118 protein-coding genes, 2 tRNA genes, 2 pseudogenes and 1 riboswitch (1 of these 123 cut by a window edge) are annotated in these 111244 nt (G+C 59.5%); of the genes and pseudogenes, 82 read left to right on the forward strand and 40 right to left on the reverse strand.

What is annotated here, in order from left to right; translation table 11 throughout:
- Positions 1-108 precede the first annotated feature (108 nt).
- The 6 genes from AADH44_RS04175 to AADH44_RS04200 are packed head-to-tail and all read left to right on the forward strand — an operon-like array spanning position 109 to position 6974.
- A complete protein-coding gene (locus AADH44_RS04175) occupies positions 109-1122 on the forward strand; it encodes a TIGR03557 family F420-dependent LLM class oxidoreductase (protein ID WP_341954243.1) in 1014 nt (337 codons plus the stop codon).
- A 38-nt stretch (positions 1123-1160) separates the two neighbouring features.
- The gene (cofE, locus tag AADH44_RS04180; protein ID WP_341954244.1) at positions 1161-1958 is read left to right on the forward strand and encodes a coenzyme F420-0:L-glutamate ligase; all 798 of its coding nucleotides are present in this window, start codon (positions 1161-1163) and stop codon (positions 1956-1958) included.
- 53 nt (positions 1959-2011) lie between these two features.
- Positions 2012-2362 (forward strand): PLD nuclease N-terminal domain-containing protein, encoded by a 351-nt coding sequence (locus tag AADH44_RS04185; RefSeq protein ID WP_341954245.1) that lies wholly within the window; start codon positions 2012-2014, stop codon positions 2360-2362.
- 50 nt (positions 2363-2412) lie between these two features.
- Positions 2413-3384, forward strand: a complete 972-nt coding sequence (locus AADH44_RS04190) for a MoxR family ATPase (protein ID WP_341954912.1) — start codon at positions 2413-2415, stop codon at positions 3382-3384.
- 10 nt (positions 3385-3394) lie between these two features.
- Positions 3395-4765 carry a DUF58 domain-containing protein gene (locus tag AADH44_RS04195; RefSeq protein ID WP_341954246.1) on the forward strand — a complete coding sequence of 457 codons (1371 nt, stop codon included), beginning with the start codon at positions 3395-3397 and terminating at the stop codon, positions 4763-4765.
- The gene (locus AADH44_RS04200) at positions 4752-6974 is read left to right on the forward strand and encodes a transglutaminaseTgpA domain-containing protein (protein WP_341954247.1); all 2223 of its coding nucleotides are present in this window, start codon (positions 4752-4754) and stop codon (positions 6972-6974) included. The genes AADH44_RS04195 and AADH44_RS04200 overlap by 14 nt, the downstream gene beginning before the upstream one ends.
- A gap of 50 nt (positions 6975-7024) precedes the next feature.
- Here the strand turns inward: AADH44_RS04200 and AADH44_RS04205 are convergent, their stop codons facing one another.
- Genes AADH44_RS04205 through AADH44_RS04215 form a run of 3 tightly spaced genes read right to left on the reverse strand, consistent with a single transcriptional unit; the run spans position 7025 to position 9784 of the window.
- Complete coding sequence (locus AADH44_RS04205) at positions 7025-7810, reverse strand: ATP-binding cassette domain-containing protein (protein WP_341954248.1); 786 nt, start codon at positions 7808-7810, stop codon at positions 7025-7027.
- Positions 7807-8817 carry a putative F420-0 ABC transporter permease subunit gene (locus AADH44_RS04210; protein WP_341954249.1) on the reverse strand — a complete coding sequence of 337 codons (1011 nt, stop codon included), beginning with the start codon at positions 8815-8817 and terminating at the stop codon, positions 7807-7809. The genes AADH44_RS04205 and AADH44_RS04210 overlap by 4 nt, the downstream gene beginning before the upstream one ends.
- A complete protein-coding gene (locus tag AADH44_RS04215) occupies positions 8810-9784 on the reverse strand; it encodes a putative F420-0 ABC transporter substrate-binding protein (RefSeq protein WP_341954250.1) in 975 nt (324 codons plus the stop codon). The genes AADH44_RS04210 and AADH44_RS04215 overlap by 8 nt, the downstream gene beginning before the upstream one ends.
- Before the next feature lie 243 nt (positions 9785-10027).
- Here AADH44_RS04215 and AADH44_RS04220 point away from each other — a divergent pair, with 243 nt between their 5' ends.
- The 4 genes from AADH44_RS04220 to mutM are packed head-to-tail and all read left to right on the forward strand — an operon-like array spanning position 10028 to position 12424.
- On the forward strand, positions 10028-10600 hold the full coding sequence (locus AADH44_RS04220) for a YceD family protein (protein WP_341954251.1): 573 nt from the start codon (positions 10028-10030) through the stop codon (positions 10598-10600).
- A 2-nt stretch (positions 10601-10602) separates the two neighbouring features.
- Entirely contained in the window at positions 10603-10806 is a 204-nt protein-coding gene (rpmF, locus tag AADH44_RS04225) for a 50S ribosomal protein L32 (protein WP_021808779.1), read from the forward strand.
- A 26-nt stretch (positions 10807-10832) separates the two neighbouring features.
- Positions 10833-11534 (forward strand): ribonuclease III, encoded by a 702-nt coding sequence (rnc, locus tag AADH44_RS04230; RefSeq protein WP_341954252.1) that lies wholly within the window; start codon positions 10833-10835, stop codon positions 11532-11534.
- Positions 11535-11539: 5 nt separating this feature from the next.
- The gene (mutM, locus tag AADH44_RS04235; protein WP_341954914.1) at positions 11540-12424 is read left to right on the forward strand and encodes a bifunctional DNA-formamidopyrimidine glycosylase/DNA-(apurinic or apyrimidinic site) lyase; all 885 of its coding nucleotides are present in this window, start codon (positions 11540-11542) and stop codon (positions 12422-12424) included.
- 13 nt (positions 12425-12437) lie between these two features.
- Here mutM and AADH44_RS04240 read toward each other — a convergent pair whose 3' ends face one another.
- Positions 12438-13508, reverse strand: coding sequence for a GNAT family N-acetyltransferase (locus tag AADH44_RS04240; RefSeq protein ID WP_341954253.1), 1071 nt, complete (start codon positions 13506-13508; stop codon positions 12438-12440).
- Positions 13509-13710: 202 nt separating this feature from the next.
- On the opposite strand from AADH44_RS04240, the gene smc reads away from it, so the two are divergent.
- The gene (gene smc, locus AADH44_RS04245; protein WP_341954254.1) at positions 13711-17337 is read left to right on the forward strand and encodes a chromosome segregation protein SMC; all 3627 of its coding nucleotides are present in this window, start codon (positions 13711-13713) and stop codon (positions 17335-17337) included.
- Between the two features lie 14 nt (positions 17338-17351).
- Here smc and AADH44_RS04250 read toward each other — a convergent pair whose 3' ends face one another.
- A complete protein-coding gene (locus tag AADH44_RS04250; protein WP_341954255.1) occupies positions 17352-17915 on the reverse strand; it encodes a histidine phosphatase family protein in 564 nt (187 codons plus the stop codon).
- Positions 17916-17969: 54 nt separating this feature from the next.
- Between AADH44_RS04250 and ftsY the strand changes: the two genes are divergently transcribed.
- A complete protein-coding gene (gene ftsY, locus AADH44_RS04255) occupies positions 17970-18839 on the forward strand; it encodes a signal recognition particle-docking protein FtsY (RefSeq protein ID WP_341954256.1) in 870 nt (289 codons plus the stop codon).
- A gap of 181 nt (positions 18840-19020) precedes the next feature.
- Here ftsY and AADH44_RS04260 read toward each other — a convergent pair whose 3' ends face one another.
- Positions 19021-20439 carry a Na+/H+ antiporter NhaC family protein gene (locus AADH44_RS04260; protein WP_341954257.1) on the reverse strand — a complete coding sequence of 473 codons (1419 nt, stop codon included), beginning with the start codon at positions 20437-20439 and terminating at the stop codon, positions 19021-19023.
- 276 nt (positions 20440-20715) lie between these two features.
- Between AADH44_RS04260 and AADH44_RS04265 the strand changes: the two genes are divergently transcribed.
- From AADH44_RS04265 to AADH44_RS04285, 5 genes are read left to right on the forward strand one after another with little or no spacing between them, the layout of a single operon-like run.
- Positions 20716-21252, forward strand: a complete 537-nt coding sequence (locus AADH44_RS04265) for an XRE family transcriptional regulator (protein WP_341954258.1) — start codon at positions 20716-20718, stop codon at positions 21250-21252.
- Positions 21253-21261: 9 nt separating this feature from the next.
- Positions 21262-22194, forward strand: a complete 933-nt coding sequence (locus AADH44_RS04270; RefSeq protein ID WP_341954259.1) for a dihydrodipicolinate synthase family protein — start codon at positions 21262-21264, stop codon at positions 22192-22194.
- Positions 22191-23390, forward strand: a complete 1200-nt coding sequence (locus tag AADH44_RS04275) for an FAD-dependent oxidoreductase (protein WP_341954260.1) — start codon at positions 22191-22193, stop codon at positions 23388-23390. Before AADH44_RS04270 ends, AADH44_RS04275 begins: the two co-directional genes overlap by 4 nt.
- On the forward strand, positions 23383-23667 hold the full coding sequence (locus AADH44_RS04280) for a (2Fe-2S)-binding protein (RefSeq protein WP_341954261.1): 285 nt from the start codon (positions 23383-23385) through the stop codon (positions 23665-23667). The genes AADH44_RS04275 and AADH44_RS04280 overlap by 8 nt, the downstream gene beginning before the upstream one ends.
- A 2-nt stretch (positions 23668-23669) precedes the next feature.
- Positions 23670-25112, forward strand: coding sequence for an NAD(P)/FAD-dependent oxidoreductase (locus AADH44_RS04285; protein WP_341954262.1), 1443 nt, complete (start codon positions 23670-23672; stop codon positions 25110-25112).
- A gap of 149 nt (positions 25113-25261) precedes the next feature.
- On the opposite strand, the gene AADH44_RS04290 is transcribed toward AADH44_RS04285, so the two are convergent.
- The 3 genes from AADH44_RS04290 to AADH44_RS04300 form a co-directional block, all read right to left on the reverse strand.
- Positions 25262-25783 carry a gamma carbonic anhydrase family protein gene (locus AADH44_RS04290; protein ID WP_341954263.1) on the reverse strand — a complete coding sequence of 174 codons (522 nt, stop codon included), beginning with the start codon at positions 25781-25783 and terminating at the stop codon, positions 25262-25264.
- A gap of 30 nt (positions 25784-25813) precedes the next feature.
- Positions 25814-26695 carry an LLM class flavin-dependent oxidoreductase gene (locus AADH44_RS04295; protein ID WP_341954264.1) on the reverse strand — a complete coding sequence of 294 codons (882 nt, stop codon included), beginning with the start codon at positions 26693-26695 and terminating at the stop codon, positions 25814-25816.
- 151 nt (positions 26696-26846) lie between these two features.
- Positions 26847-27635 carry a hypothetical protein gene (locus AADH44_RS04300; protein ID WP_341954265.1) on the reverse strand — a complete coding sequence of 263 codons (789 nt, stop codon included), beginning with the start codon at positions 27633-27635 and terminating at the stop codon, positions 26847-26849.
- A 290-nt stretch (positions 27636-27925) separates the two neighbouring features.
- On the opposite strand from AADH44_RS04300, the gene ffh reads away from it, so the two are divergent.
- The 6 genes from ffh (at position 27926) to trmD (ending at position 32573) form a co-directional block, all read left to right on the forward strand.
- Positions 27926-29488: a signal recognition particle protein gene (gene ffh / locus AADH44_RS04305; protein WP_341954266.1), complete on the forward strand. Its 1563-nt coding sequence runs from the start codon at positions 27926-27928 to the stop codon at positions 29486-29488.
- Between the two features lie 90 nt (positions 29489-29578).
- Positions 29579-30361 carry an LLM class F420-dependent oxidoreductase gene (locus AADH44_RS04310; RefSeq protein WP_341954267.1) on the forward strand — a complete coding sequence of 261 codons (783 nt, stop codon included), beginning with the start codon at positions 29579-29581 and terminating at the stop codon, positions 30359-30361.
- Positions 30362-30553: 192 nt separating this feature from the next.
- Entirely contained in the window at positions 30554-31000 is a 447-nt protein-coding gene (rpsP, locus tag AADH44_RS04315; RefSeq protein WP_341954268.1) for a 30S ribosomal protein S16, read from the forward strand.
- A 3-nt stretch (positions 31001-31003) separates the two neighbouring features.
- Entirely contained in the window at positions 31004-31240 is a 237-nt protein-coding gene (locus AADH44_RS04320) for an RNA-binding protein (protein WP_341954269.1), read from the forward strand.
- 3 nt (positions 31241-31243) lie between these two features.
- Positions 31244-31870 carry a ribosome maturation factor RimM gene (rimM, locus tag AADH44_RS04325; RefSeq protein WP_341954270.1) on the forward strand — a complete coding sequence of 209 codons (627 nt, stop codon included), beginning with the start codon at positions 31244-31246 and terminating at the stop codon, positions 31868-31870.
- 16 nt (positions 31871-31886) lie between these two features.
- On the forward strand, positions 31887-32573 hold the full coding sequence (gene trmD / locus AADH44_RS04330) for a tRNA (guanosine(37)-N1)-methyltransferase TrmD (RefSeq protein ID WP_341954271.1): 687 nt from the start codon (positions 31887-31889) through the stop codon (positions 32571-32573).
- Between the two features lie 40 nt (positions 32574-32613).
- On the opposite strand, the gene map is transcribed toward trmD, so the two are convergent.
- Positions 32614-33381: a type I methionyl aminopeptidase gene (gene map, locus AADH44_RS04335; protein WP_341954272.1), complete on the reverse strand. Its 768-nt coding sequence runs from the start codon at positions 33379-33381 to the stop codon at positions 32614-32616.
- A complete protein-coding gene (locus AADH44_RS04340) occupies positions 33378-33971 on the reverse strand; it encodes a TetR/AcrR family transcriptional regulator (RefSeq protein WP_341954273.1) in 594 nt (197 codons plus the stop codon). Before AADH44_RS04340 ends, map begins: the two co-directional genes overlap by 4 nt.
- Before the next feature lie 104 nt (positions 33972-34075).
- On the opposite strand from AADH44_RS04340, the gene AADH44_RS04345 reads away from it, so the two are divergent.
- The 5 genes from AADH44_RS04345 to AADH44_RS04365 all read left to right on the forward strand — a co-directional run bounded on the left by AADH44_RS04345 (position 34076) and on the right by AADH44_RS04365 (position 36846).
- A complete protein-coding gene (locus AADH44_RS04345) occupies positions 34076-34561 on the forward strand; it encodes an MFS transporter (RefSeq protein ID WP_341954274.1) in 486 nt (161 codons plus the stop codon).
- Between the two features lie 130 nt (positions 34562-34691).
- Complete coding sequence (gene rplS, locus AADH44_RS04350) at positions 34692-35039, forward strand: 50S ribosomal protein L19 (protein ID WP_341954275.1); 348 nt, start codon at positions 34692-34694, stop codon at positions 35037-35039.
- Positions 35040-35105: 66 nt separating this feature from the next.
- On the forward strand, positions 35106-35861 hold the full coding sequence (gene lepB, locus AADH44_RS04355; RefSeq protein ID WP_341954276.1) for a signal peptidase I: 756 nt from the start codon (positions 35106-35108) through the stop codon (positions 35859-35861).
- A gap of 3 nt (positions 35862-35864) precedes the next feature.
- On the forward strand, positions 35865-36500 hold the full coding sequence (locus tag AADH44_RS04360; protein WP_341954277.1) for a ribonuclease HII: 636 nt from the start codon (positions 35865-35867) through the stop codon (positions 36498-36500).
- Between the two features lie 22 nt (positions 36501-36522).
- Positions 36523-36846 carry a DUF2469 domain-containing protein gene (locus AADH44_RS04365; protein ID WP_009772690.1) on the forward strand — a complete coding sequence of 108 codons (324 nt, stop codon included), beginning with the start codon at positions 36523-36525 and terminating at the stop codon, positions 36844-36846.
- Between the two features lie 68 nt (positions 36847-36914).
- Here the strand turns inward: AADH44_RS04365 and AADH44_RS04370 are convergent, their stop codons facing one another.
- Entirely contained in the window at positions 36915-39824 is a 2910-nt protein-coding gene (locus AADH44_RS04370) for an FAD-binding and (Fe-S)-binding domain-containing protein (protein WP_341954278.1), read from the reverse strand.
- Between the two features lie 28 nt (positions 39825-39852).
- Between AADH44_RS04370 and AADH44_RS04375 the strand changes: the two genes are divergently transcribed.
- Positions 39853-40473: a LysE/ArgO family amino acid transporter gene (locus AADH44_RS04375; RefSeq protein ID WP_341954279.1), complete on the forward strand. Its 621-nt coding sequence runs from the start codon at positions 39853-39855 to the stop codon at positions 40471-40473.
- A gap of 12 nt (positions 40474-40485) precedes the next feature.
- Here the strand turns inward: AADH44_RS04375 and AADH44_RS04380 are convergent, their stop codons facing one another.
- Positions 40486-40782 carry a hypothetical protein gene (locus AADH44_RS04380; RefSeq protein WP_341954280.1) on the reverse strand — a complete coding sequence of 99 codons (297 nt, stop codon included), beginning with the start codon at positions 40780-40782 and terminating at the stop codon, positions 40486-40488.
- A 149-nt stretch (positions 40783-40931) separates the two neighbouring features.
- Between AADH44_RS04380 and AADH44_RS04385 the strand changes: the two genes are divergently transcribed.
- From AADH44_RS04385 to AADH44_RS04410, 6 genes are all read left to right on the forward strand, one after another.
- Positions 40932-41288, forward strand: coding sequence for a YraN family protein (locus tag AADH44_RS04385; protein ID WP_341954281.1), 357 nt, complete (start codon positions 40932-40934; stop codon positions 41286-41288).
- Entirely contained in the window at positions 41285-42817 is a 1533-nt protein-coding gene (locus AADH44_RS04390; protein WP_341954282.1) for a YifB family Mg chelatase-like AAA ATPase, read from the forward strand. Before AADH44_RS04385 ends, AADH44_RS04390 begins: the two co-directional genes overlap by 4 nt.
- Before the next feature lie 2 nt (positions 42818-42819).
- Positions 42820-44055 (forward strand): DNA-processing protein DprA, encoded by a 1236-nt coding sequence (gene dprA / locus AADH44_RS04395; protein ID WP_341954916.1) that lies wholly within the window; start codon positions 42820-42822, stop codon positions 44053-44055.
- 285 nt (positions 44056-44340) lie between these two features.
- Positions 44341-45861 (forward strand): sodium/proline symporter PutP, encoded by a 1521-nt coding sequence (gene putP / locus AADH44_RS04400; protein WP_341954283.1) that lies wholly within the window; start codon positions 44341-44343, stop codon positions 45859-45861.
- Between the two features lie 169 nt (positions 45862-46030).
- The gene (locus AADH44_RS04405) at positions 46031-46960 is read left to right on the forward strand and encodes a phosphodiesterase (protein ID WP_341954284.1); all 930 of its coding nucleotides are present in this window, start codon (positions 46031-46033) and stop codon (positions 46958-46960) included.
- 75 nt (positions 46961-47035) lie between these two features.
- Positions 47036-47905 carry an NADPH-dependent oxidoreductase gene (locus AADH44_RS04410; protein WP_341954285.1) on the forward strand — a complete coding sequence of 290 codons (870 nt, stop codon included), beginning with the start codon at positions 47036-47038 and terminating at the stop codon, positions 47903-47905.
- A gap of 12 nt (positions 47906-47917) precedes the next feature.
- On the opposite strand, the gene AADH44_RS04415 is transcribed toward AADH44_RS04410, so the two are convergent.
- Positions 47918-48724 carry an SDR family oxidoreductase gene (locus tag AADH44_RS04415; RefSeq protein WP_341954286.1) on the reverse strand — a complete coding sequence of 269 codons (807 nt, stop codon included), beginning with the start codon at positions 48722-48724 and terminating at the stop codon, positions 47918-47920.
- A gap of 38 nt (positions 48725-48762) precedes the next feature.
- On the opposite strand from AADH44_RS04415, the gene AADH44_RS04420 reads away from it, so the two are divergent.
- Entirely contained in the window at positions 48763-49689 is a 927-nt protein-coding gene (locus AADH44_RS04420; protein ID WP_341954287.1) for a tyrosine recombinase XerC, read from the forward strand.
- A gap of 23 nt (positions 49690-49712) precedes the next feature.
- Here the strand turns inward: AADH44_RS04420 and AADH44_RS04425 are convergent, their stop codons facing one another.
- Entirely contained in the window at positions 49713-50201 is a 489-nt protein-coding gene (locus tag AADH44_RS04425; protein WP_341954288.1) for a MarR family transcriptional regulator, read from the reverse strand.
- 78 nt (positions 50202-50279) lie between these two features.
- Here AADH44_RS04425 and AADH44_RS04430 point away from each other — a divergent pair, with 78 nt between their 5' ends.
- Positions 50280-52448 (forward strand): MMPL family transporter, encoded by a 2169-nt coding sequence (locus AADH44_RS04430; protein WP_341954289.1) that lies wholly within the window; start codon positions 50280-50282, stop codon positions 52446-52448.
- Between the two features lie 14 nt (positions 52449-52462).
- Here the strand turns inward: AADH44_RS04430 and AADH44_RS04435 are convergent, their stop codons facing one another.
- Positions 52463-52939: a M23 family metallopeptidase gene (locus AADH44_RS04435; protein ID WP_341954290.1), complete on the reverse strand. Its 477-nt coding sequence runs from the start codon at positions 52937-52939 to the stop codon at positions 52463-52465.
- A gap of 321 nt (positions 52940-53260) precedes the next feature.
- Here AADH44_RS04435 and rpsB point away from each other — a divergent pair, with 321 nt between their 5' ends.
- The 9 genes from rpsB to AADH44_RS04480 all read left to right on the forward strand — a co-directional run bounded on the left by rpsB (position 53261) and on the right by AADH44_RS04480 (position 59903).
- Entirely contained in the window at positions 53261-54292 is a 1032-nt protein-coding gene (gene rpsB / locus AADH44_RS04440) for a 30S ribosomal protein S2 (protein ID WP_341954291.1), read from the forward strand.
- 13 nt (positions 54293-54305) lie between these two features.
- Positions 54306-55133, forward strand: coding sequence for a translation elongation factor Ts (tsf, locus tag AADH44_RS04445; RefSeq protein WP_341954292.1), 828 nt, complete (start codon positions 54306-54308; stop codon positions 55131-55133).
- A gap of 168 nt (positions 55134-55301) precedes the next feature.
- The gene (pyrH, locus tag AADH44_RS04450; RefSeq protein ID WP_341954293.1) at positions 55302-56015 is read left to right on the forward strand and encodes a UMP kinase; all 714 of its coding nucleotides are present in this window, start codon (positions 55302-55304) and stop codon (positions 56013-56015) included.
- A 127-nt stretch (positions 56016-56142) separates the two neighbouring features.
- A complete protein-coding gene (gene frr / locus AADH44_RS04455; RefSeq protein ID WP_341954294.1) occupies positions 56143-56694 on the forward strand; it encodes a ribosome recycling factor in 552 nt (183 codons plus the stop codon).
- Positions 56694-57569, forward strand: coding sequence for a phosphatidate cytidylyltransferase (locus AADH44_RS04460; RefSeq protein WP_341954295.1), 876 nt, complete (start codon positions 56694-56696; stop codon positions 57567-57569). Before frr ends, AADH44_RS04460 begins: the two co-directional genes overlap by 1 nt.
- 14 nt (positions 57570-57583) lie before the next feature.
- Positions 57584-58135: a DivIVA domain-containing protein gene (locus AADH44_RS04465; RefSeq protein ID WP_341954296.1), complete on the forward strand. Its 552-nt coding sequence runs from the start codon at positions 57584-57586 to the stop codon at positions 58133-58135.
- A gap of 185 nt (positions 58136-58320) precedes the next feature.
- Entirely contained in the window at positions 58321-58827 is a 507-nt protein-coding gene (locus AADH44_RS04470) for a lytic transglycosylase domain-containing protein (protein ID WP_341954297.1), read from the forward strand.
- Positions 58828-58858: 31 nt separating this feature from the next.
- Positions 58859-59158, forward strand: a complete 300-nt coding sequence (locus tag AADH44_RS04475) for a hypothetical protein (protein ID WP_341954298.1) — start codon at positions 58859-58861, stop codon at positions 59156-59158.
- A gap of 10 nt (positions 59159-59168) precedes the next feature.
- Entirely contained in the window at positions 59169-59903 is a 735-nt protein-coding gene (locus AADH44_RS04480; RefSeq protein WP_341954299.1) for an alpha/beta hydrolase, read from the forward strand.
- A 19-nt stretch (positions 59904-59922) separates the two neighbouring features.
- On the opposite strand, the gene AADH44_RS04485 is transcribed toward AADH44_RS04480, so the two are convergent.
- Positions 59923-60984 (reverse strand): AI-2E family transporter, encoded by a 1062-nt coding sequence (locus tag AADH44_RS04485; RefSeq protein WP_341954300.1) that lies wholly within the window; start codon positions 60982-60984, stop codon positions 59923-59925.
- Positions 60985-61054: 70 nt separating this feature from the next.
- A complete protein-coding gene (locus AADH44_RS04490; protein WP_341954301.1) occupies positions 61055-63397 on the reverse strand; it encodes a hypothetical protein in 2343 nt (780 codons plus the stop codon).
- A gap of 281 nt (positions 63398-63678) precedes the next feature.
- Here AADH44_RS04490 and AADH44_RS04495 point away from each other — a divergent pair, with 281 nt between their 5' ends.
- Both AADH44_RS04495 and AADH44_RS04500 read left to right on the forward strand, forming a co-directional pair.
- A complete protein-coding gene (locus tag AADH44_RS04495; protein WP_341954302.1) occupies positions 63679-65427 on the forward strand; it encodes a hypothetical protein in 1749 nt (582 codons plus the stop codon).
- Entirely contained in the window at positions 65424-66347 is a 924-nt protein-coding gene (locus tag AADH44_RS04500) for a tetratricopeptide repeat protein (RefSeq protein WP_341954303.1), read from the forward strand. The genes AADH44_RS04495 and AADH44_RS04500 overlap by 4 nt, the downstream gene beginning before the upstream one ends.
- 27 nt (positions 66348-66374) lie before the next feature.
- Here AADH44_RS04500 and ybaK read toward each other — a convergent pair whose 3' ends face one another.
- Positions 66375-66863 (reverse strand): Cys-tRNA(Pro) deacylase, encoded by a 489-nt coding sequence (gene ybaK / locus AADH44_RS04505; RefSeq protein WP_341954304.1) that lies wholly within the window; start codon positions 66861-66863, stop codon positions 66375-66377.
- A gap of 116 nt (positions 66864-66979) precedes the next feature.
- Here ybaK and AADH44_RS04510 point away from each other — a divergent pair, with 116 nt between their 5' ends.
- The 5 genes from AADH44_RS04510 (at position 66980) to ligA (ending at position 72448) form a co-directional block, all read left to right on the forward strand.
- Positions 66980-68170: a cysteine desulfurase family protein gene (locus AADH44_RS04510; protein WP_341954305.1), complete on the forward strand. Its 1191-nt coding sequence runs from the start codon at positions 66980-66982 to the stop codon at positions 68168-68170.
- Between the two features lie 70 nt (positions 68171-68240).
- A complete protein-coding gene (locus AADH44_RS04515) occupies positions 68241-68588 on the forward strand; it encodes a winged helix-turn-helix domain-containing protein (RefSeq protein ID WP_341954306.1) in 348 nt (115 codons plus the stop codon).
- Positions 68588-68842 (forward strand): hypothetical protein, encoded by a 255-nt coding sequence (locus AADH44_RS04520; RefSeq protein ID WP_341954307.1) that lies wholly within the window; start codon positions 68588-68590, stop codon positions 68840-68842. The genes AADH44_RS04515 and AADH44_RS04520 overlap by 1 nt, the downstream gene beginning before the upstream one ends.
- 36 nt (positions 68843-68878) lie before the next feature.
- A complete protein-coding gene (gene mnmA / locus AADH44_RS04525) occupies positions 68879-70036 on the forward strand; it encodes a tRNA 2-thiouridine(34) synthase MnmA (protein ID WP_341954308.1) in 1158 nt (385 codons plus the stop codon).
- 84 nt (positions 70037-70120) lie between these two features.
- Positions 70121-72448: an NAD-dependent DNA ligase LigA gene (gene ligA, locus AADH44_RS04530; protein WP_341954309.1), complete on the forward strand. Its 2328-nt coding sequence runs from the start codon at positions 70121-70123 to the stop codon at positions 72446-72448.
- Here ligA and AADH44_RS04535 read toward each other — a convergent pair.
- Positions 72445-73410, reverse strand: coding sequence for an IS481 family transposase (locus AADH44_RS04535; RefSeq protein WP_341954310.1), 966 nt, complete (start codon positions 73408-73410; stop codon positions 72445-72447). The two genes, ligA and AADH44_RS04535, sit on opposite strands and share 4 nt — an antisense overlap.
- 219 nt (positions 73411-73629) lie before the next feature.
- On the opposite strand from AADH44_RS04535, the gene AADH44_RS04540 reads away from it, so the two are divergent.
- From AADH44_RS04540 to gatA, 3 genes are all read left to right on the forward strand, one after another.
- A complete protein-coding gene (locus AADH44_RS04540) occupies positions 73630-75000 on the forward strand; it encodes an alpha/beta hydrolase (RefSeq protein ID WP_341954311.1) in 1371 nt (456 codons plus the stop codon).
- Between the two features lie 144 nt (positions 75001-75144).
- Positions 75145-75459 (forward strand): Asp-tRNA(Asn)/Glu-tRNA(Gln) amidotransferase subunit GatC, encoded by a 315-nt coding sequence (gene gatC, locus AADH44_RS04545; RefSeq protein ID WP_341954312.1) that lies wholly within the window; start codon positions 75145-75147, stop codon positions 75457-75459.
- Positions 75459-76973: an Asp-tRNA(Asn)/Glu-tRNA(Gln) amidotransferase subunit GatA gene (gene gatA / locus AADH44_RS04550; RefSeq protein WP_341954313.1), complete on the forward strand. Its 1515-nt coding sequence runs from the start codon at positions 75459-75461 to the stop codon at positions 76971-76973. Before gatC ends, gatA begins: the two co-directional genes overlap by 1 nt.
- A 58-nt stretch (positions 76974-77031) precedes the next feature.
- Here gatA and AADH44_RS04555 read toward each other — a convergent pair whose 3' ends face one another.
- Positions 77032-77589 (reverse strand): CGNR zinc finger domain-containing protein, encoded by a 558-nt coding sequence (locus AADH44_RS04555; protein ID WP_341954314.1) that lies wholly within the window; start codon positions 77587-77589, stop codon positions 77032-77034.
- Between the two features lie 71 nt (positions 77590-77660).
- Here AADH44_RS04555 and AADH44_RS04560 point away from each other — a divergent pair, with 71 nt between their 5' ends.
- The 6 genes from AADH44_RS04560 to AADH44_RS04585 all read left to right on the forward strand — a co-directional run bounded on the left by AADH44_RS04560 (position 77661) and on the right by AADH44_RS04585 (position 83125).
- Positions 77661-78704, forward strand: coding sequence for an EamA family transporter (locus AADH44_RS04560; protein WP_341954315.1), 1044 nt, complete (start codon positions 77661-77663; stop codon positions 78702-78704).
- On the forward strand, positions 78697-80214 hold the full coding sequence (gatB, locus tag AADH44_RS04565; protein ID WP_341954316.1) for an Asp-tRNA(Asn)/Glu-tRNA(Gln) amidotransferase subunit GatB: 1518 nt from the start codon (positions 78697-78699) through the stop codon (positions 80212-80214). Before AADH44_RS04560 ends, gatB begins: the two co-directional genes overlap by 8 nt.
- A gap of 42 nt (positions 80215-80256) precedes the next feature.
- The gene (locus tag AADH44_RS04570) at positions 80257-80589 is read left to right on the forward strand and encodes a glutamyl-tRNA amidotransferase (protein WP_341954317.1); all 333 of its coding nucleotides are present in this window, start codon (positions 80257-80259) and stop codon (positions 80587-80589) included.
- A 168-nt stretch (positions 80590-80757) separates the two neighbouring features.
- Complete coding sequence (locus AADH44_RS04575; protein WP_341954318.1) at positions 80758-82152, forward strand: MFS transporter; 1395 nt, start codon at positions 80758-80760, stop codon at positions 82150-82152.
- 80 nt (positions 82153-82232) lie between these two features.
- Positions 82233-82784, forward strand: coding sequence for an OsmC family protein (locus tag AADH44_RS04580; protein ID WP_341954319.1), 552 nt, complete (start codon positions 82233-82235; stop codon positions 82782-82784).
- 23 nt (positions 82785-82807) lie between these two features.
- Positions 82808-83125: a DUF1905 domain-containing protein gene (locus AADH44_RS04585; RefSeq protein ID WP_341954320.1), complete on the forward strand. Its 318-nt coding sequence runs from the start codon at positions 82808-82810 to the stop codon at positions 83123-83125.
- A 48-nt stretch (positions 83126-83173) separates the two neighbouring features.
- On the opposite strand, the pseudogene AADH44_RS04590 reads toward AADH44_RS04585, so the two are convergent.
- The 4 genes and pseudogenes from AADH44_RS04590 to AADH44_RS04605 form a co-directional block, all read right to left on the reverse strand.
- Positions 83174-83469: pseudogene (locus AADH44_RS04590) on the reverse strand (DUF1761 domain-containing protein).
- Between the two features lie 46 nt (positions 83470-83515).
- Complete coding sequence (locus AADH44_RS04595; protein WP_341954321.1) at positions 83516-84265, reverse strand: cytochrome c biogenesis protein CcdA; 750 nt, start codon at positions 84263-84265, stop codon at positions 83516-83518.
- A 6-nt stretch (positions 84266-84271) separates the two neighbouring features.
- Positions 84272-84763 (reverse strand): thioredoxin family protein, encoded by a 492-nt coding sequence (locus tag AADH44_RS04600; protein WP_341954322.1) that lies wholly within the window; start codon positions 84761-84763, stop codon positions 84272-84274.
- 58 nt (positions 84764-84821) lie between these two features.
- Positions 84822-85262 (reverse strand): hypothetical protein, encoded by a 441-nt coding sequence (locus AADH44_RS04605; protein ID WP_341954323.1) that lies wholly within the window; start codon positions 85260-85262, stop codon positions 84822-84824.
- Positions 85263-85474: 212 nt separating this feature from the next.
- Here AADH44_RS04605 and AADH44_RS04610 point away from each other — a divergent pair, with 212 nt between their 5' ends.
- From AADH44_RS04610 to AADH44_RS04625, 4 genes are all read left to right on the forward strand, one after another.
- Complete coding sequence (locus tag AADH44_RS04610; protein WP_341954917.1) at positions 85475-86845, forward strand: glucose-6-phosphate dehydrogenase; 1371 nt, start codon at positions 85475-85477, stop codon at positions 86843-86845.
- Entirely contained in the window at positions 86842-87336 is a 495-nt protein-coding gene (locus AADH44_RS04615) for an SRPBCC family protein (protein ID WP_341954324.1), read from the forward strand. The genes AADH44_RS04610 and AADH44_RS04615 overlap by 4 nt, the downstream gene beginning before the upstream one ends.
- Positions 87337-87475: 139 nt before the next feature.
- Entirely contained in the window at positions 87476-87922 is a 447-nt protein-coding gene (locus AADH44_RS04620) for a VanZ family protein (protein WP_341954325.1), read from the forward strand.
- Positions 87919-88764, forward strand: coding sequence for a DUF3097 domain-containing protein (locus AADH44_RS04625; RefSeq protein WP_341954326.1), 846 nt, complete (start codon positions 87919-87921; stop codon positions 88762-88764). Before AADH44_RS04620 ends, AADH44_RS04625 begins: the two co-directional genes overlap by 4 nt.
- 28 nt (positions 88765-88792) lie before the next feature.
- Here the strand turns inward: AADH44_RS04625 and AADH44_RS04630 are convergent, their stop codons facing one another.
- Entirely contained in the window at positions 88793-89719 is a 927-nt protein-coding gene (locus AADH44_RS04630; RefSeq protein WP_341954327.1) for an LLM class F420-dependent oxidoreductase, read from the reverse strand.
- Between the two features lie 27 nt (positions 89720-89746).
- Positions 89747-89857, forward strand: a riboswitch (TPP riboswitch).
- 31 nt (positions 89858-89888) lie between these two features.
- Between AADH44_RS04630 and AADH44_RS04635 the strand changes: the two genes are divergently transcribed.
- The 4 genes from AADH44_RS04635 (at position 89889) to AADH44_RS04650 (ending at position 93259) form a co-directional block, all read left to right on the forward strand.
- A complete protein-coding gene (locus AADH44_RS04635; RefSeq protein ID WP_341954328.1) occupies positions 89889-90521 on the forward strand; it encodes an ECF transporter S component in 633 nt (210 codons plus the stop codon).
- An 86-nt stretch (positions 90522-90607) separates the two neighbouring features.
- Positions 90608-91957 carry an ABC transporter ATP-binding protein gene (locus tag AADH44_RS04640; protein WP_341954329.1) on the forward strand — a complete coding sequence of 450 codons (1350 nt, stop codon included), beginning with the start codon at positions 90608-90610 and terminating at the stop codon, positions 91955-91957.
- Positions 91954-92709, forward strand: coding sequence for an energy-coupling factor transporter transmembrane component T (locus AADH44_RS04645; protein ID WP_341954330.1), 756 nt, complete (start codon positions 91954-91956; stop codon positions 92707-92709). Before AADH44_RS04640 ends, AADH44_RS04645 begins: the two co-directional genes overlap by 4 nt.
- A 49-nt stretch (positions 92710-92758) precedes the next feature.
- Positions 92759-93259: an ATP-binding protein gene (locus tag AADH44_RS04650; protein ID WP_341954331.1), complete on the forward strand. Its 501-nt coding sequence runs from the start codon at positions 92759-92761 to the stop codon at positions 93257-93259.
- On the opposite strand, the gene AADH44_RS04655 is transcribed toward AADH44_RS04650, so the two are convergent.
- From AADH44_RS04655 to orn, 4 genes are all read right to left on the reverse strand, one after another.
- On the reverse strand, positions 93246-93836 hold the full coding sequence (locus tag AADH44_RS04655; protein ID WP_341954332.1) for a hypothetical protein: 591 nt from the start codon (positions 93834-93836) through the stop codon (positions 93246-93248). The two genes, AADH44_RS04650 and AADH44_RS04655, sit on opposite strands and share 14 nt — an antisense overlap.
- A gap of 70 nt (positions 93837-93906) precedes the next feature.
- Positions 93907-94257 carry a metallopeptidase family protein gene (locus tag AADH44_RS04660; RefSeq protein ID WP_341954333.1) on the reverse strand — a complete coding sequence of 117 codons (351 nt, stop codon included), beginning with the start codon at positions 94255-94257 and terminating at the stop codon, positions 93907-93909.
- A 148-nt stretch (positions 94258-94405) separates the two neighbouring features.
- Positions 94406-94481 (reverse strand) — tRNA-His (locus AADH44_RS04665).
- 46 nt (positions 94482-94527) lie between these two features.
- The gene (orn, locus tag AADH44_RS04670; protein ID WP_341954334.1) at positions 94528-95148 is read right to left on the reverse strand and encodes an oligoribonuclease; all 621 of its coding nucleotides are present in this window, start codon (positions 95146-95148) and stop codon (positions 94528-94530) included.
- Positions 95149-95214: 66 nt separating this feature from the next.
- Here orn and AADH44_RS04675 point away from each other — a divergent pair, with 66 nt between their 5' ends.
- From AADH44_RS04675 to AADH44_RS04690, 4 genes are all read left to right on the forward strand, one after another.
- Positions 95215-95493, forward strand: coding sequence for an oligoribonuclease (locus AADH44_RS04675; protein ID WP_341954335.1), 279 nt, complete (start codon positions 95215-95217; stop codon positions 95491-95493).
- Positions 95471-95803 (forward strand): thioredoxin family protein, encoded by a 333-nt coding sequence (locus AADH44_RS04680; protein WP_341954336.1) that lies wholly within the window; start codon positions 95471-95473, stop codon positions 95801-95803. Before AADH44_RS04675 ends, AADH44_RS04680 begins: the two co-directional genes overlap by 23 nt.
- A gap of 35 nt (positions 95804-95838) precedes the next feature.
- Positions 95839-95911: transfer RNA gene (locus tag AADH44_RS04685), tRNA-Arg, on the forward strand.
- A 24-nt stretch (positions 95912-95935) separates the two neighbouring features.
- Complete coding sequence (locus tag AADH44_RS04690; protein ID WP_341954337.1) at positions 95936-96373, forward strand: DUF1801 domain-containing protein; 438 nt, start codon at positions 95936-95938, stop codon at positions 96371-96373.
- Between the two features lie 102 nt (positions 96374-96475).
- Here AADH44_RS04690 and AADH44_RS04695 read toward each other — a convergent pair whose 3' ends face one another.
- The 3 genes from AADH44_RS04695 to AADH44_RS04705 form a co-directional block, all read right to left on the reverse strand.
- Positions 96476-97123 carry a hypothetical protein gene (locus AADH44_RS04695; RefSeq protein ID WP_341954338.1) on the reverse strand — a complete coding sequence of 216 codons (648 nt, stop codon included), beginning with the start codon at positions 97121-97123 and terminating at the stop codon, positions 96476-96478.
- 55 nt (positions 97124-97178) lie between these two features.
- Positions 97179-97424, reverse strand: a complete 246-nt coding sequence (locus tag AADH44_RS04700; protein WP_341954339.1) for a hypothetical protein — start codon at positions 97422-97424, stop codon at positions 97179-97181.
- A gap of 152 nt (positions 97425-97576) precedes the next feature.
- Entirely contained in the window at positions 97577-98584 is a 1008-nt protein-coding gene (locus AADH44_RS04705; RefSeq protein ID WP_341954340.1) for an aldo/keto reductase, read from the reverse strand.
- Between the two features lie 90 nt (positions 98585-98674).
- On the opposite strand from AADH44_RS04705, the gene msrA reads away from it, so the two are divergent.
- The 6 genes from msrA (at position 98675) to AADH44_RS04735 (ending at position 103016) form a co-directional block, all read left to right on the forward strand.
- On the forward strand, positions 98675-99196 hold the full coding sequence (gene msrA / locus AADH44_RS04710) for a peptide-methionine (S)-S-oxide reductase MsrA (protein WP_341954341.1): 522 nt from the start codon (positions 98675-98677) through the stop codon (positions 99194-99196).
- A 112-nt stretch (positions 99197-99308) separates the two neighbouring features.
- The gene (locus AADH44_RS04715; protein ID WP_341954342.1) at positions 99309-99521 is read left to right on the forward strand and encodes a methyltransferase; all 213 of its coding nucleotides are present in this window, start codon (positions 99309-99311) and stop codon (positions 99519-99521) included.
- A 217-nt stretch (positions 99522-99738) separates the two neighbouring features.
- Entirely contained in the window at positions 99739-100260 is a 522-nt protein-coding gene (locus AADH44_RS04720; RefSeq protein WP_341954343.1) for a single-stranded DNA-binding protein, read from the forward strand.
- A gap of 70 nt (positions 100261-100330) precedes the next feature.
- Complete coding sequence (locus AADH44_RS04725; protein WP_341954344.1) at positions 100331-100816, forward strand: hypothetical protein; 486 nt, start codon at positions 100331-100333, stop codon at positions 100814-100816.
- Between the two features lie 47 nt (positions 100817-100863).
- Positions 100864-102546 carry an energy-dependent translational throttle protein EttA gene (gene ettA / locus AADH44_RS04730; RefSeq protein ID WP_341954345.1) on the forward strand — a complete coding sequence of 561 codons (1683 nt, stop codon included), beginning with the start codon at positions 100864-100866 and terminating at the stop codon, positions 102544-102546.
- A 2-nt stretch (positions 102547-102548) separates the two neighbouring features.
- Positions 102549-103016, forward strand: a complete 468-nt coding sequence (locus AADH44_RS04735; RefSeq protein ID WP_341954346.1) for a thioesterase family protein — start codon at positions 102549-102551, stop codon at positions 103014-103016.
- Here AADH44_RS04735 and AADH44_RS04740 read toward each other — a convergent pair.
- From AADH44_RS04740 to AADH44_RS04760, 5 genes are all read right to left on the reverse strand, one after another.
- Positions 103013-104197 carry a glycerate kinase gene (locus tag AADH44_RS04740; protein WP_341954347.1) on the reverse strand — a complete coding sequence of 395 codons (1185 nt, stop codon included), beginning with the start codon at positions 104195-104197 and terminating at the stop codon, positions 103013-103015. The genes AADH44_RS04735 and AADH44_RS04740 overlap by 4 nt on opposite strands.
- 133 nt (positions 104198-104330) lie before the next feature.
- Positions 104331-105227: a glycine betaine ABC transporter substrate-binding protein gene (locus AADH44_RS04745; RefSeq protein WP_341954348.1), complete on the reverse strand. Its 897-nt coding sequence runs from the start codon at positions 105225-105227 to the stop codon at positions 104331-104333.
- 103 nt (positions 105228-105330) lie between these two features.
- The gene (locus AADH44_RS04750; protein ID WP_341954349.1) at positions 105331-106299 is read right to left on the reverse strand and encodes a proline/glycine betaine ABC transporter permease; all 969 of its coding nucleotides are present in this window, start codon (positions 106297-106299) and stop codon (positions 105331-105333) included.
- Positions 106296-107591: a glycine betaine/L-proline ABC transporter ATP-binding protein gene (locus tag AADH44_RS04755; RefSeq protein ID WP_341954350.1), complete on the reverse strand. Its 1296-nt coding sequence runs from the start codon at positions 107589-107591 to the stop codon at positions 106296-106298. The genes AADH44_RS04750 and AADH44_RS04755 overlap by 4 nt, the downstream gene beginning before the upstream one ends.
- Before the next feature lie 445 nt (positions 107592-108036).
- Positions 108037-108903: an acyl-CoA thioesterase II gene (locus AADH44_RS04760; protein WP_341954351.1), complete on the reverse strand. Its 867-nt coding sequence runs from the start codon at positions 108901-108903 to the stop codon at positions 108037-108039.
- A 20-nt stretch (positions 108904-108923) separates the two neighbouring features.
- Here AADH44_RS04760 and AADH44_RS04765 point away from each other — a divergent pair, with 20 nt between their 5' ends.
- Complete coding sequence (locus tag AADH44_RS04765; protein WP_341954352.1) at positions 108924-109604, forward strand: hypothetical protein; 681 nt, start codon at positions 108924-108926, stop codon at positions 109602-109604.
- A 19-nt stretch (positions 109605-109623) separates the two neighbouring features.
- Here the strand turns inward: AADH44_RS04765 and AADH44_RS04770 are convergent, their stop codons facing one another.
- Together AADH44_RS04770 and AADH44_RS04775 are read right to left on the reverse strand one after the other, a co-directional pair.
- A complete protein-coding gene (locus AADH44_RS04770) occupies positions 109624-110310 on the reverse strand; it encodes a hypothetical protein (RefSeq protein ID WP_341954353.1) in 687 nt (228 codons plus the stop codon).
- A gap of 104 nt (positions 110311-110414) precedes the next feature.
- A pseudogene (locus AADH44_RS04775) lies at positions 110415-110881 on the reverse strand (FAD-binding protein); the annotation flags it as partial.
- Positions 110882-111068: 187 nt separating this feature from the next.
- Here AADH44_RS04775 and pdhA point away from each other — a divergent pair.
- Positions 111069-111244, forward strand: partial view of a pyruvate dehydrogenase (acetyl-transferring) E1 component subunit alpha gene (gene pdhA, locus AADH44_RS04780; RefSeq protein ID WP_341954354.1) — the 5' end (the start) only. Its footprint extends 943 nt past the window's final position; the window shows 176 of its 1119 coding nt (coding positions 1-176); the start codon lies at positions 111069-111071; its stop codon lies beyond the right edge, outside the window.

Consider the following 111244-nt stretch of genomic DNA (forward strand, 5'->3'; position numbering starts at 1 on the left):
GGGTGGTGCTCCGTGAGCGCCGCCACCGCCAGAATCGGTCGGCGGAAATCGCTAACCAGTTATGCGGAGAGAGCGCGCGCACGGTGTCGTCCGCGCAACAATAGACAGATGTCTGCATCCGTTTCTGCGCCCCACATTGGTTATGCGGCAATGCTCGAGCGGTTTCATCCGCTCGAGGTGCTGGAGTTTGCTCAGCACGCAGAGTTGCGCGGATTTCGCGGAGTGATGGCCGCCGACCACTATCAGCCGTGGATTCCACAGCAGGGGCAAGCGTCGTTTGTGTGGAATGTGCTGAGCGCGCTTGGCCAGACCACGAGTGGAGACTTGGGCACGGGGGTGACGGCACCGACGTTTCGGTGGCACCCGGCGATGGTCGCGCAGGCATCGGCGACGCTTTCGGCAATGAACCCGGGGCGGCACTGGCTGGGGTTGGGCAGCGGCGAGGCCATCAACGAACATGTGGTTGGTCAGTACTGGCCCGAAGCGCCCGAACGCATCAACAGGATGTTCGAAGCGGTCGACATCATCAAGAAACTATTCGCCTCGGGTCTTTCTGGCAAAGATGTTCGCCATGATGGCCAGTTTTATCGGCTCGAGTCGACCCGGCTGTGGACGATGCCAGAAGTAGCCCCCGAAATCTTGGTGGCTACAGCGGGCCCGGTTGCAGCGAAACGCGCGGGCAAGACTGTCGATGGGCTCATTACGGAGGCCGCGCCGCTGGAGAAAATCGATGTACTCCTCAAGCGATTTGCCGAGGGTGCGCGTGAAGCGGGCCGCGACACCTCCCAGCAGAGCCGTGTGCTGCGGTTGCACCTCAGTTGGGCCGAGACTGACGAACAGGCGATGACGAATGCCCTCACCGAGTGGCCCAATGGCGGCCTGCGATTCGCAAAGAACGACATCCGATCGCCTTTTGAACTCGAACAACTCGCCCGTATGGTGCGCCCCGAAGATTTTGAGGGCCGGATGCCCGTGAGCGCCGACCCCGACGTGCACCGACGGTACATTCAGGGGTATCTCAACGCGGGCTTTGACCGCATCTACCTTCACAATGTTGGCCGCAATCAACGCGAATTTCTGGATGTGTTCGGTCGCAACGTGCTTCCCGCGCTCGTCAAGTAGTGACGGTGGCGGCAATGCCGCACACTAGTAGCGTGAGAATGAGCGTATGGGCTGTGCCCGGCATCCCCGAGATTGTGGCCGGAGTCGACCTCGTCGAGGTGATCGCGACCGCACTCATTGCCGACTCTGGCGACGCCAAGTCTGGTGGTCTTGAGGATGGCGACATCCTGACGGTGACCTCCAAAATCGTGAGCAAAGCTGAGGGCCGCACAGTGCAGGCTGCCGATCGCGAACAGGCCATCACCGACGAGACAGTGCGTGTAGTTGCGTCACGTGAGCACCCGAATGGTGTGACGCGCATCGTTGAGAACCGGCTCGGTTTGGTGATGGCGGCTGCCGGCGTCGACTCAAGCAATACCCCCGATGGCATCGTGTTATTGCTTCCGCTCGACCCGGATGCGACTGCGCGTCGCCTGTGCGCAGGCCTGAGAGACCGTTTTGGCGTTCGCGTCGGTATCGTCATCACTGACACTGTTGGTCGCCCCTGGCGCAGAGGGCAGGCTGATATCGCAATCGGAGCGGCAGGCATCCGTGTGCTTGACGATTTGCGAGGCACTGTTGATGCATCGGGACGGCTGCTCGCAGTGAGTGTGACGGCAGTTGCTGACGAGCTTGCCGCAGCGACCGATCTGGTCAAAGGGAAGGCGGGCGGATTGCCCGTTGCGGTCGTCCGTGGTCTTGGCCATCAACTTGCCGACCTTGATGCTGCTGGTGCGCGTTCACTGGTGCGGATCGGCCCAGACGATATGTTCAGCATGGGCACGAAGGAGGCGTGGATGGCGGGTTTCGATGAAGCCTACGACGACGTTCCGCTAGCGAAAGACACAGCTTTCTAGGAACATTAACAGGCGACCGTCGAGAGACTTGGCCTTACTCTGAGCAGATGGGCATGACGATCACATTTGCGATCTTCGCGATGATGGTCTTCGTGCTGGTCGACCTCGCGCTGATCCCTGAATCGCGGATACAGAATCTCGGTCGAGTCAAGTGGATTCTTGTCGTGATCTTCTTGCCGCTCCTCGGCAGCATTTTCTGGTTGACGATGGGGCGCGAATATGGCCGTCCCGTTGCGGCCACCAGTTCTGATTCGCCCCATAGTGGCGAAACACTCGTGACATCCGACACGAGTGAGACACCAGCGGAGCCTAGCCAGCTCGCCGCCGAGGCCGAGTATTTTCAGAAACAAGAGATGATTCGCGAACTCGAAAGGAAGCTGCGCGAGCGGAAGCAATTGCCGTAGTGCACGAGCGCTGACAGACTCGATGAATGGATGATGTGAGTTCCACACCAATGCCCGATGATGTGTTCCACTATCACTGTGCTGCAATCGTGCGCAGCGTTTCCACTGTGATCGACGGTAAGGCTGATGCCGTTCGACTGGCGCTCACCGTTCTGCTCGCGGAGGGCCATCTTCTCATTGAAGACGTTCCCGGAGTGGGTAAGACGATGCTTGCTCGGGCGCTTGCCCGCAGTGTCGACTGCTCGGTGTCGCGAGTTCAGTTCACGCCCGACCTGCTGCCTGCTGACATCACCGGGGTCTCGGTGTACAACCAGAACACGCGGGAGTTTGAGTTCAAGAAGGGCCCAGTTTTCGCGAACATTGTCATCGGTGACGAGATCAACCGCGCGAGCCCTAAGACTCAGTCTGCGCTTCTCGAGTGCATGGCGGAGTCGAGTGTCACCGTCGATGGTCACACCTATGAACTCACGAGCCCGTTCATTGTTGTTGCAACGCAAAACCCGATCGAGATGGAGGGCACGTATCCATTGCCTGAGGCTCAACGGGATCGCTTTATGGCACGAATTTCGATGGGCTATCCGGATGCCGACGCTGAGTTGGCCATGCTGCGCTCACGCGAACTCACAAGCCCACTCGATTCGGTCACTCCGGTGGTGACGGTAGAGCAGTTGCGCGAGCTGATCGCTACGGTGCGCCGGGTGTTCGTGAGCACTGCGGTTGAGGAATATGCGGTGGCGATTGCTCAGGCCACACGTCGTGACCGTGAAGTGCGTGTTGGTGCAAGCCCCCGAGCGACGCTTCACTTGGTACGCGCGGCCAAGGCACGCGCCGCGATCGATGGCCGTGATTTCGTGCTGCCCGACGATATCGACGCGCTAGCTGTCACTGTTTTGGCGCACCGAATGATTCCTGCTCGACACACGGGCGACACTGCCGCGGTGTTGTCGGGGCATTCAATCGCTGACATAGTTGAGCGAATTGTGGCGGAGACTCCAGTCCCTGTCGTCGCTGTCGCCTCTTAGGGCGCATCTGATGCCCCGCGCACGACTGTGGCGATCGATCCGTGTTGTGGTTGGCAGTGCGCGCCTTACGCGTCGTGGTGGTGTATTTATGGCGCTCGGGGGAGTTGCAATTGTCGCCGGCTTTGCGGCGGGTATGCCGGTGTTGTTATATGTCGGCTGCTTCGCCATCGGACTGCCCGCTGTTGCCACATTTTTTGTTCGTACGCGAGAGTCGGCGCTCACCGTGTCTCGTCGGTTTTCGTTCCCGGTGGTTGAGGCGGGAAGCACTACGGCGGTCACGTTGCGCGTCGACAATCACTCGCGGCGTGCCACTACGAGGGTGCAGTGGCGGGACGGTCTCCCGTGGCGTCCCTGGGTGACAGCCAGTGGGTGGCTTCCCCGGTTGTCGGTGAAAACCCGATTGGCCAGTGATCGAAGTGCTGCACAACTCTCGTACTCATTGACACCAACAAAGCGGGGCATTTTTGAGATCGGCCCGCTCGTTGTTGAGGCCACTGATCCGTTCGAACTGGCGTGGGGGGCGTGGAAGGTTGGCTCTGTTACCTCACTAATTGTGACGCCTCGGGTGGTACCGCTGGCGACTACGGCGCTCATTGCGCAGTCGGGTGATGGCGAGGCACGCGTTGTGCAGCGCCGATCAGCGGGCGACGACGATGATGCGATGACGCGGGAGTATCGTCGGGGCGACGCCATGCGTCGGGTGCATTGGAAGGCATCCGCACGGCACGGCAGCCTCATGGTTCGCCAAGAGGAGCAGCACAGCTATCCCGAGGCGCGCATCATCGTGGATACCCGGCTCGAAGGCTACCCGGATGCCAGTAGGGCTACCGCGCTGCGCGAGGTCGGCGGCACTGTCGTCTCTCCCGCGCACAGTGCGCGCTTCGAGTGGGTCGTGACCATGCTGGCATCGGCGGCAGTTCAATTGCGTCGTGAGGGATTCCTTGTCCAGATCATTGAGACCGGCCAGTCACAACTGACGGATGCCGCCACGTTGCACCGCAGGTCGTCTGCTGAGCAAGAGCTCCTCACCAGGCTCGCGGCTCTGGCCCCGATCGAGATTCCCGCTGAGTGGTGGGGTGAACCGTCTTCGCGTTCGTTTGCACGCGGTCCAGTGATTGCTCTGGTTGCTAATCCTGAGCCGGCGACCGTCGATTTTTTGCTGAGTCAGACGACGAGCAATGTAGTCGCGGTTGCGTTTGTGGTTGAGACCACGTCTGGCTTTGGTGATCGAGAACGTTTTGGCTCGGCACAGCGCCCACCTCTGGCGGAGGAGCTGCGCGCAGCAGGCTGGAAGGTCATTTCGGCGCAGTCTTTCGACGATGTCGCGGATGTGTGGAACCTGTTTGTCGCGGAATCGAGGGTAGCCCGTGAGCGCCACTGAGGTAGCACGGTCGACGAGTGTCGAACGTCACACTGAAGGGGTGCGTGCGTGGTCCTTGGCGGGCGTCATGGCGCTGGCGGTAGGAGTTGCAGCGAGCAGCCTGGGTGCAGTACTCACTGAGGGCGCCTGGTGGTTTCCCTTCATGGCCGTAGTTCTGGTGACATTGGCAACAGCCACCGCTGTTCGGCGCATCCGACAGCGGGCGATTCTGGGTTCAGTGGCCGCATTCGTTGCCGCAGCAATCCTCCTTGTGCTCATGTTTGCCGCCGATACGGCCGTTGCAGGCGTCGTGCCCACGGGGGAGACCTTTGCTCGTTTTGCGCAGCTTGTGCGCGATGGTGACGAGTCGATCGTGAATCAGCGTTTTCCTGCGGATGCTGAAACCGGGATCGTATTTCTTATCTGTTTGGGTGCTCTGGCCGTGACACTCGCGATGGATGCCGCGGCGTTCGTGCTGCGCAAACCGGCGCTTACCGGCATCCCGTTGTTGATTTTGTTACTCGTGCCCAGCTTTGTGCGCAGCGAGCTGCATGATGCGTTTGTTTTTGCTGTGACCGCACTGGCCTATGTCGCAATTTTGTTGGTCGCGTCAGAGCGGGCCGGGGCGCGGGTGGCGTGGCCGCTCGTGTCGGCAGCACTGGTGATTTCTCTCATTGTTCCGGTGCTCCTGCCGAGTGCTGAGCTTGCGGCAGAAGTGGGCAATCGTCCGGGTCTGATTTCGACCGGCGTGAATCCGATTATCAATTTGAGTAGCGACCTCCGTCGCAACGCACCGCTGCTGGCTCTGAGATACATGACCGAGGGTACTGGCGAGTATTTGCGGGTTGCCGTGCTCGACGAGTTTGGGGATGACACCTGGAAGCCATCGGAGGGCGAAGATCTCCGCAGCGGCGAAATTGAGACTTTCGCGGCGCCTACTGGCCTCACTGCGGAGGTGCCCCGCACCGAAAACGTCATGCAGGTCGAGATTGCGCGCATCCGCGGCAAGTATCTGCCGGTGCCCTACGCGTCGACAGGCATCTCGGGGTTGCAAGGTAGTTGGAGTTGGGAGCCCGAAGGCCTCACAGTTTCTACCACAAACGCTAACTCGAAAGACCAAGAGTATGAGGTGTCGTACATCACGCCGGCACCATCGATCGAACAGCTCGAGGCAGCCCCCACGTCACTTCCCGAAGGATTCGAGAAGTACTTAGCGCTGCCCGAAACGTTGCCGGATGTCGTGGCCGAAACGGCGCAACAAGTGGCAGGCGCTGCACCTACTCGGTTTGATCAGGCGCTTGCGCTGCAATCCTTTTTCAAGGACGGCGACTTTGCGTACTCCGAGAATGCGCCGCTGACCGAGAACTATGACGGTTCTGGTGCTGCGGTGCTCGGTGAATTTCTGAGCGCCAAGAGCGGATACTGCGTGCACTTTGCTTCAGCGATGGCGGCGATGGCGCGCACACTCGACATCCCTGCGCGCGTCGTGGTTGGTTTTACGCCAGGGCAAAAGAAGGCTGATGCGGAGACCGATGAGGTCAATTTCGTGGTCTCGACCGACAACCTGCATGCGTGGCCAGAACTGTATTTTCCGACGATCGGATGGATCCGCTTCGAGCCGACGGTGTCGGTCGGTTCCGAACCACGATTCGCGCAGAGTATTGCCGACGACCCCAGCACTCCTGATGTCGACGAGTCACAGCCGGAGCCCGCCGCGACTCCCGCACCGACATCCACGGCCACATCCGGAGCGCGCCCTGATTTGCCACTCGACGAGCAACCGACAACTCCCTCTACAGGTCCGCTAGCGGCATCCCCATTCTGGTGGTTGCTGCTCGCGCTACCGGTTCTGTTGTTTATTCCCGCGCTCGTGCGGGTGGTTCGTCGGGGGCTGCGTCTCGCGGCAGTCTCACGAGGAGCCGTAGCTCCCGCGTGGCGTGAAGTGCGCGATACAGCAACAGACCTGGGCTTCGATCTCAGCGCCACCGCAACGCCACGGCAGCAGTATGAGCACTTAGCTGCCGGCTTGGGAGCATCGGGTGCTAAAACGCTCGCGGCGCTTCTGGCCAGTGTGGAGACCGCAGCATTCAGTCCACGAGATACCCGCGTGCGCCCGGGCGCGGTGGCGGCCGCACTGACATCGCTGAGAGCATCCGCAACGTGGCGAGCTCGGGTGCGTGCTCGCTGGGCGCCACGCACGGCCTTCGGTCCGGTGGACCGGAGATCCTAGGCCAGGGTCGTGAAGCGCGCGGGCTAGGCCGGGTTTGCGAACCGAACGCTTTAGGCCGGGCTAAAGCCGATGAGCGGCCTGCCGGTGACGGGGTTCCGCAGAATGGATGCTCGCACCCCATACACCTCGGCGATCAGCGCCTCCGTGAGCACGGTTTCGGTCGCGCCCGCCGCCACAACGCGGCCTTGGGACAGCACAATGATGTGGTCGCAGTAGCTCGCGGCAAGAGAGAGATCGTGTAGCGCAGCCAGTACCGTCACGCCGGTCGTGCGCAAGTGCGCCAGTAGGTCAAGAACCGAGAGTTGTGCGGCAATGTCGAGGTGGTTTGTTGGCTCGTCGAGGGCGAGCAATTGGGGTTGTTGAGCAAGAGCTCGCGCGAGCATTACGCGCTGCTTTTCGCCTCCGGAAAGGCTCTGGAACTCGCGTTCGCGAAACGCTGACATCCCGACGGTAGCGAGACTTTCGGCAACCACCGCTGCAGATTCTGCAGAATCCGCTTCCCACATCGACTGGTGGGGGAGCCGGCCCAATTGCACAACCATGTCCACGGTCAGAGCAGAGTCTGTTGTGGCATCCTGCTCCACGAATGCTGCAAGGCGAGCGCGTTGTCGCCGCGGCATCCCGAGCAGATCGTCGCCGTCAAAGTGAACTGAACCAGATGCCGGCGACTGCACTGCCGTGAGTGCGCGCAGCAGGGTGGACTTTCCGGCACCGTTGGGGCCCACGAGCGCACTCAGCGACCCGCGAGAAACTGTGCAATCGACATTGTCGATGAGCAGTGTGCCCTCCGCGGTGATGCTGATGCGTTCGCCAACAAGGCCGCTCATCTCACTCATGTTGAGCTCCTTCGTCGGGTCAGCAGGAACGCAAAGATGGGGGCGCCGATCATGGCGGTCACGATTCCGACGGGAATCTCTCGCGGGTCGAAGAGAGTGCGGGCGAGAGTGTCTGCCCAGACCAGAAATACGGCACCCAGTAGGGCGCTGAGGGGCAGCAGGGCGCGGTGACCGGGGCCGACGAGCAGCCTCACCGCGTGGGGCAGGATCAGTCCGACAAAACCGATTGAGCCGCTCACCGACACCATGGCCCCGGTCACGAGTGCGGATGCCGCCAGAAGCCCCCAGCGAGTCGCGCTGACGTTCACGCCCAGCGACGCTGCCTGCACATCGCCGAAGGCAAAGGAATCGAGCAGGCGGCCCGTGAGCATCATAGGAATGCCGATGACAATAATCGCCACCACAGTGATGGCAACAGCCGGCCAGCGCGCTCCGCTCAGTGATCCAAGGAGCCACGAGAGCACTTCGCGGTACGAGTCTCCGGTCACACTCCAGAAGATCACAAAGCTCGTGATTGCGGAGGCGAGTGCCGAGACTGCGATACCAGCGAGCACCGTGCGTGACGGGGTGATCGTGCCGAGAGACCCCGCAAGCAGCAGCGTCAAGGTGAGCGCGAGCAGTGCGCCGACGAATGCGGCAAAGGGGAGCAATACCGCCGCGCCCAACAGGAGAACGGACACGGCACCGAGCGCAGCACCCGACGACAACCCCAAAAGATACGGGTCGGCAAGAGGATTGCGGGTAATGGCCTGCATTACCGCGCCACTCAGCGCTAAGCCAGCACCGACCGCAGCAGCAGTCAGCACTCGCGGCAGCCGCAATTGCCACACAATGCCATCTCGCAGTTCTGTCAGCGGGCTTGCTCCAATCCCCACATGGCTGCCGATCGACCGCCACACCTCCTCAAACCGGATGTCGGCAGGCCCGATCGTCACAGCGACCGTGATCGACACCAGAAGTGCGATCGCCAGCGCGGAGCCGAAAGCGAGCGGAGGAACTTTAGCCATCGAGCTCCGCAATTTGAGCGGAGAGGCTTTCGGCAGCCTCAACACTGCGCACGCCAGCCTCACTCGCCGCGAAAGGCACCACGAGGTAGCGACCAGCCTTCACAGCGCTGAGGTTTGCGGTCGCAGGGTTCGCCTCAAGCACACCGATCTTCTTATCTGCACTGTTCCAGGCGGCATCCACGAGCACAATGAAATCGGGGTCGGCGTCAACGACTGCTTCCCAGTTGTATGGGGCCCAGGTGGCGTTCACATCGGCGGCGATGTTGGTGAGCCCCACGGTGTCGAGCAGTAGCTGCGGGGCGCCGATTCCTGCGCCGACGAAGGGCGTGTCTGAACCAGACGAGAACCAGAGTGCGGTGCGGGCATCACCATTCGCATCGATGGCGGCGAGTCGGTCGCGCTGGTCGGTAACGAGGTCGCTCGCATCAACACGGAAGATCGATGCCACCGTCTCGATGTCGCTGAACACGTTGTCGAAACTCAGCTTGGCGGGCTGATCCGCGCTCTGGCAGGCAGAAGGAGCCACAAAAGTATTGATGCCGAGCGCGCCCAGATCGGCGCGCTCACCGGCGCCATCTGCGCTGAACGTGGATTCCCAGCCTGCGAACACGAGGTCGGGTTCCCGATCGAGCACAGCTTCTTCGCTCGGCACCCGCTCGGCAACCGAGGTGAGCCCGGAAGCTTCGGAGGCCCACTTCTCCGGTACGGGACCATCCTGGAATGCGGTTCCGATGATGCGATCGCCCAGGCCAAGCGCCAGCAGCAGCTCGGTAGTCGATGACTTGATGGTGATGACGCGCTCCGGCGCAGTATCAAAGCTCACATCAACACCGCAATTGCTGAGCTCAACAGTCGTGGGGGCGGCATCGGGTGAGGGCGTCGTCGAGGGCGAGGCGGAAGCAGTGCATCCGCTGAGGGCAAGAATTGAGACACCAGCGACGAGCGCGGCGCGAGAAAAAACAGACATGGGGCCTTCCGAGAAACCGCTAATTTCGGCGCCGAGCGCGCCGAAGTGGGCAAAAAGTGTTTCGAGAAGACCGACCGCCCCAACATGGGCAAGCCAACCACGCCATACCGAGCGCACGGGTCTGTGCGGCCCAGTCTATTGATGTCTGGATGCCGCGGCTATCCACCACACGCAATGCTTGTGACTGTGCGATCGCTGACCGGGGGCGACAGCGAGGGCATTGCGGGGGTAGAATTGACGATCGTGTCTAGAATCAACGAGAACCCGTACGCCGTGTTGGTGCGCGATCTCATGCACCGCCCCGGTGAGATGAGAGAGCACGAGCTCGAAGTAGTAGTTCCCGAGTCTTTTGGTAACGCCGTAATTGCGGTTCCTGAGGGCTCAACGCTGAGAGTAGACGCACGCTTCGAGTCACTGCATGACGGTGTTTTAGTTGCTGCAGAAGTCTCGGGCACGGCGAAAGCGGAATGTGTACGCTGCCTCATCGACATCACAATGCCGGTCAAGGTCGAGTTTCAAGAACTTTTCGCGTATTCTGAGGACGAAGCTTTTGACTACACGGTTATCGACGAACACGTCGACCTGGAACCTGTAGTCAGGGATGCGGTGGTGTTGTCGCTACCGTTCCAGCCGGTCTGTCAGAAAGATTGTCTTGGCCTGTGCCCTGAGTGTGGGGTTCGGTTGCTTGACAATCCCGGACATGAACACGAGGCGCCCATCGATGCTCGGTGGGCTGCACTATCCGGCCTCCAAGATTTCACGCAAGACTCGCACGACGCGAACGATTCACCTGAGACCCAAGAAGAAAAGAGTTAGTCATGGCAGTACCTAAGCGCAAGATGTCGCGGGCCAGCACCCGCATGCGCCGCGCACAGTGGAAGGCAACCCCTCCCACTCTCGTCAAGACCATCGAAAACGGCAAGACCGTCTACAGCCTTCCGCACCGCGCGAAGGTCGTTGAAGACTCCGCCGGCACCCCCCTGTACATGGAGTACAAGGGCCGCAAGGTAGCAGACGTTTAACTAGTTTCCCTTCTCGGGTCGAAATCATGGCGGTCACGGGCTCTAGCGCACCGGCTGAGCTCTCCGCCGTGCTCGGGGTCACTATTGACCCCGATTTGCTTGTGCTTGCGTTGACGCATCGCTCTTTTGCGTACGAAAACGGTGGAATTGCCAACAATGAGCGGCTCGAGTTTCTTGGTGACTCAATTCTCGGCCAGGCAGTAACGGTCAAGCTGTATCGCGATAACCCGAATCTTGACGAGGGAGACCTTGCCAAGCGTCGGGCTAGTCTTGTTTCCTCTGTCGCGCTTGCTGAAATTGCGCGCCAGATCGGGCTGGGTGCATACATTCGGCTCGGCAAAGGTGAAGAGCAAACCGGAGGCCGCGACAAGCCGTCGATTCTGGCCGATACGGTCGAAGCAATCATTGGTGCGGCCTACATAGATCTCGGCGGGGACGAAGCTGCTGCGCTCGTCCTACGGCTCGTTGCACCCCTACTGGCCGATCCTGAGCGCTTTGGTGCAGCGATGGACCCCAAGACAAGCCTTCAAGAGCTTGCAGCACAACTCGGCCGTGGGGTGCCAGACTATCGAATTGAAGATAGCGGCCCCGATCACTCCAAACGTTTTCACGCCAGTGTTGCTCTCGCCAATGAGGTCATTGCTTCGGGCGCCGGCTCGAGCAAGAAGCAAGCCGAAATGGCGGCCGCGCTCGAAGCATGGACCATCCTTCAAGCCACGGCGAAGTAACTCTCGTGCCTGAACTTCCCGAGGTCGAAGTTGTGCGCGCTGGACTAGAACCGGCGATCACTGGCGCTACTGCGGCATCCGTTACCGTCTACGACGAACGCTCTCTGCGCCGCCACGATGGCCCAAGCGAAGACTTCATCGACCGACTCACTGGTCGGGTTTTCCAGTCGCCTCAACGGCGCGGTAAGTTTCTGTGGATCCCGCTTGGCGATGGCGACGCGCTTGTAGCGCATTTAGGCATGAGCGGTCAGGTGCTGTTGCGAGATCGCAGCACGGATGACCGGCTCACGCGCATCCGGATCGAACTTGATCATCCTGATCACGGCGAACTGCGACTCAACTTTGTCGACCAACGAATTTTCGGCTCGATGTCGATCGACAGCATGCTGCCCACCGGTGATCAGCCGCACCTAGCGGTGCCCAGTCAGGTTGCCCACATTGCGCGTGATCCGCTCGATCCGTTCTTTGATGACGCCAAGTTTTTGCGGACGTTGACGGCGAAGCGCACGACGGTGAAGCGGGCGCTCCTCGACCAGACGCTCATCAGCGGCATCGGCAACATTTATGCGGATGAGGCACTGTGGGCGGCACGCGTTCACTACAACCAGCCAACGGAGTCACTGAGCCGGGCCAAAGCGATCCTGTTGCTCGCTGAAGTGCGTGCGGTATTTGTGAAGGCGTTAGTTGAGGGTGGCACGAGCTTTGACACCCAATATCTCAACGTGAACGGCGAATCGGGGTACTTTGCGCACTCGCTGAATGTCTACGGCCAGCAAGGCAATGCATGTCCACGCTGTGGACGACTAGTGGTGCGCGAACAGTTCATGAATCGCGGCTCGCACTTGTGTCGCTTCTGCCAGCGGGTGCGGGTTGGGTCGCGCGCGGGCTAGCACCCGCCGCAAGCTAGCGAAGCAGGCGCTTCCACACCCCGTCGTGGCCAATGGGCACAAACCCGACCGATTCGTTGACTGCGAGCATGTGGCGGTTCTCTTCGGCGTTGTAGGTGATAACCGAGGGATGCCCGGGTGCGAAGCGTTCGAGGTGGGCCAGGTTCGCAACTTTAAGCAGCATCCCCAGCTTGTGGCCGCGATGTTCCCGACGAACCAGAGTGTCTAATTGGGTGACGGCGCGCATGCTGTCGCGAGGAATCCCGAGTCCGGTGAATCCGACCAGTGTGCCTGTAGCGACATGCTCTGCTGCCGCAAACAGAGTGGTGATTGTGCTCTGGATTAACCGCGCTTCATCCTCGTGGAGTCGGTCAACAGTCCACACGTCTTCTGGTGGTTCGAGGCCAGCAGATGGTGCATCAGTGCTCATCCTTGTGTACAGCACTGCCAAGTCTTCGCGCCATCGTTCCGGGCACTCGTTGACCCATTCGTGCAGCGCGTAGTCACGGGTGCTGCGGTCGATGGCGTTGTCGACAAGCGAGTGTAGCCCAGCGACCGGCAGGGGAAGACGACTCACTCGTTCGACCTGTTCAAAGCTGAAGCCTCTGGCGAGCATAAATTGTGTTTCGGGGTTGTCGCGGGGGACCGAACCGAACCCGGTCGGCGCGGCAAGCATCGGACCATCGCCGAGCGCGGCAGGTGCGTAGGTGTGGGCTTGGCGTTTGCCATCGTCTTGCGCAAGAGATTCGAGCTCGACGAGCAGTGCGCTTCCTATTCCACGCCGCCGATAATCGGGATGCACGTTAACGCTTATCCACGCCGTATCAGCGTCGTCGCCATCAGAAGTTTCGTAGTCGCCGCGACCCACTACGCGGCCGTCGACGGTGGCTACGAGCATCTGGTAATGCTCAAATTTGCTCGGTTGCCAGAGTGCAAGCTCTTCGACTGCATCCAGAGCAGTATCGGTGGTGCCGTAGATAAGCGCCTCAACGTGATTGCGCAGCGTTGTGGCTTGGCAAAATTCGTCGCTGCCCGTGGGGTCGACTTTTGTGGGGATGTCGACCGTTGTGATCTCGAACTCAGTCATGAGCGCACCATTCTGTGGTGGGGAGGTGCTACGTGAATAGCCGACCAGAATACCCCGCCCTGACGGTGTGGCACCAGAGCAATGTGCGCGCAGTTACCTGCGCGGCAGAACGGCGGGGCCCCGCGCATCCGGTACCGTATATCAAGGCTCTGACCAGCGACGTGGCCGGCACAGTGTTGGCCAGGACAGTGAAGGCGGTGACGTGTACCTCAAGAGTTTGACCCTCAAGGGGTTTAAGTCATTCGCTCAGCCGACCACTTTTGCTTTCGAACAGGGCGTGACGTGTGTCGTCGGCCCCAACGGTTCGGGCAAGTCGAATGTGGTGGATGCTCTGGCCTGGGTCATGGGCGAGCAAGGCGCTAAAACTTTGCGCGGCGGCAAGATGGAAGACGTCATCTTCGCCGGCACCGCCACTAAGGGTCCGCTCGGTCGTGCCGAGGTTGTGCTCACCATCGATAACGCCGATGGTGCACTGCCCATTGAATACAGCGAGGTCACCATTAGTCGCACGCTGTTCCGCAATGGCGGCAGTGAGTATGCGATCAATGGCACCCAATGCCGACTACTGGATGTTCAAGAGCTGTTGAGCGATTCCGGTCTTGGCCGCGAAATGCACGTCATTGTCGGCCAGGGTCAGCTGGATGCGGTGTTGCATGCCAGCCCCGAAGATCGCCGCGGTTTCATTGAAGAAGCTGCCGGCATCCTCAAGCACCGTCGTCGCAAAGAGAAAACTATTCGCAAGCTCGACGCGATGCAGGCCAACCTCACTCGCCTTTCTGACTTGGCGGGCGAGATCCGTCGCCAACTGAAGCCGCTCGGCCAACAGGCGGAGATTGCCAAAGAAGCCGCATCGATTGCCTCCATTGTTCGGGATGCTCGCGCACGACTCCTCGCCGATGAGGTTGTCGAACTGCGCTCAAGCATCAATGATTTCAGCCGCAGTGAGAGCGAGCGCAAGACTCAGCGCATCGTGCTTCAAGAACAGCTCGATCAAAACAAGCTGCGCGAAGCCCGCCTTGAGCAAGCTCAGGTTGGTGGCGAAGTCGACGAAGCTCGACGTGTGTCGTTCGGTCTCGAATCGGTGCAAGAACGCCTTCGCAGTCTTTACACTCTTGCCAACCAGCGGCTCTCGTTGCTGGGGCAACAGTCCGATGCCCCCACCTCGGGCAATACCGTCAGCCAGACTCTTGTCGATGAGGTCATTGCCGAAGCTGATGCGCTCGCCGCTGGTGTCGCAGATGCCGAGAAGGCTGTCGGTGCGGCCGCAGCGACAACGGCAACAGCGAAAGCCGCGCTCGATTCTCTTGACGAAGAGATTGCTGCGCAGAGTGCGCTCGTCTCGCGTCACGAACTCGAGAGTGCCGGGCTCACCGCCCGCGTTGAGGTTGCCACGTCGACGCTCACGGCCGCTCAGGGCGAGCTTGTGCGTCAGCAGCAGGCGCTTGCCGAAGCGCAGTCCCGTCGTGAAGCGGCACAAGCCGAGTTCGAAGCCCTTGAGGTTCAGGCCAACAATTCCACCACCGAGTCGGATGGGTCGCGTGACAATGCCTATGAGGCGGCCGAGGCGAAAGTCGCGGGAATCCAGGCCGATATCGAGTCGCTTAGAGACGCGTTGCATGCTTCCGAACGTGAACGCGATGCTCTTGCCGCCCGCAACTCGGCGCTTTCGCTCGCGGTCGATCAGAAAGATGGGTCTAGCGCACTCGTCGCCGCCAAACTTTCCGGCATCCGGGGTCTGGTCGCAGAACATGTCAAGATCACCCCCGGTTTCGAGGCGGCGATTGCGGCAGCGCTCGGTACTCTCGCGGATGCCGTACTCGCGGACGACCGCGACTCTGCGATCGATGCACTCGCCGAATCTGCCAGCCGCGACTTCGGAAGGGTAGAAGTTGTTGTGGCTGATGCCAAGAAATCGAGAGTCTCTCTCGGCACCGCCGCAGGCACCATTCCGGCAACGGACGTAATCACCGCACCGGATGGTGTGCACGGTCTCCTCACGCACGTGCTGATTGCGGATAACCTCGATGCCGCCCGCGCCGCCTACGGTTCACTCTCTAACGCCGCAGAGATCACCTTCGTGACCCGCCAAGGTGACGTGCTCACCCAGTTCGTTTTGCGCGGCGGATCGGGAGCCAAACGATCACGACTCGAACTCGTTGCCGAACGGGATGCTGCCGCCAAAAAACTGGGCATCGTTACTACCCAGATCGAGCGCACCAGCTTTGAGCTCGACGAGAAGCGTCGCGAACTAACGTCCGCCAAAACGGATGCCGAAGCAGCACTCGCCGCACTACGCGAATACGATGCCCAGTTGGCAGCGCAATCAGAACTTCTTGGCCGACACCGCATCCAGGCGGATGCCGCCCAGGCCGAATGCGACCGCCTCGCCCGTGCCGTTGATGTGGCCTCAGAAGCCGTCGCGGATGCCACCGCAGAAGTCGGTCGCGCCCAGACCGCAGCCGACGAGTACCAGTCCGCCCCGCGGCCCATGCTCGACATCTCGGAACGAGACCCCATGCTTGCTGAAGTCGAGAACGCCCGGGCGCGAGAAGTTGACCATCGAATCCAGCTCGAAACCATCCGTGAGCGGGTGCGCGCTGAGCGCGCCCGTGCCGAACAACTTGCCGCCCAGCTTGTGCGAGAGCGTGAAGCGGCCGCGGAACAGGCACGACTGGCGGTGATTCGTCAACGGCAGATCGCATCCGCAACTCGTGTCGTAGAGATGCTGCCTGCGGTACTCGACTCGGTCGACCGTTCGCTGTCTGAGGCTCGTGTGGATCTTGCGGCGAAAGAAGCAGAACGTTCTGCGCACAACCAGGAACTCTCGGGGCTGCGCCGTGACGAGTCATCGCTGCGTGAACGACTCTCGGCAGTCAGTGAGAGTGTGCACGGCCTGGAAATGCAGATTTACGAAAAGAAGCTGCACCTTTCCAGTTTGCTTGAACGGTCTGGCGAAGAACTCGGTCTCGTCGAAGATGTACTCGTTGCGGAATATGGGCCAGAGGTTGCGGTTCCGGAGGACACAATCTCCGACGTTAGTGCGAGCACGGATAGCGCGGCTGGCGCGGGTATTCCGGATGGCGCTGCTGGCGCAGCTGATCCTGATGGCTCCTCACGGGACGACGACGACGCGGCCGAGCCGATGGCATCCGGTCGACCATTTGTTCGCGCCGAGCAAGAGGCGCGACTGCAGAAAGCGGAGCGAAAACTTTCCCGTTTGGGCCGAGTGAATCCGCTCGCGCTTGAAGAGTTTGAGGCACTGGAACAACGTCACAAGTTCTTGACCGAGCAACTCACCGATCTCTCGAACACACGTAAGGATCTGTTGACGATCATCGATGAGCTCGACGAGAAAATGCAGGCAATTTTCTCAAGTGCGTTCGAGGACACCAAGAATGCGTTCAACGATGTCTTCCCTGTGCTGTTCCCCGGAGGCACCGGCAGTATCTTCTTGACCAACCCTGATGACGTGCTCACTACCGGCATTGAGGTCACGGTGAAGCCCGCAGGCAAGAAGATCGAACGCCTCTCGCTGCTGAGCGGTGGTGAAAGATCACTGGCCGCTGTTGCCCTCTTGATCGCCATTTTCAAGGCACGCCCTAGCCCGTTTTACATTATGGATGAGGTAGAAGCGGCACTAGACGATGCCAACTTGGGCCGACTGCTCGCGATCTTTGAAGACCTGAGACAGACCAGTCAGCTCATCATCATTACCCACCAGAAGCGCACGATGGAGATCGCGGATGCTCTGTATGGCGTGAGCATGCGTTCCGATGGCATCAGCGCGGTTGTCGGTCAGCGCGTGGCCAAGGAGACCGCCGCAAGCTAGCAAACGGTGGCGAGCTAGTCGACGCCTGACAGCGGTTCACCGTTGACGGTGCGCACAGCCCAACCATTGGCGAGTGGTTCGATGGTAGAAATTGAGCCGTTCAGAATGTGGTCGAAGTCTCGACCGGCAAGCTCGGAGAGCGTGTAGCGGATGATCGTTCCGTGACACACAACGATTACCTTGTTGTCGGGGTAGTCAACTGAAATCTTGTCGAGAGCTGCGATGCCGCGTGTGACAACCGAGTCGAGGGGTTCAAGGCCGGGGTAGCCGCGCACATCAGGCCAGCGGGCGTCGATTTCGGCTTTGGTGAGACCCTCACCCTCGCCATAGTTGCGCTCGATGAGTAGGTCATAGCTGCGTCCCAGCTCAAGCCCGAGTCCATCGGCAATGATTTGCGCTGTTTCGCTGGCACGTTGCAGGGGAGAGCTGACAATCACATCCCATTCGCTTCCGCGCAGCAGTTCGACAGCATCCCGAGCTTGCTGACGCCCGACATCATTGAGCGGAATGTCGCTGGAGCCTTGCATGCGTCCGGCAGCGTTCCAGTCGGTTTGGCCGTGGCGAATCAGTGAGAGCATCCAAAAATCCTAGCGCGGTTACGGTGCGGGGCCGACCTGCCTTAACCTGTAGGTATGGCAGCATCCTGGTCCCTCTCGGGCGCACTCAAATCTATGTTCGCGCGCGACACGATCGACGCCGATACGTGGAGCGATCTTGAAGATGCGCTCATCTCGGCCGACTTTGGGCCCGACATCACTGACTCGGTCATCGAAGAACTGCGGGCCAGCGTTACCAAGTACAAAACTGATGATCCGACAGATCTGAAGCGGATGCTGCGTGAAACCCTCGAGGAACGTCTGGCTCGACTCGACCCCACTCTCACTCTCAGCGCCCGCCCTGCGGTTGTTCTGGTTGTGGGCGTCAATGGCGTCGGAAAGACCACCACGATTGGCAAGTTCGCCAAGTTTTTGGTTGGCCACGGTCGCACGGTTGTTGTTGGCGCGGCTGACACGTTCCGTGCTGCTGCCGTCGAGCAGTTAGCGACGTGGGCGGAGCGTGGGGGAGCGGAGATTGTGCGTCCTCAGCAGCAGGGCCAAGATCCGGCATCCGTCGCGTTCCAGACTGTGGAGCGGGCTCAACGAGATTCGATCGATATTGCCATCATCGACACTGCTGGGCGGTTGCAGACCAAGAGCGGCCTCATGGATGAGCTCGGCAAGATCCGTCGCGTTGTAGAGAAGCAAACTGAGATTGCCGAAGTGCTCCTCGTACTCGATGCCACTACGGGCCAGAACGGTGTTGCTCAGGCAGAGGCTTTCATTCAGCACGCCGGCGTCACGGGTCTCGTGATCACCAAACTGGATGGCTCGGCCAAAGCCGGGTTCGTGCTTGCGGTGCAGGAGCGCACAGGCATCCCGATCAAACTGATCGGGCAGGGCGAGGGCATCAATGACCTCACCGGTTTCACCCCGCACGTCTTTGTGCAGGGGCTCGTCGGTTAGCGGTTAATCGAACGCTCCTACCGCGCATGGGCTCGAACTCTGGGGTTCCGATATTGAGATCCAAGAGTTGCTCACGGGCGAAGATACTCCTCCGCTGAATCCACCCGCGTCGAGGAGTAGAGGGCTGAGAATAGAATCGGCCCCCGCACAAGTGCGGGGGCCGATTTCGAAATGCGAGGTGCTACGACGCGTTGACGGTTTCGGTAACCGGCTCCGCAGTGCGGATCTGAATTCCGTCGGCACCTTCAAAGCGTCGACCCCAGCCGGTGAATACGGCCACAATCATCACTGCGGTAAGCAAGAGGGGATAGAGCGTGCCGCCAAAGAGTTGCGTTGTTGAGAGTGCTGGCGCCCCCTCATATCCGCTCGTGAGGAGTGCGCCGATAAACAAGTAGGCGCTCAAAACAGGGACGATGGAAGCAATGCCCAAAGCGAAGCAATCCATGACGTTGGCACGCCGGTATGGGTGAAGCCCAACTCGGGAGCCAATCTCGTCCGCCACCGGCCCGAAGGTTAGCATCGATGCGGAGTTTACGCCGCCGAAGAGGAGCGTCGTGACGGTAACACCAAGGCCGATTGCCGCCTCGGCTCCGCGTGGCGTGCTCGCAAGCTTGCCTTGGGTCAGCGCATCCACGGTGCGGGTCAGAACACCGGCGTTGGTTAGGACACCCATAATTCCGAATACGGCGATGACCAAAGCCACTGTGCCGAGCATGCCGCTGAAACCGGAGACCAAGAAACCGGTCGGGGCGCCGTCGGTCACACCAACGATTCCGGAAGGCTCGAGGAGGCCAGTCACGAGTGCAACGATGATTCCGAGAACGATACCGACCGTGACGGCTTTGAAAATGTCACGGGTGATGAACGCCGTCGCGATCATGATCGCGACGGGAATCAGCATCACCAGGCCCAGCGGATTGGAACTGGAGGCTAACACCTCGGCTGCGGCGCCACTGGATGCACCACTGCCTCCGAAGATCAGGAAGCCCACTGCGCTGATCGCGGCCGCGACCAGCGCGTACTTCGCACGTGAAGTCACGACACCGCCAATGTCCGCAACGCCTATCTTGCGGCGAAAACGCTGAGTTGAGGACGAGATGATGGTGGTATCGGAGATGGGCGCCATGTTGTCACCAAAAATGGCTCCTGAGACGAGAGCGCCTGCTAGGAACACCGGGTCGGCACCGAGGAGAACCCCGGCCGGATAAAAGATGGGGAACACGGTAAACATGGTTCCGATCGATGATCCCGTAGCCATCGCGACGAAACACACGGTGATGAACGCAAAGAGGACGAACGCACCGCCGTTGACGCCTGCAAGGTCTGCAAGCCAGACGAAGCCACCGGAGACGTTTGTCACCTTGATCAATTGTGAAAGCATCCCGACGACGAACAGGATTACTACTATGGAGACCGCAGTCGGGCTGCCGATACCCTGCATCACGCTGGCCCAAAACTTGCCATAATTGCGAGAAAATACCGCGCCAACCAGCAAGGCGACAAATCCGCCCATCGCCAGAGCAGTCATATCGAACGCGTTGAACACTACGAAGTAGAGCACGCAGAAGAACAGGAAAACCACGACCGGTATAAAGGCCATCCCCCACCCTCCTCGGAAGGTCAAGGTGCTGTCTTGATTCATTTAAATAGCCTTTCGCCACATCATTGAGGCCGCGCGGCGCGCGGAAGGTGACTGCGAAACCGCAGAACGCGTACCAGTATCCACACCGCAGACATTTTGTGCAACTGCACTGCACAAGAAATATTGACCTGCAGGGGGAAGATCTGCTTCAAATGCCCGTTAAGGTAGCGATAACTTGCACACAGTGCGGACTAGCTCCGTCAACTTTGGGCAGTCTGAGTGTATAGTTCCCTCATGATCGGTAATCGACTTCGAGCGCTCCGCGACCAGCGAGGATATACGCTGCGCGCTCTGGCTACGGAGACTGGACTCTCTGCGACCCTGCTCAGTCAAATCGAGCGGGGGGTTACCGAACCAAGTTTGAAATCCCTGCGTCTCTTGGCGATGGTCTTCGGGGAATCGGTCTCAACGCTATTCGACGATTCGGCGTCGCTCACCGTTCACGTGAGCCACGCGGGCGAAAGGTCACGCATCACGACCCCGAAAGGCCACGTGCAGTATGAGCGTATGGCCCCCAGCAATGGTCAGCTTGAGGTGCTACGAGGAGTGCTTGCTCCAGGGGAGACGTCCAGCGATGAACAATGGGGGCATCCCGCCGTCGAGTGCGTTTATATAGTCGCCGGAACACTCACTGTCGAGGTGGCCCGCGGTTCGTTTGATGTGGTGAAAGGCGACGCGATAACGATCGATTCTCGCCAGCCACATCGCTATTGCAACGAAACTACCGGGACCGTCGAATTCATCCTCGCGGTCACGCCACCAACCCCCTAGGAATACACCATGGATCGAAACGACATTGCTTGGACGGGGTACATCCCGGCCATCACCACCCCCTTCGCCAGAGAGGGCGAGCTGGATTTGGATGCACTTGCCGCTCAACTTGGTTGGCTGATGCAGCAGCGCATGCATGGGGTCATTCTCGCAGGCACGAGCGGAGAGTGGTTCAGCATGAGCGCTGACGAGCGCGCGAGTCTTTTTGCAGAGTCTGCGCGAACAGTCGACGGTTCGATGTGGGTTCTCGGTGGGTGCAACGCCTTCACCCAAACTGAAGCCATTGCTCACGCTCGTGCCGCAGAAAAGGCCGGCTTGGACGGCATCCTGATCACCCCGCCGCCATACATGGTCCCCAACCGGCGAGAGATCGTGAAGTTCTATCAAGATATCTCAGACGCGACAGAACTCCCGATGTGTGTTTACAACTGGCCGCGGGGTTGCGTCGTAGATCTGGACACCGACACACTCACAGAGCTATCGCAGATTGAGAATGTGGTGGCAATAAAGAACTCCACCGGGAATTTTGCTGGGTTCTTGCAGGGGATGTATGCGTTGGAAGACACAGTTCGCTACTTCGGTATGCCTACAAGCGAACTGGGAGCGGACCTGTCTTTGCTTGGGCACGGTGATGGAATGATGGGCTCCGGTGCGCCTTTGGGCGCTGACCACCCCGATTTTTGGCGTGCTATTGCCGCCGGCGACCGCGCCCGAGCAGTTGAGCTTGGCGCACGGGACCGAGTAGTTATGGAAAGCTGGTTCCGCCCTGACTACGGTGTGCAGTTCGGAAACCAGCAGGCAATCATGAAGACGGCGCTGCGATTCCAAGGCGTTTCTGCGGGGTACGTCCGAGACCCGCTGATTGAACTCACGCCTGAGGAATGCAATCGCATTGAAGCGACGCTGCACGCACTCGGCATTAACACAGTCCCATTGCGATGACTGAGCGTTGCGACGTTGTTGTCGTTGGCGGCGGGCTCCTAGGATGCGTTCTCGCATGGATGTTAGCGCGCGAGGGCGCGGATGTTGTGTTGCTAGAGCGCGATCAGGTGAACCAGCATGCCTCTGGGCAAAATGCGGGCAGTCTGCACTTCCAGCTTGAGTACCGCATGGTCGAGGCAGGACTCGAGTCGGCGCGGCGAGCTGCTGAGGCTATGCCTTTACACCTTGATTCTGCGAGCCTCTGGGCCACGCTCGGTGATGAACTGGGCGAAAGTCTTGGCGTCATCCAAAATGGCGGATTAATGCTTGCAGAAAGCGCTGAGCAAGCAAAACTGCTTGAAGCGAAGTCCGACATCGAGCGCTCTTGGGGGCTCGATGTGCGGATGATGGACGGCGATGAGGTTCGGGCTATCGCTCCGTACCTCTCCGATACCGTCGTGGCTGCTGCATACTGCCCGATTGAGGGTAAGGCTGACACGCGAACTGCAGCACCAGCCCTTGCCAGAGGTGCAATGCGGCACGGAGCAAGAGTGCGGACCAGAACCGCCGTGACAGCAATGAACCGCAAAGCGGGAGGATGGGCGGTGAGTACCGAAGAGCACGCCATCCACGGTCGCAGAAGCTCCAACATTGTACACGCGGACTCGGTAGTAATCGCAGGTGGCGTGTGGACAACCGAACTGGGCGACATGGTTAGCGCGCACCTACCCACCATCGCTGTCGCACTCACCATGACGGTGACCGTGAAGGTGCCCAAGTTCATCCCTCATCTTGTCCAGCATGCCGGCGCGAAGCTCTCACTTAAGCAATCGGGGGACGGCAACATATTGATAGGTGGAGGATGGCCCGCACGGTTACTGAATACGCCCGAAGGCAAGCCGGACTTGTACTCGCGCCCCGAATTGCTTCGGAAGTCTGTCGCAGGCAATGCTCGTGCTGCATCTCGAGTCGTTCCTGCTGTCCAAAAGATTCCTGCGCTGAGGACATGGGTGGGGACCACCACACTTACACCAGACCAATTGCCACTTGTGGGACCCGTCCCCAATGCTCCGGGAATGTTCGTAGCCACGGGTGGCTCGGCGTTCACTCTCGGACCGAGCTTTGCCCGGGTGCTGACTGAACTAGTGCTTGGCCGACCGCCAAGTATTGATCTCAGCCCTTACGATCCCAGCCGATATAGGAGCCAGAATGCCTAGAAGCACTCGCATACCGATAAAGCGTGGTGTCCCGGTCACTGTTAACTTTGAGGGCACGCCAGTCGAGTGCTGCCTCGGCGAGACAATTGCAGTTGCCTTATTGGCATCTGGCCACGACGAGTTCGGTACCACTCGAGATGGAGCTCCACGACAGCCACTGTGCAACATGGGTACCTGCTTCGACTGCGCAGTCACTGTCGACGGTGCCCCACTGGTGCGAGCTTGCCTGACACCGGTTGCCGACGGCATGGACGTGCGGCCGACAAGGGGAGTCTGAACGTGTACGACCTCGCAATTATTGGTGCTGGACCGGCAGGCATGGCAGCCGCGGTCACGGCGGCTGATCAGGGACTTTCGGTAGTGGTGTTCGATGAGCAGCAACGCGTTGGCGGCCAGATTTTCCGCCAGCCCCCAACCCAATTCACCGGTGCAAAGACGGTATTTGGCGCTGGGTACGGGTGGGGACGTGAGCTGATCGGCCGCTCAGAGTCGAACATGAAGATCGCTTGGGAGTTCGGGACGACAGTTTTCGGGCTTTTGCGAGACCGCGTCGATGGCACTGTCTCCACGAGAGTTGCGGTGACTGGACCAAACGGTTCGAAAGCGGTGGCTGCGCGTCGAATAATAATTGCGACAGGTGCGTATGACATGCCGGTCGCCATCCCCGGCTGGACTCTCCCCGGAGTGATCATGGCAGGGGCAGTTCAGAGCCTATTGAAAAGCCAAAAATTGCTGAGTGCTCCCCGCCTAGTTCTGGCAGGTTCGCACCCGCTCTTGATCGTCGTAGCAGACCAGCTGCGTAAGGCTGGGGCAGATATTGCCGAGGTTGCGTTTGCGCGAGGTCTCCCCACCATGAGAGAGAGCATCGGATCCATCAGTGCGGTTCCAGGTCACGTTGGCCTCTTCGCTGAGACTGGAGTCGCGATCGCGCGGCTACTTTCTGCCGGGGTGAAAATCAGCACCAAAACGATTGTTACCGCAGCACTGGGCGATCGCCATGTTGGTGCCGTCGAACTCACAAAGGTGGACGCACAGTGGCATGAAGTTGGCCGTACCCGACGCATCGAGACGTCAGCGCTCGTGCTTGGATACGGATTCCAGCCCTCCACTGAATTAGCACGGCAAGCGGGATGTGAGATGGTGTGGGACTCGCCAAAGGGCGGCTGGGTTGTTGCACACGACGAATTGATGCGCACGAGCGCTCCACAGGTTTATGTTGCAGGCGAGCCCACAGGAGTGGCAGGCGCCGAACAGTCGCGTGCTGAGGGCAGACTTGCGGCACTCGCAGTCGCTAAAGATCTGGCAGCCGAGGGTGTTGCCGGGCCTTATCCGTTGGCTGATGGTGATCTTAGGGGCGCTCGCAGGGAGCTTCGGTACGCGCAGAAGTTCTCGGTGGTTGTGCAACGCTTGTTTGAACCTCAGCGCGAAGCGCTCTCAGCGTTGGCAACGCCTGAGACACAAGTGTGCAGGTGCGAGCTCGTCACGAAGGGCGCGATCTGCGAAACCCTTGACCGCAATCCCGAAATGTCGACCGCGAGCGCGGTCAAGCTTGAGTGCCGCAGCGGTATGGGCGCATGTCAAGGCAGGTATTGTGAGTCATCCGTCGCTGCACTGGTCGCCACGAAACGCCAGCGTTCAGTCTCAGACGTCGGATACTTTTCGGCGCACCTTCCCGTTAAACCGGTCCCGGTCGAGGCACTAACAATGCTCGACGGGGATTAGTGCGTGTGGATGCAGCGAAAAGTTCTAGAACCCCACTTTCAAGCCGAGCCGCATTGGCAGCTCGAGATTCTTGGGGATTCCGGATATAGCGCAGCAGATTGACGTCGGCGAATTGCGCAGGCACGCGTCAGCCCTCAGTACAACTTTTGCTAGTTGCTGGCCGCTTTGTGCGCTGCGGAAATATCAAGGTAGTGGGTGGCGTTCTGACGCACGCCGGCGATCTCTTCGTCGCTCAGTTCTCGGCGCACTTTTGCGGGCACGCCGGCGACGAGTGATCCGGGCGGCACGATGGTGCCTTCGAGCACGACAGCTCCTGCGGCGACGAGTGATCCGGTGCCGATGACGGCTCCGTTGAGCACTGTTGCGCTCATGCCGATCAGGCAGTCGTCTTCGACGGTGCAGCCGTGCAGCACGGCGCCGTGGCCGACGCTGACCCCTGAACCCACGGAGGTGGGGAATCCTTCGTCGCAGTGCACCGTGACGTTGTCTTGCAGGTTTGACCCTTCGCCGACGGTGATCGAGTCGACATCGCCCCGCAGAACGGCACCGTAGAAGATGCTTGCACGCTCACCAAGGGTGACCTGCCCAATCAGTGTTGCGTTGGGCGCGACGAAGGCGCTGTCAGAAACCTGGGGGGTGTGTCCGCTGATGGGCACGATAAGAGCTGTCATGGTTCCACGCTAGCGCTCTTAGTGGTCACGTTACCGCGAGAAGCGTGACGCGATCTCGATCAGCACACTTTCGTCGCCCGCATAGATTCCGTCTGCTCGGGGCCAGTGCCCAATCACGTCGGTGAAGCCGAGAGCTTCGGCGCGACCGACAGCGTCATCCCACGCACCAACACTTTCGAGGCTGAACTGCGGTGCACCGTCGAGGTTGAGATAGCGATCAAGAGTGGCGGATGCTCGGTCAGCCTCGCCGAGGGTGTTGTCGAGGCGCTGCGACACGTCTGCTACCGCCTGCCACCACTCCTCAAGGGTGTCTGCGGTGCGGCCGAGGGTGAGCCAGCCGTCAGCGAGTTCGACGGCAAGCTTCAGCCCCCGGCGGCCTTCGGCGGCAACTACGAACGGCAAGCGCGGAGATCGTGCCGGGGCGCCGACCATCCGTGCATTCACTGCGGTGAACCAGTCGCCGCTGAAGCTGATGCCACCGCTGCCGGGCTCTTCGAAGCGAAGAAGTTCGTCGAGGCCGCGCACAAATTCTTCAAAACGGGCGTGGCGTTCGCGGGGGCTCAGTTCGGGAACCCCGAGCACGGTTGAATCAAATCCGGTGCCGCCCGAACCAACACCGAGCAAGAAACGACCACCGCTGACATCGTCAAGCGTTGCCAATTCTTTGGCGAAGGTGACGGGATGCCGAAAGTTGGGTGAGGCGACAAAAGTACCGAGCCCAATACGGCTGGTCACACTCGCGGCCGCCGTCAGTGTCGGAACAGTCGCATGCCACGGCTCATCGGCAAGGGACTTCCACGAGAGGTGATCGTAGGTCCACGCATGATCGAAGCCCAGTTCTTCGGCCTGGATCCAGCGATGTTTGGCTTCAGTCCAGGGCTGTTGGGGGAGGATTACGATGCCGTGTCTCACACTCTCACCCTACTGTGGCGCGCTGTCAGCAAAAAAGGGCCGGGCGGGAACTGCAGATACCTCTGGGATGCGCAAGCCTCTAATAAGTGCAGACGCGGAGCCGACGCCACAATCGTGATCAGCTCCGCGCCGACAGGCGACTCAGATCTTTCTATTTAGCGGCGAAGGTTACGCCCTCGCCGAAGAACAAGTCGGTGTTAAAGGTGACGGTGTCCAGACCGCTATCGGCGGGAACGTCAATGTACGCCGTGAATGCAACGGTCAGTCCGGGGTTGATTTCTTCGTACACATACCAGTCGCCGCTTTCGGTGCCGTAAACCCTCGAAGCGCCGTATTCAGCTTCACCTATGAATCCCTTTACCGCGCTCTCCGAAATCGCGACGGCTTCATTCGTGCCGTTAGTCATCGACATGCTTACTGCAACTAATGTTCCGCGGACTTCGGAAGCGAAGTATTCGTCGGGAGATGTTGCTCCCGGCGTGATGCTCACAAGCGTAATTTCGATCCCATCGTCCGTGGTGATGGTGTCTCCGATACCGGCCGGGGCAGGAGCTTCTTCCTCTGCGGCGTCGCCTTCATCGGTGGTTGCATCAGACTCGGATACTGACGGTGCTTCGTTCAGGCTGTCGTTGACCGCTGTCGCAACGACTGCGATTCCGACGAAGATCGAGATTATCCAGAAGAGGAAGCTGAGGATGAGTGCGATCAGGGCGGTTGTCTTGCCTTGTCCCTTGCGAGTCAAAGCGACAATCGCGACGATGAAGGCGCCGAGGAGGACCACCCATGAGAAGCCGTTAGTCGCCGGAATGACCGCGAACAGGGCGCCGAGTACTGCGAGGCCGAGCGCCACGAGTCCAAGAGTATTGCGAGCCTTCTTCGCCGCTGCGGGCGGAGTCGTCGAGTCCGGGGTTGAATCGGGTGTGGTTTCGGGCATAGTCATACTGTGGAGCCTCCGAGGATTTACTGTGAATTTCACGGCCACGATTGTGGCGAAGTGTCGTACAGGCTATGTTTACCGCCCGCAACCGACATTGTGAGTATGGCTCTAAACAAAACGGCGTGCAACAGTCTTCGAGGCCCCAGTTCGCGGCACTTCGCGAGCTGTTGCACGTGGCTTGCCTCCATCGTTGGGCTGGATTCTGCCGGCCATCGTCGGGAGGATCGCCGAAAGTCGCGTGAATAGGTAGAGGGGTTCAGACTCTGCCTGTCGCCGGATAAACTGGTGTGATCATGGCCACTTTTGGAAATCTCACCGACCGCCTCGCGGATACGTTCAAGAACCTGCGCGGCAAGGGCAAGCTCAGCGAAGCGGATGTCGATCGCACGGTTCGCGAGATTCGCCGTGCACTGCTCGATGCTGACGTTGCGCTCGAGGTCGTCAAGGATTTCACGGGTCGCGTTCGTGAGCGTGCCCTCGGTCATGAGGTGTCGCAGGCGTTGAACCCTGCCCAGCAGGTGGTCCAGATTGTCAATGACGAGCTGGTCACGATTCTGGGTGGCGAAGCCCGACGTATTGAGTTCGCTAAGAATCCGCCGACGGTCATCATGCTTGCTGGTCTTCAGGGTGCAGGTAAGACAACTCTTGCCGGAAAGCTCTCCAAGTGGCTTGCCGCTGACGGTCACACTCCGCTGTTGGTCGCGGCCGACCTTCAGCGCCCCAACGCGGTAACCCAGCTTGAGGTGGTCGCCGGGCAGGCAGGTGTCGCGGTGTTCGCGCCCGAGCCGGGTAACGGCAAAGGCGACCCGGTCAAGGTGGCGAAGCAGGCGCTCAAGTTTGCCAAAGATAAGCAGCACGATGTCGTCATCATTGACACCGCTGGTCGTTTGGGTGTGGATGCCGAACTCATGAAGCAGGCGGCCAACATCCGCAAGGCTGTCGACCCCGACGAAGTGCTCTTTGTCATTGATGCGATGATCGGTCAAGACGCGGTGAAGACCGCGCGTGCCTTCCAAGAGGGTGTCGATTTCACGGGGGTCGTGCTGTCCAAGCTCGACGGTGATGCTCGTGGTGGCGCGGCACTATCGGTGGCCTCGATTACGGGTCGCCCCATCATGTTTGCGTCCACAGGCGAGGGGCTCGACGACTTTGAGCCGTTCCACCCGGATCGCATGGCGAGCCGAATTCTCGATCTGGGAGACATCCTCACCCTTATTGAGCAGGCGCAGAAGACTTTCAACGAAGAAGAGTCACGCAAGGTTGCCGAAAAGTTTGCGACCGACTCGTTCACACTCGACGACTTTCTTGAGCAGATGCAGCAGCTCAAGAACATGGGCTCGATCAAGAGCATGCTGGGCATGCTGCCCGGTGCTAAGGGAATGCGCGAGCAACTCGACAACTTCGACGAGTCGGAGATTACGCGCACTGAGGCCATCATCCAGTCGATGACAAAGCAAGAGCGCACTGTGCCGAAACTGCTCAATGGCTCGCGTCGTGTGCGTATCGCTCGTGGTTCGGGAACGACCGTTACCGAAGTGAATGCTCTCGTGAATCGCTTTGAGCAGGCGGCGAAAATGATGAAAACTGTTGCGAAGGGTGGCACGCCACAGATTCCTGGCATGGGCCCCATTCCTGGCGGTCATGGCGGCAAGTCGGCAAAGAAGAACCAGAAGAAGAAGGGTTCCAAGTCGGGCAACCCGGCTAGGCGGGCGGCAGAAGAAGCAGCAAGCGCTCAGGGTGCTGGTGGGTCATCAGCGCCTGCGGGTTCTGGCTTCGGTCTCGGCGGGGCAAAGCCAGCTGCTGGTAGCCCTTCGCCCGAAGAGCTTGAGAGTCTGCAGAAGTTCCTTGGGCGTTAACTGAGCCCGACCCGCTCTGCTGGTGGGGCGAATTCGCGCCGCGCTCCGTTAGGTTTTCTTCGTGTCACCGCGACGGGATACTGTGGAGCAATGACTCAGAGCCGCCCCGTTCGTATTGCCGTTCAGCTTCAACCGCAGCATGCCGAGTATTCGGTCATCCGAGACCGTGTTCGCGAGCTTGAACAGGTGGGTGTCGATGTTCTCTTCAACTGGGATCATTTCTTCCCCCTCTATGGCGAGCCCGACGGCTTGCACTTTGAGGCATGGACAGAGCTCGCCTCGTGGGCTGAACTCACCAGCCGCGTAGAGTTCGGCACCCTCGTCAATTGCAACAGCTACCGCAACCCCGACCTGCAGGCAGATATGGCTCGCACCCTTGACCACATCAGCGGTGGGCGTTTCATCTTCGGCACCGGCTCGGGGTGGTTCGAGCGCGACTACGACGAATACGGCTACGAGTTCGGTACCGTGGGATCCAGATTGGATGCTCTTGCTGAGGCACTTCCGCGCATCGAGTCCCGCTGGGGCAAGTTGAACCCGGCGCCCACCCGCAAGATTCCTGTGCTGATCGGTGGTGGAGGAGAGAAGAAAACCCTCAAGCTGGTCGCCAAGCACGCAGACATTTGGCACAGCTTCGCCACCGGCGATGAGCTCGTGCACAAGATGAAGGTCTTGGCCGGTCACTGCGAGACTGTTGGCCGCGACATCAAAGAAATTGAGATCTCCAACGAGCTGCGCGATAAGAGCGTTGAAGACGCCGACAGCATGCGCGAGCAGGGCATCACGCTGTTCACGCTAGGAATCACCGGGCCCGACTATGACCTCACCAACGCTAAGCAGTGGCTGGCGTGGCGCGATTCGCAAAACGGATAACGTCACGTCTTTGGGGCTTTCTTTGCTATCGGTTCCCGAAGCGCTCAAAACTCTGGCAGAATAGGCGGTTGAGTCCTTCGTAGCCCGACCCTCTAATCGGCACGAACGGAATCCACTAGAGCTTTTGTGCCGAGTGTGCCCCCACGCTCACGGCTAGCGGTTCGCCACCAAAACATTTAAATCAGGAGAATTGTGGCTGTAAAGATTCGTTTGAAGCGCATGGGCAAGATCCGTGCACCCTACTACCGCATCGTCGTTGCCGACTCGCGCACCAAGCGCGATGGTCGTGTCATCGAAGAAATCGGAAAGTACCACCCCACCGAGGAGCCCTCGTTCATCGAGGTCGAGTCCGAGCGTGCACAGTACTGGTTGGGCGTTGGCGCGCAGCCAAGCCCCCAGGTTGAGGCAATCCTCAAGCTGACTGGCGACTGGGGCATCTTTAAGGGTGACAAGAACGCTAAGAGCACCGTCAAGGTGAAAGAAGCTAAGGCAGAGTTCCAGGCTGACGAAAAGAAGAAGCCTGTTCTCAAGCCCAAGACCGAGAAGGTTGAGCCTAAGGCTGAAGCAGCACCCGTTGAAGCAGCAGCAGAAGCTCCCGTCGCAGACGAGACTCCTGCAGCTGACGCAGACAAGGCTTAGCAGTTGCTCGCTCCCGCTCTCGAACACCTCGTCAAAGGAATCGTCGACCACCCCGAAGATGTCCAGGTCGTTGCAAAGAACACGCAACGCGGTGACCTCCTCGAGGTTCGCGTGCACCCAGAAGATCTTGGCCGCGTAATCGGTCGCGCTGGGCGCACCGCGAAAGCGCTGCGTACGCTGATCACGGCTCTCGCCGATGGTCGCAAAGTGCGTGTCGACGTCGTCGACACTGACTTCTAACCAGTGGGCGAAGTAAAAACACCCCGCGAAGGTCGCACACAGCTGCGAGTGGGGCGCCTGACGAAGGCTCATGGGCTCAAGGGAGCCGTCAAAGTAGAGATGTACACGGATGCCCCGGAACGACGTTTCGTTCCGGGCGCCGTGTTCTCTTTGCAGGTGCCAACGAGTTCCTCGTGGCACGGAAAAACGCTCGAACTTATCGAACTCAAGTGGTTCAACGCCCAGCCGGTCGCCTTCTTCACAGGAGTGCATGACCGCAGCGAGGCGGAAACCCTGGTCAAGGCCATCCTCTGGATCGAACACGATCCCAATGAGGAGCCAGAAGAAGATGCGTGGTTCGACCACCAACTCATCGGACTCAAGGTAATCCGCGACGGCATTCAGGTGGGAACTCTCGCGCAGGTGGATCATTTTCCTGCACAAGACCTGCTCACCGTCACGACGGAAAATGGCGATGTACTCGTACCGTTCGTGAAGTCAATTGTCGCCAGTGTCGATCTTGAGACCGGCGAAATGGTTGTGACTCCACCGCCCGGCCTCTTCGAAGACCTCGCAGAGGATGCAGACGCGCCAGCAGCCGATGCAGTGGAGACCTCAGCGCCCGAGACTGACGCGCCTGAAGCCAAATAGCAGTTAGGGTCAACGCGTGCGCATCGATATCGTGACGATCTTCCCCGACTTCTTTGGGGTGCTCGACATCTCACTGCTGGGTAAGGCGCGCGAGCGGGGAATCATCGAACTCGGTGTTCACGATCTGCGGGACTTTACGTACGATCGCCATCGCACAGTCGATGACACCCCTTACGGTGGGGGCGCAGGTATGGTGATGCGCCCCGAGCCGTGGGGTGAAGCGCTGGATGCCACTCTGACGCCCGAAACGGTGGTGATCGTTCCGACTCCTGCCGGCGTTCCTTTCACGCAGGCTGCCGCCCGTGAGCTCGCTCAGGAGAAGCATCTCGTCTTCCTGTGCGGGCGATATGAGGGTATCGACCAGCGCGTCATCGACTACGCGGCATCGACTGTTCGGGTCCGCGAGATAAGTCTCGGAGATTACGTTCTCAACGGTGGTGAAGTTGCCACAATGGCGATGATTGAGGCCATCGGTCGGCTTGTTCCTGGAGTAATTGGCAATCCAGAAAGTCTCACCGAGGAGAGCCACGAGCTGGGCCTCATCGAGTACCCGAGCTACACCAAGCCGGCGACTTGGCGCGAACGCTCAGTGCCCGACGTTCTGCTCAGTGGAAACCACAAAGCGATTGCCGATTGGCGTCACGAGCAGCAGCTCGAACGCACCCGTCGGGTGCGCCCCGACTTGCTTGCGGGTGATCAGTAGCAGACTTGTTCGCCGACGATCAGTAGCTGATCGGCTTCACCTACGTGCGGGCGGTTAGCACTAGCGGACCTTCGGGCGTGATCGCTACCGTGTGCTCGAAGTGGGCGGCACGTGAACCATCAATGCTGCGCAAGGTCCAGCCGTCGTCATCCGTGTAGATCTCGTCGGTGCCGATCATGAGCCATGGCTCGATCGCGAATACGAGGCCTGGCTTGAGCGGCATCCCCCGACGCGCCTTGCCGTCGTTGGGAATGTGGGGGTCGCCGTGCATTTCGCGTCCAACACCGTGACCGCCAAAGTCGAGGTTCACTTCGTAGCCGGCGCCATAGGCGACATCGCCGATGGCCGCAGAGATGCCTCCGATGCGATTGCCGACGACTGCCGCAGCGATGCCGGCGTCGAGGGCGCGAGACGTGACTTCCATCAGCCGGAGATCTTCGTCGCGGGGAGTGCCGACCGCGAAGGTGATAGCAGAGTCAGCGACCCAACCGTCTACCGCAACAGCGAAGTCGAGGCTCAGCAGGTCGCCGTCTTTGAGCGTGTAGTCGTGGGGGAGCCCGTGAAGTGCAGCATCGTTGACAGAGGTGCAGATGACTTTGCCGAAAGGTGAGGTACCAAACGAGGGGTGGTAGTCGATGTAGCAGCTTTCAGCGCCACGTTCCCGAATCATGCTGTGGGCAAGTGCATCGATTTCGAGCAGATTGACGCCTACCGCGGATGCCGCTTGCGTGGCGGTCAGGACGCTGGCAACAAATTCTCCCGCGGCTTTCATCTCGTTGATTTCGGCTGGCGTTCTCAACTCGATCATTCGGTGGTTGCCTCTTTCATGTGCGGTGCCAAGAGTTGCGCAATGAACTCTCGAAGTTTGTCGATAAACGGTTCTTCACCGCGCGGGTCATACAAGAATGCACGCTCAAGCAGGGAATCTGCTATTTCGACGGTGACTTCGATGTCGAAAGTGAGAGCAGTTGAGGCGGGAACCTCGTAGGTGGTGACCAGTAGTTCGGTCAGGATCTCGGCAAGTGCGGTGTTATTGCTCTTGCGATCGACGTTGAATCGGCGGTCGATGATGTTGCCGAAAGAAAGAATTCGAAACCCCGGCTCGGTGCGACTGAGCTCGACATAAACATCGATTGCCACGTTGAGCGCATCAAGCGCGTTGGTCGCCCGCTTGTTGAGGGTCGCAGTGAGGCCTGCGCGGTACTTGTCGAAGTTGCGCGACGCGAGAGCGCGCAGTAGTGACTGGATGTTGGGGAAGTAGCGATAGATAACGCCCACCGAGGAGTGTGCCCGCTTGGCAACATCGCTCGTAGTTATTGCGTCGATTCCGAGTTCATCGAGCAGCACTGCTGCTGCGTCGAGGAGCACGTTGATGCGCTCGGCGCTTCGTTGCTGCACGGGTTCATTACGCACATTGGTGGGGTTTGGCACGGGGGACCACCCAGGTCTTTCGGTGTGAGTTTTTCAGCATTCTTATTCACATCGACGATACCCTGTGAACCATGATGATCAGGCGCGCTTTTTATTACTGGCAGTTCATCGCTGTGATTGTGTTGCCCCTGTGGGTGCTGGTCGGGCGTGGAGTTTTTGGTTCAAGTGTTGGTTGGGATTTTGTTCTCTTCTTGCTTTTGTGCCCCATTTTGGCTTTTGCACTTCTTGCCATCGCGGGCCTGACCACTGCACGCAAGAGTGTTCGGTCTGAGCGCGCGGTCTCCTGGATTGATGCCGGGGTGATCGCCGCGTGGCATGCGGTGATCATTGCTTACGGATTTGTAGATGCTCCGCTGCTAGCAGCGCTCATCGTTGTCGTGGCGGTGGCTGGCTTCTGGATCGCGCTCTGGCAGCTCGTTACTGAGACGCGCAATCGCTTTACGAGCCTCGTTGAGGGCTTTGAGCGTGACGCGCAGCGGCCTACCTATCCGGGGGAGCGGCTCAATAACGGCAATGTCATCATCCTCGACGACGATGAGAATCGCACTTCTGACTAAATCTGTGGCAGAATTGTTGATTGTGCTCGCGCACGACTCTGCCATGAGGGCGTCGTAACCGCTTGAAGCACAATCTTTCTTTTCTAACTATGTGTGTTCGACTCATGGCGGGCGCAGAGAGCGATCAATAATGCATATCCTCGATGACGTCGACAAGGCGTCTCTCAAAGACAACATTCCTGAATTCCGTGCCGGCGATAACGTCAAGGTTCACGTAAACATCATCGAAGGTACGCGTTCGCGTATTCAGGTGTTCCAGGGCGTTGTAATCGGTCGTTCAGGCCACGGCGTTCGTGAAACCTTCACGGTTCGCAAGGTCAGCTTCCAGGTCGGTGTCGAGCGTACCTTCCCGGTTCATTCCCCAGTCATCGACCACATTGAGGTCGTCTCACGTGGTGCTGTTCGCCGCGCCAAGCTGTACTACTTGCGCGCACTTCGCGGCAAGAAGGCAAAGATCAAAGAGAAGCGCGACAACTAACACGGCTCGCAATTCACAAACCAATGGCTCCCAGCGGCATATGCTTGCTGGGAGCTTTGGGGTTAAATGACAAACGAAACCGTGGGAGACGCGCTGCACAGCAGCCGTAGTCACCGCCGCCATGCTGCCCAGAAGAGTGGCGGCTGGAAACTCTTCCTGCGTGATCTTCTGATCATCTTCGTCGCAGCCATCATGATCTCCTTTCTGATCAAGACATTCTTGGTGCGCTCGTTCTACATTCCGTCGTCGTCGATGGAGAACACTCTGCAGATTGACGACCGAATCTTGGTCAATCAGTTAGAACCCAGACTCTTCCCCGTCTCACACGGTGACGTTGTCGTGTTTACTGATCCCGGGGGCTGGCTTCCCGCGATCTCTAGTGAACCAGCGAACTGGTTTGTGGGTGCGGTCGATGGCGTGCTCGCCTTTGTGGGCCTCAGTGCCCCCGACAGCAGCAATCACCTCATCAAGCGCGTCATCGGATTGCCGGGCGACACGGTGGAGTGCTGCAACGAATTCGGCCAAATCATCGTCAATGGCATCCCACTTGAGGAGCCATACATTGTGCTTCCGGATGCCGTCACCAAGGCCACTCGCGATGACTTCACTGTCACCGTGCCCGATGACTCCCTCTGGGTCATGGGCGACAATCGCTACAACTCCGCAGACTCCGCATTTCACAAAGATGACCCCACGGGTGGTTTCGTGAAGATCGGCTCTGTTGTCGGGCGTGCGTTCATCATTAGTTGGCCCACTGACCGGTGGAGTGTGCTCGACAATTACCCCACCACTTTTCAGCGGGTCACCCAGAACGCAGAGTAACCAGTGGCAGTAGCTGATCCGAGCAACGCTGTTGAACTCGAACTGTTTGCCGCTGGCGCGCGGCTCGTCATCGGATGTGACGAGGTCGGCAGGGGAGCCATCGCCGGTCCCGTAGCCGTCGGCATGACCGCAATGAGTGCTCTGCACGGTCCCTGGCCAGTAGGCCTACGTGATTCCAAGATGCTCAGCGAGAAACGCCGCGAACTTCTCGAACCGCTCACTCTTCAGTGGGCACCGCTCTCTGCGGTCGGATATGCGGATGCCACCGAAGTCGACTCCATCGGAATTTCCGCCGCCCTCGGGCTTGCCGGCAAACGCGCGCTCATCCAACTTCACGAAGCAGGCGTTGACGTCATGTCGAGCGTGGTGCTGCTCGACGGCTCCACCGACTGGCTCAGCACCGCCCTGAACGTTGCGCCGCGAGTGCATACCAGGGTGAAAGCCGACCGAGACTGCGTATCGGTTGCTGCGGCATCCGTGGTGGCAAAAGTGCACCGCGACCGGATGATGATTGACGCCGACGGCGAGTATCCCGGGTATCACTGGCCCAGCAATAAGGGTTATGGCTCTGCCGCTCACTTTGACGCTATTCGTAGCCTCGGAGCGACGGAACTTCACCGGCACACATGGTTGCGCTAGTGCGGCCTACAATGAAGACAGCATGGATGAAGACGAGTTTGAAGACTACGACCGCGAGGTCGAGCTAGCGCTGTACCGCGAGTACCGCGATGTGGTGAGCCAGTTCCGTTTCGTGATTGAAACCGAGCGACGCTTTTACCTCGCGAACGAGGTCGATTTGGTGCGTCGCGATACCGAGCACGACTTCTATTTCGAGCTCTCGATGACGGATGTGTGGGTCTGGGATGTTTACCGTTCCGACCGTTTCGTCAAGAGTGTGCGTGTGCTGACGTTTAAAGACGTGAACATCGAAGAGCTCAGTGCGAAAGACCTCGAACTGCCCAAGGAACTCGCGCTCGACGAATAACAGGTTTAGGCGTCGCAGCCTTTGGCGCGGCCTAATTGTCGCGCTCGCGCTCGGGGAACGCAGTGTTATTACTCGGGTAATGCCGCCGACAAAACCTCGGCGAGATGTTTTCCTTCGGAATTGGCCAACTGGCGTGCCTGAGTGCGGCACGAGAATCCGTCGGCGAGCAGCGTGCTGCCCGGTTCCGCGCTGCGAAGCGCTGGAAGAATCCCGTTTTCGGCGACCGCGACCGAAACGTCATAATGGCCCTTCTCCATGCCGAAGTTGCCAGCTAGGCCGCAGCATCCACTGATCTCGGTGATGGTGGCGCCGGTCGCAGCCAGCAAGGCACGATCGGCGTCGAAACCCATCACGGCATGCTGGTGGCAGTGAGGCTGCACAATAAATGTTTCGCCGCTCAGGCTCGGCGGTCGCCAGTCGGCGGGCCCCATCGGCGCGGGGGCCGTGAGCAGTTCTGAAAGCGTGAAGGTTGAGCGTGCGACCGCTGCCGCTTCCGCACTATCGGGCAACAACTCGGTGAGATCGGAACGCAACACGGCCGTGCACGAAGGTTCGATCCCCACGATCGGGATACCGCGGTCAACGTAGCGAGAGAACTCGCGTACCAGCTCGGTGAGTCGCTTTCGCGCACCCTCCAACTGCCCCGTGGTGATCCAGGTCAAGCCGCAACACACATCGCGTTCGGGCAGCAGCACGTCGTAGCCGGCATCATCGAGCACGCGGATCGTGGCCCTGGCAATGGCTGGCGAGAAGTTATCGGTGAAGGAATCCGCCCAGAGCAGAACTTGGGGGCGCTCACCCCGATTGGCGGTGAGTGTTGGGTTGTCGGATGCAGCTTCTCGGGTGGGTTGCACTCCGAGCAGTGCGCTGCGGCTGGATGCGCGCAGGGCGCGAGCCTCGGAGCTCACGCGGAACGGGCGGCGGGCGAATCCGGGGAGCGAGCGCCGTGCATCCATTCCGCCAGCCCAGAGTGCGACGCGGGCGAAGAGGGGGATCCGCAGCATCGCATTCACGACGGGCGCTACCGGCGAAACGAGGCGTGCCCAGCGCGGGAGTTGCCCGAGAAGGTAGTGGCTGCGGGGCCGGATTTTGCCGTCATAGCGGCGGTGCAGCACCTCGGCTTTGAGGATGGCCATGTCGACGCCGGCAGGGCAGTCGCTTGCGCACGCTTTGCAGGAGAGGCAGAGGTCGAGGGCGTCGTGTACTTCGGGGGAGTTGACGCCGCCCGTGACAAGTGTTCCGTTCGCCATTTCTTGCAACACGCGGGCGCGACCTCGGGTGGAGTCTTTTTCGTCGCCGGTCGCGAGGAATGACGGGCACATCACACCATGGCTGGCGGAGTTGTCGGCGCGACACTTGCCGACCCCCACGCACCGATGGGCGGCAGTCGTGAAATCGCCATCGTCCTGGCTGAACGCGAAACCGTTGATCTTAGTGATGGGGAGCGCCGCAGGGCGGCGCAGATCAGCATCGACAGGAGCCGGGTCCACGACGATGCCGGGATTCATGAGGTTGTGGGGATCGAATAGTCGCTTGAACTGGCCGAACAGGGCGATTGCGGCCGGCGAATACATGTGCGGCAAGAGTTCGCTGCGTGCCCGACCGTCGCCGTGCTCACCCGAGAGGGAACCGCCATGGGAGGCCACAAGTTGTGCGGCGTCATCCACGAAGGCACGCAACACTGCGCCATCCGTTGCGAGAGGAATATCGAGGCGCACATGAACGCAACCGTCCCCGAAATGGCCATACGGCATCCCCTCGATGGAATATTCGGCCAACAGCGCGTCGAAGTCGCGCAAGTAGGCGCCCAGGCGTTCGGGAGGCACGGCGGCGTCTTCGAACCCGGGCCACGCTTGAGCTCCGGATGCTGTGCGCCCGGCTAAGCCTGCACCGTCTTCTCTGATGCGCCACAGTTGTTTCGCCACCACCGCATCGGTAATGATGCTGGCCTCGATGGCTTCGGAGTCGCCAGCAATGCGTTGTGCGCGCTGGAGTGCTTCTGCGGGGTCGTCTCCCGTGACCTCAACCAGAAGCCATCCGGCGCCTCGGGGGAGGGCGGCAACGGCGCGGGCGCCTCTGGCGCGGCTCACGGCGTCGACAATGCGCGCGTCGAGACCTTCGATTGCGCTGGGGTGGTGTGCAATCAAGGCGGGCACGACGTCGGCTGCAGTAGCCATGTCAGGGTAGCCGAGAGCGACGAGAAGTGGATGCTGTGGCTTAGCCACAAGGTCGACCGTGGCTTCGAGCACGGTCACGAGGCTGCCTTCGGTGCCCACGAGACTACGCGCTAGGTGTTGGCCGTGCTCGGGCAGGAGGTGTTCCAAGCTGTAGCCCGATACCTGACGACCGAAGCGGCCCAGCTCGGTGCGGATTGTGGCGAGGTTGCTGCTGACGAGAGAATCGAGGCCGTCGACCGCGTTCGGGTTGTTGGCGGCGGTGAATCGTCGACCGAGACCGTCCACGACGTCGAGCCTCCGCACATTGTCGGCGGTGCGGCCAAACTGCAGCGAGTGTGCGCCGCACGCGTTGTTACCAATCATTCCGCCGACGGTGCAGCGAGACCAGGTCGATGGGTCGGGGCCGAAGCGCAGACCGTGGGGTCGCGCGACAGAGTGGAGGGTGGCCAACACGGTGCCGGGCTGCACGCGGGCGGTCCGAGCATCCGGGTCGATCTCGATTACCTGATTGAGGTGGCGCGAGAAATCGAGAATGATGCCTGCGCCGATGGCGTTGCCCGCAACTGAGGTGCCGCCGCCACGAGCAGTGATGGGCGTGGAACTATCGCGCGACACAGCAAGGGTGGCAAGCACATCATCGGTGTCACGGGGGAACACCACTACCTCTGGCACGACTCGATAGTTGGAGGCATCGCTGGAGTATTCAGCGCGGCGGCGGGTGCTGTCGTCTACCTCGCCACCGACCGCACTGTGGAGGGCATGAACAACGTCGCTGCGATCCTGCAGTGACGTGTCGGGCATGGTCCTATTGTGCCCCTAGAGTCAATTCATGCCCCTGATTGTCACCGTCGTGCTTGCCGGCTTTGGTTTCGGTTTGTCGCTGATCATCGCGATCGGGGCCCAAAACGCGTTCGTGTTGCGCCAGGGTTTGCGCAGTGAGCATGTGACCGCTGTCGTGCTCGTGTGCACCCTCTCAGACATTGTGCTGATTGGTGCAGGCATCGCCGGGCTCGGAACGCTCATTCAGCAGGCGGGTTGGCTGCTCATCATTGCCCGCGTTGGTGGCGCACTTTTCTTGCTCGTGTACGCGTTCTTGTCGATTCGGCGGGCGGCCAAGCCTCAGGCGCTCACGACGAGCACAGGTGGCACGGGGATGACGCTCGCCGCAGCCCTCTCGACAGCGCTCGCGCTCACCTGGCTCAACCCGCACGTGTACATCGATACCGTGCTGCTTCTCGGTTCCATTGGTGGAACGTATGGTGGCGACCGCTGGTGGTTTGCGCTCGGAGCCTGCCTCGGCAGTGTCGTCTGGTTTGCGGCGCTCGGCTATGGCAGCCGGTTCTTGCGTCCGCTTTTCGCTAAGCCCGCAGCTTGGCGCGTGCTCGACATTGTTATTGCCGTGATCATGGTGGTGCTTGCGGCGAGTTTGATCGCGGGGTTGTTCGAGTAGTTGAGTGCGCGCCTAGTTCGGGGTGCGTAGGGCAGCGAGGTCGAACATCCATTCGTTGACTCGGATGGGGTGGCCCAGGGGGTAGTCATAGTCGGCTTTCCCAGTGAGCGTGAATCGGATGCGGAACATGCGTGCTTCGTTCGTCTCCCACAGACGGAGAAACTTGGCATGTCTCGCAATGACCTGTTGGGCACTCTCGGGCCCGCCGACAAATCTCGTTATCTCGGGGGTGTTGCTTCTTTCGAGCACGCGAAGATCGTCGAGCTGCCAACACTCAAGCCACACGCCGTTGTGGGCACTGCCCGTCATGTGAGCACGATATCGCCTGACAACGGATGCCGACAGGCCCGGCTTGCATGGCCGGCGTCTTCTCCTCACCATGATGCGGTAGTCGCGCACTGCGCGCTGACCTCACATTCGGCGCCTTCGACGTTGTGCACCTGCAGCAGGCTTGAGCCATGGCAGCAAAAGACGAACTAGGTGCTCGTGGCGAAAGCCTCGCGGCTGATCATTTGAAGGGCAACGGGCTCGAAATTCTCGACCGCAATTGGCGGTGCTCGCAGGGCGAACTCGACATAGTGGCGCGAGATCGCGACGAGGTGGTGTTCGTGGAGGTCAAGACTCGATCGAGCGTGCTGTTTGGGCATCCATTCGAATCGATTACCTCCACCAAGGTTGCACGCTTGCGACGGCTTGCGGCTGCATGGTGTGAGGAGCACCCCGGCTCGAGCGCCGCCATTCGCATAGATGCGATTGCGGTGATTGTGCCCACTCGTGGCACTGTTGAGATCGAGCACCTGAAGCGTGTTTCGTGATCGGCAGAACCTACGCGGTTTCGCTGCTCGGCCTCGAAGGCGCGATCGTGGAGATCGAAGCCGACCTTTCTAACAACCTGCCCGGCTTCGTACTAATCGGGCTACCCGACACAGCCCTCGGCGAAGCCAAGGATCGCGTGCGGGCGGCAGCAACGAACTCCGGATGCGGGCTGCCGAACCGCAAAATCACCGTCAACCTGTCACCGGCCGCGTTGCCCAAACACGGCTCTGGCTTCGATCTCGGAATCGCCGTCGCGGCGCTCGCCGCATCCGGCACCATTTCTGCTGAATCGATAGACCGCGTTGTGCACATCGGAGAGCTCGGGCTTGATGGCCGACTGCGTCCAGTGAACGGCGTACTACCCGCAGTGCTCGCAGCATCACGTGCCGGCTTCGGCGCCGTTATGGTGCCCACCGGCAATGCTGACGAAGCGTCACTCGTTCCCGGAATCCGCGTCATCGCGGTTCCGTCGCTCCGAGACGCCGCAATCTGGCACGGGGGAGATTTTGAGCCCGAACCAGTGGAAACCATTACGAGGCCCAGTGTTGAGGCTCCTACCGCCGAGAGGGGCGACCTCTCCGACATGATTGGCAGTGGGGACGCGATTGACGCGATGCTCGTCGCCGCAGCGGGCGGCCACCATGTTTTCCTCCTCGGGCCGCCCGGCGCAGGCAAAACAATGCTTGCTGCTCGACTTCCCGGCCTCCTACCCGACCTCGACCCACAAGCCGCGCTTGAGGTGTCGTCAATACGCTCGCTTGCCGGGCTTCCGGTCGGCAGCAGCCTCACCACCAGGCCACCACTCGAAGCCCCGCACCACACTGCCACTGCTGCGGCGCTCGTGGGCGGAGGCAGTTCGCAGATACGCCCAGGGGCTGCAGCGCGAGCCTCAGACGGAGTGCTCTTTCTTGACGAAGCACCCGAGTTCGCGCCCGCCGCCCTCGATGCACTTCGGCAACCGCTCGAATCAGGAATCATCAGCATCCACCGAGCCAACTCAGTCGCTCACTTTCCCGGTCGCTTTCAACTCGTGATGGCCGCCAACCCCTGCCCCTGCGGGCAATGGGGCGCCCGAGAAAGCGAGTGCACGTGCCCACCGAATTCGCGGCGCCGTTACCTTGCCCGGCTCTCCGGCCCGCTGCTCGACCGCATCGACATCCAGTTCCGGGTTGAACGCATTACCAGTGCGCAGTTGCGCCTCGCGGGGGAGCGACCGACCCTCAGCACCGCGGATGCTCGCGCCACCGTCACCGCGGCGCGGCAGCGTGCACTCGCGCGACTTGCTGCAACGCCCTGGCGACTCAACTCGCAAGTACCGGGGTCCTATCTGCGAGGCCGCGAACTCCGTCTAGCGCCTAAGGTCACCGCGGGTCTCGACCGCGCTCTCGAACGTGGCGGAATCACCATGCGCGGCTACGACCGCGTGCTGCGCGTCGCCTGGTCGCTGGCCGATCTCGCCGATGATGAACGACCCGACGAAACCCACGTTGGTCAAGCACTGTATCTACGAAAGGCAATGTCACAGTGAGCATGTTTGGACTCAAAGAATCAGAAGTTGCGAACCTCGTCCGCGCAGTGAGTAGCCCCGGAGACCTCGATCGTGAAGCAATTGAAAACCGCTTTGCACGAGCCGCCTGGAGCGGACTCGCAGAACCCGGCGACCGGCTAGCAGGGCGTGCAATTCAGCAGCTTGGCCCAGCGCGTGCGCTCACTGCTGTCGTCGAACACTGGGATTCCGCACGCTTCGCTGCCGGACTCTCCACAGACGGAGACCAGGTGCCGGAGGACGACATGCGGCAAGCGATCGAGCGGTGGCTGCCCCGACTCAAATCAGAGAGTGCACTCATCGCGTTGCGTCAAGCAGCTCGCTTCGGCGCACGACTACTGACACCCGATGACGCCCTCTGGCCCACGCGGCTCAATGACCTCGATTGGCATGCGCCTGCAGCACTCTGGGTGCGAGGAACGGATGCTGCGCTCGCCGGGATCGTCGACGGCATCGCGCTCGTCGGAGCTCGAGCCGCAACCGGCTACGGGGAACACATCACCATGGAAGCCTCCGCAGGTCTCGTCGATCGCCGCTACACAATCATCTCCGGCGCGGCCTATGGAATCGACGGAATGGCACACCGTGCAGCCCTCGCCAGTCAAGGTCTCACCGTGGCATTTCTTGCCGGGGGAGTAGACCGTTTCTACCCCAGCGGCCACGACAGCCTTCTCACCCGGATCGTCGAACACGGAGCCGTGATCTCCGAACTCCCGTGCGGATCACCACCAACCAAATGGCGGTTCTTGCAAAGAAACAGACTCATCGCCGCCGCGAGCCTGGCAACTATCGTGCTCGAAGCGGGCTGGCGTTCAGGTTCCCTCAATACCGCCGGCCATGCGGCTACCCTCGGCCGACCGCTCGGAGCCGTACCGGGTCCCGTAACAAGCGCGGCATCTGCTGGCTGCCATCGACTCATCCGCGACTACGACGCCGTCTGCGTCACCACCCCTGACCAGATGGCAGAACTTGCGCCGATTGACTCCGAAACCCGATCTGAACCTGCGGATGTTGACAACCAACACAGCACAGAAACCATCCGCCTACTCGATGCTCTCAGCACTCGCAGCGCGCGCACCACAGACGACATCGCCTCTCGCAGCGGCCTCGCGCTCACCACTGTTCGTGCTCAGCTGGGAATGCTCGAACTCGACGGTCGCGCCAGCGAAACCGAGCGTGGCTGGAAGCGATGCGCGGCCGCAACGACTTCCCAGCGTTGATGATGAACCGCCACGCTCACCCCAGAATTCGGGCGAGCGGAGGCATCCCACGCTAAAAAACCAAACAATTTCACGCGTGTGCGCAAGAGGTGAAAGCTGTGAACTCACACATCGTGGTGCAAAAAACCTGCACGAACTCCCCAAACATGCGACAAAGCTGCAGAAAGAACCCAATACATTAAAAAATGTAATGCTTTGCACGTGCGCATCGAGATTGTTCCTAATCCTTATGTCTGTCAAAGTAGACAGGCTTAGCCCACGGATGTGCATGAGAAAGGCGAGACAATGAACGATCAATTCTTCCAAATTATCGCAATGGTCCTGTATTTGGCCGCAATGCTCGGTATCGGTTGGTGGGCATACAAGCGAACAACCAACCTTGATGACTACATGCTCGCAGGGCGAAAGCTCAGCCCGGGAGTAGCAGCACTTAGCGCCGGAGCATCCGACATGTCGGGCTGGCTCCTCCTCGGACTTCCCGGCGCCTTCTACCTCGGTGGCCTCTTCCAGGGCTGGATTGCCATCGGCCTCACTATTGGCGCGTGGCTCAACTGGAAGTTTGTAGCACCGCGACTTCGCGCCTACACCGAAGTCTCAAAAAACTCGATCACGCTGCCAAGCTTCTTCGAGAACCGCCTCCGTGACAAGTCACGCATCCTGCGCATCACGGCCGGCATCATCATCCTCGTCTTCTTCACGTTCTACGTCTCCTCAGGAATGGTCGCCGGTGGTGTCTTCTTCCAGAGCGCATTCGGCTCCGAGTACTGGATCGGAATGCTCGTCGTTGGTGGAGTTACCGTGCTCTACACCCTCTTTGGAGGATTCATCGGCGCAACGTATACCGATGTTGTCCAGGGCGTCATGATCTTCCTCGCCCTCATCGCAGTGCCGATCGTCGGAATCACCCAGACCGGTGGAGTCGCCAACACGATCGAATCGATTCGTGCAGCAAACACCGAAATCGACATGTTCAGCCTCTTCACTGGCGGAACTGTGCTCGCCGCGATCTCGGCAGCAGCATGGGGACTCGGCTACTTCGGCCAGCCCCACATCCTCGTACGCTTCATGGCACTTCGTTCGCCTGGGGATGCCGTAGCCGGTCGTCGTATCGGAATTAGCTGGATGATTATCTCCGTGCTCGGCGCCATGGCATCCGCCCTCATTGGTGTTGCTTACTTCCAGCAGCACCCCGAGCTCTCGCTCGAGAACCCTGAGCGTGTGTTCCTTGAGCTCGCACAAATCTTCTTCCACCCGCTGATTGCCGGACTTGTGCTAGCAGCAGTGCTCGCCGCCGTCATGAGCACCATCTCCTCGCAGCTCATCGTTTCGTCATCGGCACTGGTCGAAGACCTCTTCAAGATCGTCGCCAAGAAAGAAGCAACGCCCAAGGCCCAGGTAATCCTTGGTCGCATGGGTGTTCTGATTGTTTCGATCATCGCGATCATCCTCGCGTGGGACCCCAACTCGTCGATCCTCAGCCTCGTCGCCTACGCCTGGGCTGGCTTTGGTGCGGCATTCGGACCGATCGTGCTCCTGTCGCTCTTCTGGCGCAAGCTCACCAGCATGGGTGCGATCGCCGGTATGGTCGCCGGTGCAGTCACCGTCATCGTCTGGGGCAACGTTCCCGCGCTCACCGGTGCGATGTACGAAATCGTTCCCGGCTTCGCGCTGTGCTTGGTTGCCGCAGTCGTCGTCAGCCTGCTCACGTTCAAGAACAGTGACGGAATTACCCGCGAATTCGATACCACCGTCGAAAGTGTTCGCACCGGAACCGTTCAGCTGCCCGTCGTCACCAAGCAGGACTAATTTCTGCACAGTTGCCAGCATCTAGCCAGATGTAAGCGCTAAGGATGCCCGGCTCCACAATCGTGGGGGCGGGCATCCTGCGTTAACCGTGCGGTAGCAGTACCTAGTCGACGGATGCCACGGCACCCGACCCCTGTCGGATGACACTTGACGCGCCTAGGCTACAACCGTGATCCAACTCGGCCAATACCCTGCACCCAGTCATGTCATCGCTCACGTCAGCGACACCCACCTCCTAGCAGGCGGCCGACCGCTCTACGGCATAGCCAACACCATCGAGCACCTCGAGCAGGCCCTCGCTCAGCTTGAGCGATCCACCGCGCACCCTCAGGCCATCGTGTTCACAGGAGACTTGGCCGACCTCGGCGAACCAGACGCCTACATACGGCTTCGCAGCATCGTCGAACCAGCCGCGGCACGAATGAACGCCGAAATCATCTGGGTCATGGGCAACCACGACGAGCGCGCACAGTACTCATCACTCCTTTTTGATGAAGAATCGGATGCCCCACAAGACCGCGTCTATGTGATCGATGGACTGCGCATCATCTCCTTCGACACCACCGTGCCGGGATACCACCACGGAGACATTAGCGACGAACAGCTGGAGTGGCTGCGCCACGAACTCGCCACCCCGGCACCGCACGGCACTCTGCTCGCGGTGCATCATCCGCCCATCCCCACACCCATGCTCGAAGCCATGGGGATGCTAGAGCTTCAGCGTCAGGAACGCTTGGCTGAAGTGTTGCAGGGCAGCGACGTGCGTGCGATTCTCGCCGGTCACCTGCACTACTCAACCCACTCGACCTTTGCAGGCATTCCTGTTTCGGTGGCTTCTGCAACCTGCTACACCCTCGATCTCAGCGCTCACGACCGTCTTCTTTCGGGCGTTGACTACGGCCAAGCAGTCAACGTCGTGCACATCTACGAAAACCAGACGGTGCACTCGATCATTCCTGTCGGCGATACGACAGAAATCACGGGCCACTCGGCCGAGGCATGGGCGCAAATTGAAGCGATGACGCCCGAACAGCGAATGGAAACCTTCTCGGCGAAGAACTCCACCTTCAACTCTGCCGAGGTGGCCGCCTCCGACTAGGGCACAGCCTCCAGCCGGGCGCTAAGCAGCACCAGCCTGCATAACTCACGCAGGCAAGCGTGAAATCATTGCCGCATGAGTCTGGGAGCCGAGAACACATCACCACGTACACGAATCGATCAAGAACAGCTAGCGATTGCCCCCGAATTCGTCACGGACACCATCCGTGTACTCACCAGTCATGAATCGATTCGCAGCTTTCAAACAACGCCGATCGCTGCCGACGCTCTAGAGGCGATCCTGGTTTCTGCGCGCAGCGCACCCACCTCCTCGAACCTGCAGGCATACAGCATTATCGTTGTCGAAGACGAGCAGCGCCGAGCGCGGATGGCTCACCTTGTTGGCGATCAACGCTATGTTGCCGAAGCCCCCGTTATGCTCATCTTTTGCGCAGATGTCTCGCGGCTTCACTACCTCTCCCAGCGACAAGGCCATTCCTTTGCGGCGGACAACCTTGAGATGTTCTTGACGGCATCCATTGATGCCAGTCTTGCTCTTGAGAATGCTCTCGTTGCCGCAGAATCGCTCGGGTTCGGTGCGGTGCCCATCGGATCTGTTCGCAATGAACCTGGCCTTATCGCCGAAGAGTTGGCGCTGCCCACTGGCGTATTCGCGGTCGCTGGGCTCACGATTGGCTACCCGACCCCCGGAGTGCGCAGAGGTGCAAAACCGAGGCTTCCCAGTGAATCGGTTGTGCATCGTGAGCAGTATTCCACGGAGAGTGTCGAGCGGCACGTCAGTGATTATGACGCGGTAATGATAGCCAACGGACTATACGCCGGACGACAAGTTGCTAGCGACCCTCATATTCCGGATGCCGAATACGGGTGGGCGGAACACACCGCGCGTCGCACAAGCAAACCAGAAACGCTCGCTGGCCCATCGGCTGCGCTGCGGGATCATCTCAAAGATGAGGTCGAGGCGCGCGGGTTCTCAATTCGCTAGCGGGGGAAGCTGCTAACGCGTCGGCGTATTCGATGCTCGGCCTGCTCGGGCCACGAATACCATGATCAGTGGCTGCGCCACCTTCATCACTGACCATAGTATTTTGTAGCGCAGACTCGGAATCGACACGGCGCGACCGCGGCCAGCGCTGCGAAGAGCAGATCGCACCACGAATTCAACGTCAAGCCACATCCACTTCGGTGCAATGGATGAGCGCTCAATGCCAAGCCGCGAGTGGAACTCGGTTCGAACAAATCCCGGCGCGAGCGCGGTGAAAGTCACCCCACGGCTCCGATAGTGTGCGTTCGCCCACCTGCTGAAACTCAAAGGCCACGCTTTCGCCGCAGCATAGAGCCCGAGCGGAGCTTCGCCAGCAATGCTCGCAACGTTCAGCACTGTGCCCGATTCGCGACTGAGCATCCCGCCCAGAACCGCATGGCTGAGTCGCAGCGGAACTATTGCCAGAATTTCGAGCATCCGCGCTTCATCGTCAACAGAGTTGCGCTCGAATTCCTGAGGCAACCCATAGCCAGCATTGTTTACGAGGAATGTGATGGGGTCAGTCGCAGACTTTAGTCGACGTTCAACCTCATCTCGCTCTGTCGAATTCGTCAGATCGGCCGCGATTACTTCTACCGCAACGTGGGCGGCCTCCCGCAATTCAACGGCCACCGCGTCGAGACGGGTACGGTCGCGCGCCACAAGAACAAGGTCATAGCCGTCGTGGGCGAGTTGTCGCGCAAACTCGGCACCAATACCAGACGTCGCACCCGTGACGAGAGCAGTGCCCTGAGGGGAGGGGGAAGATTCTGTGGCCATCCCGAAACGCTACCGCGGCGAACCCGAATGCTGCGAGCATGCCGCACGATAGAGTCGTGAACCTTCACCATCTTGTGGATACGTTCGCCGAGTATCTTGCGGCCGACCGTGGATTCAGCGTGCACACGGTGCGTTCCTACCGCTCTGATCTCACTAATCTTGTGGAGTTCGCCACTGCGCGCGGGGCACATGAGCCCGATGACCTCGACCTTGAGCTGTTGCGAGATTGGCTGTGGCACGCTTCTCAGGGGGGCTTCGCCAAGTCGACTCTCGCCCGCCGGGCTGCCGCCTCCCGCGGTTTCAGCCTGTGGTTAGAGAAAACCAATCAGGCGTCGACGGATGCCGCGGCACGGCTCAAAGCGCCGAAAGCGGAGCGGCACCTTCCCCGGGTGCTCAATCGCGACCAAATGTCCGACATGTTGCAGAGCGTCGCGGCGCGGGCATCATCTGCAGATCCGGTCGCCTTGCGAGATCAGGCGATGGTCGAGTTGCTCTATGCCTCGGCGCTGCGGGTGAGCGAACTTACGGGCGTGAGCTTGAGCGATATCGATGATTCGCGACTGACGGTACGAGTGATGGGAAAGGGTTCCAAGGAACGAGTTGTGCCTTTTGGTATTCCTGCCCAGAACGCAATCTCTGAATACCTCGAGCGCGGGCGCCCCCAGCTCACCGCTGAGGTAGCGGGGTCAGCGGCACTCTTCGTTGGTGCGCGCGGTAAACGATTGACCACTCGAACGGTGTACGAGGTGATTGCGCACTTGCTCGCTGATGTGCCAGGTTCCGGTGGATCCGGCCCCCACACGCTCCGGCACACTGCTGCAACTCACCTGCTTGATGGGGGTGCAGATTTGCGCGCCGTGCAAGAGATGCTGGGTCACGCCAGCCTGGCCACGACCCAGATTTACACGCATGTCTCGACGGAGCGTTTGCGCGAAAGTTATCGAACGGCGCACCCGCGGGCTTAGCCCTTCGGTTGCACGGGAGGGACTTACCCTTTTTCGGGAAGAACCTGGGTGGGTTCAGGTAATTGATCACGATAGATGGTGACTACGCGGTCGAGGTAGCGCTCAATCACCGTCGTTTCTGCCTCATCGAATTCGTCGAGTACTTGATCGATGCCCATGATCATGGGCATCAGTGTTGCCATCGCGGTCTCGACGGAACGAGGGTTGGGCACCACAACCACGCTGCGGCGGTCGGTGGGGTGCTGTTCTCTGGTGACATGCCCGACACCGATCAGTCGATCGATTACTGACGTCACTGCGGCGGTCGAAATATTGAGTCGACGTGAGAGTTCTGTGGGTGGGAGCGGGCCATTCATGATCAGGTGTTCCATGGCTTCAAGGTCGGTCGCGTTCACTGACAGGGTGCGCCCGACATGCTGTTCGAACTCTTCGCTGGTATCGAGGATGTCGCGCAACAGTCGAGTGGGTCGCCGCGCTGCGGGGGGCGCCATAACTTCTCGACTGTGTTGCATGAGGACCAGTTTACGACTATGTTCCTAACTTGTCGAATATCTAACCAATCGAAGTACTTGTTCCTCAGAAGGAGCGCAATGTCTCGCCTCACAACCTTCATCACCTCACGCCGCACGTCATGGATTGTGCTGGTTGGTGCACTCGTCGCGGCGGGCGCACTTTTCGCCGCTGGCCCCGGCACCGAAGAGGGGGCTTTGCCCGGAATTGGTCTGCCAGAGTCCGCCGAATCCGCTCAAGCAGCTGCTGCGGCAGAAGACCTCGCTGGATCGGATTCGACAGTCGCACTGCTGGTATTTAGCCGGTACGGCGAGACTCTAAGCGACGATGACACCGCTGCCGTAGCTGAAGTAGCAACCACCCTGAGCGACCTCTCCGCCGAGGGCTTCGTTCCCCCGCCGGTGTTTTCTGATGACGGAACAACCGCGCTGGTAACGGTTCCCCTCGACAAGCTTTCTGAGGCAGGTGCGCAAGCCGAACGCGCCGATGAGATTCGCGCAGAAGCGAATTCAGGCCTTCCTGCTGGCCTTGAAGCGCTGCTCAGTGGCCCGGAGGGTTTCGCCGTCGACATCGCGGCCGTGTTCGAAGGCGCCGACTTCACACTGCTTCTCACGACCGTCATTGTGGTTGCGGTTCTGCTTCTCGTTACCTACCGCAGCCCCTGGCTCTGGCTCGTACCCCTGATCGTCGTCGGCACGGCTGACGGGCTTGCCGGAATCGTCGCCGCGCGAGTAGCGGCACTCGCGGGCATACAACTCGACGCTTCGGTAACCGGCATTCTTTCGGTTCTCGTTTTCGGTGCAGGAACCAACTATGCGCTGCTGCTGATCGCCCGCTATCGAGATGAGCTTCGCCTCGTTGAGGATCGTCGCGAGGCAATGTCGCGTGCGCTGCGCGGCGCTGGCCCGGCAATTATTGCCAGTGGTAGCACCGTCGTCCTGGCACTGCTCACTCTCGTCTTCGCTGAGCTGCAGGGTAACCGTGCACTCGGAATTGCCTGTGCGACTGGGGTTGTCATCGCGATGATCTTCGCTCTCGTCGTGCTGCCAGCCGCACTCGTGCTCTTTGGCCGTGGACTGTTCTGGCCCTACATCCCCAGGTTCGGATCGGAAGGCAGCGCTGAGCGCGGTGCCTGGCACAAGCTCGGTGTTCTGGTCTCCAAGAAGCCAGTCGCCGTCGCCATCGTGGGAGTCGTCGTCTTGGGTGCTCTCTCCTTGGGCGTTCCCCAGATCAAGATCGGACTATCGCAGACCGAGAGCTTCACTCGGGTTCCGGAAGCGGTTCAGGGTCAAGAGATTATTGCGGATGCGTTCCCGGCGGGTAGTGGTTCACCAGCCTCCGTCATTGTGAACGCTGGTTACGCCGAAGAGGTTGCCCAGGCAGCCGAGGGCGTTGACGGCGTCGATTCGGTGCGCATTGGTGAGAGCACAGCCAGCATCACGCAACTCACCGTGGTTTTGGATGACGCAGCCGAGACTGAAGCCTCGTTTGCAGCGATTGAGGCGCTTCGCTCGGAGCTATCCACCGTCGACGGTGCCAATGCTCTCGTTGGCGGCTTGGACGCTCAGGCTCTCGACGTAGAGCGTGCCCAGCAGTCTGATCAAGATCTTGTGATCCCGCTGATTTTGGGGCTGGTATTCATCGTTCTCGTACTCTTGCTTCGGTCGTTGGTCGCACCGATATTGCTGCTGCTGACGGTGGTCGCATCGTTCTTTGCGAGCCTTGGCGCCAGCTGGTTGCTTTTTCAATCGGTATTCGACTTCCCGGCAATAGATACCAACGTTGTGCTGTTCAGTTTCTTGTTCCTCGTCGCGCTGGGTGTTGACTACAGCATTTTCTTGGTGACGCGTGCTCGTGAAGAGGCACTTCAGTACGGTACGCGAGCCGGGATGATCCGCGCTCTATCGTCGACTGGTGGTGTGATCACGAGCGCGGGCATCCTGCTCGCCGCAGTATTCGCAGTGTTGGGCGTGCTGCCTCTGATCACATTGACTCAGATCGGAATCATCGTCTGTATTGGTGTGCTTCTCGATACCCTGTTGGTTCGTACCGTTATCGTTCCCTCGCTCGCGTTCATTGCCGGGGAAAAATTCTGGTGGCCGGGTCGCGCGACCTCGGTGGGAGTCGAAGGCCACACACCGAAGCATTCAGCCGGGCAGCGCTCTACCGCCGCAAGCGCTGACGAGCGGAATACCCCTGATCACCAGGCGGACAAATCGCACTCTGCCAAGCACACCGTGAATCGGTAGCCAGTTTTGTATCCTCACTGAGGAAAACGCGTCGGCAGCAACACGGCGCGCGGAATCTCGCTCAGATAGTTGAGCGGCGACACGTACTCGCCATCGAGTCGAACCCCAAAGTGCAGGCAGGCCCGCTCGCAGTGGCCCGCCTGCACTTTGCCAATCGGCTGGCCCTGCGTCACCACATCTCCGCGCGCCAAAGTGCTTGTTACGGGCTCATAGCTGGAGATGAGTCCATCCGGATGCCGGATCGAGAGCACAGGGCGGTCAACCACAGTTCCCACAAAGTGCACGATTCCGTCGGCAGGTGCTCGCAGTTCAGCGGTCGCGCCTACATCGATGTCGACACCGCGGTGCCCGGCCGAGTACGGAGTTTCCGGCGCAATGTACGGGCGAACAATCGGATGTGGATTCGCAACTGGCCACTCCCAGGCGTTCGAAGCCCCACCAGCGGACAGCAGGGCTAGCGCGAGTATTGCGAAAACGGTGGCTCGAAACATCCATCAACTGTCGATGATTGTGCGGCCCGGTGGCAATCGAATCGAACGCTCGGGGATAGCTGACCGCGGTGATGACGTTGTGGGGGAGCGATGGTATGATTTTTACAGCACCGCGTGTATTCGCGGTGACTACGCGTGCCTTGCCGCAGTACAACTACTGCAGCGTACGGCCACTATCTCCACTCAGTCCCCTCTCGTGCACCGTTGCGATTGGGGCGGAGGTATGCCCGGGCACCAGGATTCGCGCCAACCGGCAGCGAGTATTAACTGAGAAGGCAGCTGTTGCCGTAGGTAGCAGTGTGCCAGAAAAGGAGAACGGCCATGGCCGTCGTAACCATCCGCCAGCTGCTCGACAGCGGCGTACACTTCGGACACCAGACTCGTCGTTGGAACCCGAAAATGAAGCGCTTTATTCTGACCGAGCGCTCGGGCAGCCACATCATCGACTTGCAGCAGTCGCTTGCTCACATCGACGCGACGTATGACTACGTCAAGGAGACGGTCGCCCACGGCGGAACCATCCTCTTCGTCGGCACCAAGAAGCAGGCACAGGGCACTATCGCTGAGCAGGCACTGCGTGTAGGCCAGCCCTACGTCAACCAGCGCTGGCTCGGTGGACTCCTCACCAACTTCCAGACGGTTTCCAAGCGTCTTGCACGCATGAAGGAACTCGAAGAAGTCGACTTCGACGACACCACACGTGGTTTCACTAAGAAGGAACTGCTCATTCAGAAGCGCGAGCTTGTGAAACTGCAGAAGAGCCTCGGTGGTATCCGCAACCTCACGAAGACCCCCTCCGCTATCTGGATCGTCGACACCAAGAAAGAGCACCTCGCAATTGACGAAGCTCACAAGCTGGGCATCCCCGTCATCGCGATCCTCGACACCAACTGCGACCCCGACGACGTTGCTTACCCGATCCCAGGTAACGACGACGCGATTCGCTCAGTAGGCCTCCTCACCCGCATCGTCGCTGACGCTGCAGCTGAGGGTCTCATCCAGCGCCACCAGAAGCCAGAAGAGGGCAAAGAAGTAGAGCCGATGGCTGCTTGGGAAGCTGAGCTTCTCGGACAGGCAGACGCTGACGCAACTGCCGCAAAGGCCGACAAAGCTGAAGAGCCCGCCAAGGCCGAAGAGCCTGCCAAGGCCGAGAAGGTTGAAGCACCCGCCAAGGCCGAGAAGGTTGAAGCACCCGCCAAGGCCGAAGACGCTGAGAAGCCAGCCAAGGCAGAGGCTGCAAAGCCCGCCAAGGCAGACAAGGACGAGGCTAAAGCAGCAAAGCCTGCCGCTGCTAAGCCCGCAGCCAAGAAGCCCGTTGCACAGGCCGCTGACGCAGCCGACGACAAGAAGTAAGGATTCGAAAAAAATGGCAGACTTTAGCCTCGAAGACCTCAAAACCCTGCGCGAGCGCCTCGGCACCGGCATGGTTGAAACCAAGAATGCCCTCGTAGAAGCGGGTGGTGACCTCGACAAGGCCACCGAGTTGCTGCGTCTGCGCGGTGCCAAGAGCAACGCGAAGCGCTCAGACCGTTCCACCAGCGAAGGCCTTATCGCCGCACAGTCGTCTGGTGCGACAACAACCATCATCGAGCTCGCGTGCGAGACCGACTTTGTTGCCAAGAGTGACAAGTTTGTTGCTCTCGGTGAGGCCGTAGCTAGCGCAGTTGCTGATTCTGGTGCGTCGAGCGTGGAAGAAGGCCTCGCGGCATCCGCTGGGTCGTCAACGGTTGAGCAATTGATCAGTGACGAAGCTGCGATTCTCGGCGAGAAGTTCGAGCTTCGTCGTCTCGCCAAACTCGAGGGTGATTCATTCGAGGTCTACATGCATCGCACCAACAAGGACCTGCCTCCGCAGGTTGGCGTCGTTGTTGCCTACACGGGAGACGATGCCGAGACCGCTCGCGGAATCGCACAGCACATCTCGTTCGCAGCTCCGACGTACCTCTCGCGTGAAGACGTTCCGGCAGATGATGTCGAAAACGAGCGTCGAATCGTGGAGGAAATCAGCCGTGGAGAGGGCAAGCCTGATGCTGCTCTCCCCAAGATTGTTGAAGGTCGTTTGGGTTCGTTCTTCAAGCAGGTTGCGCTGCTTGACCAGGACTACGCTCGCGACAACAAGCTGTCGGTTGCCAAAGTTGCCGCTGATGCGGGCATTACCGTAACCGGTTTTGCACGCTTCAAGGTAGGCGCCTAGCACGCACACTAATGAAGGCCCGGGGCGATTATGCTTCGGGCCTTTGGTGCGCCGGGACCACCTTTGCGGGAGTCGCGGGTGTGCTTTGCGGCGAATGTGCTGTGCGCGACTGCTGAACGCTGCTCAACCCAATAACCTGTACATGATGACCTCGAAGGAAAGAAGACGATGACAACACAACGCAAACGCCGGGTGCTGCTGAAACTGTCGGGAGAGGCCTTCGGTGGTGGACAACTGGGGGTTAACCCTGATGTTGTTTCGGCACTTGCTAAACAGATTGCTGCTGCTTCGGCCAATGTCGAAATTGCTATTGTCGTCGGAGGCGGAAACTTCTTTCGTGGCGCCGAGCTGAGCCAGCGTGGAATGGACCGCGGTCGCGCCGACTATATGGGCATGTTGGGCACCGTGATGAATGCCCTCGCCCTTCAGGACTTCCTTGAGCAAGCAGGTGTCGCCACGCGCGTGCAATCTGCGATTGCTATGACCCAGGTTGCTGAGCCCTATATCCCGTTGCGTGCCGAGCGCCATCTTGAGAAGGGCCGTGTCGTCATCTTTGGTGCCGGCGCTGGTTTGCCATACTTCTCCACCGACACTGTTGCTGCGCAGCGAGCCCTAGAGATCGGTGCTGAAGAAGTTTTAGTCGCCAAGAATGGCGTCGATGGCGTGTACGACGCTGACCCCCGCAGCAATCCGGATGCTCGCAAGCTCGACTCGATCAGCTTCCAAGACGCTCTCGTTCAGGGGCTCAAGGTCGTCGATTCCACCGCCTTTAGCCTCTGCATGGATAACTCGATGCCAATGCTGGTATTTGGCATGGAGCCGACAGGAAACCTCACCCACGCAATCATGGGGGAGCAGATCGGAACCCGGGTGCATGGCTAGCGTGCCGTGCTGAGAACCGCCATCAGACCAAACAAACCCCGAGCCGAGCCGAACAAGCCGCGAGCGTTCCGCAGGCGTCGTTATGACGACTGCACGCTAAACTCAGGTGAGACTAAGAGGAGTGCCAGTGATTAGTGATGTTCTAGCCGAGGCTAGCGAAAAGATGAACAAGGCAGTGGAAGCTGCCAAAGATGACTTCGGCACAGTGCGCACCGGCCGTGCTAACCCCGCCCTTTTCCAGAAGGTGCTCGTGGACTATTACGGCACCCCCACGCCGCTGCAACAGCTTGCCTCGATGGTTAATCAAGAAGCACGCACGCTGCTCATTACCCCGTTCGACAAGTCCGCACTCAAAGACATTGAGAAGGCGATTGCTGGGGCTCACCACCTGGGCGCCAGCGTTGGCAATGATGGCAACGTCATTCGTGCCACGCTTCCCGAGCTAACTGAAGAACGGCGCAAGGAATTCGTCAAGATTGTCCGCGACAAAGCAGAGCAGGCCCGCGTTTCGCTGCGCAACGTGCGCCGCAAAGCTAAAGATGACCTGGATGCCCTCACTGAGGTTGGCGAAGACGAAGTGGCTCGTGCCGAGAAAGAGCTCGAAGCGAGTACCAAGGCTCACGTAGACGCAATTGACGAGGCCCTCAAGCGCAAAGAGACCGAGTTGCTCGAGGTCTAATGGTTTCCGAATTCGAAGCTCAGGTTCGCGCAACCAACGAGAAGATTAACGCCCGCACAGGGCGTCCTTTGGCGATGGCGCTCACTGTAGGGCTCGCGTTGGGACTCTCGTTGTTGTTCAGCTTGATCTTCGTCAAGGAGCTATACATGCTCTTTGCTGGCGTTCTCGTCGCATTCACTGCGTTCGAGTTGGCGAGCGCGCTCCGGTTCGCCGGGCTTAACATTCCGCGGCTCCCCACGGTCATCGCCGCGGTCGCGGTAGTTCCTGCCTCGTTCTATTGGCTTGCTGAAGGTCAGTGGTACGTCACGCTCGCCGGCATCGCATTTGTCAGTGTGTGGAGGCTTGTCTGGCTTGTTCAGCCGAAACACCGTGGATCAGCGCGTGCGGTGCTCAGAGACCTCGGTGCAGGCGTCTTCGTCATTCTTTATGTGGCATTCTTGGCAAGCTTCACCGTGCTCCTGACCGCTCAAGAGGGCGGTGAATGGTGGACGTTGGCAATGCTGATCGTCGTAGTTGTGAGTGATATTGGGGCCTATGCAAGTGGGCTCTCCTTCGGAAAGCACCCGATGGCGCCAACGATTAGCCCTAACAAGACGTGGGAGGGTTTTGCCGGAGCTGCTGTCGCCTCTGTTACTGCGGGAATTCTTCTCGCACTCTTCATGATTGACCAACCCGTGTGGGTAGGAATCATCTTTGGCCTTGTCATTCTCGGCACCGCCACGATGGGAGATCTCGCGGAATCGTTGATCAAGCGTGACTTGGGGATCAAAGACATCAGCACGTGGCTTCCCGGGCATGGCGGGTTCCTTGACCGCGTTGATTCATCGTTGCTCTCGGCCGCTGCCGGCTACGCGCTGTTTCTTATCTTCGCGTAGGGCACAATAGAACTGTGAGCACCACTTTCCCCCGAACCCGCAAGTCGAAGTTGGGTTACAACGTTGACCAAGTTGAGGACTTCCTTGAGGAGGCGCGCAGTGCGTACACCTCTGACAGAGCCGGCACGGCTGTGGTCTCGTCGCGCAGCATCCGCAAGCTCGCGTTCGCCATGCAAAAAGGTGGCTACTCGCCTGTGCACGTCGACTCCGCTCTAGAGCGCCTCGAAGACGCATTCGCCGCTAGAGAGCGTGATCGTTCGATCGATGATCTTGGTGAGTCGGCGTGGTACGCCAATGCCAGGTCTGAAGCCCAAGAGATCCTCAACAGGCTTGCCCGGCACACGGGCAAGAAGTTTTCTCGGGTCAGCTCGTTCACGACCGGCTACGCGACAAAAGATGTCGACGCGTTTGCAGAAGAACTGGCTAACTACTTTCAACATGGTGCCCCACTCACGATCGAGCGCGTGCGCACGGTCGCTTTTCGCAGCGTCAAGGGTGGTTATCGTGAGTCGCAGGTCGATTACCTTCTCGACTCTGTGATTGATGTGATGCTGGCTGTTCGCTAGTTCCTTCTGTTTTTTCAGGTCTGTGGGCTAACATCGCCAATATTGTGGTAAAAAATTCGCGAACAGCTATTCTCCGCGCTCAGGCAAAAAGCCAGGGCGCGGATCTCTCTGGGCGCCACACACGTTTGTCGTGGAGCCTCCCCATCTTCGCGTCCCTAGCGAGCTTGGGCTTCGTAGCCACCTTCATGATGGTTCCACCCAACCCAGTCAGCGTGGTCTCTGCGGCCAGCTTGCCCGTGAATTCGATTGAGCGGGCCGAAGTGCAGTCCCTCACTGTCGCAGAGGGATTCGTCAACGAGATCGCGCGCGACAAGTTCGCCGTCAAAGAGATCGTCGTTGAACCGGTGTTGCCTGCTGCACCCGTAGCGCCAGCTGCAGGAGTTCCTGATCCTGGCACCGCGCAAGCGATCGCGAAATCAATGCTCGCGGCTCGCGGCCTTGGCGACGACCAGTACAACTGTTTGGTCAGCCTGTGGAATCGCGAATCAGGGTGGAACGTGTACGCCATGAATTCGTCTAGTGGCGCCTACGGCATCCCGCAGGCCCTTCCTGGCAGCAAGATGGCGACCGCTGGCGCCGACTGGGCCACAAACCCCGCGACGCAGGTCGCGTGGGGACTCAGCTATATCGAGGGCCGCTACGCGACACCGTGTGGTGCCTGGTCTCACTCTGAGAACAACGGCTGGTACTAGTTCCGCTTGATCGAACGCATAAGCTTGAGCTATGCCTCGTTCGAATCGCCCCCGCGGCAGGCGTCGCCCTGACGATGGCGACCGTGGTGACCTAAGTCAGGCGCTATACGGTTCGCGTCGCACCGAGCACAAGTCAGACGGCGAATGGAACGTTCAGCCGGTTTCGTCCGGCAACGCCGTGAAGACTTACACCTGCCCCGGATGCTCACAGCCCGTGACTGTTGGCGTCGCGCACACGGTCACCTGGCGCGCCGACGGAATCATGGGTGAAGCAGACGACCTCGCGGCGCGACGCCATTGGCACCAGCACTGCTGGAAAATCAGATTGTGAGAGTTAACTCGTGAGCGAAGCTATTAGAGGCGCCACCGAACTTCCCGCCACTCGTGAGAATATCGAATTGCACACGAGCGATGGCTTCACCCTCGTTGGTGAGCTTTCTCTGCCCGAGTCGGGTCATATCGCCGCAACCCTGGTGACCTTGCACCCGCTGCCAACGGCCGGCGGCTTCATGGACTCGCACATCATTCGTAAGGCAGCAGCGCGGTTGCCTGCGCTTGCGGATATTGCGGTGTTGCGGTTCAACTTTCGAGGGGTCTCATCACCGCGCGGTACTTCAGAGGGATCCTTTGGCGAAGGGAAACTTGAGCAACTCGACCTCGCTGCCGCGATGGATTTTGTGCGCGAACGGGGCTTGCCCAATGTGTGGCTGATGGGCTGGTCTTTTGGCACAGAAGTCACTCTCAAGTTTGGCCGCGAGCATCCCATCACTGGCGCGATATTGCTTTCACCGCCTCTTCACCGCGCGAGCGATGACGAGCTAGCAGCGTGGGCGGGTGATGATCGCCGCCTAGTTGCGATCATCCCGGAGCTTGATGACTATTTGCGGCCAGAAGAGGCCGCGAAGCGCTTTGCTTCCGTGCCCGAGGTTGAATTCGTCGTCGTTGAGGGAGGAAAGCATCTCTGGGTGGGAGAGGCGCAGACCTACCGCGTGCTCAGCGAGGTTGTGGCGCGGCTGAACCCGATGGTGCTGCCTTTGCCACGCACGTGGCCGCCGGAGCCTTCCCAGCCGCGGTAAGCGCGCGCGCCGCCTCCGTTTAGAGGTCTGCCTGGCGCGGAACAATAACCTGTTGAACGATAAGCAGGATCGCCGCGGCCACGGGAATGGCGATCAGCGCGCCCAGAGGGCCTAGCAGCGTTCCTCCAGCGAGAACCGCGATAACGACGAGTGCTCCGGGTACTTTCACCGCTTTAGTCATTATTCGTGGGTTGAGAACGTAGGCCTCAAGCTGCATATAGATCAAGAAATATATACCGACCGCGATCACGCTTGGGGCACCGTTGAACAGCAACACGAGCAGGGTGATGACAATCGAACCACTCAGTGTTCCTACGAGAGGGATGAGTGAGCCAACAAACGCGATGAATGCCAGCAACGCTGAATACCGCACGGGCAGCCCAAACGCTGGGAAGATCCACGTGAGCACGATGAATGACAGCACGCCGTTGACGAGCGCCAACGACGCTTGACCGATGACATACCGTCCGACTGCGGTGCTGACCTGCTCAGCGAGATCGATGAAGGTGGCGCGCCTAGACGCGGGGACCAGCCGGTAGATGCCCGATTTGATGCTGTTGATCGATGAAACAAAGTAAATCGTCAGAATGAGCACGATAAAGGCGCCCGTGATGCCGGTGGCGATACCGATGCCGACCGCAAAAACGCCTCCGCCAATCGTGGTGAAGTCGAGTTCGCTTACCCACGTTGTGAAACCATCGAGCAGGTCCTGCACTTCGAGCCAAGGAAACGCCGTCTCAACGTTTTCGCGGATCGTTCCGTCGATGAATGCCGTCACGACTCGCGGAATCGCCCGAGAAGCTGTGCGCACTTGTTCTGCGATCACGGGGACTATCGCAAACACCAGTCCCGCAAAGACGCCGAGTACGCCGACCAATACGGTGAGAATTGCCGTCCACCGGGGAAACTTCTTCGTCTCAAGCCAGGTCACCAGCGGATCGAGTCCGAGCGCAAGGAATAGCGCCGCACCCACATAGGTGAGGATCGTAGCCAAGGAGATGATCGTTTGGCCGATTCCGACCGCGACGAGTACACCCAGGCCGCCCAAAAGTCCGAGGCGGAAAGGGTTGAGAATCTTCATTGCGAGGCTCCGTCCGGCCTGTAGCGACAAGGTGTCAGGCTGGACGCAATTCTAAGTGCCCGCGGGCAATTTACTGGCCAACGTCTTCGGCTTGGCTGAGAACTCCGCGCAGGTTCTCGAAGTAACCGGCGACGGTCTCTCGCTCCGCCTTGATCTTGGCGAGGCGTTCCTCGGCGTCGCTGACAAGCTCATTCGAACGCTTCTCGGCATCGTCGACGAGCGACTTGGCGCGCTGCTCAGCATCCGCAATTTCGTTGGCAGCACGCTCGGATGCATCCGCCAGGATGGACTTCGCTTCAGCCTGCGAGTTGTTGCTGAGCTCTTCGGCTTCGTGGCGCTTGGCATTTGCTTCTCGCACAGCCTCGCCCAGTTGCGCTTGAGCTTCCTCGAGGTAGTTCTGTGTCTGAGTTGAGGCTTCCTTGTGCTGTGCCAAGAACTCTTTCTCGGCGTCATCACGTCGTGCGGCAATCTCTTGTTCCAGCGCGATGCGGGCTGCGTCAGCTTCGCGTTCGATTGTGCTGCGAGTTTCTTCGAGCTGGTGCTGGATGGCTGCCCGAGTTGACTCCACTTCATTAGCGAGTTCTGCGCGCTGGCGTGCGATGTCTCGCTCTAGGTCTGCGGTTTGTTTGTGCACGTCGTGGGCTAGGGCCGCGCGAGTCTCTGTGTCTTCGGTCTCGAGTGCGGTTCGCTTATTGTCGATCTCAGCATCGAGGTCTGCGTGGCGACGCGCCATCTCTTCTTCGAGCCCAGCGGTTGCCGACGCGATCTCTGCTTCGAGCTCGTTTCGGCGCGTTGTCATCTCGGTTTCGAAGTCTGCTCGTGCCGTTGCGGTTTCGAGTTCGAATGCGCTGCGCGCGGTAGTGATCTCGTCTTCGAGACCCGCACGAGTCGCCTCAACGTCTGCATCAAGGGCGGCTCGCGTTGAACTCACTTCCTTGGCGAGTGCCTTCGTTGTCGAAGTGACCTCGCGGTCTAGTGCCTTCTTTTGCGCCGCCAGATCAGCTGCAAGTTCGTTTCGGGTCAACTTGACGTGTGCTTCGAGGTCGGCCCGCGTAGTTGTCACCTCGTCTTCGAGCGCTGCCGTGGCGGTCGCAACCTCGTGTTCCAAGTTCGAACGAGTCGTTGTGACTTCTTGTTCAAGGGCCGCTTGCGCAACTTTGACTTCTTGTTCGAGCGCCGTCTTCGTCGTCGTAACTTCTTGTTCGAGGGCTGCTTTCGTGCTTGTTACCTCGTGTTCGAGAGCCGCCTGTGTAGTCGATACCTCGTCGTCGAGCGCTGCACGGGTGCTGCTGACGTCGCTGTCGAGTTGTGCCCGTGCTTCGCGTTCGCGGTGCTCCCACTGTTCGCGTGCTTCAGCGAGCTCGTTCTCCAGCGCTGCGCGTGTGCTGAGCACATCTTTTTCCAGTTCGCTGCGAACACGAGCTGCTTCAGACTCAACTGCAGTGCGGGTGGCTACAGTCTCTGCTTCGAGTGCGGCGTAAGCAGCATCGAGCTCTGCCTTTTGCTTGGCCTGCGCTGCTGCGCTTTCGTTGGCGAGCGTCGTGCGCGCCGCCTTCGTTTCATTGGCGAGCGTGGTGTGAGCTGCTTTAGTTTCGTTGGCGAGGGTTTCGCGAGCTGTTGTTGTTTCAGTTTCCAACTCGCCGCGAGCGGTGTCGATTTCGCGCGCGAGGTCGGTGCGGGCCTGTTCGACATCGCGTTCAAGGTCGTCACGTTGCTTCGTGTTTTCGGCTTCGAAGGTGGCGCGGCCAAGTTCGGCATCTCGGGCGAGCGCTTCGGCAGCCTCGCGGGCTTCAGCCACTTCGGTAGCGGTGCTGGCGCGAAGTTCGGTCATTGCGCGCTCAGTTTCGGCACGAAGGGCGGCAGCTTCGCGCTTAGCAGACGTGCGAGCATCCGCAGCTTCAGTAGCAACGGCGCCTCGAATGGTGGCGGCTTCGCGTGCAGCATCTGCAGTGAGTTGCGCTGCTTCGTCGCGAGCGCGGGCAATGAGAGCGTCCGCTTCGGCCCGCGACGCTTTGGCTAGCGAATCTGCTTCGCGATTGGCATCCGCGAGAATTCGCTCTGACTCGCCAGTTGTTTCGTTACGAAGGTTCGTGGTTTCTGCCTGAACGGCCTTGCGCATTTTTTCGGCGTCGATATCAGCTTGGCTGATCAACTGCGTTGAGTGCTCCTCGGCAACGCGGAGCATGCTCTCGAGTTTGGAGCCGAGTCCGCTATATGTGGGGCTGCCCGACTCGTCGAGTTCTGCTTGCAGATCTTCATTGACGGCAAGCAGCCGCTTGACCTCTTTTGTGGAGGCCGTTCGGTCGGCTTTGGCGGCAACAAGTTCGCGACGAAGTTCGCCAATGAGCTTGTCGACATCGTCCTTCTTATAGCCGCGCATTTCGGTGCCGAAATCAGTGTCGTTGGCGGCCAAGACGTCTCCTCGAAGTCAGCGGAAAGGACCTTTCGAGTTTAGTGGTGCTGAGCCGCTTACTGTGATTCGGGCCTCGCTGCGTTTAGTGCACTCAACGTTCTCCCAGCCAGTTCCCAGATGACGAACTAGGTGCCCACACACCCATCGGCTAGTCTGGAACGTCTTTGTTGTTGCCTACCCGCCTAGATCGGGCCCTCAACCTGCAGACCGAACTGAGGTTCCGCCACGGTGGCGAAGGGTTTCGTGGCGCAAGTCACAGGGGCAGCACGAAAGGAGAGATAGTGAGATTCGTTCTCGCCATAGTTAGTTTTATGCTCGCGGCCGTAATGATTGGCTTCGGCATCGCGCAGCAAACCATTCTTGCGACGCCTGATGAGGTCAGTGTGTCGGCTGAAACTGACGGCACCGCACCCCTCACTGTGGTTGATGGGGCTGCGTTCAACGCATATTCGGGCAACCAGACAATCAGTGTGGCGGGCCCAGGGCGCATCGTTGCCGCCTATGGCCGCACGTCAGACGTACTGGCCTGGGTCGGTGATGCCAGCTACAACATGGTTACCGTCGATCCCGAGTCGGGTGAGCTGGTGGCTGAGGCGATTCGCGGCAGTGAACAAGAAGTGCCGGACCCCTATGATTCTGATCTGTGGCTTGAGAACTACACGGCTGACCTTGAGCTCGCACTAACCGTCAAGATACCTAGCGACGTCTCATTCATTCTGGCTGCTGACGGCGTAGAACCAGCCCCCAACACCGTTTCGCTCTCGTGGCCGCTCGACAACAGCACGCCGTGGGCCGCACCGCTGATTTTAGGAGGCGCTGCCGTGCTTCTCCTTGGGCTCATCTTCCTGATGTGGGCCGTGCACCACATGCGCCGCGCCGGAGGACCTCGTCGGAAGCAACAAAAAATGCCCAAGGTGCCCAAAAAGCCTCGCTACAAGCCGTCGAAACGATTAGTACGCAGCAGTGAGAGCAGCGCCGTCACGACGACTAAGCGCATCGCCGTTCCTGCGGTGCTGCTGAGCGCATTGATCTTGAGTGGATGCACGGTCACGTCGTCTCCTAGCGCAACTGAAGAGGTGAGCGCCCCGACCCCATCGCCGACCTCTACCTCACCAGGCAGCGAAACTCTGCCGCCCGCGGCATCCGTGCGCCAGGTGGAGAAGATTGTTGCTCGAGTGAGTGCGGTCTCGCTTGAGGCGGACGAGTCCCGCGACGCTGACCTCATCACGACACGATTTACCGATGCGGCGCTTGAGTATCGTCTCGCCAACTACAAGATGCGCACGGCAGACAGCTCCATTGCGTCGCCGATTGCCATTCCCGACGGTCCTGTGCAGTTGACGCTGCCACAGCAAACCGACTCGTGGCCGCGCACCGTGTTCACGATCATCCTCGACGAGACTGATACCACCGTTGCGCCCATCGCACTCTTCCTTGAGCAAGCGTCGCCTCGCGAGAACTACAAAGTCAGCTACTCGATGAACCTAGAACCCTCAGTGGTGTTCCCGGATGTAGTCGCCGCCAGCGTCGGCACATCGCGCTTGGCTCCAGATAGTGGTTTGCTTCGTTCATCACCAACCGAAGTGGCGCTCGACTATGCCGAAATTCTCGAACAGGATGTTGACAGCGACTCCTACCTCGACTTCGAGGTTGACGGCGACAGTCTGCGAGTGAACGTCGGCCTCGCCGTGAAAAACAAAGAGAAGGCTGAGCTTTCGAGCACAGCAACCCTCACCTACGGCCACGCACTTGGCTCGGCCGAGCCGATCGCGATGGCGACCGTCGATGCGGGAGCGATTGTTGCAGTGCACCTCTATGAGACAAAAGTTGCGAAACCGAAGGAAGAAGGCTCGGCGGTGACCTTTAGCGGTCAGACGAAGGCACTTTCAGGGATCTCTATCACAGAAACTGGCATCAAATCTACCTACGGGGATCAGCTACTCTTTTATGTTCCGGCAGCAGGTAGTGCCGAAAAAATCGTCCTGCTCGGATACACCCAAGGACTTGTTGCAGCATCGGAGTTGAATTGACAAACACCCCACTGAACGCCGCTAGTTTGCGCGGTGCCGTCGACCTCTCATCATTGGTTCGTCAGCACAATACGCCCGCCACTGCTTCGACTGCCGGAGAAGCACCGCAGTCGGGTGGCTTTGCGACCAACGCCAATGATGCATCGTTCACTCAAGTACTTGAACTCTCGAACACCGTTCCAGTGATCGTAGAGTTCTTCGGTCAAGGCATTGAGCCGACTCTTGAGCCAACAATCTCTGCCTATGCGGGCAAATTCGCTCTCGTGACGGTTGACGCTACGAACAACCCCCAGCTTGTTCAGGCCTTCCAAGTGCAGCAGGTTCCGACCGTTGCTGCCGTGATCGGTGGGCGGCCCGTGCAACTCTTTGCCGGGGTCCTGTCTGAGAACGAACTTAAAGAGGTGCTTGAGCAGGTCTTGCAGCTTGCAGCACAAAACAATGTGACCGGAACGCTGCCGGCTGGTGAGGCATCCGAAGATGATGCTCAGGAGCCCGCAGAAGAGCCGCTGCCGCCGCTGCATCAAGAAGCATATGATGCTATCGCTGCCGGCGATTTTGCTACCGCGATCTCAAAGTACGAGTCCGCCATCGCACAGAACCCCCGCGACCAGCAGGCGGTTGCTGGGCTAGCCCAAGTGTCGCTGCTCGCACGACTTGAGAACGAAACGGCAGACTCGGTGCGCAGCGTGGCCGCGCAAGATCCTACTGATGTAGCAGCCCAGCTGGCCGTTGCTGATCTTGACGTGTCTGGTGGTCACTTGGGCGACGCATTCGCTCGCTTGCTTGAGCTTTTTCCTTCTGCGGATGTCGATGGTAAGAACGCGATTCGCACCCGCATGCTCGACTACTTTGAAATTGCGGGCGCCGAAGACTCTCGGGTAGCTGATGCCCGTCGTCGCTTGACCCTCCTTCTCTACTAACGCTTTCAGTAGTGGGGCGAACCCAGCTCACAGATGCAGACTATTGCGAGCGACAGCGGCGATCGTTGCTCTAGTGGCCCGCACAAGGTCGCTGGGGGCGAGCTCGATATCGAATCCGCGCTTTCCGCCGCTGACAAACACGGTGTCAAACAGCTCGACTGTTTCATCGATGACGGTGCGGTGAGCGGTTTTTTGGCCGACCGGGCTGATACCTCCCACAACATAGCCGGTGCGGCGTTGAGCCACGATCGGGTCAGCCATAACCGCTTTCTTGCCGTGAACCGCCATAGCGAGCGCTTTGAGGTCGAGCTTTCCTGAGACAGGAACAACGGCAACGACGAGTTCACTGTCCACCATCGCCATCAGCGTCTTGAATACTCGTTCGGCGTTGATTCCTAGTTCGGTTGCCGCCTCGAGACCAAACTCGGTGGCAGAGGGGTTGTGGTCGTACGGGTGCGCGGTGAACGCGATTCCGAGTGCGTCAAGCGCAACTGTGGCTGGGGTCCCGAGCGCCATTAGCACGCACCGGCAGTTGTCAGCGGGGCGATCAGGTCGAAGCGAGGGTGCATGCGATCTAGAGTAATGACACACGGGCATCCACGGGGAGTGCGCGCGAGAGTAGCGGAGTATCGGTGACTATCTATCTGGATCATGCGGCCACGACGCCGATGCGTCCTGCCGTGGTTGAGGCATTCGCTGCGGCCCTCCCACTGGTAGGCAACCCTTCGTCGATTCACTCCCAGGGGCAGTCGGCAAAACGCATGCTTGAAGAAGCTCGCGAGACTGTTGCCGCAAGCCTGGGGGCTGATTCCGTTGAGGTCACTTTTACTTCCGGGGGAACTGAGGCGATCAACCTCGCTATCAAGGGGCTGTTTTGGGACCGAAATTCTGGTGCGGTTGTCCGTCCGCGAATCTTGGTAGCGCGAGCCGAACATCACGCCACGATTGATGCAGTGGAGTGGATGCGCGAGCACGATGGAGCAGTGCTCGACTGGATTCCTGTTGATGCTTTCGGCCGCGTCGACGTCGACTACGTTCGCGAAGCGCTCGCGGAGGACGTTGCGCTTGTGACGATGCTCTGGGCCAACAACGAGGTCGGAACCCTTCAGCCAGTTTCTGAGGTTTCGGCGCTCGCTGCAGCTCACGGGGTTCCTGTACATGTGGATGCCGTGTCAGCGTTCGGCTATGTACCGCTCGATTTTCATTCTTCGGGGGTCGCGGCGCTGAGTGTGTCTGCTCACAAGATCGGGGGACCGGTTGGGGCGGGCGCGCTGGTAATTGCGCGTTCGGCGTCGGTGACGCCGCTAATTCACGGTGGCAGTCAGCAGCGTGCGCGTTCGGGAACTTTGGATGCTCCTGGCGCGGTTGCGTTTGCCGCCGCTGCCCGGGCGGCGACAGGGGGCTTGGCGGAGAGCGCTCAACGATTGGCCGGGCTGCGAGACTTGCTGATCGCGGGAGTGCGCTCGGCGGTGCCAGACGCGGTGCTTCGCGGCGATCCCGATGCACGGCTGCCGGGTAATGTGCACTTCACCTTCCCCGGCTGTGAGGGCGATTCGCTGTTGTTCTTGCTTGATGTTGCTGGATTCAGTGTGTCGACGGGTTCGGCCTGCCAAGCGGGGGTGCCTGAGGCCAGTCATGTGTTGCTTGCCATGGGTCTTGATGAGCCGACGGCGCGCGGTGCACTGAGAATTTCGTTAGGGGAGTCGACGACTGCTGACGAAATCGCACTGTTTGTGCAGGCACTGCCACGGGTTGTTGAGCAGGCTACTGCTGCAGGATATTCGAGCCGAGACACTGTTCTGGGTCATTATCCCGGCGCCTAGCGCAGCCGCGCCACATATTGACAGTCTTCACTTGCACCTGTAAGTTTTTCATTACAGATGGAGGTGGCCTGTGAACTCTGACGAACTCGGTGCCTGGTTGGCGGCAGTTGCCAATCCGCAGCGCATGCGAATTCTTGCGGAGCTCTCTGGGGGACAAAAACATGTCAGTGATCTGGCCAGACGAGTCGGGATGTCGCGCGCTCTTTTATATATGCACCTAGCGAAGCTCGAGGAATCGGGTTTTGTCGCTGGCCATCACGAACTGAGCGACGACGGTAAAGCACTCAAGTTTTTCGAAGTCGTGCCCTTTCGCGTGACGGTAACACCAGCGTTGCTCGCCAGAGCAGTGACTCAGTCAGCGAAAGACCTCGAAGCAGAAGCACAACACCCCAGCAACAACACTCACGAAGGAAAATAATGGAACTCTTCTTTAGCCTCTGGTTCTGGATTGGCGTTATCGCTGTCACCGGAATCATCGCCGGCGTCATCACGAACGCCGTAAATAAGAAGGCCGAGACGGCCAAGCACGTCGCGGACTCTCAGGCAGGCGGCGACTATCGCGCACTCGCCGAGCAAACTCTCGAGGCCAACCGAGCACTTCTTGAACACCTCGGTGCCGTTGAGCAGCGACTTGCGGCCGTGGAAAAGACCCTCACCGACATCCCGCAGTAAGAACTTGCCCAGTGACACCTCTCGTACACTGGTTCTATGAAGGTTTTAGCGGCAATGAGTGGCGGAGTGGACTCCGCGGTAGCTGCCGCGCGGGCAGTTGAGGCAGGGCACGAAGTCGTCGGAGTGCATTTGGCGCTCAGTAGACAGCCCGGCACCCTGCGCACGGGCGCCCGCGGTTGTTGCACCATTGAAGATTCTATGGATGCGCAGCGGGCGGCCAACATCATCGGCATCCCCTACTACGTGTGGGACTTTTCTGAGAGATTCAAGCTCGATGTTGTGGATGATTTCATCGCCGAGTACACGGCCGGACGCACACCTAACCCCTGTATGCGCTGCAATGAGCGCATCAAGTTTGCGGCCCTTCTCGAGAAAGCTGTTGCTCTGGGCTTCGATGCGGTTGCTACCGGCCACTACGCCAACATTGTTGACGATGAGCAGGGCAATCGCGAACTGCACCGAGCAGCAGCGTGGGCGAAAGACCAGTCGTATGTTTTGGGCGTGCTCACTACCGAACAGCTTGCCCACAGCATGTTCCCCCTAGGCGCGACGCCGTCGAAGGACGAAATCCGCGCAGAAGCAGCCGAACGTGGTTTGTCGGTAGCAAACAAGCCAGATTCCCACGACATCTGCTTTATCCCCGATGGCAACACTCGCGGATGGCTCGCCGATAAAGTCGGCGCTGAGCAGGGTGAGATTCTTGACCGCTCCGGAGACGTGCTCGGCAAGCACGAGGGTGCCCTCGCCTTCACGATTGGTCAGCGCAAAGGCCTGAATGTCGGGTATCCGACGGATGACGGCAAGCCCCGATTTGTGTTGGAGATTCGCCCCAAGACCAACCAGGTTGTTGTTGGGCCACGCGAAGCGCTCGCATTGGCAGAAATTGCAGGCACCACGTTCTCGTGGGCAGGCCTCGATCCTCTCGCATCGGGATTCATTTCAGAACCGGGCGAAAGTTTTGAGTGCCATGTTCAAGTGCGCGCCCACTCTGACCCGATGCCCGCGGTTGCGCGAGTGGACGCTGCAGCCTTAGACGCCGAGGGCATCGAGACGGGCCCCGAGCTTGTGGTGACTCCCCACGAACCGCTCAATGGCGTGTCGCCCGGCCAAACTGCCGTGCTCTACGTTGGCACGAGGGTTCTCGGGCAGTGCACGATTGCGCGCACCGTTTCCGCGGTTCCCGCACAGGTGTAGGCCTTTGCCACTGCTCCTGATGGCCACTGCTCCTGATGGCCACTGTGCGCAGCTTTCGTCGTAGGCGCTGTTTACACTTGACTAGTGGCCAACAACACCGAGAAATCCGGTTCAACGAGCGAATCTGACGACCAGGTCGCCGCGACTACTGATCCCACTTTGGCGGTAGCGCACGATGAAGTCGACAAGCTAACAACACGCATCCTTGAGCTCCGGGATGCCTACTACGTTCGCGATGAAGTTCTTGTAGACGATGCCGAATACGACGAGCTGATTAGCCAGCTCGAGCAACTCGAGCGCGAGCATCCAGAACTACAAAGCCAAGACAGCCCCACGCTGCGCGTTGGGGGCCGGGCGGCGACACTCTTTGACCCTGTGGAACATGGTGAGCGCATGCTCAGTCTCGACAACGTGTTTTCGCTTGAGGAGTTCGCTGAGTGGACCGCGAAGGTCCAGCGGGACTCTGCACGGCACATTGATTTCTTGTGTGAGCTCAAGATCGATGGTCTCGCGATTAACCTTCGCTACATCGATGGTGTGCTCGTGAGTGCTGCTACCCGGGGTGATGGTCGAGTCGGAGAAGACGTAACGGAGAACGTTGTGCGCGTTGAGGGGATCCCGAAGCGATTGCAGGGCAACGGTCATCCACCCATTGTCGAAGTTCGAGGTGAGGTCTTCATTCCTCTGGAACTATTCCGCGAGCTCAACGCTGAACAGACCCGCATTGGTGAGAAAGTTTTCGCAAACCCTCGCAATGCTGCTGCAGGATCACTTCGCCAAAAATCCGAAGGCAAGTCTGAAGAAAAGCTTGCACACATGCGTCGCCGATTGTCATCGCTGCGGATGCTCGTGCACGGTATTGGGGCGTGGGATGGCACGCGCGCCGAACACAAGCCCATTCGCAGCCAAAGCGAAATCTATGGCGAGCTGGCTAAGTGGGGCCTGCCAACAAGCACGCACTTTCGGGTCGTTGACTCCGGTGAGAAGGCCGCAGACTTTATTCGCTATTACGGGGAGCACCGCGACAGCGTTGAGCATGAGATTGACGGCATCGTTGTAAAAGTCGACGAGCTGGCATTGCACGAGGAACTCGGTGCCACGTCGCGGGCCCCTCGCTGGGCGATTGCTTATAAGTACCCACCAGAGCAGGTCAACACCAAGCTCCTCGACATTGTGGTCGGCATCGGGCGCACGGGGCGGGCCACCCCTTACGCCGTCATGGAGCCGGCACACGTCGCCGGATCCGTCGTTCGCCAAGCCACCCTGCACAATCAGGATGTCGTCAAGCGCAAAGGCATCTTGATCGGCGACACCGTTGTGTTGCGAAAAGCGGGCGATGTGATCCCCGAGATTCTCGGGCCGGTGGAAGAACTGCGTGACGGTACCGAATCCGCGTTCGAGATGCCGAAGAACTGTCCAGAGTGTGGAACGCCCCTACGCCCCATGAAAGAGGGCGATATTGATTTGCGGTGCCCGAACGCGCGAAGTTGCCCCGCGCAGGTCCGCGGACGTATCGAGCACGCTGGCAGTAGGGGTGGCTTCGATATCGAAGTGCTCGGTGAGGTTGTCGCGCGCGCGCTGACACAGCCTCGGTACCCAGAAGTACCGCCCCTCATCAACGAAGCAGCACTGTTTGATCTCACCGTCGAGGACATTTTTCCGATTGTTGTCGCTGTCCGTGACTCGGAGACTGGCAAAGTCGTTACTAATGACGATGGTAGTGAACGGTTGATTACCCCTTTTAGGCGCGTGCGTAAGGTCAGTGGTGCCAGTGCGGACCCCGCGTTCGATGCCAATGTTAAAGAATTCGCTGGCGACGACGACGCTGTTCCGTCGACTAACGCGATGAAGCTCATCGCCAACCTGCAAGAAGCGAAGATCAAGCCACTGTGGCGACTTGTGGTGAGCCTCAGCATCCGCCACGTTGGCCCGGTTGCAGCCCGCGCCCTCGCCGACTACTTCGGTTCTCTTGACGCCATTCGTTCCGCGACTCGTGAGCAACTCGCTGCCGTCGACGGTGTTGGCGAAATTATTGCCGACTCGGTTGCTGACTGGTTCGAAATTGACTGGCACCAAGAGATCGTTGCTCGCTGGGCAGCATCGGGCGTTCGCTGGTCGACACCCGGTCATCCTGGTCCCGGAGCGGCGCAGTCAAACGAGGGTCCGCTGGCAGGGCTTACGATCGTCGCCACCGGCAGTCTCGACGGCTTCACCCGCGAGGGTGCACAAGAAGCAATTATCGCCGCGGGGGCGAAAGCAGCGTCTAGTGTCAGCAAAAAGACTGATTATGTGGCTGCGGGGCCCGGAGCAGGATCTAAGCTGACGAGAGCGGAAGAACTGGGGATTCGAATTCTTGATGCAGCACAATTCGCTAGGCTCCTCAACGAGGGTCCCTCGGCTCTAGACGACTAGCTGTAGTTCCCACTGAGGTTGTGGACGCGGTCTGATGGTGTTTGGCCGCCGATGCCGGTGTGGGGTCTGTGAAAATTGTAGTGGTGGAGCCAGATCGGATATTCAGCGGCTCTAGCTTCGTCGCTGAGGTAGGTAGCGGCGTAGGCCCATTCCGTGGCGAGTGTTCGGTTGAATCGTTCAACTTTTCCGTTGGTTTGCGGCCGGTAGGGACGCGTGCGAACGTGTGTGATCTCGCCGAGAGCAGCCGCGAAGTGTTGTGACCGGTAACAGGCGCCATTGTCGGTCATCACGGCGGTGACAGTGATGCCCGCCGCGGCGAAAAACTTGTTGGCGCGGATCCAGAAACCTGCTGCGGTCTCCTTCTTCTCGTCGGTAAGGATCTCAGAGTAGGCAAGCCTGGAGTGGTCGTCGACGGCATGGTGCAGGAACGAATAACCGCGGCCGCCGTGGTGTCCCTTGTTGGGACGGCCGACCGCGCGGCCGAGCATCCGGTGACCGCCACCGTCTGGGATGCGGCCCTGTTTCTTAATATCGACATGTACCAGCTCTCCCGCGATGGCCTTCTCGTAGCGGACCGGCCTCGGCCGCCGAACAGGAAGCCCGGTCGCTTGGTCCAGCCACGCCAACCTCGGCATCCGATATCGGGCCAACACCCGTTCCACCGTCGATCGATTCAGATGCAGGTGATAGCCGATCCGGTGTGGTCCCCAGCGACGAGTGAACCGGAGGGCAATGATGCGTCGCTCGATGCGAATCGGGGTGCGAGCGGGTGAGTATCTCGGCCGTGAGGATCGGTCCGTCATCGGCTGGCCAGCCCGGAAACGGGCAGCCCACTTTGCTGCCGTCGCTGGCGAGCACTGGAATCGTTCCGCGGCGCGTCGGGACGACCAACCGTCCTCGACGATCAGCCGCGCAAGACGAAGGCGTCCTTGCGGGGCAAAGGGAGCATTACTGTGAGTCACGAGGACCTCCGGTTAGAGATATGAGTGTGGTAACCCACATCCTGCCGGAGGTCCTCGCTAACTCAAACGATCACAACGTCCCTGGGAACTACAACTAGCCGATGCGAAGCGAAGTGAACGTTCCACCCCCGAAGGGGGCAGTTTTCCTCTAAGATTGCCGCAGCGTGTTCGTTTGCGGGGATGGCACACGACCCACGTTCCTGAGGGGATTGCCCGACCTTGCTGATAGAAATCGCAGTTGTCATAGCCACCTCGGTTGTCGGCTTGCCCGCGACCGAGGCCGCCGCTATGCCCTCTGCAGCGTTTCACTCAGTTGTGACAAGCGATGCACCGCCCAGTTTCGCGGGCCCTGTCCTTGAGCCAGCCGCTGGTGTATTCGGTGTCTCAAGTTCTGGCGCCGCCTCGTTTGGGGCGCAAACGCTTTCGACCCTCGCCCGCATTCCTGCCGGCAACATCTCGCAATACTTCGCGTCTCGCCCAGCAGCGGTTGAACAGATTCTCGCCGAACAGCCTCCGGCCCAAGAGGTCGCACTATGGTGGGGAGACCTTGATGCGGGTCGTCAAACTGCACTAGAAACTGCCTCGCCTCGGTTGGTCGGCAACCTTGAGGGCGTTCCTTACGCAATTCGCGATACCAGCAACCGCACGATGCTCAGCCACACCATCTCTGAACTAACCAGCCTGATGAACTCGGATGCCGGCCGGGCCGTTCAACAGACCGCCCACCAGCAACTCAACATGCTGTCGTCAATTTCGCAGTCACTAATCAACGAGGGCATTGAGCCAGAACGAACGCTCGTGACACTCGACGTCTCTGGTCAGGGGCGTGCTGCGATCGTCTTGGGAGACCTCAACGACGCCGACTATGTGAGCTTCTTGGTGCCCGGGATGTTCTTCACCATTGAAGGCCAGATGTCGTACTGGGTAGATGCTGCGAATGAGCTCTACTACCAGCAGCAGATGTGGCTCGACCACTTTGAATCTGGGTCCGTCTTTGTTCGCAACCAATCGGTCGCAACGGTTGCGTGGATCGGCTACGACACACCCAACCTGACCAATGTTGGGGCTATCGATAAAGCTGATCAGGGGAAGGATACTCTCGCGGGAGCCATCCTTGGGCTCCAGGCCGAGCGCGGCACCGACCAACCGTATATTTCTGTGGTTGCTCATTCCTACGGATCAACCGCTGCGATGATGGCGTTGTCCGAGTACGACTTCGACATTGATGCCCTAGCTCTTGTTGGGTCTCCCGGCAGCCCCGCGGAGTCGGTTGCTGACCTGAACGTGCGCGACGGCAACGTATTCGTGGGAGAAGCCGCGTGGGATCCGATCCCCAATAGCTCATATTTTGGCCCCGACCCGGGAGCGGAATCTTTTGGCGCCAAGTCGCTGGGCGTGAGTGGCGGTTTCGACATGATTATGAAGGAGCCTTTGACCGGCTCGGTTGGCCACAACGAGTACTTCACCCCCGGAAGCGAGGCTATGCGCAACTTTGCGTTGCTGTGCATCGGTCGAAGCGATCTCATCATCCCCGAGGGTGCGCCGCTTGTACAACGCGCGTTTGCAACATCCCAGCACAGTCAAGGCTGATGGGTGCGCGTACTGCCCACAGCATCCGGTTTTCTGGCGCGGGTGTTGGCGATGAGCGCCTGATCGTGCGCGTTCGCTCATCGCGGATCGCGAAGCCGAATACACTTGTACGGTTCCCCGTCTGTTTCCCATCTTCGGAGCTCCATGACTGACACCAATCCCGGTGCGATCACTAGCGAGGTCGTCACGCACCTCGCATCGCTCGCCCGCATCGCCCTCACCGCTGACGAAATCGAGAAGCTCACAGGTGAACTCGGTGCGATCGTCGACTCAGTTGCCAAGGTGAGCGAAGTCGCTACCGATGACGTTCCAGCGACGAGCCACCCGATTCCGCTCAGCAACGTGTTCCGACCTGATATTCCCGGCGTCACCCTCACCACTGAGCAGGCACTCGCCGGAGCACCCGAGCACGATGGTTCACGTTTTGCCGTCAGCGCGATTCTGGGGGAAGAGCAGTAATGGCAGAGAACAACGAACTCACCCGCATGTCGGCATCCGAGTTGTCTGGTCGGCTTAGTTCGGGTGAAGTGTCATCCGTTGAGGCCACTCAGGCACACCTCGCCCGGATTTTGGCTGTCGATGGCCAGGTCAACGCGTTCCTTCACGTATCAGCGAATGCGATCGCCAACGCCACGCGGATCGATGAACGGCGCGCTGCTGGCGAGCAGCTTGGTCCGCTAGCTGGTGTGCCCATCGCGGTTAAAGATGTGCTGTGCACGATCGATATGCCGACGACCGCCGGTTCCAAGATACTTGAGGGCTGGATTCCCCCCTACGACGCAACCCCCGTCGCAAAATTGCGTGCGGCCGGTTTGGTTCCGCTCGGTAAGACGAACATGGACGAATTCGCCATGGGCTCGTCAACAGAACATTCGGCGTATGGCCCCACCAAGAATCCGTGGGATCTTGGCCGTATTCCTGGTGGCTCAGGCGGCGGTTCTGCCGCTGCGGTTTCCGCGTTTGAAGCTCCGCTCGCTCTCGGATCTGACACTGGTGGATCGATCCGCCAGCCGGCATCCGTCACAGGTTCAGTCGGAGTGAAACCCACCTATGGCGGAGTTTCTCGCTATGGTGCGATCGCACTCGCGTCGTCGCTTGACCAGGTTGGCCCGGTTTCGCGCACAGTTCTCGACGCAGCCCTGCTGCACGACGTCATTGGTGGGCACGATCCTCGCGACTCCACCTCGCTTAACGAACAATGGCCATCGTTTGCGGCGGCTGCTCGATCGGGCTCTGCTGCTGAGAGCCTCAAGGGCACCCGCATTGGTGTCATCAAGCAGCTCGACAGTCCCGGCTTCCAGGCCGGTGTCTCGCAGCGTTTCCATGAGGCGCTTCAGTTGCTCACCGACTTCGGTGCCGAAATTGTTGAAGTGGATGCTCCGCACTTCGAATACGCCGTAGCCGCGTACTACCTCATCCTGCCGGCGGAAGCCTCGAGTAACCTCGCCAAGTTCGACTCCGTTCGTTTCGGACTGCGAGTCACACCTGACGGCGGCGGCACGGTCGAAGATGTCATGGCGGCAACCCGCGAGGCTGGATTCGGCCCCGAAGTGAAGCGACGCATCATCCTCGGAACCTATGCCCTCAGCGCTGGTTACTACGACGCGTATTACGGCAGTGCTCAGAAGGTGCGCACGCTTATCCAGCGCGACTTCGCTGCCGCGTTCGAGAAGGCAGACGTGCTGGTCTCGCCGTCGGCGCCGACTACGGCGTTCAAGTTTGGCGAGAAGCTCGACGATCCCATGGCGATGTACCTGAACGATGTCACCACAATTCCGGCGAACCTTGCCGGGGTGCCCGGTATGGGGCTGCCGATGGGGCTTGCTCCAGAAGACGGTTTGCCGACGGGGTTCCAGATCATGGCTCCCGCGCGTGGCGACGCTCGACTCTACGAGCTGGGTGCCACATTGGAGCGTTTGCTCGAGCAGCAGTGGGGTCACACTCTTCCCAGCCAGGCACCGTCGCTCGGCTAGAGCAGCACTTTCACCCGACCCCGACCCCGACCAGACCGTTCAGGTGGCCGCTGCACTTTTAGTGCTCGTCGGCGCTCTGGCGTTCTCGGTACGCGATTTGGTTCATCCGGTTCCCACACCGGATGCTGCAGAATCTGCGTGATCCGTTTCGGGAGAAGTCCGCCATGAGCCCTTCGCAGTTGGGGGCTTCGCAGCGGCGCAGTCGCCACATGGAGTCTGATCGTACGACGTCGACGAGTGCGAGTCCGACTTCGGCTTGAATGCGTTCGGCGAGCGGTGCGTCGGGGGAGTTGGCATGCAGGTGCCAGTCGATGTCGTCATGGCGTGCGAGGAATGGCAATGCGTTGGCCTCGGCGAGCATCGCGTTGATCTCACTTGCTGCGTTGTCTCGAGTGAGCTTCCAGACACCACGAATCCGATCTCGCACGAGTCGAACTTCGGCGAGTTCGGTGTCGTCTCGGTCGATGCGTCCGGTGTAGCGAAATCGTGTGATGAGGGCGTAAACGTCGTCACTGGTCGAGAGTTCGTCGAACCCGCTTCGGCTCGCGAAAACGTCGCTATTTCCGAGAGCAACGGCGAACTCCAGCGACTCGACGGTGTCAGGGGCAAAATGCAATTTGACTCCTTATTTCGTTCGAGACTAGCGTCAGCAGAAATACTCGTCAATTACGTTCAAAGCAGTCGCCAATGAAACGCTCAACCACGACACTCGGAATGCTCATCGCCGTCGTCGCCGCCGCCAGCTTCGGTCTATCGGGCGCGCTCATCAAACCCCTGCTCGAAGCGGGGTGGAGCCCAGCAGCAGCCGTCACTCTGCGAGTATTCATCGGAGGATTCGTGCTCGCGCCATTTGCGATTATCGCGCTAAAAGGCCGCTGGATTGCGCTCTGGTACGCTCGCAGCCGCATCCTGCTTATGGCAATTGTTGGCGTTTCCGCCACCCAGTTGGTCTACTTTGCTGCAGTGGAGCGCATCCCCGTTGGCATTGCCATCCTGCTGGAGTACATGGCGCCGCTCTTACTCGTGGCGTTTGCGTGGGCAACAACCCGCCGCATGCCCAAAGCTGTAGTGCTGATCGGTTCGGTGATCGCGCTCGGTGGGCTTGTCTTGGTGGTCTCTCCAGAAGGCTCGGGAGCACTCGACCCGCTCGGTATCATCTTTGGCGCAAGCGCTGCCGTCGGCGCGGCCGTCTACTACGTGATTGCGGCGCGCTCGAGCGAGGGACTCCCCGCAGTAGCTCTTGCAGCGGCTGGACTGCTCATTGGCGGAGTCCTCCTCGGGCTAGTCGGTGTGGTCGGCATCGTTCCCTTTGACATGCCGATGGTGGATGTCACGGTGCTGGGCTATGTGGTTCCGTGGTGGGTTCCGCTGCTCATCGTGGGTATTGTCTCCACCGGCATCGCGTATTCGACGAGCATTATGGCTAGCGAGATGCTCGGTTCCCGACTCGCCTCATTCGTTGGACTGCTCGAGGTGGTGTCGGCGGCCCTGTATGCCTGGCTGCTGATCGGGGAGAATCTTTCGTTGCCGCAGTTCATTGGTGGTGCACTGATTTTGGTGGGAATCGGCTTCGTGCGGTCTGAACGCAGCGAGGAGATAGGCGACTTCACGATTGAAGCAGAGGCCTTCCCGAGTGACCATGATGAGCCAATTTTGGCCCCAGCATCCGCGCCTCTCGAGCCGGGTACCGATACGGTGCCGCTGCGCCCCGTACAATCATCTGGTGGCTAAAGCTGAATTGATGGACTACGACAAAGCTCTCGAACTATTTGAGCCGGTGCTCGGTTTCGAGGTGCACGTTGAGTTGAACACCCAGACCAAGATGTTTTCTGATGCGCCGAACCCTGCAGCGTCGGGCGCTCAGCACGCTGAGCCGAATACCATGATCACTCCTGTTGATCTTGGTCTTCCTGGCAGCTTGCCGGTTGTCAACGAAGAGGCCATCAAGTATTCGATCTCTCTTGGCCTAGCTCTCGGTTGTGAGATCGCACCGAGTTCACGCTTTGCGCGCAAGAATTATTTCTATCCCGATCTGGCGAAGAACTATCAGATCAGTCAGTTCGATGAGCCGATCGCGTTCAATGGTTCGGTAGACATCGAGTTGGAGAGCGGTCGTGCGATCACGATTCCGATCGAGCGCGCGCACATGGAAGAAGACGCGGGCAAGCTCACGCACGTTGGTGGCTCCACCGGTCGTATCCAGGGTGCAGAGTATTCGCTGGTTGACTACAACCGTGCCGGTGTTCCTCTGGTCGAAATTGTTACGCACATGATCACGGGCACGGAAGCGGATGCTCCTGAGGTTGGCAAAGCGTATGTGTCCGCTATTCGCGACATTGTTCGTTCGCTCGGCATTTCCGAAGCCCGCATGGAGCGCGGGAATCTGCGCTGCGACGCGAACATTTCGCTCAGTCCTCGGGGTTCCGGAAAACTGGGCACACGAACTGAAACGAAGAACGTCAACTCAATGCGCAGTGTTGAGCGTGCGGTTCGTTACGAGATCCAGCGTCAGGCTGCGATTTTGCATCAGGGCGGCACGATCGTCCAGGAGACTCGTCACTGGCACGAAGACACGGGTGTCACGAGCGCCGGTCGCCCCAAGAGCGATGCCGATGACTACCGCTACTTCCCTGAGCCTGACCTGCTGCCGGTTGAGCCCTCGGCTGAGCTGATCGAGCAGCTTCGTGCGGCACTTCCTGAGCCCCCTGCTGAGCGCCGTCGTCGACTTCAGGCGGCGTGGGGATTCACCGACCTTGAGTTCCGTGATGTGAATAATGCAGGACTGTTTGGCGAAATTGAGTCAACTATTGAAGCAGGAACTACGGCGGCTCAGGCTCGCAAGTGGTGGACAGGCGAAATTGCTCGTCTCGCCAACATTCAGGGTGCAGACCCCAGTTCTTTGATTACCCCCGCGGATGTTGCGGCTCTCGTTTCGCTCATCACTGAGGGTGTGCTCAACGATAGCTTGGCGCGCCAGGTTCTCGAGGGTGTTATCGCCGGCGAAGGATCACCGGCTGAAGTTGTCGAGAGCCGTGGGCTGAAGTTGGTGTCGGATGACGGCCCGCTGATCGCCGCAATCGACGAGGCGCTCGCCGCTCAGCCGGATGTTCTCGCCAAGATACGCGACGGCAAGGTGCAAGCTGCCGGTGCTGTGATCGGTGCCGTGATGAAGGCGATGAAGGGTCAAGCTGACGCTGCTCGCGTTCGCGAACTTGTCTTGGAGCGTGCTGCGGCCGAATAGTGGGCTCGGCGCATGTCGGCTGCAGGCAGTAGCGTTGTTGTTATGTCTGAATCTGCCACGCTTGTTGTTGAAGTCCATGTTCCGCTCACCGCTGACACTGAGGTAGCGGAGGGTGAGAGCCGTTTTCCTTGGATTGAGACTCTTGTTGAGTTCACCAGCGAGCTCGAAGAGGGCGGCGAGATTTTCGTTGTCGAAGAGGGCGATGTTTTCAACGATGCCTATGTGATCGTGATCACGGGTGCCGATGAAGCGACTCTCACGGGTGTCGCGAATCGTGTGGCAAATTTGCCCGGGATCCCGACGGGCGTGTTTGCGGTCATCACGGACTCGGATGCCGACGAACTCGGGCAGGGCACGACGATCGAAATTTCCTAGGCTCTGCCGCGAGCGGTAGTTAGTCAAGTTTGCTGGTTTCGTGGGGGCGGCAGCATAAACTGAACGGGCACCGCAGCCGCCAGCCACAGCGTGTGATTCGCTCACCGCGCTGACGAGGGACGATCCGCCCCGCCTGCAGTAGCTTCGTACTACTGAAGAGCACAAAACATGACGAGCAAGACCCCGGTGGGCGCACCTTCTGACGCCGAATCTGTCCCGACAAGCATCTTTGCGCCCCAATTGGTGTGGACCACGGTCGGTGCATTCGCGCTCATCTTTTTGGGCGCGTTTGAGACCCTCGCGGTGACAACAGTCATGCCGACGATCAGCCGCGATCTCGATGGTCAGGCTCTGTACTCTGTTGCGTTCTCGAGCACTCTGGCGGCGAGCGTGATCGGGATGGTGCTGGCAGGTCGGTGGTCTGATCGAACGGGGCCGGCGTGGCCTCTGTTGGCGGCGATGGCTGTTTTCACCGTCGGTCTTCTTGTCGCGGGTCTCGCCGGCACGATGGGAATTTTCATTGGTGGACGTTTTTTGCAGGGACTTGGTTCGGGCGCACTCATCGTTGCTCTCTATGTGGTGGTTGCGCGGCTATACCCGTCAGTACTTCACCCGAAAATCTTCGGGCTGTTCGCGTCGGCCTGGGTCTTGCCATCGCTGATAGGACCGCCAGTTGCCGGTGTCGTCGCTGAGCAGATCAGCTGGCACTGGGTGTTCTTCGGTGTCGTGATTTTGGTTGCCGGTGCTGCTGGCGCGATTCTTCCGGCGGTGCGTGTGCTGTTGAGTCAGTCCGTCTCGCAGGCAGAACGGACTTCGGGCCGCGCCGCGATCGTCTGGTCTCTCGTTGTGGCGCTGGCGGTCATGGGCATCAGTCTTGGTGGTGAGCGCGAGGGAGTTTTCGCTTGGCCGCTCGCTCTGGGAGCTTTCGTGATCGCAATTGTCGCGCTGCGACCTTTGCTCCCTGCCGGAGCGCTCGTTTTTCGCCGAGGTCTCCCTGCCGCGATTATGCTGCGTGGGCTCGTCGCCGCCGCTTTCTTCTCTACCGAGGTTTATCTGCCGTATCTGCTTAATGAGCGCTATGGGCTTCCTGCGTGGCTTGCGGGCCTGATCCTGACCGTTGGCGCAGTGTCATGGGCAACAGGCTCAGCGCTTCAAGGTCGGCTCAGCGATCATGTTCCGCACGAGAAGGTCGTGGTCGTTGGTGCTCTGATGTTGACCTTTGGTATCACCACGCAGTTCGTCACTGCCTACCTCTCGCTTTCGGTGTGGGTTGCGGCGGCGGGGTGGCTCGTCGCGGGTGCAGGAATGGGCATCGCCTTTCCGAGAATCTCGACGCTCGTACTGGCTCACTCCACTGGTCGTGATCAGGGGTTCAATAGTGCAGCATTGTCGATTTCGGATGCAGCAGGTGGCGCCATTGCCATCGCATTCGGCGGTCTTTTTTTCACCGCGGTCGGCGGCTTAGCGAATGGCGCGGGGTTTGTCGCGGCTCTCGCGCTCGCGAGCGTCCTAGCTCTTGTGGCCGTTCCGATTGCGGCGAGGGTGCGAGTGAGGACCGGCTAGCGCGCCCCATTGTTAAGGAATGTGTCGGGCTGTTACGTCACACTCACGCGCCTGAGCTGGAATCCGATTACCGTCGCCGCATGACACTTCTCGCTAATGAAACCACGACCATTGATCTCGCCGCTGAGCGCGCTAACCGTTTGACCGCTGCAGGCCAAGTATGGAACTCGCGAATCGCCGCCACGCCCGAATCGGCGAAACTCACCTACAGGGTGACAGGCGAAGGCGAAGGCTCTGTCGGCACGGTTCTGAAGGCAGGCAAGCACGTATTTCGCATCGACGAGCCTGAGGGCCTTGCGGGGGATGACGTGGCCGCAAGCCCCGTCGAGATTGCTCTTGGTGCACTGATCGCATGCCAGGTTGTGGTGTTTCGTCTCTACGCTCAAGCCCTTGGCATTCGTGTTGACGACATCTCGGTTGTCGCTGAGGGCGACCTCGACGTGCGGGGTCTATTCGGAATCGATGAGAGCGTGCGCAAAGGGTTCAGCGCCATCCGCGTGAACACCACGATCACGGGCCCAGAAAGCCAGGAGCGCTACAATGAGCTGCGCGAAGCCGTCGATGCTCATTGCCCCGTCTTCGACCTGTTCGCGAACCCCACACCCATTACGGCTCAGGTCGTCACAGGCTAGCTGCTCTCGTGTAGAGCGCACTCGTGAGCGGGGCTAATCTCAGGGCTATGAAGCCGTCGTTTGAGTTCAGTTCAGCCCTGACTGTGTGGGACGCGAAACCGAATGTGTTTCTTCTGCCGGTGCCGCCGGATGTTGGTGCCAGTGTGCGGGATGTTCCGATACAGCCACGGGGTTTCGGCGCGGTCGCAGTTGTGGTGACTATTGGTGGCTCTACGTGGAGCACGTCGCTCTTTCCCAGCAGCAGTCATGACGGCTTCTGGCTGCCCGTCAAGGCAGCGGTGCGTCTCGCAGAGAGCATTGAGCTAGATGATACAGTCACTGCGACAATACAGCTCGTCTGAGGCTGGCTGAAGGCTGCTGATGTCTGTTCTGGTCTCGGTAACGGCGGCCTATGCCGGCCAGACGCCAATAATGACCGCCATCACCACCAGTGTTACGAGCTCGTGACTGATGTTTAGCACGGTGAGTCCGGTGGGGCGCCAGCGAGTACCCAGGCGGTGATGAAGCTCACCACGACGGTCACGAGAATCGGTCGCACCGCATCCGACGTCTTTCCGCTGGGGGTGATCCCCGCAGCTTTCATCCAGTAGTTGCCGAACACTTGTGGTGTGTACCAGATGGTGCCGACGATCATGCTCGATAGGGTTGCGAGGACTACCGCGATGTAGTTGATTTCGGGAACCATGACATCCTCCAGTGACTGTGGGTGCCCGAATCCTACTCCCTAGTAACTACCGTGTGATGCCCTCTTCGAAGTTCTGAATTGGGTCGTACCAGCCCTGTTCAAGCACGAAGCTCTGGAATTGCTTATCGAGACCGAGAATGACGGCAATGCCCACAACGATCAGCAATATTCCCACGATGCGCTTGAACGTGCCGTTCGGGTTAGCGAGCCACCCCAGCTTGCGTGCGAAGGCTTGGCCAAGAAAAGCGATAAGCAGCAGAGCAATCGCGAGACCCATGGCGTACACGACGATATAGAGCAAGCCATCAGCGAATGACACCGGCAAAACAGTGGCCAAAATCAGAGCATAGGTCGGAGAACAACTGCTGAATGTTGGTCCGAGTGCAGCGCCGAGCATTACGTCGCCGCCGAGGCCGCCTCTCGAGTAGGAGCGGTTCATCACTGCGTTCGCACGATTCTGGATGCCGGTTGCGAGCATTACGCGTTCCCAGAGCGACGGGAACAGGAGAGTGAGACCGAAGATGAGCAGGATCCCACCAGCAATGATCTGCCAGACCAGTTGTGGCACGCCAAGCAAAGCCGTGGTTGCTTTCAGAAGCAACGTGAAGACAATTACTGACCCAGCGAGGCTCAGAGCGATGACGACCGGGCGAAACCATTGGCGCTCAGCTACAGCGGCATCACTACTTGTGCGAGCGATCGATCCTCCGACAATGACCGGGAGCAGAGGAAGAACGCACGGGGCCGCAACGGTGAGTATTCCTGCCACGAACGACAGCAAGATCAGACTGAGCATCGCGGCCTACAGAAGGGCGTTGAGAACAGTCTGGAGAGTGGGATCCGAGTAGGCAACAAAGTTGTCTTGAAGCTTCTTCCCGCTGGAATCAACCTCGACGAACGTTGTTTGCTGGGTCACTCCATACTCCGCGCGAAGATCCTGGTTGGAGTCATAGTCGACTTTCACGATTGTCACGCCCGAGGGAACACCCTTGGCCTTGATGTCTTCGTCAATCGAGACGCACTGGGGGCACCAGGTGGCGTGGAAGAACAGGAACACGCGACCATCGGCATCCGCAACCACGGAGTCACTGTAGTCAACGTAGTCGCCGGCTCTATCGTTTTCGACCGCTCCGACTTCTCCGCTAGAGCTGGTAGACCCTTCGGAGTTCGATAATCCGCCGTTCGACGTGGTCGAGTCAGCAGAGGTGTTTGGGTTCTGAGCTGCGAGGATCGAGACTGCAGCAACGACAATCACGGCGAGGGCTACAATGACCGCGAGGATTCGCTTGTTCATGCACTCTAGTAACGCACGCAGCCTCGAAAAACTTCCTCTGAGAGAGGAACTTCTCTGGTTATACCCAGACTTCGGATTTATGCGAATACAGCTTGAGATCGCCGAAGGTTAGAGCACCCGTGAATCTGGCTCGCGTATAGGGGAGCAAAACCATGAGCGCCGCACCTGCTCGATGCTCGATACGCACCTCGATCGCGTCTGACTTTGTCGACGCGATTCTGGTATTCGATACAATGGCGCTGCACCTCGAAATGGCCGCCATCTGGCGCAACTGCGTGACCGTCTGATTGATCAAAGCCTGAGCGTCGAGATGCTTTTTGCGCAGCGCATCATCCGCTGTCATCTCTAACACTCGACCGCTCCCATCGGTCATGAGCGCGAAAGTCATGAACTCGCTGGCGTGGACAAGATTGGTTCTGGCCACACGAAGAGCGGAGTCGAGAATTCGATCGACGTCGGACTGTTCGTCGGCGTTCAGCGCGTCCCTCCACGATTGCATATCCAAACCGTAGCGACTCGACTGCCTTCTTGTCCCACGAAGCGCGCAAATCACCCGCGTTTTGGTGTCACAGAGGCTGGGAGCGCTCTGAGGGCATTTCGGTGTTTTTCGACGGGTTTGAGAGCGCTGCGCTAACGTCGAACCATGCAAAAATCTCAGCCCAGTCGTGCACAGCGTGGCCATTCGTTTCTGAGTAGTGCGGGTACCGTGTGATGGCTGCGGATGCCCGTATTGAGACACTGATCATTCTTGGTGCCGGGGGAGACCTCACCTCGCGCCTGTTATTGCCGGGGCTGGCATCATTCTTGGCGAGTGGGGAAGCGCAGAACCTGTCGCTGATTGGAGTCGACCGGCAGGAAATGGATGATGCGGCCTGGAAAAAACGTGTCGCAGCATCGTTCGCGAACCAGCAATCATCGGCCTCGAGCACGGTTGTTGAGGCTGCGCGCTATCTGAAGGCAGACGTCACCGATGCTGCTCAATTGCTCAAGATTCTCGCCAACGCCTCGGGAAGAATTGCGCTCTACTTTGCGCTTCCACCAGCCATCACACAAAAGGTGTGCAGTGCGATCGCGCATGAAGACCTGCCCGAGGGCATTGTCTTCGCGCTCGAAAAACCCTTCGGTAGTGACGAAGCCAGCGCTCGCAGCCTCAACCGGTTGCTTGAGAAAATCTTGCCCGAGAACCAAATCTTTAGAGTCGACCACTTCTTGGGCAAGTCGACGGTGCTCAACCTGTTGGGGCTTCGCTTTGCGAATCGGGTGTTCGAACCGTTGCTCGGTTCACCCAACGTGGCAAAGGTCGAGCTCATCTTTGATGAACCGCTCGCGCTTGAAGGCCGAGCGGGCTACTACGACCGCGCAGGCGCCGTCGTCGACATGATTCAGAGCCACTTGTTGCTTGTGCTCGCGCTGACCGCCATGGAGCCGCCAGCGAGTGTGAGCTCTGAAGATCTTCGGGGTGCGATGGCCCAAGTGTTGAGAGCCACCAGGGTGCAAACTCAGGACGGTGCCAGTGCGCGTCGCGCACGTTATACAGCGGGCACCATCGGTGAACGTGAGTTGCCGGCATATGTCGATGAACATGGAGTTGATGCCGAACTCGGTACGGAGACGCTTGCCGAAGTGACGTTTGAGATCGACAATTGGCGCTGGGCCGGCGTGCCCTTCGTGTTGAGGTCGGGAAAAGCGATGGGCGAGGCGCGTCAAGATATTGTGATCACTTTTGCCCCTGTGCCGCACTTGCCGCGGGGTCTCACAGGCACGGCAGACCCCGCCAAGCTGACAATTTCGATCAAACCAGCCACGCTAGAGCTCGATCTCATCGTCAATGGGGCTGGCGACCCGTTCACCCTTGACCGCACAAAGCTCACAACGACTCTAGGAGACGCAGCCATGAGCGCCTATGGCGAAGTAATCGCTTCGCTCATCGATGGCGACCCAGTTCTGTCGGTGCGTGGTGACGTGGCCGAGCAGTGCTGGCGGATTGTCACCCCGGTGCTCGAAGCTTTCCGGGAGAACCGTGTACCGCTTGATGAGTATCCTGCCGGTTCCCAAGGGCCAACGAGTTGGGGCACAACGTGACCGAGCATCGTAGACGCGGGATTAGCGCATCCGCCGACGCTGTGACGCGGAGCAACCCGAAGCAGGCCTACGAGATTTCTGGCCCGCTAGATCCGACGCGGTTCTATCCCCGCTTCGGCCCTCTTCCCGCCGTTATTGAGGTGCGTAAGCAGTCTGGCGAGTGGAACACCGTTGGCCGCACCCGCACGCTGATGCTTTCCGATGGCGGTCATGTTATCGAGACAATCACCAATACGGATCCACCTGCGTTGTTTGCCTACGAGTTGAGCGAGTTTCAGAAACTGTTCGGAACCCTCGTATCCGGTGCTCGTGCCGAATGGCGCTTCGAGCCCCTCCAGACCGGCTCCATTGTTCGATGGAGCTATACTTTTTTTGCGCGCCCAGCTCGCGGGTGGATCGTCTGGTTGATAGTGAGGCTCTGGTGGGCGCGCTACATGCGACAGGTATTGCCTCCGATCGCTCGAGAGATCGATCACCTCGCCTCGCAGTAAAGAACTCGCAGACGCGAACGCGCAGACACGAACACGCAGCTCGTGCGGTTGGCGAATCGCATTGACTCTTGGCGTCGTTCACACGCCACACGCACCCTTCTCACAACTTGCACAAAGATGCGCTTGTAACAATGAATCTATGTTCCGATCGAGATTCGTAGTAGCGGTATGCGCCGCGCTCTACTTCGCCGCACTGGTGAGTCTCGCTTTCGTGATCGCTCCGGGCAGCAACGGCCGATTTTGGTTCTGGACCACACTCGCGTTTGTCCCCGTCGGAGCGTTTCTGGTGTGCATGTTCGGCAGAGAGCGGTGGTGGGCGGCTCTCGCCTTCAGCGTAGTCGCCGCGACGTGGTTAGAAGCCGCTCAGACTGTCTGGATGCCCGCTGGCTACGCGGATGCTATCGATATTCTCTTGGCGACCATAGGTTCGGCTGTGGGCGTGGCCTCCGCCATTGGTATCTCCTCGTGGCGCAACCATTCGCGTCAATCGCGAAACGCACGAAGCGCACGAAACGGAGGCAAACTTGCGTCGAACCGACGCGCCTCCGCCAGCAACTCCGCGGCACCGCTTAACCTCGATCGGTGACTGACGACCGCTATTCGAACGATGTGCTCGCTGACTTTAGACGCGAGCGTGCCCCCAAAGTCCTCCCGAAGGTGTCGATTGACCCCGGGATGGTAGTTGAGGTCATCGCGGATGGATTTGTCGGAGCGCTCGTGCGCCACGCAAACGGCGTCATTGAACTCGAAGACCGCCACGGTCGCGTGCGGGCGTTCCCGCTTGGTAGTGGCTACCTCATTGACGGAGTCTCGGTGGAGCTCACCAAGCCCGAGGCAGGTGCCGCGGTCGCTCGCACAACCGCCTCTGGGTCGGTTGCCGCCCCTCAGCAGCGAGCCCGCACGGCGCTAGCGAGTCGCATCTATGTCGAGGGACGTCACGATGCTGAGCTGGTCGAACGTGTCTGGGGAGATGACCTCCGCGCTGAGGGCGTCGTTGTCGAGTTTTTGGGTGGCATCGACGACCTTGAAGCAATCGTCGCAGATTTCGCCCCCACCTCCGAACGCAGGCTGGGGATACTCGTCGATCACCTCGTCGCTGGCTCTAAGGAAAGTCGAATCGCCGATGCCGTTAGCCGAGGAAAGTATGGCAAGCATGCTCTCGTGGTTGGGCATCCATTTGTGGATGTGTGGCAAGCGGTGAAGCCGCAAAGTCTCGGAATCGCGGTCTGGCCCACCATCCCTCGCGGCACCGAGTGGAAGCACGGAATCTGCGAAGCCTTCGGCTGGCCACACGATGATCAAGCTGACATCGCCCGCGCGTGGCAGTTCATCCTTTCGAAGGTCACGAGCTTCGCCGACCTTGAGCCGGCACTCTTGGGCCGCGTGGAGCACCTGATCGACTTTGTGACGGTCGATCAGGAAGGCTAGTGAGCGCCCCTCGTGCTCACGTGCCGCGCTAGTCGAGTTGCGGCACTACCTCACGCGCCAAGAAGTCGAGCTGGTCGAGGTCGTGGAAGTCCATGAGTTGGAAGTACAGGCGTGTGAAGCCGAGTGCTTGTAGTTCAGAAACCTTGTCGACAACTTCGCTGGCCGTGCCAGCAAAACCACCAGCACGCAGGTCGCCGGGAGTGCTATTTGCGGCGCTGGCCCGTGCGTCGATTTGGGCCTCGGTGGCGCCGACGGCGGTGGTGCCGGCAATGGAGAGCACGAGGGAATCGGGGTCGCGGTCGTAGTGTTCGCATGCTGCACGCACCCGGTCGATGCGTTGCTTGAGGGGCGCGATTGTGGCGAATCCGGCATTGTATTCGCTCGCGAACTTGGCCGTCAGTGCCGGCGTGCGGCTAGGACCACTGCCGCCGATGATGATCGGAAGCGGGTTCTGCGCAGGCTTAGGTAGCGCCGGAGACTTGCTCAATTGGTAGTGCGTTCCCTCATACGAGAACGTCTTTCCGGGGTCGGTACCCCAGATGCCGGTGATGATGTCAAGCTGCTCTTCGAGCATCCCGAATCGCTTAGCAGGAAAAGGAATGCCGTACGCGGTATGTTCGAGTTCGAACCATCCGGTGCCGAGCCCGAGCTCAATGCGTCCACCCGACATTTCGTCGACCTGAGCCACCTGAATCGCCAAGATACCCGGATGCCGGAAAGTTGCCGAGGAGACGAGAGTCCCGAGCCGAATAGTGGATGTTTCGCGCGCAAGCCCCGCCAAGGTCGTCCACGAGTCTGTCGGCCCAGGCAGGCCCCCGGTGCGGTCATCCATCGTCAGATAGTGGTCTGAGCGAAAGTATCCGTTGAAGCCGAGCTTCTCTGCAGCTTGCGCGAGAATGAGCTGGTCAGAGTAGCTCGCACCGTTTTGAGGTTCGGTGAAAATGCGGAAGTCCATGATGTGAGCCTATTGATGATTAGACTGGGTAGCGAACACGGGAGTCCGGTGAGCCGGGCTGAGAGGGAGCTTCTCCAAGCTTCGACCGTCGAACCTGATCTGGATAATGCCAGCGCAGGGAGCAGACACTCTTGTAACCCGTGCCATTCACTAGATGAAAGGCACGAAAGTGACCACAACAGCACCATCCACTTCATCCTCTAGCTCTACCTCCAATGGTTCGCGTTTTCAGTGGCGAGTAATCGATATCGTCGTTGCGAGCGTGATCGGCGTCGCGAGCGGCGTAATTTTCGTCGTGTGGAATATCGCCTCGTCTCCCATCACTGCGCCACTTGAAGCGTTGCTGCCAGGGCTGCAAGCTCTCGGCGGTGGTTTCTGGCTTTTCGCGGGAGTGCTCACGGCACTCGTGATTCGTAAGCCAGGCGCCGCCCTGTACGGCGAGATTGTCGCGGCGTCAGTTTCGGCTTTGATTGGAAACCAGTGGGGCCCGCTGACCTTGGTGAGCGGTCTCACCCAGGGCCTCGGCGCCGAGATCGTTTTCGCGGCGTTCCTTTACGCCAACTGGCGTGTCAGTGGCGCGGTTCTGGCTGGTGCCGGTGCCGGTCTTGCGATGGCGATCACCGATCTCGTTCTCTGGTATCCGGGATCCGCACTTCCCTTCATTGTCATTTACACCATCGCGGCCATCGTTGGCGGAATGTTCATCGCAGGACTGCTGTCCTGGCTGGCCACTCGCGGTCTTGCCGCTACCGGGGCGCTCAATCGCTTTGGTGCCGGTCGTGAGATTGCGAAGCGAGTCTGATCTCGATTAGGCCTGCTGGCGTCACCGTCGAAGGATGGGGGTGGCGCCACTCGAGCAGGCGTGCGTGGGCTGTTCGCGGGCTCGATTTGCGTATTCAGCCCGGCGAACGCGTGCTACTCCTGGGTGAATCCGGGGCGGGAAAGTCGACGTTCCTCCATGCCCTTGCCGGGGTGGTTGGCGACGATGAGGGCGAAGCTGAAGGCGCTCTCTTTGTTGACGGCGAACTTCCGGCAGCACACCGCGGCCGCACCGGACTGGTAATCCAAGACCCCGATAGTCAAGTGATTTTGGAGCGAGTCGGCGACGACATCGCTTTCGGCTGCGAAAATCTGGGGGTGCCTCGCGATGAAATCTGGAGGCGCGTTCACCACAGCCTCGAACAGGTCGGACTCAACGTCGCTCTTGACAGAAACACGAGTGCGCTTTCGGGCGGACAAAAGCAGCGGCTTGCGCTCGCCGGCGTTCTCGCGATGCAACCCGGGCTCATCGTGCTCGACGAGCCAACCGCGAATCTCGATCCTGAAGGCGTTACTGAAGTTCGGGATGCTGTGATCCGGGTTGCCGAATCCACCGGCGCAACAATTGTGGTTGTTGAGCATCGGGTGTCGGTGTGGAGCGATGTCGTCGACCGAGTTGTTGTTCTTGCCGCAGGCGGGGGAGCGATCGCGGATGGTTCGCCGTTCGACGTTCTCTCCCGTCAGGGTGAAGAACTTGCAGCGCGCGGAGTCTGGATCCCGCAGTTTCCTCCTCCTCGGCCTCAGCGAACGGTGCGTCCCGCCCAGCAGACTCTCCTGAGCACTCACGAACTCGGTGTGGGGCGAAGCACGCGCGCTATCGCGCACCCGCATGATCTCAGCATCCCGAGCAGCCACGCCCTTGCGATTACGGGTCCCAACGGGTCGGGCAAGTCAACCCTCGCTCTCACGCTTGGCGGGCTCCTTGCTCCGGTGAGTGGTGCTGTAGTGGCAAGCCCAACGCTCGCAGCGGGTGCGGGCGAGCACCCGATTCGCTGGAAGTCACGCGAACTGCTCACGCGCATCGGAACCGTCTTTCAAGATCCCGAACACCAGTTGCTCACCAGCACGGTTCGGTCAGAACTTGAAGTCGGACCGCGCGCCCTCAAACTGAACGATGCAGAAGTGGATGCCCGGGTCGACGAGCTGCTCACGCGATTGCGGCTTGATCGGCTGGCTAATGCCAACCCGTTCACCCTCTCTGGGGGTGAGAAACGTCGCCTGAGCGTTGCCACTTCACTGGCAACCCGGCCCCGGATGCTCGTGCTCGATGAGCCCACGTTCGGTCAAGATTCTCGCACCTGGAGCGAACTGCTCGCCCTGCTTGCGCGCCTCGTCGACGATGGCAGCACGGTGGTTGCGGTGAGCCACGATCTCGAATTCGTCAACGCTCTCGCGGATTCGACGGTGACATTGACATGATCTCTATTGCGGCAGTAAATCCGGTTGCCAAGCTCGGCGCAGGGCTCACCGTCAGCCTATTTCTGATTGTCACGATCGACTGGGTTTCGGCGGGGACCGCACTCGTGCTTGAACTCGCAATCATTGCGTTCTTGGGTATCGAACCGAAAAGGTTCTGGCTACGCACCCTGCCTGTCTGGGTGGCGGCACCACTAACGGCGCTGACGATTCTGCTCTACGGCCGCTACGACGGCACCGTGTACTTCGAATTCCTGCTCATCAGAATCAGCGACGGATCTATTGATCTCGCAGTCGCAACCTTCCTGCGTGTTCTCGCGATTGGCTTGCCCGCTGTTGTGCTCTTCATCTCGATCGATCCCACTGATTTCGCTGACGGCCTCGCGCAACGCTTAGGGTTGCCGGACCGTTTCGTACTCGGAGCCCTTGCCGCCGTGCGCATGGTTGGCCTGTTTCTGGATGACTGGCGATCCCTCGACCTGGCCCGTCGCGCGCGCGGTGTGGCGGACCGCGGTCGCATCCGTCGTATCGCAGGCCAAGGCTTTGCCCTTTTGGTGCTCTCGATCCGACGTGGCAGCAAACTGTCGATCGCGATGGAAGCGCGCGGGTTTGGGGGAGACACCCCAAGAACGTGGGCGCGGGAATCTCGCTGGGGCGCCGCTGAATGGCTCACTCTGGCCGTCGGAGCGCTCATTGGGCTTACCGCTACCGTGGTAGCTGTGCTTACGGGAAGCTGGAACCTCATTGTTGCCTAACGCGCGGGGCGTTGCTGACGACAAAGCCTCGCCGGCCGCGGGGCGGAAGGTGCCCAGTGCGCCCCATCCACAGTGGCGCTGCCTCGTCGACGGTCGCTCCGGCTCAGGTAAGACTGAACTGGGGCGTGCTATCGCCGCAGCCTGGCCTGAAGTTCAACTGGTGAAGCTCGATGACTTTTACCCCGGATGGGACGGACTTGATGCGGCAAGCGCGATGGTTCCCAACATTCTGAGTTTGCTGCGCTGGCAGGAGTGGAACTGGGAAACCAATGAGCCCGGAAAATGGCACGAACTCGACGTCGACCGCCCCATTGTCATCGAAGGGGTCGGCGCGGCGAGCCGTGCATCCGCACCCCTGGTAGATCACACGATATGGGTCGAGCTTGACGATGCAACTCGCAAGAAACGAGCTCTCGAACGAGACGGAGACACCTACGCTCCGCACTGGGAGCGGTGGGCTCGGCAAGAACTTCGGTTCATCGCTCGCGAAAATCCGAAAGCTCTCGCCGACGAAATTCGCGATGGAAACGCCGCCGCTAGCTGGTCTTAGTCCAGCGCTGAATGAGATCAGTTCCGCGCGGGTTGATCGTCATCGCATCCGCTTCACACGTGATGATCAACCCAAGAACATCATCGAAATCGCTTCGCGGAATTGTGTAAGGGACCTCTTCGACCGGCTCTTCACCGAGCACAGCGGAGGTCTCAATCGTGTACTTCGAGGCATCCCAGTTTTGGGGGATCGCGACATCCACATTGATCAGAGCCTCGCCTGTAACAGTGCCGTTGTAGGCCTGCGTGATCGTCATAATCTGGTCTTTTTTGGGTACAGCGGTAATGGTGAGCACCAAATCAGAATCGATGGTGACCCCGCCATCCTTTTGCCATGTGAGGGTCTGCCCGCCACTGGGCTCGACAGCGTTCGCAGGGACTCCCTGAATGGGCAGCTCAACGAGAAGCTTCTCAGATAGATCAGTGGTGTCAAGCTCCCACGTGTGACCGAGAGCGCACGCCTGCATTGCGGTGGGCGGCTCGCTTGTGTCAGCGGGTTCGATCAGGGCGCACCCGGATAGCACCAGCAATACTGCGGGCGTCATCAACAACGCACTGGAGCGTTTGCTCGAAATCATCAATCCTCCTGAAATCCTCAACACTCACGAAATCCTACGCGGTCACGACCGTTAGCCCGGCCACCAGACGCTAAGCCCACCCGAGCTCGTGCAATTGCTCGTCATCGATCCCGTAATAGTGGGCAATCTCGTGCACTAGAGTGACGTGGATCTGTTCTTTCAGCTCATCAAGCGTTTCGCAGATAGCAAGCAGAGGTTCGCGAAACAGGATAATGCGGTCGGGCAATTCACCGAAGCCGTAGTTGCCTCGCTCAGTAAGCGCTACACCGTCATAGAGCCCAAGAACGTTCAGCGAGCCGTCTTCTGGGCGAGCCTCAGTGACGAAGACGACATTCTCAAGACCCTCAACAATCTCGTCTGAAAGCGCGTCTAGCTCCTCCACAACGAGTGCCTCGAACTGTTCTTCATCGAGATTCTCCATGAGTACAGCTTGCCAGTCTGTGCTGGGGATGGCGTCCGCGTAGATGCACCTTCAGAAACGTTGATGTGCAGTCGGGCAAGCATGCCTCGGCAAACAAAACAGTGGCTTGGCGATGCGTGACATACCGCGTACCAAACCACTGTTTTCTTGGGGTGAACGACGGGGCTCGAACCCGCGACATCCGGCTCCACAAGCCAGCGCTCTACCAACTGAGCTACGCCCACCAAGGTTGTTTTTCACCCTTCGGCGACAAGCAACTCTACTAGTGTATTACAGCCGTGAGGCGAATCCGTCCACCACGTCAGCGGAAATTGCCTTTGCCTGTTCTGTGGTCGGGCCGGGCTCACTAGCGAAGACTGCCTTGCGGTAATAGTCAAGTTCACGAATCGACTCAAGAATGTCGGCAAGAGCGCGGTGGCCCCCATCTTTCGCTGGTGCGTTGAAATAGACACGAGGGAACCAGCGCCGCGACAGCTCTTTGATCGACGACACGTCGATGCTGCGGTAGTGCAAGTGGGAGTCAACGCGCGGCATGTACTTTGCCAAGAAGGTGCGGTCGGTGCCGATCGTGTTGCCCGCCAGCGGTGCCGAGCGAGGATCGGGGACAAAACGCACGATGTACTCATTGACGGCGAACTCGGCATCTGCAAGCGACACACCGTTGGGTAATTCTTCGATGAGACCGCTAGAGGTGTGCATTTGGGTGACAAATTCACCCATATTCTCGAGCGCCGCCGCGCTGGGCTTGATGACGATTGACATTCCCTCATCGACGGGAACGAGGTCGTAGTCGGTGATAACCACTGCAACTTCGACTAGTTCGTCGATTGCGACATCCAGTCCCGTCATTTCGCAATCGATCCAGACCAGATAATCCGCTTGTGATGCCATCTAGCAATTCTAACGGTGCTGCAGTGCAACGAGCGTTCGCTCACCGTTGTCTGATAAAACTAGAGGATGACCGAATCAACCCCCACACTCGCGCACGGCGACGAGTACATCGTGTTCTATGTCAGCGGCCCGTACGACGGCCAGAACGATAGGCGCATCGCGACCGAAGAGGGGTGGGATGATTATCTGACCCTGATCGCCGCAGACGCCGAAGGGTCAGAAACTCAACTGCGTTACGACCGCCCTGTTGCTAAGCAGGTCGGCGAACAGGTTCACGTGACCTACACGTGGGATAAAGCAGACAGCGACCCCCTGGAAGACCTTGACGAACGAAACGATCTCTAAGACAAACTCCGATCCGACGGAGAGCAACACCGGTCATGCGCAAGAGCGTCCGACGGTGTTGTTTTTCTCGTCGGCTTTCTGCGACCCCTGCGCGACAGCTCGCAACACTCTCGATCAGGTCTCGAAGCTTGTGCCGAGTGTCAACTACGCAGAGTTGGATGTCGCTCGCCATTCGGATGAGGCAGAGCGCGCGGGAATTGTGTCGACACCCACCATCGTAATCGTTGCTGCCAATGGCGATGAGGTCTTTCGAGCTCACGGTGCCCCTACGGTCAATCAGATGTTGGTTGCGCTCGCAAAAGCGGTGTAGCGCCTCAACACGCTATCGTTTAAGCCGTATACCCCGCCCTCGTAGCTCAGGGGATAGAGCAGGAGCCTTCTAATCTCTTGGTCGCAGGTTCGAATCCTGCCGAGGGCACCCAAAAAAGAGGGGCGGCCGACGATGATTCAACCCAATAAAACTCAAGCAACAGCCGCAAGCGTTGCTCAGTTCATTTCTGGAGTGGAATCTGAACGGCGCCGAGACGAAGCAGCAACCCTGCTGGGCCTCTTCGGGCGCGTTTCTGGTCAGGATGCCGTCCTGTGGGGCTCCTCGATCATCGGATTCGGGTCAACCCACTACCGTTACGCCACGGGCAGGGAAGGCGACACCGCAACGATCGGTTTTTCGCCACGAACGGCGAAGATCTCGATCTACACGGCGCGGAATTTTCGAGAATTTCCCGATCTGCTTGAACGCGTCGGCACACACGAGCTGGCGGTCGGGTGTCTCTATATAAAGAAGCTCGAGGACATCGACCTGAAGGTGCTTGAAGAACTACTCACTCGCAGCTATGAGGTCGCCCGCATCGACTACGACGCCCGCGCCGAGAACAACTGAGTTGTGGCGTTGTCACCGCTGCGTTCAGCGCTCATGATCACAGCGTTGGGAGGCGCTTAGTGCCTAAGCCTCCCGCTTCACAGCGGACCGCGCAGCGGGTGACTATTTACGGTCGGGCGTTACGACCACGGTTGGCGCAGTGTGTGCGCCAACCGTGGTCGCGGCAGAACTGGAGTGCGCGCTTTCTTCTGCAGCTTGTCGTGACGCCCATTCCTGCTGCTTGACCACAAGTTCATCTTCGGCTTCGCCGGTTTCGTACTTCCAGCTTGCGAGGTCTTGGGCAAAAAGCTTTTTGGCGCGGGCGGGTCGCGCCTGCCAGTCGATGAGTCCTTCTTGAAGTTCTGCCAGGTCTTGTTCAGCCTGGAAGCTGTAGTTGATGGAGTTCTTTTTCATCGTTGCAAGTTTGTGTGCGGCCCAGTCGGCAGCGACATTCGCACCCTTGAGTGGGAGAAGGCGCACACGCACTTCCGCTTCGCTTGCCTGATAGTCGACGTGTTCTTTCTCGTTCGCCGAGAGGGTGCTCCATGCAGCCGCGCGTCGGCCCGAAGAAATAAGGGCTGCAACCGCGGCTGCTTTGGCCTGACGATCCTGCTGGCTGATGAGGCGACGCAGCGACGAGCGAGCAATCATGCCGACAATGATTCCTCCGACAACGATCGCAAGGAAGGGCACAAGGGCGCCTGTGACGAACGCTGAACCCTGATCGGAGTTAAACCACTTGACGAGATCGTTCCACCACTGAAGCATCATGTTGGCACTGTAACCCGGCTAGCGAGCGCCGGTGCATAGCGACAGGCGAGTCACATCAAAACCGGAAGATGTCGAGTGCGTCGTCGATCGACCAGAAATCTCCGAGAGGCAAGAATCGGCGCTGACGTTGGAGCATGCGTTTGGCTTGAAATCGGAATCCTGCAGCAGATTGCCAGCGGTGCACGTATCCGAGCACCTCGCCGTCAGGTCGGGTTATTCGCCACAGATCGGCGTTGAGTTCAACGGTCACGATGCCCGATGTGATCGAGCGTGCTGTTCCCGCAAAGTCGAGAGTGGTCATGGTTGCCCTTCGGATAGTCATCGCGAATGTGTATTCTTCGAATATATGTTCGAATACTGACATTTGGCGCAGAACTTTCCCCAGGGCCTTAACGACGAACCGGACCCCGCATTGTTGCGGGGCCCGGTTTCACGCGATGGTGCTGGACGCGGTCAGCGCAGTGTGGTGCCGTCGACTGCGAGCGGTTCGATTGCCGCAAGCTCGTCATCCGTGAGCGCTGCACCGTCGAGCGCTGCAAAGTTGTTCTCTAGCTGTGCGACACTGCTGGCACCAACGAGGGCAGACGTGACCTGTGGATGACGCAGCACCCAGGTGAGCGCAAGCTGCGCGAGGCTCTGCCCGCGGTTCTGCGCAATCTCGTTGAGGGCACGCACCCGCTGGAGGTAGATGTCGCCGAGTGGGCCAGGCTGTAGCCAGCGGCCCTCAGCAGCACGTGAACCGTCAGGGATGCTGCCATCCATGTAGCGGTCTGTCAGTAGGCCCTGAGCGAGCGGAGAAAATACGATGCTTCCCGCGCCGACCTGATCGAGCACGGGGAACAGTGCGTCTTCGATGTGACGATCGAACATGTTGTAGCGGGGCTGGTGAATCGTCAACGGGATGCCGTATTCAGCGAGTGCTTCGGCGGCGGCAACAGTCTGCTCAGGGTTGTAGTTAGAAACACCAACGTAAAGTGCGCGGCCGGAGTTCACTGCAGTCGCCAGTGCTCCCATCGTCTCTTCGATTGGCGTTTCAGGATCAGGACGGTGGTGGTAGAAAATGTCGACGTAGTCGAGACCCATGCGGTCGAGGCTCGCGTCCAACGACGACAGCAGATATTTGCGCGAACCCCAGTCTTGATACGGGCCAGCACCCATCTCGTAGCCGGCCTTGGTTGAGACGATGAGCTCGTCGCGGTATGGCACAAAATCGTCGGCAAAAACTAGCCCAAAGTTACGCTCTGCGGCACCAATCTCAGGGCCATAATTGTTGGCGAGGTCGAAGTGCGTGATGCCGAGATCGAAGGCACGGCGCAGAATGGCGCGCTGGGTTGCAAGCGGCCGGTCGGAACCGAAGTTATTCCACAGGCCCAAAGAAATGGCGGGAAGTTTTAGTCCACTGCGACCTACACGGTGGTATTCGGTGGTGTCATATCTATTGGATGCGACGTCATAAGGCATTCGCACAGCATATGTCCAGCGACTGAGGGAACACCACACAAGGGGTGTGTGTTGTATGAGTCATTCGGCCCAAGAAAGTAGGCTCAACTTATGCACACATTTCATCTCGCAGGCGGCTGTTTCTGGTGCCTCGATGCGGTTTATCGCACCCTCAACGGAGTCACAGATGTTGTCTCCGGTTACACGGGTGGCCACGTTCCTAACCCCAGCTATGAGCTGGTCTGCACGGAGACCACCGGCCACGCAGAATCTGTCGCGGTGACCTTCGACCCGGAGGTCATTCCCGACGAAGTCATTCTCGACGTTTACTTCACACTTCACGACCCGCGTCAGCTCAACCGGCAGGGCAACGACATCGGCTCGTCGTATCGTTCGGCGATGTTCTACGACGGTGAGGAGCAAAAGACACTCTTCGAAGCCGCTCGTGATCGGGCATCCGAATATTGGGATGGTGGCATTGTCACTACCATCGAGCGCCTTGAGAACTACTACAACGCTGAGGACTACCACCAGGACTTCTTCGCCAAGAACCCCGGTCAGGGCTACTGCATGGCCGTAGCACTGCCCAAGGTCAACAAGATCCGTTCATCGTTCTCCAGCTACATTCGCTAATTCATCGACGTACGCCGTCTAGCCACGAAAGTCTTTATCTTCTGAGCTAGGCGGCGTACGGTCATAAGCGAACGACGCTGGTGTCGCTTCACTAATCGAAGGAGGTTCGGAAATGACTGATCACACTCTGACCGGACAAACCTGGGTCGCATTCACTCAGGCTGGAGCAGTTGGCTCGGTACACCGGGTGACAGACGGGTTCACCTTCAAGTTATTGAAAGACGAAGATTATCGAGGCGTGTATCCGACATTGGATGCCGCAAAGTCTGCACTGCACGCGAGCCTGCTGCCGGGCACTGATTGGCCGGCGTTCCGCGAGCACTAGGTCGCATTAGCAGTTAGCGCGCGGCTACTGCTCCTGAGTTATGTCTTGGTGGGTGCTGGATCCACAGATGGTTGTGCCCACCCCGAGACCCGGTGGCGATGTCGAACACTGGTGAGTGACGGATGCCGGGTCGGCTTCCCGGCACGAGTGTCGGCCCGCATCTGTCTCCACTCACAGTCGCGCAGCGCGCTGTAGCGACGCAGACAAAGGAGCAGACATGACTGACAGCATCACCGTTTCCGGGCTCGTCGCCACGACACCTCGCCACATCGTCACGGGCGAAGGCTTGCCCATAACTTCTTTTCGGCTTGCGTCAACACAGCGCCGTTTTGATCGTGGAAGTCAGCGGTGGATCGATGGTGACACCAACTGGTACACCATCACCGCATTCAGGCAGCTGGCCGTCAACAGCGCTACATCGGTAGGCAAAGGTGACCGCGTGGTTCTCAACGGACGACTGCGCATCCGCGAGTGGGAGAATGCCGACCGCAGCGGCACCAACGTCGAGATCGAGGCTGACTCGCTCGGTCATGACCTCATGTGGGGCACCGCGCAGTTCTCGCGAACGATCACCAACAGCGCCAGCGCCAGCGCAACTCAGCTCGAGAGCCGTGGCCATGCAACTCGCGACGAATTTGAGTCGCCAGCGGATTCGCAAGACGAGGAAGAGTCGGAGCACTCAACCGCAGACTCGGAGGAATCCACAGACAATGATCTAGAGCCGGTCACTCCCTTCTGAGCGGATCGTACGCGCAGTCAATCTAGACTTGACGCGGCCCTGAGCACTCATGGTCGGCGAAAGGATTGCAATGCGCGTACGACCAACTCACCGAACCGGCGGAGCGATCGCACTCACACTTGCCGCTGCAGTGGTGCTCAGCGGATGCGTGGCCTCAACACCAGAAACCGCCGTGACGCCCACCACCGAAGCGGCGAGCACACCTTCGCCCGAAGCCACCCCCACCGGACCAATCCTTCGCCCGGGTGAAGCAGCTGCCGCAAACCGACAGTTCTTTGACTTGATCAACACCAAGTATCACGACGCAAACGGCCAGGGAGCTGGTCGAAGTATTGTCGACAACCTCGTCGCGAACGGCTTCAGCAAGCAAGATATGGAAGTCACCCCAGACAGCACCGCAATCGGGCTTGCCGCAGACTCCATCGTTGTCTCAGTGAGAATCAAAGGTGAGTGCCTGCTCGGCCAGTTCACTCCAGACAATTACGTGTCATCCATTGAGCCACTTCTTGGCACCGGAGGGTGCCTCGTCGGAAAGACCCGAACAATCGACTGGTAGTGCCCAAACGGATTCGACTGCACCCGAACGCTCCGTAGAATGGTTGCATGGCCGAATTTATTTATTCCATGGTGCGCGCGCGAAAAGCGGTCGGTGACAAGCTCATCCTTGACGACGTCACAATGTCGTTCTACCCCGGAGCAAAGATCGGAGTGGTCGGCCCCAACGGTGCCGGTAAGTCCACAATCCTCAAGATCATGGCAGGGCTCGACACCCCGAGCAATGGTGAAGCTCGACTCAGCCCCGGCTACAGCGTCGGAATCCTCATGCAGGAACCTGAGTTAGACGAAACCAAAACGGTCCTCGAAAACGTTCAAGAGGGCGTTGGCCCGATCAAAGCGAAGGTCGACCGGCATGCCGCCATTGGGCTCGAAATGGCCGAGCCAGACGCCGACTTCGACGCACTCATGGCAGAAATGGGATCGCTGCAAGAAGATATCGATGCTGCAGACGCGTGGGACCTCGACTCTCAACTTGAGCAAGCAATGGATGCCCTCCGCACGCCGCCAGGAGACTGGCCCGTCGACAAGCTCTCTGGTGGAGAGAAGCGCCGTGTAGCCCTTACCAAGCTCCTCCTTCAGAAGCCTGACCTGCTGCTACTCGATGAGCCTACTAACCACCTCGACGCCGAGAGTGTTCTTTGGCTCGAGCAGCACCTCTCCAAGTACCCGGGCGCCGTACTGGCCGTAACTCACGATAGGTACTTTCTCGATCACGTCGCCGAATGGATCGCAGAAGTCGACCGCGGCCACCTCTACCCCTACGAGGGCAACTACTCCACCTATCTCGAGAAGAAGCAAGAACGGCTCCAGGTGCAGGGCAAGAAAGACGCCAAGCTTGCGAAGCGTCTCTCCAGCGAACTCGAATGGGTGCGCTCCAACTCCAAGGGTCGACAGACAAAGTCGAAAGCACGACTCGCGCGTTACGAAGAGATGGCGAACGAAGCAGAGAAGACGAGAAAGCTGGACTTCGAAGAGATCGTCATTCCCATGGGCCCGCGACTCGGATCCCAGGTCATCGACGCCAAGAAGCTCAAGAAGGGCTTTGGCGATCGAGTACTTATTGACGGACTCAGCTTCACCCTTCCCCGTAACGGAATCGTCGGAGTCATCGGCCCGAACGGTGTCGGAAAGACCACACTGTTCAAGACCATCGTTGGCCTGGAACCGCTCGACGAAGGAACGCTCAAAATAGGCGACACCGTCGATATCTCCTACGTCGATCAGGGTCGTGGTGGCATCGACCCCAACAAGACTTTGTGGGAAGTTGTTTCAGATGGTCAGGATTACATTCAAGTCGGAAAGACTGAAATCCCGTCTCGAGGCTACGTATCGCAGTTTGGTTTCAAGGGCCCCGACCAGCAAAAGAAGGCTGGCATTCTTTCCGGTGGTGAACGCAACCGACTGAACCTTGCGCTTACGCTCAAGCAGGGCGGAAACCTCCTCCTGCTTGACGAACCGACAAACGACCTCGATGTCGAAACTCTCGGCAGCCTCGAGAACGCGCTTCTTGAGTACCCCGGCTGTGCTGTGGTGATCACTCACGACAGGTGGTTCCTCGACCGCATCGCGACCCACATCCTCGCCTACGAAGGAACCGACGAAAACCCGGGAGACTGGCACTGGTTCGAAGGAAACTTCGACGCTTACGAAGAGAACAAGATCGAACGACTCGGGGCCGACGCCGCCAAGCCGCATCGCAGCGCTTACCGCAAGCTCACCCGCGACTAGGTATGAGGCTTCACGTACCGCTCCCGCTGCGCTGGTCAGATGTTGACGCATACCAACACGTTAACAATGCCGAAGTGTTTCGTCTGCTCGAAGAGGCGCGCATCCACGCATTCTGGCCAGCCGCGGGAACGGATGCACCCCTCACCGCAGTTCTCGATGGTCGCCCCGGTGGTGCAACGATGACGCTCATTGCGCGCCAAGAGATCGAATATCTGCTCCCGATCCCGTACCTGCGTGAACCCATCGACATTGAACTGTGGATCGGACGCGTCGGGGGAGCGAGCCTTGAAGTGTGTTATGAGATTCATACCCCAGTGGGCTGTGAACCCCGGCAACTCTACGTTCGTGCCTCAACAACGCTTGTGCTCGTGGATAGCACAACATCGAGACCACAACGCATCAGTGACGAACAGCGCGAAGTATTCTCGCGCTACGCCGAGGAGCCGTTGCAATTCGCTAAGCGACGCTAGAGCACCTCGTTAAGGTCGAGCCACTCGGAAACCGCGTGTGCGCCGCGAGCCTCGAGAAGCTCGGCCGCGTACTTAACGAGCTCCTTGCGGTTCTCGATTCCCGAACCCAAAGGCAAGGCAAGGTCAATGCCAGCGGCCGAACACTCCTCGGGAGTGAGATGGATTACGGCAGCAACAACGGCGAGCCACGTCTCGCTGCCTTTAGCTCCGCGCAAGTAGTCGACAACTTTTCCCGCAAGGGACTGCTGATCCAGACGGCCCTCACCCGTGAGGATCACATCCGCGCGCGCGATCATCTCGCTCAACCCGATCGCATCAGCGACCACTTGAGCGCCTGGCACTAGCTCCGCGCCGAACAGGGCGACTAGTCCCGCAGCGATTCCGCCCGCAGCGCCCATTCCCGGCAGCGCAGCAATGCCCGCCGCAGAAAAGCCGCGATCGGACGCAAGTGTGGTCTCCGCCAGCACCTCCGAAAGGCGGGTTAGCCCGGCATCCAACACCGCAATATCGGATGCCGATGCACCCTTCTGTGGCCCAAATACGTGGGCTGCGCCATCAGTTCCGGTCAGCGGGTTGGTCACATCAACGGCGACGCGCCATTTCGTCTCCAGTGCGCCAACAATCAGTGCGCTGAGGTCAATCGTTGCGAGGGACGTGAGCTCTCCGCCGCCCGGCGCCAGTTCACCACCGTCGGAGTCGAGAAATTGCACGCCGAGAGCACGCAGGAGCCCTGTTCCACCGTCGGTACTCGCTGAGCCGCCAAGAAAGAGGGTTATCTCGCGAGCACCGCGCTCGATTACGCTAGCCGCAACGACCCCGACACCGTAGCTGTCTGCTCGTAACGGCTGCAGCGGAACATCGGAAACGTGGGGGAGTCCGTTTGCTTGGGCAGCCTCGATGACCGCCCGTTGGCCTTCGAGATCGAAGCCGTAATGGGCGTCGCGCTTACGCCCCAGTGCGTCGATCGTCGCCATTGACAACGCAGGCTGCAACCACGCGGCAAGCACTGCTTCGAGAGAACCCTCGCCGCCGTCTGCCATGGGGAATGTCAGCACAGTGGCGGTGTCGGGTAGCACTTCTCGGGCACCACGCTCAAGGGCGGCAGCGGCATCCGCAGCGCTGAGGCTGCCCTTGTAGGAATCGGGGGCGATCACGATCATGGGGCTGTGGATGTCTGGCATGTTTCGACCCTAGCGCGAGCGAGACTCCTACTCGGCCCGCCAGTAGAACCAGCGGGCAGGAAAAAAGGGGCCGCCCGAAGGCGACCCCTTTTCGTAGATTACGGTGCTACTAACACCGCGGTTTCACACAGTATTAGCTGGTGAGACCGTCTACGTAGTCCTGGTTCGCTGCCATCCAGTCGGCAACGATGGGCTCGTAGTCGGTTCCCTCGTACTCGTTGTACATGACGTTTTCGAGCGAGTAGAGCAGCTCGGAGTCCATCTTGAAGTCAGAGATCCAGTTCGTGATTTCTGGCATGTCGTCGCTCAGGGTGTCGCGTGCGAAGGAGTGAATTCCCTCTGCGTCTCCGAGAGTTCCCTCGGGGTCAGCAAGGTCCTTGATGGGGAATGCATCATAGGCCCAGTGCGGACGCCAGAGTGTTACCGCAATGTTCTCGCCGTTGTCGAGTGCTGCCTGAAGTTCAGCAAGCATCGCGGGGGTCGACGAGGTCAGGAGCTCCATGCCGTCAAGACCATAGGTAGGCATGGTCTTGGTCATGACCGCTTCGGTGAGACCAGCGCCCGGCTCGATACCGACGATGCGGTTGCCGAACGTGTCAGCGTTAGCCGCGAGCTCTTCGAGCGAGTCGATGGGAGCATCTTCGTTCACAGCGACGGTGAGGCCAGCCTCGGTGTTCCATGCGCCGAGATCCTCGATCGTGGCGCCGTACTCTTCCATGAGACTTGCGTGAGTGACAGGAAGCCATCCGTCAAGCGCGAGGTCATAGTCACCGGTGCTGAGTCCCGAGAAGATCGGGGTAACGTCAGCGTATTCCAGCTCGACGTTGTAGCCCTTATCTTCAAGGATTGCCTTCCAAAGGAACGAAACTGCTTCGCCCTCGGGCCATCCGTTGAATACGGCGATGGTGAGGTCCTTGTTCTCAGTAGCACCGTCACCTGCCGCCGTGTCGTCTCCGCCTGCGGCGCAAGCCGACAGACCGAGGAGCGTTGCAGCTCCGATTGCGAATGCAGCGCGTGTCTGCTTCTTCATTGTGTCGTCCTTTTCTGTCAACGCTGAAGCGTCGACGGTGTTGACGTCGGTGCACACAGGATTTTCTGCATGCGGGAAACGAGCGCGGGTGAGCGCCCGAAAATTAGCGAACTGGGGGAGTAAGTTCGGCTGGTTCGTTACGTGCAGCCGAAGTGGTTGCATCCGTGTCATCAGCCTCTACCGATTCACCTTCTGCGGATCGGCCGCGGAAGGTGAACGACTCCATGATGAAGCGGAAGTATCCCTTGCCGGTGCCGAAGGATGCCGTGAGCCGGTCAAGGAAGATCGCTAACAGCACGACCGAGAGGCCAGCTTCGAACCCGAGCGAGACATCCGCCCGGCTGAGGCTCTGGATAACTGGCTTTCCGAGACCACCAGCGCCCACCATCGAGGCAATAACGACCATCGAGAGCGAGAGCATGATCACCTGGTTGATGCCAGCCATGATCGAGGGGAGAGCCAACGGGAGCTGAATCTGTCGCAAGATGCGGCTCGGTGAGGAGCCGAAGGCCTGGCCAGCTTCAACAACTTCTTTGTCGACGCCACGAATACCGAGCTCGGTGAGTCGCACGCCGGGTGCAAGTGCGAAGAGCACGGTTGCAACAATTCCGGGCACATCTCCAATACGGAAGAGGATCAGTGCAGGAATCAGGTAGACGAATGCGGGCATCGTCTGCAAGAAGTCGAGAATTGGCTTCACGATCGTGGAAACCGTGTGATACTTCGCGGCAAGAATTCCAAGCGGAACACTGATCACCACCGCGATTGCTGCTGCTACCAGCACCAGCGCAAGGGTATCCATCGCGTTATCCCACTGATCCAAGCTGAGGATCAGGAGGAAACTGACCGTGGTTCCGAGCGAGAACACCCATCCACGGGCAATAAATGCGACCACAGCGAAGATGATGAGCATCACCCAAAATGGCGGTGACGTGAACACGAGGTTCATTCCGTCGGCGACCGACGCGATGATGAACTTGATGACGTCAAAGAAGACACCGAAAGTTACGGTGATGTAATCGATGCCGTTTTCGACCCATCGGCCGAGGGGAAGTCTGAAGAAATCGTTCATCGTGCGACCTCCTTCTCGGCGGTGGTTTCAGGGGTAGCGAGTGCGTCCGTGATCAGCTCAGTGGAGACGGTGAGCGGTGGCTCCATAACGGGCAGTTCGCCGGTATCGGTCGAGACGTTGCCGAGTGCGGCAAGAAGCGTGACACGCGGAACAACGCCAGTGAGGCGGCCCCGCTCATCGATGACAGCCAACGGCAGTGGGCTCTCCACTGAAGGAACAAAAAGCTCCGCGAGAGCGGTGTCTTCGGGAACTGCGTTGAACTCGTCGCTCATGATCGACGACAGGTCAGTGACGCCCTTATGCACGAGCTTCATGGCGTCGGCGTCGCGAACAACACCCTGTAGGGTCCGGTCGCGACTGACGACGAACGCTGTCGACGTCTGTAGATCACGCATGATCTTCAACGCCGCGCGGGGTCCAGCGCCTGCGAACACTGTGGCTCTGACCGGCTCCATAACGCTTGACGCTGTGAGAACGCGTGAGCGGTCAACATCCTGAACGAATTGCGCAACATAGTCGTTGGCGGGGTCGGTGAGCACGTCTTCTGGCGTGCCGATCTGAACGATGCGACCTTCACGCATTACAGCAATGCGGTCACCGAGGAACATGGCCTCGTTGAGATCGTGTGTGATGAAGACGATGGTCTTGCCCAGTTCGGTCTGTAGCTCGAGCAGCTGCTCTTGCATTTCACGACGAATCAGTGGGTCAAGGGCGCTGAATGCTTCGTCCATCAGGAGCACATCGGTGTCGGCAGCGAGTGCGCGGGCGAGGCCCACGCGCTGCTGCATTCCACCGGAAAGCTCGGAGGGCATTTTTTCGCCCCAGCCCTTGAGCCCGACGAGGTCAATCGTCTTCTGGGCGCGAGCGAGACGTTCCGCTCGCGGGATGCCCTGAACTTCGAGGGCGTATGCGGCGTTCTCAAGAACGCTGCGGTGAGGGAAGAGTGCGAAGTGTTGGAACACCATCGAGATGCGACGTTTACGGACGTCGCGAAGTTTCGAAGCGGAGATGCCAGAAATCACATCGTCGCCGACCGTTACTGATCCGGAGGTGGTGTCCCACAGTCCGTTGAGCATGCGGATCAGCGTGGACTTACCTGATCCGGAGAGACCCATTACGACGAAAATTTCGCCTTTATGAACGTCGAAGCTCGCATCGATTACGGCAGCAGTGCCGAGTTCTGTGATCTCATCCCGGGTGGCTCCGTTCTGGAGTCGCTCGACTGCTTCTTTAGGGCGACGGCCGAAAACCTTATAGAGGTTCTTGGCGCTGACTGCGATTTCTTCGGTCACGTTCTCCTGAATGCTCGGCACCCTGGGGGGCTCCGCTCTTCTCGATTACGGTCCGGGTTGCGCGCACTTATCTGCTCATGTGGCGCTCAATCGAGCCAACATGGTGAGGGGAATCATTTTCGGAATGGTTCCGGTGCGAAACAACCGTACGAACGTCAACCCGACTTGCGGGATGGCACGCGCGGCCTGATTTCGTAGCTCCCGTTCACTGCGCCAAATATGGCGAAACGGGAACCGGGCTGTGATCAACGGTAACGCCTTTGAGGTATTCGCGCAGGTTTGCGTCCGCCAGATTGGGGACATAACACCCTTAGCGGCATCACCGATCCGCGGCACAGTGGGCATCGAAGGGGGTCGCCTTTGTTGCCTATTCGTTACATTGGCGTGATCGTTTGACACCGTGGCGCGACGAATCCATCGGTTTAGCTGCGATGAATCCTTCGGCTTAGCGAGGCGGCCGTACCATGCCCTCTTGAGCAACACTGGCGATAAGTCGACCTGCACGATCGTAGATGCGACCCAGCGAGAGGCCGCGGCCGCCGATTGCGTTCGGTGACTCTTGAACATAGAGAAGCCACTCATCCACTCGCGCCTCGCGGTGCCACCACATGGCGTGGTCGAGGCTCGCGACTTTGATGCCGGGAGTCGCCCATGCGAGGCCGTGGCGCCGCATGATCGACTCGAGGATGGAGTAGTCGCTTGCGTAGGCGAGAGCCGCGCGATGAAGGTTCATGTCGTCGGGCATCGGGCCCACTGATTTCAACCAGACTGCCTGGTGCGCGACGTGTCCGCCCTCAACAGAAATAAAAATTGGCGACGGTACATATCGCATGTCAAAGGGACGCTCGGATGCCCAATAGCGAGCGACCGGATGTTCCAACGATGCCAGCGATTCCGCTGTTGTCGGCAGCGACTCTGGGTCAGGCAAGTCAGCAGGCATCTCAATTTGGTGATCGAGGCCGTCATCCTCGTCCTGGAATGACGCAATCGCTGAGAGGATCGGCACGCCATCCTGGTAGGCCTGCGTGCGCCGTGTCGAGAATGATCGACCGTCATGGATGCGATCGACGGAGAAAGTTATCGGGAGGTTGATGTCTCCGGGGCGCAAGAAATAACCATGCATCGAGTGAACGATTCGGTCCGCTGCGAGGGTGCGCTGGGCGGCGACGAGCGCCTGCGCAAGCACTTGCCCGCCGAAGACTCGCCCCTGCGGCATCCATTGGCTTGGACCAGTAAAAATATCTTCATTGGTTCGTGCGCCGGTGTCGGTCAGATCGAGGGCAGTTAGAAGCCCAGACATAGGGTCGCTCATGCCTGTAGTTTAGGAGACCTATGACTGGATCGTTTACTTTGGTGGATTCCCTTGCCCTGGGTGATCTGCACGTATTTTTGGGGCGCGCCGCTCGCGTTGATGAGGGTTCCGTGCGCCTTATCGGCGGTGCCGGAGTGCTGGCCGTCTACGTTTCCGTGCTGCACCCAGCGGGACTACTTGATCAGAGCCCCACGGTGCTTGGCCTCCGTACCTTCGCGCTGGCCTCGAAAGATACCTTCGATGCCGTGGTGCCGGTGCGTTCCCTGCTCGGGCGAGTGGAGAGCGCCATTGAGGCGTCAGCTGACACGTCTGGCGAACCCGTTACGGTGACTCTGCCAATGAGCGTCAACACTGTCACCTGGGCCGCTATCACCCCGCCGCGCAAAGGCTGGGTAGCGATCGACTCAGTTGCCCGTGAAGTTCTCGAAGGTGCGGCACGCGAGGGGATTGACGAAGTCGCACAGGCCGTTCCCACCGGAGCGGGTGAAGCGATCGTGCACAAAGTGCGCACCGAAGTGTGGGGTCGCCCGCTCGATAACCCCGACTACTTGCCCGCAGGCGCAGGTTTTGCCGCAGTGAGTCTCGGGTTCCTCGGCGACGAAGAATCAGCCTCAATATATGAATCAGGTGCGTGGACCCGCGTGACGACCAAGCGCGGTCACGTGCTCGTGAAGCGTCGCGCCTGGTCGGTCGCTCGTTAAAAACTGGGAACTACGCCCACTAAAGCGAGCCGAGCAGCGGCGCAAACTCTCGGATTGCTCCCACAGTGATGAGAACGGCAACACCGCAGCCGACGACTACTACTGCAATCGCAACCCACAACGGGGCAAGTCCCGTGCCGATGTAGCGCTTCACATTTGAGGTGCGACCGATGACGTAAAGCAGACTCCCAAACACAATAAGGCCCCACGGCAGGGGATACGGAACCCCTCGACGTTCCAGCTTTTTGCCATCCGCATAGGCAAGAAAGAAATTGGCGATGAAAACAAACCAATACCCACCGAACGCAGCAAGATAGACAGGGCTGGTGACCACCGAGAACTGTGCCTCGGGTGAGAGGTCATTGGGATCGAGCGCTATAGAGAACGAGGTGATGTAGGCAGCGCTGAGGTAGGGCACGAGTGACAACAGGGAGACAGCCCAAATTTGCCACGTGTAAGGCGAAAGCTCGCGCTCGGACGATGTGAGTGAGCGAGCGACCGACCGCGGAGGGCTTGCATAGGCGGCAGTGTTTCCCGCCGAGTGCGTCGGCGCTGGGGCTGATGGCGTCTGAAGCGAGTGAGGTGCCGGTGCGGGTACGTACTCGCCCATTCCCCAACTTGAGCCGTTCCACCATTCTTTGCCGACGCCACCATTCGGATTGCGGTACCAGCCAGGTTCTGACGGTGGCGACGAAGAATTACTCATGTTGAAATTGTATCCGCAGACGAGGCTCATCCTGTGCGTTAGGGCGCTGCGATACTCCGCCCTGCAGCACGTCCGCTGACGAGGCAACCCCCTAAGAATGTGCCCTCGAGTGTGTCGGCGACGATGAAGTCACCACCATGTTCGTTGAAAGCTTCGACCGGTGCTGAGGCGCCGTTGCCGAGTCGCTGACTGAGGAGTTCACGCACGCTTTTGTCCGTCAGGTCGGGATTTTGCTCGATACCGGAGAGGGCAAACTTCTCTCGATAATTGCTTGAGTCAGCCCGCACGAGATCATGGTTGCCACCGATTCCCCTGCTCGTCACGATCGTGGCGGGGGCGCGAAGCTCAAAGTCGCCGACGACAATTCGGTTGCTCCCAGCGCCGCGGCCACTCATCCTCGTCTCGATCAAAACCGGCTATGCCAAACCAGTCTTGACGCCCCAATTCGAGCGAATCCTTGATGCCCATCCGGCGCTGTTCTGGGGAGTCGACGAAGGAAGAGCCCGCCGAACGACCACCAGGCTTGGCCACCGAGGCTGGCTTCCGGTTCTTGCTCAACAATCGCGACTTGTATGCCGCGTCATCCGCCAATTTCATAGCAACTTTCGTGTGGCACCTTGTGCACCGTGCGGTGTGTAGGTACGGTCAAAATAACTCCGAGCGACGAGGCTTGGGTCAACCTGTGGTTTACCAATCACGGTTGTGAGGATCGCTTGAGCGTGGCTTACCGGCATACGTGAGGGCAGATCGGAGAAACGATGAGTACTACCGTGCCCGTAAAGGCCCAGAAACCTGAGGCTAAGAGGCAGAACCCTGAGTTCGTGCAGCTTCTTGACCCTGAGGGGAACCGGCTGAGTGATGACCTCTATGACCCTTGGGTGTCAGATGTCACCGGCGATCAGCTCGCGAGCCTCTATGAAGACCTCATCATCGT

It is taken from the genome of Salinibacterium sp. TMP30, assembly GCF_038397785.1.
Taxonomy (GTDB): domain Bacteria; phylum Actinomycetota; class Actinomycetes; order Actinomycetales; family Microbacteriaceae; genus Rhodoglobus.

Excerpts from the sequence above, each read along its gene's own strand:
- msrA (WP_341954341.1), top strand. The coding sequence starts at position 98,675 with ATGCACACATTTCATCTCGCAGGCGGCTGTTTCTGGTGCCTCGATGCG.
- AADH44_RS04520 (WP_341954307.1), top strand. The coding sequence starts at position 68,588 with ATGGAACTCTTCTTTAGCCTCTGGTTCTGGATTGGCGTTATCGCTGTC.
- AADH44_RS04215 (WP_341954250.1), bottom strand. The coding sequence starts at position 9,784 with ATGTCTGTTTTTTCTCGCGCCGCGCTCGTCGCTGGTGTCTCAATTCTT.
- mnmA (WP_341954308.1), top strand. The coding sequence starts at position 68,879 with ATGAAGGTTTTAGCGGCAATGAGTGGCGGAGTGGACTCCGCGGTAGCT.
- AADH44_RS04435 (WP_341954290.1), bottom strand. The coding sequence starts at position 52,939 with ATGTTTCGAGCCACCGTTTTCGCAATACTCGCGCTAGCCCTGCTGTCC.
- AADH44_RS04290 (WP_341954263.1), bottom strand. The coding sequence starts at position 25,783 with ATGACAGCTCTTATCGTGCCCATCAGCGGACACACCCCCCAGGTTTCT.
- ffh (WP_341954266.1), top strand. The coding sequence starts at position 27,926 with ATGGCCACTTTTGGAAATCTCACCGACCGCCTCGCGGATACGTTCAAG.
- AADH44_RS04595 (WP_341954321.1), bottom strand. The coding sequence starts at position 84,265 with ATGCTCAGTCTGATCTTGCTGTCGTTCGTGGCAGGAATACTCACCGTT.
- AADH44_RS04175 (WP_341954243.1), top strand. The coding sequence starts at position 109 with ATGTCTGCATCCGTTTCTGCGCCCCACATTGGTTATGCGGCAATGCTC.
- AADH44_RS04605 (WP_341954323.1), bottom strand. The coding sequence starts at position 85,262 with ATGCAATCGTGGAGGGACGCGCTGAACGCCGACGAACAGTCCGACGTC.
- AADH44_RS04195 (WP_341954246.1), top strand. The coding sequence starts at position 3,395 with ATGCCCCGCGCACGACTGTGGCGATCGATCCGTGTTGTGGTTGGCAGT.
- AADH44_RS04375 (WP_341954279.1), top strand. The coding sequence starts at position 39,853 with ATGCCCCTGATTGTCACCGTCGTGCTTGCCGGCTTTGGTTTCGGTTTG.
- ybaK (WP_341954304.1), bottom strand. The coding sequence starts at position 66,863 with ATGGCGCTCGGGACCCCAGCCACAGTTGCGCTTGACGCACTCGGAATC.
- AADH44_RS04735 (WP_341954346.1), top strand. The coding sequence starts at position 102,549 with ATGAGGCTTCACGTACCGCTCCCGCTGCGCTGGTCAGATGTTGACGCA.
- AADH44_RS04280 (WP_341954261.1), top strand. The coding sequence starts at position 23,383 with ATGCCTAGAAGCACTCGCATACCGATAAAGCGTGGTGTCCCGGTCACT.
- AADH44_RS04205 (WP_341954248.1), bottom strand. The coding sequence starts at position 7,810 with ATGAGTGAGATGAGCGGCCTTGTTGGCGAACGCATCAGCATCACCGCG.
- AADH44_RS04580 (WP_341954319.1), top strand. The coding sequence starts at position 82,233 with ATGACACTTCTCGCTAATGAAACCACGACCATTGATCTCGCCGCTGAG.
- gatC (WP_341954312.1), top strand. The coding sequence starts at position 75,145 with ATGACTGACACCAATCCCGGTGCGATCACTAGCGAGGTCGTCACGCAC.
- cofE (WP_341954244.1), top strand. The coding sequence starts at position 1,161 with ATGAGCGTATGGGCTGTGCCCGGCATCCCCGAGATTGTGGCCGGAGTC.
- AADH44_RS04655 (WP_341954332.1), bottom strand. The coding sequence starts at position 93,836 with ATGATTTCGAGCAAACGCTCCAGTGCGTTGTTGATGACGCCCGCAGTA.
- AADH44_RS04720 (WP_341954343.1), top strand. The coding sequence starts at position 99,739 with ATGACTGACAGCATCACCGTTTCCGGGCTCGTCGCCACGACACCTCGC.
- AADH44_RS04690 (WP_341954337.1), top strand. The coding sequence starts at position 95,936 with ATGATTCAACCCAATAAAACTCAAGCAACAGCCGCAAGCGTTGCTCAG.
- AADH44_RS04575 (WP_341954318.1), top strand. The coding sequence starts at position 80,758 with ATGACGAGCAAGACCCCGGTGGGCGCACCTTCTGACGCCGAATCTGTC.
- AADH44_RS04420 (WP_341954287.1), top strand. The coding sequence starts at position 48,763 with ATGCCGCACGATAGAGTCGTGAACCTTCACCATCTTGTGGATACGTTC.
- AADH44_RS04765 (WP_341954352.1), top strand. The coding sequence starts at position 108,924 with ATGACTGGATCGTTTACTTTGGTGGATTCCCTTGCCCTGGGTGATCTG.
- rplS (WP_341954275.1), top strand. The coding sequence starts at position 34,692 with ATGCATATCCTCGATGACGTCGACAAGGCGTCTCTCAAAGACAACATT.
- AADH44_RS04645 (WP_341954330.1), top strand. The coding sequence starts at position 91,954 with ATGATCTCTATTGCGGCAGTAAATCCGGTTGCCAAGCTCGGCGCAGGG.
- AADH44_RS04750 (WP_341954349.1), bottom strand. The coding sequence starts at position 106,299 with ATGAACGATTTCTTCAGACTTCCCCTCGGCCGATGGGTCGAAAACGGC.
- AADH44_RS04190 (WP_341954912.1), top strand. The coding sequence starts at position 2,413 with ATGCCCGATGATGTGTTCCACTATCACTGTGCTGCAATCGTGCGCAGC.
- lepB (WP_341954276.1), top strand. The coding sequence starts at position 35,106 with ATGACAAACGAAACCGTGGGAGACGCGCTGCACAGCAGCCGTAGTCAC.
- pyrH (WP_341954293.1), top strand. The coding sequence starts at position 55,302 with ATGACAACACAACGCAAACGCCGGGTGCTGCTGAAACTGTCGGGAGAG.
- AADH44_RS04380 (WP_341954280.1), bottom strand. The coding sequence starts at position 40,782 with ATGACGGGCAGTGCCCACAACGGCGTGTGGCTTGAGTGTTGGCAGCTC.
- rnc (WP_341954252.1), top strand. The coding sequence starts at position 10,833 with ATGGCGGTCACGGGCTCTAGCGCACCGGCTGAGCTCTCCGCCGTGCTC.
- AADH44_RS04415 (WP_341954286.1), bottom strand. The coding sequence starts at position 48,724 with ATGGCCACAGAATCTTCCCCCTCCCCTCAGGGCACTGCTCTCGTCACG.
- AADH44_RS04695 (WP_341954338.1), bottom strand. The coding sequence starts at position 97,123 with ATGATGCTTCAGTGGTGGAACGATCTCGTCAAGTGGTTTAACTCCGAT.
- AADH44_RS04620 (WP_341954325.1), top strand. The coding sequence starts at position 87,476 with ATGTTCCGATCGAGATTCGTAGTAGCGGTATGCGCCGCGCTCTACTTC.
- AADH44_RS04705 (WP_341954340.1), bottom strand. The coding sequence starts at position 98,584 with ATGCCTTATGACGTCGCATCCAATAGATATGACACCACCGAATACCAC.
- ettA (WP_341954345.1), top strand. The coding sequence starts at position 100,864 with ATGGCCGAATTTATTTATTCCATGGTGCGCGCGCGAAAAGCGGTCGGT.
- rpsB (WP_341954291.1), top strand. The coding sequence starts at position 53,261 with ATGGCCGTCGTAACCATCCGCCAGCTGCTCGACAGCGGCGTACACTTC.
- AADH44_RS04240 (WP_341954253.1), bottom strand. The coding sequence starts at position 13,508 with ATGACTGAGTTCGAGATCACAACGGTCGACATCCCCACAAAAGTCGAC.
- AADH44_RS04260 (WP_341954257.1), bottom strand. The coding sequence starts at position 20,439 with ATGGCCTTTATACCGGTCGTGGTTTTCCTGTTCTTCTGCGTGCTCTAC.
- AADH44_RS04210 (WP_341954249.1), bottom strand. The coding sequence starts at position 8,817 with ATGGCTAAAGTTCCTCCGCTCGCTTTCGGCTCCGCGCTGGCGATCGCA.
- AADH44_RS04600 (WP_341954322.1), bottom strand. The coding sequence starts at position 84,763 with ATGAACAAGCGAATCCTCGCGGTCATTGTAGCCCTCGCCGTGATTGTC.
- AADH44_RS04715 (WP_341954342.1), top strand. The coding sequence starts at position 99,309 with ATGACTGATCACACTCTGACCGGACAAACCTGGGTCGCATTCACTCAG.
- gatA (WP_341954313.1), top strand. The coding sequence starts at position 75,459 with ATGGCAGAGAACAACGAACTCACCCGCATGTCGGCATCCGAGTTGTCT.
- AADH44_RS04660 (WP_341954333.1), bottom strand. The coding sequence starts at position 94,257 with ATGGAGAATCTCGATGAAGAACAGTTCGAGGCACTCGTTGTGGAGGAG.
- AADH44_RS04270 (WP_341954259.1), top strand. The coding sequence starts at position 21,262 with ATGGATCGAAACGACATTGCTTGGACGGGGTACATCCCGGCCATCACC.
- tsf (WP_341954292.1), top strand. The coding sequence starts at position 54,306 with ATGGCAGACTTTAGCCTCGAAGACCTCAAAACCCTGCGCGAGCGCCTC.
- AADH44_RS04770 (WP_341954353.1), bottom strand. The coding sequence starts at position 110,310 with ATGAGTAATTCTTCGTCGCCACCGTCAGAACCTGGCTGGTACCGCAAT.
- putP (WP_341954283.1), top strand. The coding sequence starts at position 44,341 with ATGAACGATCAATTCTTCCAAATTATCGCAATGGTCCTGTATTTGGCC.
- AADH44_RS04460 (WP_341954295.1), top strand. The coding sequence starts at position 56,694 with ATGGTTTCCGAATTCGAAGCTCAGGTTCGCGCAACCAACGAGAAGATT.
- AADH44_RS04560 (WP_341954315.1), top strand. The coding sequence starts at position 77,661 with ATGAAACGCTCAACCACGACACTCGGAATGCTCATCGCCGTCGTCGCC.
- AADH44_RS04300 (WP_341954265.1), bottom strand. The coding sequence starts at position 27,635 with ATGACTATGCCCGAAACCACACCCGATTCAACCCCGGACTCGACGACT.
- AADH44_RS04725 (WP_341954344.1), top strand. The coding sequence starts at position 100,331 with ATGCGCGTACGACCAACTCACCGAACCGGCGGAGCGATCGCACTCACA.
- AADH44_RS04610 (WP_341954917.1), top strand. The coding sequence starts at position 85,475 with ATGGCTGCGGATGCCCGTATTGAGACACTGATCATTCTTGGTGCCGGG.
- AADH44_RS04475 (WP_341954298.1), top strand. The coding sequence starts at position 58,859 with ATGCCTCGTTCGAATCGCCCCCGCGGCAGGCGTCGCCCTGACGATGGC.
- AADH44_RS04570 (WP_341954317.1), top strand. The coding sequence starts at position 80,257 with ATGTCTGAATCTGCCACGCTTGTTGTTGAAGTCCATGTTCCGCTCACC.
- AADH44_RS04745 (WP_341954348.1), bottom strand. The coding sequence starts at position 105,227 with ATGAAGAAGCAGACACGCGCTGCATTCGCAATCGGAGCTGCAACGCTC.
- AADH44_RS04470 (WP_341954297.1), top strand. The coding sequence starts at position 58,321 with ATGATGGTTCCACCCAACCCAGTCAGCGTGGTCTCTGCGGCCAGCTTG.
- AADH44_RS04430 (WP_341954289.1), top strand. The coding sequence starts at position 50,280 with ATGTCTCGCCTCACAACCTTCATCACCTCACGCCGCACGTCATGGATT.
- AADH44_RS04410 (WP_341954285.1), top strand. The coding sequence starts at position 47,036 with ATGAGTCTGGGAGCCGAGAACACATCACCACGTACACGAATCGATCAA.
- AADH44_RS04740 (WP_341954347.1), bottom strand. The coding sequence starts at position 104,197 with ATGCCAGACATCCACAGCCCCATGATCGTGATCGCCCCCGATTCCTAC.
- AADH44_RS04485 (WP_341954300.1), bottom strand. The coding sequence starts at position 60,984 with ATGAAGATTCTCAACCCTTTCCGCCTCGGACTTTTGGGCGGCCTGGGT.
- ftsY (WP_341954256.1), top strand. The coding sequence starts at position 17,970 with ATGGCAGCATCCTGGTCCCTCTCGGGCGCACTCAAATCTATGTTCGCG.
- AADH44_RS04310 (WP_341954267.1), top strand. The coding sequence starts at position 29,579 with ATGACTCAGAGCCGCCCCGTTCGTATTGCCGTTCAGCTTCAACCGCAG.
- AADH44_RS04630 (WP_341954327.1), bottom strand. The coding sequence starts at position 89,719 with ATGGACTTCCGCATTTTCACCGAACCTCAAAACGGTGCGAGCTACTCT.
- AADH44_RS04365 (WP_009772690.1), top strand. The coding sequence starts at position 36,523 with ATGGATGAAGACGAGTTTGAAGACTACGACCGCGAGGTCGAGCTAGCG.
- AADH44_RS04265 (WP_341954258.1), top strand. The coding sequence starts at position 20,716 with ATGATCGGTAATCGACTTCGAGCGCTCCGCGACCAGCGAGGATATACG.
- AADH44_RS04370 (WP_341954278.1), bottom strand. The coding sequence starts at position 39,824 with ATGCCCGACACGTCACTGCAGGATCGCAGCGACGTTGTTCATGCCCTC.
- AADH44_RS04760 (WP_341954351.1), bottom strand. The coding sequence starts at position 108,903 with ATGAGCGACCCTATGTCTGGGCTTCTAACTGCCCTCGATCTGACCGAC.
- AADH44_RS04425 (WP_341954288.1), bottom strand. The coding sequence starts at position 50,201 with ATGCAACACAGTCGAGAAGTTATGGCGCCCCCCGCAGCGCGGCGACCC.
- rpmF (WP_021808779.1), top strand. The coding sequence starts at position 10,603 with ATGGCAGTACCTAAGCGCAAGATGTCGCGGGCCAGCACCCGCATGCGC.
- AADH44_RS04385 (WP_341954281.1), top strand. The coding sequence starts at position 40,932 with ATGGCAGCAAAAGACGAACTAGGTGCTCGTGGCGAAAGCCTCGCGGCT.
- orn (WP_341954334.1), bottom strand. The coding sequence starts at position 95,148 with ATGGCATCACAAGCGGATTATCTGGTCTGGATCGATTGCGAAATGACG.
- AADH44_RS04185 (WP_341954245.1), top strand. The coding sequence starts at position 2,012 with ATGACGATCACATTTGCGATCTTCGCGATGATGGTCTTCGTGCTGGTC.
- AADH44_RS04275 (WP_341954260.1), top strand. The coding sequence starts at position 22,191 with ATGACTGAGCGTTGCGACGTTGTTGTCGTTGGCGGCGGGCTCCTAGGA.
- AADH44_RS04675 (WP_341954335.1), top strand. The coding sequence starts at position 95,215 with ATGACCGAATCAACCCCCACACTCGCGCACGGCGACGAGTACATCGTG.
- AADH44_RS04345 (WP_341954274.1), top strand. The coding sequence starts at position 34,076 with ATGATGATCAGGCGCGCTTTTTATTACTGGCAGTTCATCGCTGTGATT.
- AADH44_RS04700 (WP_341954339.1), bottom strand. The coding sequence starts at position 97,424 with ATGACCACTCTCGACTTTGCGGGAACAGCACGCTCGATCACATCGGGC.
- map (WP_341954272.1), bottom strand. The coding sequence starts at position 33,381 with ATGATCGAGTTGAGAACGCCAGCCGAAATCAACGAGATGAAAGCCGCG.
- AADH44_RS04250 (WP_341954255.1), bottom strand. The coding sequence starts at position 17,915 with ATGCTCTCACTGATTCGCCACGGCCAAACCGACTGGAACGCTGCCGGA.
- dprA (WP_341954916.1), top strand. The coding sequence starts at position 42,820 with ATGTTTGGACTCAAAGAATCAGAAGTTGCGAACCTCGTCCGCGCAGTG.